We start from the raw sequence: 115,343 nt of genomic DNA, 5'->3' as shown, positions 1-115,343 counted from the left end.
TTAGTAAATAATGATCACCCGCAAGTAGTTGAAATCTGGAATAATGTATTCATGGAATTCAACCGTAAAGCAGATGGTTCGCTAGAAAAACTTCCAGCGCAGCACGTAGATACCGGAATGGGATTTGAGCGTTTGTGTATGGCTTTACAAGGAAAAACATCTAATTATGATACAGATGTTTTCATGCCTTTAATTCGAGAAATCGAAACCATTACAGGTGCAAAATATACAACTAACGATGTAACAGGCATTAGTGAAGAACAAAATAAAATGAATATTGCTATTCGTGTAGTGGCAGATCACGTTCGTGCGGTAGCTTTTGCTATTGCTGATGGTCAATTACCATCTAACACAGGAGCTGGTTATGTCATTAGAAGAATTTTGCGTCGTGCAATTCGTTACGGATTTACTTTCTTAAATACTAAAGAGCCATTTATTTTCAAATTAGTTGAAACTTTAAGTGAGCAAATGGGAGATTCTTTCCCGGAAATCAGAACGCAGAAAGCACTTTGTTCAAATGTTATTCGTGAAGAAGAAAACTCTTTCTTGCGTACACTAGATCAAGGATTGATTCTTTTAGATGCTGTAATTTTAAATAATCAAGGAGATACAATCGATGGTAAAAAAGCTTTCGAATTGTATGATACATACGGTTTCCCAATCGATTTAACAGCTTTGATTCTTTCAGAAAAAGGATTGAAATTAGATGAAAAAGGGTTTCAGGAACAATTGCAATTGCAAAAAGAAAGATCTCGTGCGGCTTCTAAAGTAACGGCTGGAGATTGGAATGTAATTGTTGAAGATGATATTCAGGAATTTGTTGGATATGATAGATTATCTCAACAAGTTAAAATCACAAAATACAGAAGAGTTGAAAGTGCAAAAGATGGAGAGATTTTCCAATTGGTTTTCAATGCAACTCCTTTTTATGGAGAAAGCGGAGGACAAACGGGTGACAAAGGATATCTTGAAGCTCAAAACGGAGATATCATTTATATCATTGATACAAAGAAGGAAAATAACCAAACGATACATTTGACACAATCGTTGCCAGAAAATATTACGGCAACTTTTAATGCTGTTGTGGATGCTTTGCAAAGAGCTAAAACTTCGTCAAACCACTCGGCTACACACTTGTTGCACCAAGGTTTGCGCAAGATTTTAGGAACGCATATTGAGCAAAAAGGTTCGATGGTAAGAAATGCTTCGTTACGTTTTGACTTTTCTCATTTCTCTAAAGTTACTGATGAAGAATTAGCAGAAGTTGAAAACTTTGTAAATGCAAGGATTCGTGAGAGTTTGCCATTAATCGAAAAAAGAGCCATTCCGAAAGAGCAAGCTCTTGAAGATGGAGCAATTGCATTGTTTGGTGAGAAATACGGCGACTTAGTTCGTACCATTAAATTTGGTGATTCTGTCGAATTATGCGGAGGAACACACGTTGCGAATACATCTGACATCTGGCACTTTAAAATTGTTTCTGAAGGAGCTGTTGCAGCGGGAATTAGAAGAATTGAAGCAATTACAAGTGAAGCTGCAAAAGAATATTTTGAGTCTCAGGCTGTTTCTTTAAATGAAATTAAAGAAGCGCTTAAAAATGCTCAAGATCCGGTAAAATCAATCTTGGCATTGCAAGACGAAAATGCTCAGTTGAAAAAACAATTGGAAGCTTTATTAAAAGATAAAGCTAAAAATATGAAAGCGGATTTGGCAAAAGAATTACAGGAAATCAACGGAGTTCAATTCTTGGCAAAACAAGTTGACTTAAATCCGGAAGGAGCAAAAGATTTGGCGTACGAATTAGGTAATTCTTATCATAACCTATTTGTAGTTTTCGCAACGGCTCATGAAGGAAAACCAATGTTGACTTGTTATATCTCTAAAGAAATTGTAGCTGAGAAAAACTTAAACGCTGGACAAGTTGTTCGCGAATTAGGAAAATATATCCAAGGAGGAGGAGGAGGTCAGCCTTTCTTCGCTACTGCAGGAGGTAAAAATGTTGACGGAATTGCTGAAGCTTTATCAAAAGCGGTTGATTTCGTGAAGTAATTTTTTAATCTCGCAAAGACGCAGAGTCGCAAAGTTTTTTTTTAAGCTTTGCGACTTTTTTTTGGCTTTAATTTAATTGCTAAAATTTTGTTTGTGATGTTGATGATGTTTTTAATCTCGCAAAGACGCAGAGTCGCAAAGTATTTTATGCTTTGCGACTTTTTTATTTTAAGTTTTAAATTTGTAAGTTTATACTTAAAAAAAAATAAAAATGACTGAAAAATGAAATTTCAGCTGTTGTGGTTGATGTTTGTTATAAAATTCATGTGAAATTAGGACCTGGTTTATTGGAATCTGTTTATGAAGCAATTTTACATCATGAATTAACTAAAAGAGGATTAACTGTAGAAAGACAAAAAACTTTACCCGTGATTTGGGATCAAATAAATCTGGATATCGGTTTTCGAGCTGATTTAATAGTAGAAAACAAAGTAATTCTAGAGATTAAATCAATTGAACAATTGACAGATATCCACGCAAAACAAATTCTTACGTATCTCAAAATCACAAAAATGAAATTAGGTTTGCTTATAAATTTCAATGTGTCAATTATCAAATTCGGAATAAAACGAGTAGTTTCAAATCTTTAATAAAACACTTAAAGACTTAAATAAAAAAACAGAGTCGCAAAGCCTATAAAAAACTTTGCGACTCTGCGACTTTGCGAGATTCTTTACGCGCAATTATTTTCTTTCGCCAATCTGCTGGCGCCACATCGCATAATAAAGCCCTTTCTCCACAATCAAATCATCATGTTTTCCTTGCTCGATGATTTTACCTTGCTCTAGAACAAAAATCCTGTCAGCATGCATTACGGTTGACAAACGGTGGGCAATTAAAACTGTAATTCTATTTTTGTCTGAAATATTTCGGATTGTCGCGTTGATTTCTTCTTCGGTAATTGAATCCAAAGCAGAAGTTGCTTCATCAAAAATCAATAAATTCGGATTTCTTAAAATAGCTCTCGCGATTGATAAACGCTGTTTTTCTCCACCAGAAACTTTGATTCCGCCTTCGCCAATTGTGGTGTTTAAGCCATCTTCAGCACGTTTAAGAAGTTTGTCGCAACTTGCTCTTTTTAATGCATCATACAAATCTTCATCGCTGGCATTTGGCTTAACGAATAATAAATTTTCGCGAATTGTTCCAGAGAATAACTGCGCATCTTGCGTTACAAAACCTAATTGTTTTCTTAAATCTAATAAATCAATTTCAGTCGAATCAATATCATTATATAAAACCTGACCTTCCGCAGGCGTGTAAAGTCCAACTAATAGTTTTACCAAAGTCGTTTTCCCAGATCCAGACGGTCCAACAAAGGCAACGGTTTGTCCTTGCTTGATTTCAAAATTGATATTTTCGACCGCTTTGAATTTGGCAGTTCTGTGCTGAAAACTCACATTTGTGAAAAGCAATTTCTGAATTGCTCCCACGTGTTTTGGAGTTTTTGGACGGAATTCCTTTGGAGCATTCAACAGATTTTTGAAATTCTCCATCGAAACCTTAGTTTCGTTTAAAACAATAATAAAATTCCCTAATTCCTGCAACGGACCAAAAATGAAGAAAGTAAAGAAAACCATTGTCAATAAATCACCTACAATAATTTTTCCTCCAAATAGGAAATAATACAAAGTGAACACGACACAAGTTCTCAAAAAGTGAACTGTGGTTCCCTGAATAAAACTTAAACTTCTGATGAAACGTACTTTTTCTAATTCTAATTGCAGAATTTTAAAAGTATTTAAGTTCAAACGTTTTTCTTCCTGATAGGTTAAGCCAAGACTTTTTACAAGCTCAATGTTTCGCAAACTCTCTGTTGTAGAACCTGCCAATGCATTGGTTTGATTTACAATTTTCTTAGAAACAATTTTAATTTTTTTACCCAAATAAGAACTTACTAAAGCAATAATTGGCGCAGTAATCAAAAAGATAATCGAAATTCTGTAATCGATGCTAGCAACATAAACGATAACAAAGATGAAACCGATAATAGTTTGGAAAATCAAGGAAATTGCAAGCGTGATCAGTTTTTCAGAATCAATTCTAACTTTAGTCAATTTGCTCAAAGTTTCACCGCTTCGCTGATCTTCAAATTCGGCATAAGGAAGATCAAGTGATTTTTTGATTCCGTCAGTATACATTTGAGCACCAGTTCTCTGAATGACAACATTGGTAAAATAATCCTGAAAGTTTTTAGTAATTCTTGAAACCATTGCGGCTCCAAGCGAAAGCCCAAGCCAGAAAGATAACGATTTGATAAAACCAGTCGCATTTCCATCGTATTTGTGTAAACCAACACCGCAGTCCTGCATTAATTTACCGGTAATAATAGAATCTGATAAGCTGAAACAAATGTTGATTGAGGCCATAATCAAAGCAAAAAATAAAAGCATTTTGTGTTTGATTATATAAGAATATAATAATTTCATATGATTTTTTAGAAAAGTGGAAGATGCAAAAGTAAGCAATTGTTTGGGTTTGTGAAGTTCATTTTTGTTATTAAAAATGTAATTTTTTTTGATAGTCAAATTCTTCAAGAAGTTTGATTATGTCTTATTGTAATACTTAAAAAGCTTATTTTTCTTATTAAATTATAAATTTAAGATAATTTTGTTAAAATTATTAAACCTAATATTTTCATAATGAAAAAAATTCTATTCCTTTTTGGAGCTTTAGCTCTAATAATTACTTCTTGCTCATCAAATGATGATGATTCGGGAAAAAATGAAGTGGTGATTTTGCCAAAAACAATTAAATTTTCTGAGCCAGACTATCCTTTGGAAAATACAACTTCAATTATCACATATGATGGTAATAAAATAGTAAGTTCTATTGATGAAGAAACTAAAACTATTTTTACTTATGAAGGAAATGTTATTGTTAAATCTATAGAGTATGAGATCACAGGTGATAAAAGAGAAGAACAATCATTTTCTTATACAAACGGAAAATTAACATCTACGTTATATGCAAGAAAATTCACTTCTCAATACCCGTTTGGTCAATATAAAGGTAGATATGTTTACACATATAATCCAGACGGTACTGTTAAAAGAGAAGTCTATAGTATAAATCCAACAACAGGAATTGAAAGCAAAAATGATTATTTAGAGGTGTATACTTTTCAGAATGGTAATTTGGTTAAGATGGTTGCTACTGATCAGCCCTCAGGAGTAAGTTCAGTTCGCACTAGTCTTTATGAGTATGATATAAAAAACAGTCCATTTAAAAATGTTTTAGGCTACAATTTATTAATAGATGCAGACAATAGCAGTGTTAATAATTTGACCAAGCATACATATACTTATTCAGGAGATAATAGTTCATATTCTAGAAAAACAGTATACGAATACAATGATAAAGGATATCCAACTAAAGAAACGCTTTATGGACAAGATGGTGTAACTGTTGATGCAATACACGAGTACACTTATTAATTATAAATAATGTTTATTAAAACCAAATACTTCATGTATTTGGTTTTTTTATTGCTGATAATTGGCGAAATTCGTGTTCAAATAAAATCTCATGCAATTCAGAACCCAAATTCCAATTTCAAAAAGTAATAATCCAATCGATTATAATTCGAAAATACTTTCTGTTGGATCTTGTTTTGCAGAAAATATTGCCGAGAAATTCGATTATTTTAAGTTTCAGAATGAAACGAATCCGTTTGGGATTATTTTTAATCCGGTTTCAATTGAGAAAATATTTCAAAGAGTTTGTGCATTGGATTTTTATCAGGAAAAAGACGTTTTTTTTCACAACGAACGCTGGCATTCTTATGAAGTGCATTCCGATTTAAGTAATTCTGACCGACAAGAATTGCTTGAAACTTTAAATAAAGCAATTACAGAAACCAATAAACAATTAAAAGAAGCCACGCATATTATCATCACATACGGAACTTCCTGGATTTACAAAAATCTCAAAAGCGAAGAAATTGTAGCGAATTGCCATAAAGTGCCTCAAAAACAATTCTCAAAAGAATTATTGTCGGCAGAATTAATTCAGAAAAGCATTCAAAACACAATCGATTTAATTCAGACAATAAATCCAAACATAAATTTCATTTTCACAGTTTCGCCAGTTCGCCACATAAAAGATGGTTTTGTCGAAAATCAATTAAGCAAATCACATTTATTCACGGCGCTACATCAAACTTTTGACTTTCGACTTTCGACTTTTGACTACTTTCCGTCGTACGAAATCATGATGGATGAACTTCGCGATTATCGTTTTTATGCCGAAGATATGCTTCATCCGAACCAAATCGCGATTGATTATATTTGGAAACTTTTCAGTGAAAATTACATTGCACAAGAAAGCATTTCGGTAATGCAGGAAGTTGACGAAATTCAAAAAAGTTTACGCCACAGAAGCTTCAATCCAGAATCAGAACAGCATCAAAAATTCTTGGTAAACCTTCAAAAGAAAATAAATCTTTTAGGAGAAAAACTTCCACAAATCAAATTCTAAAATTTTCTTTGCGCCTTTGCGTCTTTGCGAGATTATTTCTAAGCTATTAAAACAGACTTTTTTTAGTCTCGCAAAGACGCAAAGGCGCAAAGTTTTATTCAACCTTTGGCTAAAGTAAGAACCGAAAATTAACCATTTCACAGTAAAATTTTAGAATAATTGCGGATAATTGTGTAAATTGTTAAGATTTAAAATCTACAATTTTGTAAACTGAATAATTACAGCCTTATAAAATCGCAATTAATCTAATCGTGTTTTGCTGACGTATGAATAAGAAATCAATTCATTTTCTAAAAAAAACACTTCGTGTACTGCTTTGGTGCGTGGGTTCTGTGGTTGCGCTTTTATTGCTTTTAATTGTTTTAATTCAGGTTCCGTCTGTCCAGAATTTTGTTAAGGACAAAGCGGTTTCTTACCTTCATAAAAAGATTAAAACCAAAGTTTCATTAGATCATATTTCGATCAAATTTCCAAAAGATGTAGTCTTGGAAGGTTTCTATTTTGAAGATCAAAAAAAAGATACTTTACTGGCAGGTAAACGATTAGAACTCGATGTTGATCTTTTTAAACTGGTTAGCAGTGAACTCGAAATCAATTCGGTTTCTTTAGAAAATACCACAGCTAACATTTCGCGAAATAAAGACGGCGTTTTCAACTTCGATTATATCATAAAAGCATTCGAATCAAAAGAACCAAAAGTTGAAGATCCAAATGCAAAACCGTTTAAAATTTCGGTTGTAAAAGTCAATTTAGATAATATCAAATTCAATTTTAAAGATGATTTTTCTAAAAATGATATTCGCGTAAAACTGACTCATTTTGACACAAAATTCAAGGAATTCGATTTAGACAAAATGAATTTTGATATTCCGAATATTGATCTTGACGGATTAAAATTGGTTTTAAATCAGGATGTTGTCGAGCAAATTGCTGAAGTTTCAGTAAAAACAGTTGATACTATTTCCAAGCGACCAGATTTCAAATTAAAACTCGGAAAAATCAGTTTGTCAAAAATTGATATTGCGTACGATAATAAAGATTCAAAATTAGATTCGGGTATAAAACTCGGAAATCTAAATTTGTCTTTTAATGAAATCGATTTGAACAAACAACTTTTAGATTTCGATACTTTAGAACTAAAAAATCTTAGCGGAAATCTAAGATTAGGAGCAAAAGAAAAACAAATTCAAACTCCAAGTTTAGATACAACAGCCATAAAACAAGCGGGTTGGAAAGCAAAACTAAATAAAATTGACATTCAAAATGTTGCATTCAAATTTGATGATATGCAGTCTAAACCAGTTGCAAAAGGTTTAGATTACAGTCATTTGGATTTGGATAAGTTTAATTTTCAGGCTGAAAAATTGTATTACGCAAACGATACGATTTCAGGAAACATTAAATCTTTGGCGGTAAATGAAAAAAGAGGTTTAAATATTCAGGCTTTAAAAACCGATTTTTTCTACGGACCAAAAAATGCGTATCTGAATAATTTATATCTAAAAACACCGCAAACGCTTCTTCAGGATAAAATTAAAGTCGAATATAAATCGCTCAAAGCGCTTCAAAAAGATCTTGGAAACCTTTCGATTGAAGCTAATGTAAAGAATTCAAAAATTGGTTTCAAAGACATTTTGTTGTTCGCGCCTGATTTGCAAAAGACAAATCCGTTTAAAAGTAGTCCAAATGCTGTTTTGGCGATCAACACACGTTTGAGCGGAAAAGTAAAAGATTTGGATATTCCGTTGTTCGAAATGAGTGGAATTGGAACTACAAAAGTTTCCCTTTCGGGGAAAATAAAAGGCCTGCCTGATGCTCAAAAAGCCTATTACGATTTGAATATCAAAAAACTTTCGAGCACTTCAAAAGACATTTATGGTTTTGTGCCGAAAGGAACAATTCCGACGAATATTCAAATTCCGCAACAATTAAGTTTACAGGGAAAATTTAAAGGTTCGGTTCAGAATTTCAAAACAAATCTGGCTTTAAACAGTAGTTTCGGAAATGCAAAAGTTGATGCGTTATTTGATCAGCGTGTCAAAAAAAGAGAGAAATACGATGCCACGGTTTATTTGTTGGATTTCAATGTTGGTCGATTAATAAAAAACGATTCAATCGGGAAAATTACGCTTAAAGCGAAAGTTAAAGGAACTGGTTTGGACCCAAAAACTGCAAATGCAGTAGTTGACGGATTGGTTCAAAAAGCTGTTTTTAATAAATATACCTACAAAGATTTAGCATTAAAAGGAAATATCGAAAATGGATCTTTTGATGTAAAATCAGGAATGAAAGATCCGAATTTGAATTTTGATTTGGTTGCGAGCGGAAATACAAAAGAGAAATATCCGGCAATAAAACTAAAATTGAATTTAGATATAGCCGATTTAGAAAAACTGAATCTTCACGCCGGGCCAATGAAACTTCGAGGAAATGTCGATGCTGATATCGCCAACAGCAATCCCGATTTTCTGAACGGAAAAGTGTTTCTTTCAAACATTCAAATTTTGCAGGACAAGGAACCAATTGTTTTAGATTCGGTTCGAGTGATTGCGTTTTCAGATAATACTCGAAATAATATCAAAATTTCGTCACAGTTTTTAAAAGCCGAAGTTGACGGAAAATACAAATTGACGACTTTAACATCGGCAATAAAAAAATCATTGTCAAAATATATTGATTTGAAAAATCCGAAAGTAAATGGTGAATCAGACGAACAAAGATTGGCTTTTACTTTGACGGTTGATAACGATCCGATTTTGTTCAAATTAATTCCGAAACTTACAGGTTTAGAGCCCATTAAAATCACCGGAAAATATAATAATGTTGCTGATTCTTTAGAAATAAAAGGAACTATTCCGAGAATTGTTTATACAGATAATACCATTTCTGACGGAAAAATAAATATTGAAACTAAAGAAAATGCATTAGAATACACTATTTCGGTTGCGACAATTGAAAGCGGTTCTTTAAAAATTCCGTTTACTAGTTTGTCTGGAAAAGTAGCGAATAATATTTTGGATTATGCGCTCGAAATAAAAGATGCCAAAGACAAACAACAGTATTTTGTTGGTGGTCAATTTAAAGCAGAAGATTCTAAAAACATCTTCAAAATCGATGCTGAAAATTTCGTTTTAAATTATGACAAATGGAAAATCGATCCCGAAAACGCAATTGAATTTGGAAAAAATCAGCTTTATATTAACAAGTTTTTCCTTGAAAATGACGGAAATGAACTGAAAATTCAATCGCAAGGAACGCAAAACAATGCGCCAATTCAAGTTGATTTTGTGAACTTCAAAATCGAAACTATCATGAACATTGTCAAAAAAGACAAATTGCTCATGCAAGGTTTGATTAACGGAAATGCGGTTGTCGAAAACGTAATGACAAAACCTACTTTTACGTCCGATTTAAAAATTGATGATTTTACTTTTAAAGGTGATAAAGTTGGCGATTTAGAAGTAAAAGTCGATAATAAAACGGCTAACATTCTTACTGCAAATGTGCAATTAAGTGACGAAGGAAACGATGTCAATCTGACTGGAGATTATGCAATTGAGGCCGGAACTTTTGATTTTGATGTGGCGATAAATAAATTGAATATCAAAAGTATTCAGGGTTTCAGTATGGATAATATTTCTGAAGGAACAGGTTATTTATCAGGTAATTTTAAAATTCAGGGTACGACTGATGCGCCAAAAATTAACGGAGAACTTAATTTTAATGACACAGGTTTCAGAGTGACACAACTGAATTCGTATTTTAAAACAGATCAGGAAAAAATCACTTTTAATGACGGCGTAATCACTTTTGACAAATTTACACTTCAGGACGAAAATGATAACGAATTGTCGCTTGATGGTACTATTGAGTCACCTGATTTCAGAAAATATAATTTTGGATTAACCATTACAGCCGATGATTTTAGAGCAATTCATTCTAAGGCAACAGATAATGATTTGTTTTACGGAGATTTGTTTTTGGATACAAAACTAAATGTAAAAGGAACGCTTGAAAATCCTGTTGTTGGCGGAAATATTAAAGTCAATAAAGAAACCAAATTTACGGTTGTTTTGCCACAATCAGATCCTTCGATTGCTGATAGAGAAGGAATTGTAGAATTTGTTGACGAGGACAATCAATATTTGAGACAAACTGCCGAAATGCAGAAAAAGCTAAATCAGTCAGAATTAATTGGAATGGATGTCAGTGTTGATATTTCAATTGATAAAGAAGCAGAACTTACTTTGATTATCGATAAAGGAAATGGCGATTATCTAAACTTGAAAGGCGAAGCGCAATTAACGGGAGGAATTGATCCTTCGGGAAAAACAACTTTAACGGGTAAATATGAATTTACGGATGGAGCATATGAAATGAATTTCAACATGATCCGAAGAAAATTCAATATTCAGAAAGGAAGCTCGATTACTTGGAATGGCGAACCTACAATGGCGACTTTGAATATTACGGCGATTTATAAAGTAGAAACCGCGCCTATTGATTTGCTTGGAAATCAATTAGGAGATAAAACTCAGGCAGAGAAAAATACTTACAAACAAAAAATACCTTTTGAGACGCATCTAAAAATGAATGGCGAATTATTGAAACCGGAAATCACTTTTGACATTGTTCTTCCGGAAGGCAATTATGGAGTTTCTTCTAATATTATAGACTTATCTCGTACAAAATTAGAACAATTAAGACAAGAACCAGCAGAGATGAACAAACAGGTTTTTGCGCTTTTATTATTGAACCGATTTATTGGCGAAAATCCGTTTGCGAGTGAGAGCGGAGGTACAAGCGCCGAATCTTTGGCCAGACAAAGTGTGAGCAAGATTTTGTCACAACAATTAAATGATTTTGCAGGAGAATTGATCAGCGGGGTTCAATTGGAATTTGATTTAGAATCTACCGAAGATTACACGACTGGAACAATGGAAAACAGAACCGATTTGAATGTTGGCGTTTCTAAAAAACTTTTAGACGACCGTTTGAAAGTTACTGTTGGAAGCAGTTTTGCAGTTGAAGGACAAGAACGTGCCAATGAACAAAGTACCAATATTGCGGGTGACGTCGCCTTGGATTATCAGTTGACAAAAGACGGCCGTTATATGCTTCGTGCGTATCGTAAAAACGAGTATCAGGTGGCAGTTGAAGGTCAGGTCATCGAAACCGGAATTGCTTTTATTATTACAATGAGCTACAATAAATTCCGTGAACTTTTTCATCGCACTGAAGCAGAAAAGGAAATGATTAGAGAAGAAAAACTACGTAAAGAACGACAAAAACAAAAGGAAAAAGAAGAGAAGGAAAAAGAGAATAAAGAAGAAGATCAAATTAAAGGCACTGATATAAAAACATAAGAATATGAAAAACAGATATATAAAATATTTTATTACGCTGTCCTTATTTTTTGTTTTTGGATGCAGTAATACTAAATATTTGCCCGAAGGCGATTTGCTTTATACTGGCGCTTCAGTAAAAGTGAAAGATTCGATCATTAAAAAGAAAGACCGAAAAGCATTAGAAAATCAGCTTGAAGATTTGCTTCGCCCAAAACCGAATAAACAATTTTTAGGTCTTCGCCCGAAATTATGGATTTATAATATTGCCGGACAACCCAAAAAAGACAAGGGATTTAGGTATTGGCTTCGAACAAAAGTAGGTGAAGAACCTGTACTTTTTAGTAAAGTAGATTTAGACTATAATGCATCAGTTTTAAGGAATTTTACCGAAAACAAAGGGTATTTTAAAACCCGTGTAAGTGCCGATTCGACTGTTCGAAATAAAAGAGTTACGGCAGAATATGTCGTTACGCCAAGAAAACAATACATCATAAAAAGTGTGACTTTTCCTGATGATTCATTGGCAATGTCAAGAATAATTGGAAGATCAAGCCGAAGAAGTTTATTGAAAGTTGGAAATCCGTATGATTTGGATGTTATAAAAGCCGAAAGAGAACGAATTGATGCGCGACTAAAAGAAAAAGGCTATTATTATTTTAATCCCGATTATATTTTGGCTAAAGTAGACAGCAGTAAAGGCGATCACGAAGTAAAAATCAAATTGGTAATAAAAGACGACGCTCCGCCAAAAGCGTTGACGGCTTATAAAATTGATAAAATTATTGTTTATCCAAATTTCTCCATTTCAAAAGACAGCGTCAAATACAAGCCTGAAGACGTTGTTCAGTACAAAGATTTTACCATAATTGATACGGCCGATACTTTTAAACCAAGAGTTTTTGATCGAACAATCTATTTCAAAAAAGGAGATTTATACAATAGAAAAGATCATAATTTGACTTTAAACCGATTTGTAAATCTGGGTACTTTCAGTTTCGTGAAAAATGAATTTAGAACTTCTGACAGTATAAAAAATGCATTAGATTCTTATTATTATTTAACGCTTTTACCAAAGAAATTTATACGCGTTGAGGTTTTGGGAAAAACAAATTCGGCGAGTTATACAGGTACAGAGCTTAACGTAAACTGGAACAATCGAAACTTATTTAAAGGGGCAGAATTACTGACTGTTTCTGTTTTTGGCGGTGCCGATTTTCAGCTTGCAGGGGTCAATAAAGGCAAAAATATCTATAAATTAGGAACAGAAACGAGTTTGACCTGGCCAAGATTTATAACGCCATTTCATATTGAGGGATCAAGTGAATATGTTCCAAGGACAAAAGCAACACTTCGTTACGAATTTCAAAACAGAACGCAATTGTATGCCTTGAACTCGTTTAAAACTAGTTTTGGTTATTTATGGAAGGAAAATGCTAGAAAAGAACATCAATTGAATGTGTTTGACATTACATATGTAAGCCCAAATCATGTGACACAAGAATATCTCGACGATATTAAAGATGATCCGTCTTTAGGAAAAGTAATTGAAAAACAATTGATTTTTGGGCCAACATACACTTACACATATACCAATACGATGCAAAAACGTAAAAAGAATACGTTTTATTTTAGTGGAGAATTAGATTTGGCAGGAAACGTCACGGGATTAATTACCGGAGCAAATGTCAAAAAGAACGATACAATTAAAATCTTTGATGTGCCTTTTAGTCAATATGCAAAAATAAGAGGTGATTTCAGACATTATTTGAAATTAGGAAAAGAAAGTGAATTAGCCAGCCGAATTATTGTTGGAGCCGGAATTCCCTATGGAAATTCGAGTGTTTTGCCAACTTCCAAACAATTTGTAGTGGGAGGAACGAACAGTATTCGAGCTTTCAGAGCAAGATCTCTTGGGCCAGGAAGTTATTATAATGCGCCAACTACAAATGATTATCTTCCAGATCAATCGGGAGATTTAAAACTAGAATTCAGTACTGAATATCGAGCGAAACTTTTCAGTATTGTAAAAGGCGCAGCCTTTATTGATGCAGGAAATATTTGGCTTATGAATGCTGACCCAAATAAACCAGGAGCAGAAATTTCTAAAGATTTTATGAAAGAAATCGCTGTAGGTGCGGGTGTGGGGTTACGATTTGATGTGTCATTTTTTATTCTAAGAACTGATTTGGCTTTTCCGCTCCGAAAACCATATTTGCCTGACGGCGAAAGATGGGTTATTAAAGATATCGATTTTGGAAGCGGACCTTGGCGAAAAGAAAACCTGATTTTGAATATTGCTATTGGATATCCATTTTAGATGGTTTTTTATTTACCACAAATTACGCAAATTTCCACAAATTATATTTGAGGTTACCTTGTCTTCTAAAAAAGCAATTTGCGGAAATTTGCGTAATTTGTGGTAGAAAATCTCTATACTTTTTCAAAAAAAGAAGTAAATTGGTCTAATAAAATATAGGTAATGCAAAATACACTCAAAAGAATTTTAGTTTTAGCTTCAGTCGTTTTTTTAATAATTCTGGCTTTCAAATTCTGCCAATTCAAAAAAGATGATGATAATGATATTGAGTATAATACCAATTTAATTCAGCAACAGATTCTTAATGTCGGTAAATTGGTTGTCACCGAAGGACATTTTTCTGAAGTCATTACATATAAAAATCAGCAGAAATACTTAATGGACATGATTTCTTTCGAGAAGAAAGCGCTTGTTGTCGTAAATGCAAATGTGACCGTTGCCTACGATTTGCATAAAATGAAATACGATATCGATGAAAAAAACAAAACAATTACGATTTTAAATATTCCAAAGGAAGAAATTACGATCAATCCTGATATTAAGTTTTATGACATTGAACAAAGTCAAATGAATCAGTTCACTGGAGAGGATTACAATAAAATCAATAAATCGGTAAAAGCGAATCTGGCAAAAAAAATCGAAACATCTTCATTAAAAACAAACGCCGAAAACCGATTAATAAGTGAATTGTCTAAAATCTTGATTATGACCAATTCAATGGGCTGGAAGTTGCAATACAACGGAAAAACTATTGAGTCCGAAACAGAATTGACTCAGGATTTGAATTCGAAGTTGTAAAAAAAAGAATCTCGCAAAGACGCAGAGTCGCAAAGCAAACTTATTAAGTAAAAACTTTGCGACTCTGCGTCTTTGCGAGATTAAAAAAATCTGCGTGAAAAATCTTAGCGTCTTAGTGACTTTGTGGCAAAGAATCAAAAATCAAATCCAATCCGCCAGAAATCAAATGCGCCACTTCAGGACGTTTTTCTTTCAATTGATCAAGATGAACTAAAACTTCCTGAAGAAGTTGTTTATCATCAGAATTCTTTAAAAGTTCTGCAATTTCAACAGTTAACAGCCAGTCGTTAGCATGATTGTTTTTAGCTTTCTCAAAAACAGATTTTAATTCGGTTTTTGAATCTTTATTATTTCTGATGTTTCGAACGGTTGCGTATAAAACTTCCAATTCATCACGTTCATCAGTATGTTTTGCTTTAATAGTTTTCGTTGTCGGAACAATATTAATCAAGTCAAAACTATTCACATCGGCTGGACCTGAAAAAGCAGAAACCACTTTTTTACCAATCGCCATATCATAATTTCCCCAATCAGGCTGAAACAAAATCGTTTCGCCATGAGTTACAGTACAATTTCTAAAACTAATCAAGATAATTTCTCCGTGAAGGTTTCTGGAACCTGTAATAATTTCTCCTTCAACAATAATATTGCCTTCAAATTCTAGTTTTACGGTTTCATTTTCAACAATACTGTAAGCCTGTAAATCCTTCGGACTCATATCTTCAATTGCTAAATTGAAACCTTTTAGTTTCCCAATCGGACTTCCAAATCCGTGAGGATGCGTTAAAGTTCCGTGGCCAACCAATTCTTTTTCGCGATATGCTAAAGCCGTTTTTCCAGTAGTTTGAATGTAAACCGGTTTTCCTTCTTCTTCAATTACATTCGTAAAAACGCCAGAAATTTGTAAACCAGTACTTAGTTCAATAGTTCCTAAAGCATTTGACTGAATCAATTTTTGAATTCCAGAAAGCCCTCCAGTACGTAAAGCCATTTTATTGGCAAATTCTTCTAGAATTAAACTCAAATAAGAGAAAGTTGGAGTAACATAAAGTTGAGGTTGCAACTGTGTAATGTCAAAATTCTGATTCGCAGCCGAAATATCATAAGGGATTTTCTTCACATTATCTGTCATACAATGTGCACTTTCACCAATAGAAGAAAGTAATCCGGCACCGTAAATTTTTGGATTTTCAACAGTTCCAATTAATCCGTATTCAACTGTCCACCAATGTAAATTCCGAATTTGAGCCATTTCAGACAATTCGCCCATATTGTTTTGTAAATCGGCAACTGCTTTTTCAGCTTCGTCAATTTTTTCCTGTGGAGTATCTTCCGCTTCTTTCAAAATCGAAAGCAAACGAATCGCTTCATACATTTGATAATCTTTATGAGAAGAAATTGCTTTGCATCCAATTTCGCCAAAACGTCTTAAATATTCTGCATATTCGGGATTGGCAATAATAGGAGCGTGGCCGGCACCTTCGTGAATAATATCGGGTGCTGGTGTATATTCAATATGTTCTAATTGTCTGATATCTGAAGCAATTACCAAAACGTTGTAGGCTTGAAATTCCATAAAAGCATTTGGCGGAATAAATCCGTCAACGGCAACTGCAGCCCAGCCAATTTCGGTAAGAATACGGTTCATTCCGTACATACTCGGAATAGAATCTATTTCGATTCCGGTTTTTTTCAATCCATCTAAATAGGAGTGATGAGCAACTTTAGAAAGATAATCTACATTTTTACGCATTACATAGCGCCAAACCGCTTGATTAATTGGTGTATAATCACTATAATCCTGAGGCTTAATAAATTGCTTTAAATGTTTAGGCAATCGCTCCAATAACGGATTTGTTTCTATAGATGCATTCATTTCGAAAACGTTGTAGATTAGAATGTAAAATTACGAATTTAGACCGCTAATTTTTGCACTTCATCACAAAATTTTTACTCGAAAGTGTATTTTATTGCATTTTTATAGATTTTTATAGTGTAGAAAGAAAAGGGATTTTAACAGTCATTGTTCTCATAATTGACTTTTTCCATTGTCTTTTCAAAGTTTTCAAGCTCTTTTTTAGTCATTGGAGCTTCTTTCAAATCTACTTTTAATTGCTTTTTAGTATCAGGGCTGATCCATAATCCTGAAAATGTATTTCCGGTTTTCTTCAAAATAAGTACACCGCTAAAATCATGTTCTACCATGATGAATTCATTTTCAGCTTTTCTATTTTGAGTAATGTTCAGCTGAATCCAGTTTTTGGATTTGTTGTAGCGGTACATCGAAGTGAACATTAAGTCGGCGGTACACGGATTTTCTTCTGTTTTGATGTAAACAGTTATTGGCGTTTTTCCGTCGACAGTTCCTTTGTATAAATTCGAGATAGGCGCTGTTTGAGCTTGGATTGTATTGAAAAGTGCGAAACAAATTATAAAAAGCAGTATTATTTTTTTCATCAAAAAAAATTTAGATTCAGTTAAGGGGATTTTACTCAACCAAATTTATTTAAATAATAATAATGTTGCCAATTTCTGAAATTTACTTTTAGGATTTCTTAATTGAATTTCTCAACTCATTTTCAGCATTTCTGAAATATTCAATTTTGTGATTGAACATAAAAGCCATATTCGTTGCACGCATTTTTGCTTCTTCTGTTAGCGGACCAGCAAATTGGGCATCAATTGAAGTGTTGAAAAGTTCAATCCAACGGTCAAAATGAGTTTTGTCAACCGGGAGTTGCTTATGTGGAGGAAATGGAGTTCCAGAATAAGCACGAACATCAAATAAAATTGTCTGCCAAAAACCATACATTTTCTGTAAATGTGGTTCCCAACGATCTTGCAATTTGTCATTAAAAATGGGACCTATAAGGTCGTCTTTCCGAACACTATCGTAAAAACTGTTGACCATTTGTTTTATATCTTCTAAGGTAGAAATGTCTTTAAGAGTTTCCATTGTTTTTTTCTTTCTAAATTGAATTGCAAAAATACGATTTCGCGTATAGTTTATTGATGATATTTATCATTCGGAAATTTTAGCCAATCAATTGCGTAAATAAATCTTGATTATCATTCAAATATTGAAATTCGAAGCCGTTTTGAGTCATTTTCAGTTTGATTGGCATAATATCGTTTTTGTTTTTTAATTCCAAACCAACTACTACAGAACCTACCTCACGGCTGTTTTTCTTTGCAAATTGAAAATAGGTGATGTCGTCGTCTGGCCCGAGTATATTATTTACAAATTCTTTCAATGCTCCGGGACGCTGTGGAAACTGAATCATAAAATAGTGCATCAAACCTTCATAAAGTAAGGAACGCTCTTTTATTTCGGCAGTTCTTTCAATGTCGTTATTGCTTCCGCTGACAATGCAAACCACATTTTTTCCTTTTATTTTATCTGCATAAAAATCCAAAGCAGCAATTGTCAAAGCGCCTGCAGGTTCTACAACCATCGCTTCTTCATTGTACAAACGCAAAATAGTCGTGCAGACTTTGCCTTCTGGAACCAGAATAATATCTTCTAAATTGTAACGGCAAATTTCAAAAGTTTTATCGCCAACTTGTTTTACCGCAGCGCCATCAACAAATTTGTCGATTGTTTTTAATGCGGTATTTTTATTTTCTTCTATGGAAGTTTTCATCGAAGGCGCGCCTTTTGGTTCAACGCCTATGATTTTAGTATTCGGACTTAAATGTTTAAAAACTTCTGATAAACCCGAAGCCAATCCACCGCCGCCAATCGGGACAAAAACATAATCTATAGGTTCTTTAAAGCTTTCTAATATTTCCAATCCTACGGTTCCTTGGCCTGCAATTACTTTTTCATCATCAAAAGGGTGAATGAAAGTTTTATGATTTTTGAGGGCGTCTGCAGTTGCTGAAGCGTAAGCGTCATCAAAAGTATCTCCTGTTAAAACAATTTCTACGAATGATTTTCCAAACAATTGTACTTGTTTTACTTTTTGTTTTGGAGTGGTTTTTGGCATGTAAATTTTGCCATTTATTTTAAGAAGATTACAAGAATATGCTACACCTTGTGCGTGATTTCCTGCGCTGGCACAAACAATTCCGTTTGCTTTTTCTTTTTCATTTAATGACGAAATCTTATTGTAAGCGCCTCTAATTTTATATGACCGAACAATTTGCAAATCTTCTCTTTTTAATAAAATAGTCGATTTGAATTCGTCTGAAAGATTCAAATTTTGGGTAAGAGGCGTTGCTGCAACTACATTTTCAAGTTGCTTTTTTGCATTAAGTACTTCGTTGAATAAACTCATGATGTTTTGTTTTTTGCCACGAATTACACGAATTAGCACTAATTTTTATTTTTAAAGCTTAAAAAGTAATTCGTGTTTATTCGTGTAATTCGTGGCGACTTTTAATTATTTTTTAAAATAAAAAACCTCCCGTTTTGGGAGGTTTTTATAAATTATATTTTACAAACTTATATAACACCTCGCCATTACTGCTGAATTGCAATAATGCTAATAATAGCGATAATAATGTTGTTAAAGTTTTTCATTTTTTTAGCTGATTGAGTAGCAAAAGTATTATTTTTTTTTGGAAAGTTTACAACTATTTGAATTTTTATAAAAAGCTGCAAACTGAAACTGTGACTGAAAACTATTTTTTAACTGGCGGATATTGTGCTAAAATTTTGCTTACGAATTCTGTAATTTTAGCATCTTTTTTATCAACGTTTTTAGTCAATGTTCCAACGCCTTCACCTTGCCAAATCATTTCTTTCTTTTTCGCGTCGATTAAATCAATAAACAAAGTTCCTTCAGTAGAGCTAGAAACTGTTGTTGTTCCTCCGTACATCATGTAAGGATTCCATCCGTATCCCCAGCCGTAACCCCATCCAGCGCTAAATTGATTTACGCTAAGCTGTTCTCTCGATTTAGTAAATATATTGATTAACAAATCTGGGTTTTCGCTTTTTGTAAAACCTTTAGCTTGCATTTGATCGTCGATCGCATGAAGAATACGTCTTTTATCCAAATCAGAAATTTCGACCTTGTCAATTCCGGGCTTAAAATAAGCATAAGTTTTATAGGGCGCAAAATCGACATTTTTATCATAGTCAGAATAAACACTTACCGTGTCGCAAGAAGCTAAAAGCATTAAAAGCAGAAAAATCGGTACTAATTTGAATGTTTTCATATGTTTAAAAATTAAATGTTCTCGTTTTAAAAAAGAGAACTTTTGACTAAAATAGCGTTTCGTCAACTATATTAGGTAAAGTTACTTTTAGTAAAGGCTCCACTTGCATTGCTCTTTTTATCGCAAAAATTGCTTCATCATTTCGAGCCCAGCTTCTTCTTGAAATTCCGTTATTAACATCCCAAAAAAGCATTGATGCTAAACGTTTTGAAGCTTCTTTAGAGCCATCAAGAACCATACCAAATCCGCCATTTATAACCTCGCCCCAGCCAACGCCGCCGCCATTGTGAATTGATACCCAAGTTGCGCCTCTAAAGCTGTCTCCAATTACGTTATGAATCGCCATATCAGCAGTAAAACGAGATCCATCATAAATGTTTGAGGTTTCTCTATAAGGCGAATCTGTTCCTGAAACGTCATGATGATCGCGTCCTAAAACAACGGCTCCAATTTCGCCTTTTGCAATGGCTTGGTTGAATGCTTCAGCAATTTTAATTCTTCCTTCCGCATCAGCGTAAAGAATCCTTGCCTGAGAACCCACAACTAATTTATTTTCTTGTGCACCTTTTATCCATTTAATGTTGTCCTGCATTTGTTGCTGAATTTCATTTGGAGCTGTTTTTGCCATTTCTTCTAAAATCTTCGAAGCAATTGCATCCGTTTTTTGAAGATCTTCCGGTTTTCCTGAAACACAAACCCATCTGAAAGGACCAAAACCGTAATCAAAACACATTGGGCCCATAATGTCCTGAACGTAGCTTGGATACTTAAAATCGATATTATTTTCGGCCATTACATCGGCGCCCGCACGAGAAGCTTCTAATAAAAAGGCATTTCCGTAATCGAAAAAGTAAGTTCCTTTTGCAGTGTGTTTATTTATTGCCAAAGCTTGTCTGCGCAATGATTCCTGAACTTTTTCTTTGAATAATTCCGGATTATTTGCCATCATTTCATTCGCTTCCTCAAAAGAAATTCCGACAGGATAATAGCCACCAGCCCAAGGATTGTGAAGCGAAGTCTGATCTGAACCTAAATCAATTTTGATGTTTTCTTTATCGAAACATTCCCAAACGTCAACCACATTTCCCAAATAAGCGATAGAAACCGTTTCCTTATTGGCTTTCGCCAAAGTAACTCTCTGAACCAATTCTTCAGTTGAAGTTACAATTTCATTAATCCATCCTTGCTCATGACGAATTTTAGTGATTTTCGGATTCACTTCGGCGCAGACCGTAATACATCCCGCAATATTTCCTGCTTTTGGCTGTGCGCCTGACATTCCTCCAAGTCCGGAAGTAACGAATAAACTTCCTTCAGGATTTTGTTTTATTTTTCTGAAACCATTTAAAACTGTAATTGTAGTTCCGTGCACAATTCCTTGTGGACCAATGTACATGTAACTTCCCGCAGTCATTTGTCCGTATTGCGAAACGCCTAAAGCATTCATTTTTTCCCAATCGTCCGGTTTAGAATAATTCGGGATTACCATTCCGTTTGTCACGACAACTCTTGGAGCTTCAGAATGTGAAGGAAATAATCCCATCGGATGTCCAGAATACATGGTTAAAGTCTGCTCATCTGTCATTTCAGACAAATATTGCATCGTCAATAAATATTGCGCCCAGTTTTGGAAAACCGCTCCGTTTCCTCCATAAGTAATCAATTCATGCGGATGTTGCGCTACAGCATAATCCAAATTATTCTGAATCATGTGCATAATGGCTTTTGCCTGTAGAGATTTTCCCGGATATTCGTCGATTGGTCTTGCATACATTCTGTAATCCGGACGAAGACGGTACATATAAATACGACCGTAAGTTTCTAATTCTTCTGAAAATTCCTGAATTAATTCAGCGTGATGTTTTGGTTCAAAATAGCGCAAAGCATTTTTTAAAGCCAGTTTTTTCTCTTCTGCCGAAAGAATTTCTTTTCGTTTTGGAGCGTGATTAATTGCTGGATCGTATTCTTTTCTTTGAGGTAATATTGAAGGAATTCCTTGCTGTATTTGTTCTTTGAAAGTCATTTTTTTTAAGATTCTAAGGTGCTGAGGATCTAAGATGCTAAGATATTGCGGTTAGATTAACAACAGATTAATTTTTTGTTTTTTTAGATTATTTCGTCCCGCTAGGACTTAAATTCTGACCGATAAATTTTATTTCTATAAATATTACAATCCTAACGGATTTATTTTTTCAGCATTGGAAAGGCGTAATATTTGTAGAAAACAATACGGTCAGTTGGTAAAAGCTCCATAGGAGCGAAATCCCTGTCAATGTAAATTGATCTGAAATAATTCTCATTTTCAAATCGACTCATTGTCACATTGACACATTTTCTAAATAAAAAAACTAAGGATAACGGATATCCGACCTATGATAGGATTTGTGGATCTTAATCCTGAATTTTCTTGAATGGATATCCATATAATATTTTAGATTGTTGATTGTAGATTTTGGAATTATCTAATTGACATATTTTCAAATTATCTCATTTTTTTAATTTCCCCTGTTCGTTTATCAAATCCGTACGGGCAATGACGGCAACCGCTTTTACAGCAATAACCTCTTTTTAAATGATGTTTTTCAGTAAAGCATTTGTAACCTTCGGGCGTATAGTAAAAATCTTCGCCTTCGATTAATTTATTTTCATTACTTTGCTCTTTCATAAACCTGCTTTGCGTTCGTTTTCGATAACTTTAAAAATCAAAAATAAAAATATTTGATTATGAATTTATTGAAATCGAATAATTTTATAGCTACAAATTTATAAATTTTACAGCCAATGTTTCTGATTGTTGCCAAATATTTAATTCCGAAAGGATATCGAGGAATGGCTGTATTTCCGTTTGTATTGGTGAAATATGATTTTGACAAAACAAATGGAGTTTTTGTAAATCATGAAAAAATTCATTTGAGACAACAATTAGAACTTTTAATACTTCCGTTTTTTGTTTGGTATTTTTTAGAATATCTCATTCGTTTCATTCAATACAAAAACGGCGCTTTGGCCTATCGAAATATAAGTTTTGAAAGAGAAGCTTACGCGAAAGAAACCGACATGAATTATTTGAAAAATCGATCATTTTTTCAGTTTTTACATTATATAAAAAGCGATAAGCTTTAAAAAATAATAATGAATTATCACTTTCGACTTTCAACTTAAAAAAATGAATCCAGTTTTCAATCAACATATCAATATTAATTTTTCCAATGCTATCTCTCTGACAATAAAACGAGAAGATCTCATTCATCCGTTTGTTTCGGGAAATAAATTTAGAAAACTGAAATATAATTTGCTTCAGGCGAAAGCCGAAAATAAAAACACACTTTTGACTTTTGGAGGAGCATTTTCTAACCATATTGCGGCGGTTGCTTTTGCAGGAAAAGAACAAGGATTTAAAACTATTGGAATTATTCGAGGCGATGAGCTTTTGGATAAAATTGAAGAAAATCCGACTTTAAAATTTGCTCAGGAAAACGGAATGGAATTTGAATTTGTCTCGAGAGAAGAGTATCGTTTAAAAAGTGAAGAATCTTTTATAGAAAAACTGAAAACTAAGTTTGGTGATTTTTATTTAGTTCCTGAAGGCGGTACAAATGAACTCGCTGTAAAAGGGTGTGAAGAAATTTTAACAGAAGAAGATTCGGTTTTTGATTATGTTTGTTGCGCTGTAGGAACCGGCGGAACAATTTCAGGATTAATAAATAGTGCATTGCCTAATCAGAAAATTTTAGGTTTTCCGGCATTAAAAGGTGATTTTTTAAACGATGAAATTCGTATTTTTGCAAAAAAAGATAACTGGGAATTAGTTTCTGACTATCATTTTGGAGGTTATGGCAAAATAAATTTAGAATTAATTGAATTTATCAATGCTTTTTTTGAAGAAAATAAAGTGCCCTTAGATCCAATTTATACAGGAAAAATGGTTTTTGGCGTTATAGATTTAATCAACAAAAATTATTTTCCTGCACATTCAAAAATTTTACTTATTCACACCGGCGGATTGCAGGGCATTAGCGGCATGAATATAAAGTTGAAGCAGAAAAAATTACCAACACTCATAACCAATGATTAAAAAAAGTATATTACTTCTCGTAATATTAGTCTTAGCAAGCTGCTCATCTAGCAAGCCTGTTATAGCGACGACTAAAAAAGTGGCAGCCACTCAAGCCAAAACAGCTTCGGTTAAAAAAAGCCCGGTGGCTAAACCAATAGGTAAAAATTATCCTTCTACAAATAATACAACTGAGGTTATTCAGTCTACTTCAAAAACCGTTGTAACTAGTGATTTAATCAATAATTATATCTTTCAATTTAAAGATATTGCAATGGGAAATATGAAAACTTATGGAATTCCCGCGAGTATTATTTTGGCGCAAGGAATTTTAGAATCTGGCGCAGGAAAAGGAGATTTGGCGCTTGAAGCTAATAATCATTTCGGAATAAAATGCCATAAAGATTGGTTGGGAGAGAGTGTACGCCACGACGATGATTCGGCTCAAGAATGTTTTAGGAAATATCCTCACGCATCAGAATCTTATAGAGATCACGCACTATTTTTGGTTGGGAAAAAGAGATATGAATCTTTGTTTACTTATGAAAAAGACGATTATAAAGCTTGGGCAAAAGGACTGAGAGCTTGTGGTTATGCTACAGATCCTAATTATCCAGATAAATTGATAAGCTATATTGAACGTTATAATTTGCATCAATATGATTGTCAGATTACAGGGAAAAATTATGTTGCAATTAATAAAACAGCTCCAACAAAAAAATCATCTTATAATGTGAATTCTGATCCAAAGATAAATTTGGACTCCAACGATCCTAATTTATATGAAGTTCAAAAAGGAGATACACTATATTCAATTTCAAAAAAATTCAATTTATTGGTCGATGATTTAAAACAAAAAAATAATTTGACGGATAATGCGATTTCAATTGGACAGAAGTTGAAGGTTAAATAAGTGTTCAGTCTCAGTCTCAGTCTCAGTTTTCAGTAAATAATGAAGAAGAAAATTTCAATTGTAATTTTTATTTCTGTCGTAGTTTTAACTATCAGACTTTTTTGCGGTGTTTATCGCCACGATGAGTTTCCAGAAAAACACTTTTTCATAAAACATAGACCAACTTGGAAATGGAGATTTTTTTCGCCAATAGGGCAATCAGATTTGACAATTCAAGAACTTACCAAAGAAGAACAAATAGAACAAAAATATTTCAATGAGTTTGTAAGGGATCAAGGTTTAAGTCGATAATTTAAATCTAAAATCTAAACTCAAAAATCTAAAATAGAAAAATGTTATATAAAAGAAGTAGTCAGCTTTTTGCTGAAGCAGAAAAAGTAATTCCAGGAGGAGTAAATTCACCAGTAAGAGCGTTTAAAGCAGTTGGCGGAACTCCGATTTTTGTAAAAAGTGCTAAAGGTGCTTATTTGTATGATGAAGACGGAAATAAATTAATTGATTATATCAACTCATGGGGGCCAATGGTTTTAGGTCATGCGTACGAGCCAGTTGTGGATGCTGTAGTTGAAAAAGCTAAACTTGGAACTTCATTTGGAATGCCAACAGAATTGGAAACAGAGATCGCTGCTTTGGCGGTTTCTATGGTTCCAAATATCGATAAAATTCGTTTTGTAAATTCGGGAACAGAAGCTTGTATGAGCGCGATTCGACTTGCAAGAGGATTTACAAAAAGAGATAAAATCATCAAATTTGCAGGTTGTTATCACGGACATTCAGATTCGTTTTTGATTCAGGCAGGAAGTGGCGCTGTAACTTTTGGTTCACCAAATAGTCCAGGCGTTACAGAAGGAACTGCAAAAGATACTTTATTGGCTAAATACAATGATTTAGAAAACGTAAAAACGTTAATCGAAGCAAATAAAGGAGAAATTGCAGCAATTATTATTGAAGCAGTTGCAGGAAATATGGGTTGTATTCCGCCTGCAAAAGGTTTCTTGGAAGGTTTAAGAGAATTGTGTACAGCAAACGGAATTTTATTGATTTTTGATGAGGTAATGACTGGTTTCCGTTTGGCTCGTGGTGGTGTTCAAGAATTATACGGCATTGATGCTGATATCGTGACTTTCGGAAAAGTAATTGGAGGAGGACTTCCGGTTGGTGCTTTTGCAGCACGTGAAGAAATCATGAATTATTTAGCACCACTAGGTCCAGTTTATCAAGCAGGAACATTATCTGGAAATCCGTTGGCTATGGCAGCTGGATTGGCCATGTTGAAAGCACTTGATTCTGACAAGGAAATCTTTACTCGTTTAGAGGAGAAAACAGCTTATTTAGAAGCTGGAATCGATAGGGTTTTAAAAGCAAACAATGTTGTTTTTACCATCAATAGAGTAGGTTCAATGATTTCCGTTCATTTTGACGCAAATCCAGTTACAGATTTCCAAACTGCAGCAAAAGGAGATAATGAAACTTTCAAGAAATTCTTCCACGGATTGTTGCAGGAAGGCGTTTATATTGCGCCATCGGCATACGAAACTTGGTTTATCACTGATGCTTTAACATATGAAGATTTAGATTTTACAATCAATGCAATTGATAAAGTTTCAAAAACATTTTAATTTTAGAAATTAAAATAGAAATAAATTAAAGTCCGCCTTTTCCAAAGAGCGGACTTTTTTATGATTATTATCCTTATTTTGTAGTTAATAAAAAGTTAATGAAGGGTATTTTTCGTGTGTTATTGTAATCAAAAATTATTTTTGTTTATCAAATAACCATTAAACCTGCAATAAATGAAGAAATTTTTGATTTTATCTGCAATAGCTACATTCATGCTATTTCCAGCAAATCAATTTGCCCAGTCGAAAAAGAAAAAGGACGAAACTCCAGTTGCTCCTCCGGAGAAAAAATCAGAATCTACGATTAAAGAATACAGCAAAGTAATTACAAAAGATGCTGTTTCAGATGAAGGACTTTTCACTGTTCACAAAGTAGATAAAAAATACTACTTCGAAATCCCAAACAAATATTTAGATAAAGATATGCTGCTTGTAAGCAGATTAGCAAAACTGCCTTCAAACTTAGGCGGAGGTTATGTAAACGCTGGGTCTGAAACGAATGAACAATTAGTTGTGTGGCAGCGTTTTCAAGATAAGATTTTAATCAAATCAAAATCATATAACTCGGTTGCAAATGATACTTTGCCCATCAGTATTTCGGTAAAATCAAACAATTATGACCCTACATTATTTGCCTTCGATATTGTAGCTTTCAGCAAAGATTCGGCTAATACTGTAATTGATGTGACTAAATTTTACAGTACAGATGTGAAGGCAATTAGTGGAATTTCGGCAGAAATGCGTGAAACGTACAAAGTAAAAGGGTTGGATGATTCTAGAAGTTTCATTAATAAAATTAAAAGTTTTCCGATGAACATAGAAGTCATTCAAGATATGACTTATAATGCTTCAAAACCATCAATGTTGGAAGATACAGAATCAATCAGCATTCAGATGAATCAATCGATGATTTTATTGCCAGAAGTGCCAATGCAACCACGATTAGCAGATCCGCGCGTAGGTTGGTTTACGGTTAGTCAATATGATTATGGCAGCAATGAATTAAAATCGGATCTTAAAACCTATATTAGACGATGGAGATTGGAACCAAAAGATCCGGAAGCTTATGCAAGAGGAGAATTGGTTGAACCAATAAAACCGATTGTATATTATTTAGATCCTGCAACTCCGGCAAAATTGAAAAAATATATCAAACAAGGAATTGAGGAATGGCAAAAACCTTTTGAAACTGCCGGATTTAAAAATGCGATTATCGCAAAAGACGCACCAACAAAAGAAGAAGATCCTGATTTTAGTCCGGAAGATATTCGTTATTCTGTGATTCGTTATGTGGCAAGTACAACAAGAAATGCAGTTGGACCAAGCGTTTCTGACCCTAGAACGGGTGAAATTATCGAGAGTGATGTAATTTGGTATCACAATCATTTACGTTCGTACAGAAACAGATATTTGCTTGAAACTGGAGCTGCAAATCCGTCAGCGAGAACGTTGCAAACAAGCGATGAAGAAATGGGCGAAATGATGCGAATGGTTATTGCGCACGAAGTCGGCCATGCATTAGGTTTTCCGCATAATATGGGCGCAAGTTCGTCATATGATTGTGAAAGCTACAGAAATGGTGATTTTACGCAGAAAAACGGCATCTCTGCAAGTATCATGGATTATGCTCGCTATAATTATATTGCGCAACCTGGCGATCAAAATATTCGTTTTATTCGAAAAATGGGAGCTTATGATCATTATGCGTTGAATTGGGGGTATAGAGTAATTCCAAATGCAAAATCGCCTGAAGCGGAAAAAGCGACTTTAGATAAATGGATTTTAGATAAAGCAGGAAATCCAATTTATAAATTCGGAAAACAAAGCAGTACGTTTGATCCTTCTTCTCAAACAGAGGACATTGGAAATAATTCAATGAAAGCCAGTACATATGGAATGAAAAATCTGGAATATGTAGCAAATCATTTGAGTGAGTGGACGAGCAAAGCAACAAACGATTATGATGACTTAAGCGAATTATACAAAGAAATGCTAGATGTTTGGGGAAGATATGTTGGACATGTTGTAACGAATGTTGGAGGTGTTTATGAAAACACAAAAAATCCAAATCAGCCTGGAAATGTTTACGAAGTAGTTCCAAAAGCACAGCAAATTGATGCAATGAACTGGCTTCAAGCAAATGCTTTTGCGTCGCCAACTTGGATTGTCAATATCAATACATTAAAAAATACGGAATACGCTGGCTACACAGAAACTTTCAGAAGCATTCAGGTTAGGCATTTAAACAATTTGTTGAGTTTGCCTCGCATTGGAAGATTGATGGATAATGAAATTTTGGGTGCAGATACTTATAAGGCGTTGGATTTCTTCAAAGACCTTCGCAAAGGAATTTGGAAAGAAACAGCAACAGCATCAAATGTTACTATTTACCGCAGAAATCTGCAGAGAGCTTACATTGACAGAATGGGCTATTTAATGACTGAAGAACTTAAACCTAATGATCGATTTGGAGCCTACTACAATGTAGCACAATCAGATTTAAGAGCTTTGGTTCGTGGTGAATTAAGTACTTTGAAAAAATCATTAACAGCAGCAAAGGCGACAGCTGTAAATACAGAAACAAAATACCATTATGAGGATTGCATCAAACGAATTGATTTGATTTTAAATCCAATTAAATAAGAGATTTATAAAACAAAAAAGAGGCTTTTAAAGCCTCTTTTTTTATGAAAACAATTTAGTTGCTTTCATTTTTGTATTCTCTCATTTTTTCTCTTGCCTTGTCTTTGTTTTCTTCCTGGATTTTTTTCCATTTGGTGTATTGGTCAGCATTCAAAATTGATTTCATTTTAGCGTCGTTTGCATCTTTTTCAGCCAACATTTCTTTTTTGAAAGCTTCTCTTTCGGCAGCAGTTGGTTTTGTGTTGCTGTCTCTATTTGCTTGACGCGCTTCTCTCAGTTTTTCTGCTTTAGCGCTTCGGTCTGCCAAAAGCTGTTTTACTTGCGCTTGTTGATTAGCATCTAAGGTCAATTCAGAAGTTAGTTTTTTCAGCTGTTTTTCATTTCGCTGTTCTGGCGTCATTCTTTCTCTTTGGTCACGAGCTGGTTTTTGAGCCATGTCTTGCGCAAAAGAGGCTACTCCGACAAATAACATTGCGGCGATAATTAATTTTTTCATGATTAAGTTTTTTTAATTGTTATATCGATTAGACTTTTTGAAATTAATTAGGTTTAATTTCTTTAAAAGAATTATGTTTTGTTTAACAAATTGATATATAATCTATTAAAACGTTTCCTATAAGAGTAATAGTATAGAAATAATTGCGTATTTTTAATGAATCAACGTTTAGTATAAATTTTTATGAGCACAAATACCACATCAAGTAAAATAGCCTTTTTTTCAACGCAGCCATACGACAAAACTTTTTTCAATAAATACAATGCTGATTTTGGTTTTCAATTGGATTTTTTTGAAACGCAACTGAATCCACAGACCGTTGTATTAATTGAAGAATGCGAAATTGTTTGTGTATTTGTAAATGATATTGTAAACGAATCAGTTATAAAACAATTAGCAGAGAAAAATGTAAAAATTATTGCTTTGCGTTGTGCTGGATTTAACAATGTCGATTTAGAAGCAGCTAAAAAATACAATTTAAAAGTCTGCCGCGTTCCCGCATATTCGCCACAGGCAGTTGCGGAACATGCTATGGCAATGATTTTGACTTTAAACCGAAAAACACACAAAGCATACAATAGGGTTCGTGAGCAAAATTTCTCTTTAAACGGATTATTAGGTTTTGATTTATTCGGAAAAACAATTGGAATTATCGGGACGGGAAATATCGGGAAAGCATTTTCAAAAATCGCATTAGGTTTTGGCTGTAAAGTGCTGGCTTATGATATTGTTGAAAATGAGGACATGAAAAAAGAAGGCGTTTCTTTTGTGAGTTTAGAGGAAATTTTCAAATCAAGCGATATTATTTCACTTCATTGTCCCTTAAACGAGCAGACAAAGCATGTTATTAATTCGGCTTCCATTTCTTTGATGAAAGACAGCGTAATGATCATCAATACCAGCCGTGGCGGATTAATTGAAACGGCGTCAGTTATTGAAGGTTTAAAAGAAGGGAAAATTGGTTATTTGGGAATCGATGTTTACGAGCAGGAAGAAAAGCTATTCTTTAGAGATCTTTCTGCAGATATTATTCAGGATGATGCAATTCAGCGTTTGATGAGTTTTCCGAATGTTTTGGTAACAGCGCATCAAGCTTTCTTTACTAACGAAGCTTTAACGCAGATTGCATTGGTTACGTTTAATAATATCAAATCGCTTTTAGAGCAAAATGATATTGAAAATAAAGCGGCATTATTAGTTTAGAAAAATATTAATTTAATGAATCAAATTATGAAAAGTAAAATTCTAATCCTGATCGGAATTTTGGCATTGTCTTCATGTCAGAATAAAACGGAGAAAAAAAATATTATAAAAACTATTGTTCAGGATACATTATCTAAAACAATGGGCGGAACGGCAGATTTAAGTGAAGTTTCTGACAAAGATGATAAAACAGTAGAGTTAATCCGAAAACAATTGCAGGTTTTATTGCAGAAGGATTTACCCGCGATGACAAAAAATGATCGCTACTTTTATTATGAAGCTTTTGACTTGAATAACGATCAAAAAGATGAATATTTCGTTGGTTTCTCCAATTCGTATTTCTGCGGAAGCGGAGGCTGTTCGGGGTACATTTTGAATAATGACGGAAGTGTAATCAATCGTTTTTCTGTAACCGATTTCCCGATTTCTGTAACAACTTCATCAACAGAAAAATTTTATGATCTTATATTTGAAAGTGGAGGAGAATTTCATCTTCTAAAAATGAAAAACGGAAAATATCCTTCAAATCCTTCGGTTCAAGAAGTTATAAAAGGAAATGCTCCAAAAGAAACTACAAAGGTTTTGGATATTCAAGTAAAGAAATTGGAGAAGTATTCGTTTTAAATAATGATTCAAATTTAAATCTTATTTAAACTGGACTGAAGTCCAGCTCTACAATATAATTTGTTCCTTCGGAACTGTGAAAGAACTTTAGCTTGATTCATATTGTAGGGCCGGACTTCAGTCCGGTTGACGTTTGATGGTTGACATTTGGATTTGGTTTAAAAAATGCAATAAAAAACCCGACAGGTTTTTAAAAACCTGTCGGGTTTGAAATTATTATAAAATCCAACTTGGAATTTGGAATTTCAATTTTGGAATTTAACCCACCAATTCAACAAATTTAAACTCGCCGTCAACAACAACTTTAGTTAAACCGTGTTTAGATAAGTTTTTCATAGACGCATCCCATTTTTTACCGCTTAAATTAGCTGTAATTTTTAGCTGGGTTAAATCCATTCTATTTTCACTTTTTGTAAGCAAGTCAATAATGAATTTTTCTTCGTCAGAAAGTTCAATCTGAGCTTGCTTTTTCTCAGGGCGCATTTGCGGGAACAATAAAACTTCCTGAATAGAAGCGTTATTAGTCAAATACATAATCAAACGATCCATTCCAATTCCCATTCCAGAAGTTGGAGGCATACCGTACTCAAGAGCTCTCAAGAAATCTTCGTCGATAATTCCGTTTGCTTCATCATCACCTTTTGCAGCCAAACGCATTTGGTCTTCAAAACGTTCACGTTGATCAATTGGGTCATTTAATTCAGAATAAGCATTTGCAATTTCTTTTCCGCAAACCATTAATTCAAAACGTTCCGTCAAGTCTGGATTATCGCGGTGCTCTTTACAAAGCGGTGACATTTCTTTTGGATAATCAGTAATGAAAGTTGGTTGAATATAATTTCCTTCACATTTTGCTCCAAAAATCTCATCAATCAATTTTCCTTTACCCATTGTTTCGTCAACCTCGATTCCCATTCCTCTTGCTGCTTCAAACAATTCCTGTTCTGTTTTTCCAGAAATATCAAAATCAGTAAAATGTTTGATAGAATCTGTCATTGTTACACGAGCGTAAGGTGCTTTAAAGTTAATTTTGTGTTCACCAAAAGTAACTTCGCTAGTTCCATTTACAGCAATCGCACAATGCTCCAATAAACCTTCAGCAAATTCCATCATCCAGTTGTAGTCCTTGTAGGCTACATATATTTCCATTGCAGTAAATTCAGGATTATGCGTTCTATCCATTCCTTCGTTACGGAAGTTTCTAGAAAACTCATAAACACCTTCAAATCCACCAACAATTAATCTTTTTAAGTATAATTCATTCGCAATACGCATGTAAAGCGGAATATCAAGCGAGTTATGGTGCGTAATAAATGGTCTTGCCGAAGCACCACCAGGAATTGATTGTAAAACAGGAGTATCAACTTCCAAATATCCTGCATCGTTAAAATAACCACGCATTGCTGTAAATAACTTTGTACGTTTGATGAAAGTTTCTTTAACTTGTGGATTTACAGTTAAATCTACATAACGCATTCTGTAACGCAATTCAGCGTCATTGAAAGCGTCGTGAACATTTCCTTCTTCATCAACTTTTGGCAAAGGCAACGGGCGCAACGTTTTGCTTAAGAAAGTAAAACCGCTCACGCGAATACATTTTGCACCAACTTGAGTTGTAAACAATTCACCTTCGATACCAATAAAATCACCTAAATCGGTTAATTTTTTGAATACCTGGTTGTATAAAGTTTTATCGTCACCTTCACATAAAACATCACGATTCACGTACAATTGAATACGCCCTTCGCTGTCTTGTAGCTCAGCAAAACAAGCCTTACCCTGATCACGAACACTCATCAAACGTCCCGCAACGATAACCTTCTTGCCCTCTTCAAATGACTCCTTTATCTGCTTCGAAGTATGATTTACAGGAAAAAGATTAGCCGGATAAGGATTGATTCCTAAGTTGCGTAAGTTCTGAAGTTTTTCTCTTCTAATGATTTCTTGTTCTGATAATGCCATTTTGTGCTCTGTTTTTTAAGTGTGCAAAGATAGTTTTTAAGTCGCAAAGTTGCAAAGTCATAAAGTCTAAAGTTTTAGAAAAGAGTACTATTTTTTATAAGGAGCAGAAAAAACGGTTTTTTAATTGCCTTTTGTCCCGCTATTCGTTACAATCTTTTATGCCGAACACCGGCATAAAAGGATTTTCACTTCTATCGGGGCTAGAGGAGAAGTTTCTGTTTTCAAAAGGCGTTTAGGTTGGAACGTTGATCCTTGTCGCGCCTGTAAACAAATATTTGTGTAAGAAATAAACTAAGAAAAACTTAGTATCTTAGTCGCTTAGAACCTTAGCCTCTTAAAAAAAAAATGAAATACATATTCGCCTTTTTAATCTTGCTTTCTTTTTCAAGTTGTCAAATTACAGAAACCATCAATCTCAATTCCGACGGAAGTGGAAATATTGAATATTATAATCTTCGCGATGAAAACAGCTTCGCACAGTTAGGGAGACAAGATCTCAGATACGAGAAATTTAGAGATACAATTTTTACTTTTCAAGATTATATAACCAAGTATCAGGATACTTTTGTAAGGTTCAATAAAGCAGATCAAGCGTTGTTTACAGAACATGCAAATGTGAAAATGCATATCAAAACCGATCCGGTTCAAATGGAAAACTTTAATAAGTTATCGCTTGATTTTAAAAAAATAGACGCAATACCGGATATTTATGAAAGCCTTGGATTAGCAAATTCGTTGAAAGAAAACTATCCTATACACAGAAAAAGCTATCAAATAAAATGCACTTTTGACGGCACAGTTTTTAAAAGAGTTTTTACCATAACCGACCCAGAAAAATTTGAGAAAGACAAAAAGGAAATGGAAGAAAGGGAAAAAATATATTCGAAGTATAAAATAGTACAATCCTATACGCTGAAATATTTCTTTCCAAAAAAAATAAAATCGGTTTCAAATGAAAAAGCAATTATTGGTCCTGATAAAAAATCTTTAAGCTTAGAAGTTCAGCTTTCAGATTGTTTAAAAAATCCTGAAATAACAAATCTAGAAGTTATTTTAGAATCGAAAGACTTTCAATAATTCGAATCTTCAAAAAAACAAAATAGACTTCGTATCTTTGATAAAAAAATGTACAAAGATGAAATTTAATAAATTACTTGGTTTCTTTTTCTTATTGGCGACACTAACAAGTTGCACTTTTACTGAAAACATTTACATCAATGATAACGGATCTGGAAAATTTTCTGTTGATATGGACGGTTCTTCTTTAATGCAAATGGCAGGTGACCAAATTGGAAGCCAAATGGGGAGCGATGCAAAAAAAGATATTGATACCACTTTTACTTTCAAGCAATTACTTGCAGAGAAAAAAGATAGTATCGCAAAACTTTCTCCAGAAACGCAAAAAGAGCTCAAAAAACTCGAAAACTTTATAGTTACAACAAAAATGAGTGCCGAGAAAAAACAGTTTTTAATGACTTTGGCAACTGATTTTAAGAGTGTAAATGAACTTCAAGATATCTTGCAAATTGCTAGCACTTTACAAAAACTTGAAGGCGGTGCAAATGCAAATCCGTTAGGAGGCGGTTTTGGCGACAATAAAAGCAAACTAAGTTATACATACGACGGAAAGAAATTTACTAGAAAAGCTACAATCGATCAGCAAAAATTGACTGAAAAACTTAATGATTCGTCTGCTGATATGTCAAAAATGATTTTTGCGTCGTCAAATTATATTGTGAAATATCATTTTCCTAAAAAAATAAAAAAAGTTTCTAATCCGAATGCTTTATTCAGCGACGACAGAAAATCTATTACAATTCAATACTCTTTTACGGATTATATGGAGAATCCGGACAAGCTTAACTTTGATGTTGAGTTTGAAAAATAATCAAAATGAATAAAAAAATTCAACTTCAGGATCTGGGCAACAGAGACTATAAATCGACTTGGGAATATCAAGAAGAACTTTTCAAAGATATAGTCGATTTGAAAATAAAAAACAGAAGAGAAGAACTAGATTTACCAACTCCAAATTACTTGTTATTTGTTGAACATCCGCACGTTTATACTTTAGGGAAAAGCGGTGATTTAGAAAATTTACTATTAAACGAAAAACAATTAGAAGCTAAAGGAGCGACTTTTTATAAAATCAATCGTGGTGGCGATATTACCTATCATGGGCCAGGACAAATTGTAGGTTATCCAATTCTGGATTTAGAAAACTTCTTTACCGATATTCATAAATACCTTCGTTTGCTAGAAGAATCAATTATTCTAACATTGGCAGAATACGGATTGGAATCGGGCAGGAGCGAAGGCGAAACAGGCGTTTGGCTTGGTGTTGGAACCCCATTTGCTCGTAAAATTTGTGCTATGGGTGTTCGTGCCTCGCGCTGGGTAACCATGCACGGATTTGCTTTAAATGTAAATGTCGATTTAGGCTATTTTGATAACATTATTCCGTGTGGTATTCGCGGAAAAGGGGTTACTTCGTTAAACGTTGAACTTGGCGTTGAAAAGGTTGATGAAGAAGAAGTAAAAGCCAGAATCCTAAACCATTTGAAACAATTGTTTGAAGCTGAATTTGTTTAAGATTTTAAAGTAATCAAGTATGGAAAATGAAGAAAAAAAGTCATTTTTAAAGCATTTAGGGCTTCCAGAAAAAGAATTGCAAGAATTATTGAATATTACTGAACATAAAAAAATAGCTAAAACAAATTATTTTATTCGAGAAGGTCAAGTGCCACGCAAGATGGCTTTTGTTGTAAAAGGTTTATTTCGATATGTTTATACACACGAAAACGGAAACGAATTCACTAAAAATATTATAGCCGAAGGGAATTTTATAAGTTCGTATTCGGCTATGATTTATAATACAACTTCCTATTTTTCTATTGAAGCTTTAGAAGACGCTGAAATTTTAGAAATCGACTACAAAGATTGGATCGAAATCAAAGAGAAAAATCCTTTTTGGAACACATTTTTAGTTCAAATACTTGAAAAGGCATTTTGTATTAAAGAAAAGCGAGAGAGGGAATTGCTTCTTTTAGATGCCGAAAAAAGATATGGAATTTTTACAGCTGAATTTCCTGATATTGAAAATCGTGTTTCGCAACAAATCATAGCATCTTATTTAGGAATTCAGCCTGAATCTTTCAGCCGACTCAAGAGAAAAAACAAGACTTAACATAGATCAAGGGAGATTTTTTGACCAGTATTTATTTTTGATTTCTAATTTTTTAAAAACGAATTTATGGAAATCTTAAATAGTACAATTGTTATAACTGGCGGAAGCTCAGGTTTAGGACTCGAAATGTGTCGACAATTTATAGCAAAAGGAAACAAAGTTATAACTTGTTCCCGTTCGCTAGAGAAACTTCAAAAAGCACAAAAACAACTCCCCGATTTAATAATTTACCAGTGTGATATTGGGAAAACATCTGAATGTGAAGATTTCGCGAAATGGTTGCATGTCAATCATCCTGAAACCAACGTTTTAATTAATAACGCGGCGATTGTTTATAACATCGATTTTATGCAAGACCATTTTTCTCTTGAAAAAATGGAAGAAGAGTTTTTGACGAATTTACATGCTCCAATACGCTTAATAAAAATTTTATATCCTATTTTAATAAAGAACCCAAATTCTTTCATTATAAATATTACAACAGGATTGGTTTACACACCTCGAATTATTTATCCCTTTTATAACGCTGCTAAGTCGGCTATACATTCGTTTACTCAGGTTTTGAGAGAGCAGTTAAAAGGAGAAAAAATTGGAATTATTGAAGTATTATTTCCTGTGGTAGATACACCTTGGCATAAAGGCAATCCTCCAAAAATTGCAATTAGTGCTGAAAAGGCAGTTTCAGAAATGCTTGAAAGTATAGCTAAAAATAAGACAGAGATAAGAATTGGAAAAGTAAAATTACTCTATTTGCTTTATAGATTAAGTCCTAGGTTTGCATTCAAAAAAATAAATAGCCTTTAGAATTTTAGATAGAAAGCTGTTTTTCTCTAAAAAAATATTCAAAAAAATGAAAAACGGTTTCGTAAAAGTTAAGATTTTGAAGGGATGGTAAATTATAGGATATTTGTAATTCTCTAAGGTATTTATGCTAAATTTGAGTACTTACTATTAAAATTTTAATTCCTGATTTGCTTATGAGAAAAATCTACTTATTCTGTTTCCTTTTTATGCTTAACGGTCTTATTGCTCAAAAGAAAGATAAGTTATATCCAATTACTGCTTATGAAAAGGTTTGGCAAGAGAAAAATAGCGATGCCAGATTAAAAATGATCAAATCAATTTGGCTAGAAGATAGTACTTTTGAAGATCCTTCCGCCTCAATAAAAGGAACCGCAGCATTTAATAATGTCATTAATGAATTTTATAAAAAATTCCCAGATGCGGTTTTAACCTCTGGCGCAAAAATCGTAAAAGATAATTATGTAACATGGGAATGGAAAATTGTCGATTCAAAAGGTAAACTAATAATGGCTGGACGAGATTTTGCTCGTTTGAATGGAAAAGGCCAAGTAAGTAAAATTATTGGTTTTTGGGATAAGGATGCGACGTTGCCTGAGGCTGATGTTGTGAAAAATCTTGAGACAGATAATTTTAAAGTTGTGGCTAAATATTACGAATGTCTTTTTAAAACAAGAGATTTTGATATCATGGCAACTTTGATTGAAGAGGGAGCCGTTTATACCCAAGCAACTGGATTGCCTTATGGCGGAACTTATGTTGGTTTTTCAGAGTGGAATAAAATGTTTGCAAAAGCAGGAGAATTCTTTGACTTGCAAATTGAAAAGGAACCAACATATTTTAGTGACGCTTCGAAGAATGAAGTAATTATTTATTTCACCATAAATTGTAAAGCTAAAAAATCAGGCAAAACAATGTCGATGCCTATTTCGGAGCACTTTGAATTGAAAAATGGAAAAATTACCGCAGTCAGACCTTTTTATTATGACACCAAACAATTTGCTGAATTTTTAAAAAGTAAAAAATAAAAAAAAAGCGACCTTAATATATAGGTCGCTTTTTTTATTCTAAAAAATCGAGAGTCAGCTGTTCAGGCAAAAGTCTAAAACTCATTCGATGGTATTTTGTTGTTCCGTATTTTTTTATGGCTTCTCGATGTTCTTTAGTCGGATAACCTTTATTTTGCTTCCAATTATACATCGGGAATTCTTCGTGAATTTGGTCCATATATTCATCGCGATATGTTTTTGCCAAAATAGAGGCGGCGGCAATACTTAAAAATTTTCCATCACCTTTTATAATGCTTTGATTTGGGATAGATTTTAAAAGTTCAATTTCAGCTTTAGAAAATTGTTTCCCAAAAGTGTTTTTAAGACCAAGTTTTGCATTTATAGAACGGTTTCCATCTACAATAATATATTCTGGGACATGTTTTAATTTTAAAATACATTCTTGCATTCCTTTCATTGATGCATTTAGGATGTTTATTTCGTCAATTTCATCAGGAAACAAATGTGTTACTGCAAAACATACAGCCTGTTGTTCTATGACTGGCCTCAAAAGTGCTCTAGTTTTTTCGGACAGCTGTTTACTGTCGTTCAAAATTGTATTTTCAAAATCTTGAGGTAGAATAATAGCGGCCGCAGTAACTGGGCCGGCGAGACAGCCACGTCCAGCTTCGTCAGTTCCGGTTTCTAAAATAAATCCTGAGAAATTTTTTTGGAGCATTTTTTAAGCATTTTGCATCGCAAAGATTGCAAAAATTTCTACAAAATGATGATGTTGCGAGTAAAAAACGTTTAAATTCCTTGAATTCAGCATGAATTTTTATGACTTCGGCATTATTTTTTTCTCTAAAATTCCATATTTCTTACACTTTCTCTTAATAATTTTAGTGGTGAATTGATTTTTTTTAAAATATTTAAAATCAAATATTGAAAAAACTTGAAAAAAAACAGATGTTTTGTGCTATTTAGTGCTTGTTTTTGTCAAAAGTTCAAAAAAAAGCGTGGATTTAACGAACTTGATAAAAGATTTCAAGGTTTTTTATGAGTTTAACTATTTGATTTTGTTAAATGTTAAAATTTCTTAACGTTTTTAATTTCAAAACAATTCAATTATTGTTGTTTTTGAAAGAAAAATTGTATTTAAAATAGGAATTAGTTATATTTTAAAGGGATGCATTAAGCTTTTGTTAATAATCTTAGAGAAATTTAAGCTCAAATAGTTTGTTATTTTAAGAAATAATTAAGATGTTTGTCGCATACTAATTCAAAATAAATTAAAATGAAATTAAAATTTAAATGGATTTTTACGCTCCTTGTAGCGTTATCTATGCAGTTTTCTTTCGCTCAAGAGAGAACTGTAACTGGAAAGGTATCTGATAAAACAGGTGTTATTCCAGGAGTAAATGTTGCCGTAAAAGGATCTAAGGCAAGTACTCAGACAGATTTTGATGGAAGTTATTCTATTAAAGCAAAAACTGGTGACGTTTTAGTTTTTTCATACGTAGGTATGAACAACAAGCAAGTTACTGTGGGAACTTCAAACACAGTAAACGTTGAGCTAGAATCTGAAGCACAATTAATGAATGAGGTTGTGGTTGTTGGTTATGGTGTTCAGAAGAGAAAAGAAGTTACAGGGTCTATTTCTAAAATTGCTGGAAAAGACATTGCTAACTTAGTAACTCCATCTTTCGAAGGCGTTTTAGCTGGTAGAGCGGCTGGTGTTCAAGTTTCAACAAACAGTGGTATCATTGGAGGAGCTCCAAAAATCAGAATTAGAGGTATTGCTTCTATTTCGGGTCTGACAGAGCCTTTAATCGTTGTTGATGGTGTGCCTATTTATTCTGGTGATATTGGAGGGGTGTCTGCTACAAATGGTTTAGCTGATATCAATCCTGAAGATATCGAATCTTTTGATGTTTTAAAAGATGGTGCTTCAACAGCTATCTATGGTTCTAGAGCTGCGAACGGAGTAATTTTGATTACGACAAAAAGTGGTAAAAAAGGAACTTTAAAAGTAAATTATTCTAGTGTTTTTGGTGTTGCAAGTGCTGCTAAAACTTATGATTTATTAGAAACTCCTGATTTCTTGGTGATTTCTAATGAAAAAAGAGCAAACATAAATGCTACTCCATGGGCAGTTGGAAGTACTTACAATACTGACTGGCAAGGTGCAGTTTTAAGAGATGCTCCACAAATGACTCACAATCTTACTTTTAGTGGAGGGTCAGATAAAACTAAATACTACCTTTCTTTAGGGTATACAGATCAAGAAGGTATCAATAAAGCTAATAGCTTAACTAGATATTCTATTAGAACTAATATCGATCAAGAAATCAACAAATGGTTAAGTGTTGGTACTAATTTAAGTGTTACTAGAACTGAAACAGAAGGTTTGAACATTAATAGTAATGGTCTTTCAGGTAACATGTTTAATACAATTAGACAATTGCCAAATACACCAATTTATGATGCAAATAACCCAACTGGTTATAACTTAACTATGCCATTGTCAACTAATACAGTTGGAAAATGGGATAACTTAGCTACAGTAGGTGATAACATCACAAACATTATTTATGTTTTAGATCACAATAAATACCAAAACAAAACTCAAAGAACTTTGGTAAGTGCTTATGCAAATGCAAAAATCACATCTGATTTCACTTATAAATTACAATTAAGTGCTGATAACGCAATTACTACAGGTTTCCAATATTGGAATCCAGTTCATGGAGACGGTGCTGGTAGAAATGGATATTTATGGCAAGACAATGTTGATTTATTGAGATGGAACTGGCAAAATATTTTGAATTACAAACATACATTTGCTGAAGATCATAATTTAGCTGTAACTGGAGTTGCTGAATATCAAAAATCTCAAACAAAAAACTTTTGGGGTACAGGTTCAGATATCTTAAGTGATTTTTACAATAAAAACTTGATCACAAACTCATACTCTACTAAAGATTCTGGAGGATCAATGAGTGAAAAAGGAATTATTTCTTATTTAGGACGTGTAAATTATAACTATAAAGAAAAATATTTTATTCAAGGAACTCTTAGACGTGATGGAATTTCTCAATACGAACAAGATGTTAGATGGAATAACTTCCCAGGGGTATCAGCTGGTTGGACAGTTTCAAAAGAAAGCTTCATGGAAGGTATCAGTGGTACAGTTTCTGATTTAAAAGTTAGAGCTTCGTATTCTGAAGTAGGTAACGTTGATGTATTAGGAGGAATCGCATATCCTTCTAAAGGTTTAACATTGAGTTCTCCTTATGGACCATTGAATGGTATTGGTTATTCTCAATTTGGTAATGGAGAATTGCAATGGGAAACAAGTAAGAAAATTGATTACGGTATTGATTTAGGATTATTTAATAATCGTTTGACATTAGCTTTTGATTATTTCAAAAACGATATCAATGGTTTAGTTTTAGCAGCGCCAGTAGATGCTTCATTAGGTATTCCAGGAAGCGTAGTTAACAGTAACGTTGGTAAAATGTTTAACGAAGGTTATGAGTTTACAGTTTCTTATAAAGCAATCAATAACCAAAACTTTACTTGGGATCTTTCAGGAAACTTAACTCTTGCAAATAATGAAGTTACTGCTTTACCTAGTGGTGATATCATCGGAGGATCTTATCAAACTGACGTAAACATTGCTCCAAATATTATTATTAGAGAAGGTGAGTCTATCAATTCATTATATGGATTCCAATACTGGGGAGTTAACAAAGCAAATGGTAACCCAGTTTACTATAAAGCTGATGGAAGCTTAGTTCAAGGTAATTTACCAGGATCTACGTATTCAGTTTTTGATCCTAATAATCCTTCTGCTGCAGGTGCTACAGCAAATTTAACAAATGCTGATAAAAAAGTATTAGGAAATACACTTCCGAAATATTATGGTTCTATTAGTTCTAATATGAAATACAAAAACCTTGATTTTGGTTTTATGTTTAGATTTAGTGGTGGAAATAAATTATTTAACTCTACTAGAAGAGAGTTAATGAATCAAAACTTCAATAATAACGGAAAAGAAATTTTAGGAAGATGGCAAAGTATTGATAATCCTGGAGACGGATGGACACCAAGATTATATGCTAGTACTAACAACACGACTAACTTAAATGGTAGTGCAACAACTCGTTTCGTTGAAAAAGGTGATTTTATCTCTCTTGATAATATTTCGTTAGGTTATACTTTACCTAAAATGTTGTTAGACAAAATTGGAGTTGATAACTTTAGATTATTTGTTCAAGCACAAAATATATGGTTAATTTCTGACTATAAAGGTATCAATCCTGAGATGGAAACAGCTGGTGTAGATATTAATGGTACTCCACGTTCTAAAGTGGTATCAATGGGAATAAATGTAAGTTTATAAAAAGAACATATGAAAAATATTATAATAAAATCAATTTTGTTTTCTGTACTTGCGGTTGGAATGAGTTCTTGTACAGAAGAAAAGATATTGGATCTTGAGCCAATTAACAATATATCTGAAAGTGCTGCATTTTCTACTCCATCTTTAATAGCTTCTTCTATGAATGGGGTTTACAATGCTGCGCAAATCGGAAGATACAACACTACATCTGAAAATGGTGGTAGAGGTTATGTTTGGGGTGCAGCTTTCGTAGAACAAGGTGATTGCCGTGGAGAAGATATGGTTAATACTGCAGCTTTCTTCCAGTTTACTTATGAAGGAAGTTATGATGCAACAACAGCTAATAACGTTTATTACTGGGTTGACGGATATAGATTAATCAACAGATGTAACTTAATGATCGAAGGAGTTGAAACTGCTGTTTCGAAAGGCGTTATTACTAAAGCTGTTGGTGATGATTATATTGGTCAGGCTAAATTTTTAAGAGCTATTACTCATTTTGAATTATTGAACTATTTTGCTAGACCATATAATTTCACTCCTGGGGCTACTCATTTAGGTCTTGTTTATAGAGAAGTTGGTGTTAACACTGCTGCTGAAATTGCGTCAGAGCATGCTAAAACTAGAAGCACAGTTGCAGAATGTTATACAAAAATTTTGGCAGATTTAAATGATGCTGAAAGTTTAATCACTTCAAATGGAGTAACTGGAGGTAGAGTTGTTGCAAAAGCTACAAAATCAGCTGCTATTGCATTTAAAACTAGAGTGTATTTACATAAAGGAGACTGGGCAAATGTAGTTACTGAAGGAAATAAATTAAACAGTTTATACAGTCTTACTGCAGCTCCAAATGGTCCTTTTGTTTTGGCTAATAATTTGACAAATAGTGAGTCTATATTCTCTATTCAACATTCGCCAACAGCAAATCCTGGTGTGAATGGTGCTTTAGCAAGTATGTACAAACAACGTCTTTTGGTTTCTATTAGCCCTATTATCTGGAGAGATCCAAAGTGGTTGGCTACTGATAAAAGAAGACAAGAAGGTGTGATGGTTAATACAAGTGCAGGTGTTAAGTATACAAATAAATATACTGACAACGTAAACTTAACTGATGCAACTCCAGTTATCAGATATGCTGAAGTTTTATTAAACATGGCAGAGGCTGAAGCTCGTCTTGGTACAAATATGACAGGTGCTATTACTTTGTTGAATAAAGTTAGAGATAGATCATTAGCTAATCCAGCAACTGAAACTTATACAGCTGCTTCATTTGCAAGTCAGGCAGAAGTTGTTCAAGCTATCATTAAGGAAAGAAGAATCGAATTTCTTGCTGAAGGACGTAGATGGTCAGATATACACAGATTACAAGGAGATAACTTAGCTCCTGTAGTTGGTATTCCTGCTAAATTGGCTAATGCGGTTCCACCAGCAGCGGCATTTGTTTTAGATGGTAACCCATATTCTGGACCATTAGGTGTAGCGGCAATTCCATATACAGATCGTAGATTTGTATGGCCAGTGCCACAAGTTGAAATTAATACAAATCCAAACATGGCTCAAAATACTGGTTGGTAATAAAATAAATATTTTGATTTAATTAAAACCCTCAATCATTTTTTGATTGAGGGTTTTTTGATTTTTGTTTTATTGTGATAAAAACTTCTCAATCATACTGATTTGTTTTTTTATACGTTTTTATCTTTTACCTTTGCTTGACTAATTTTGTCGATTTTAATTTCATATAAAACAATCAAATGAGAATACTCTTTTTTCTATACCTAATAATAATGCCTTCTTTATTGTTTTCTCAAGAAAAAAACACTCCAAAAAATAATTTGGATATGAATACAAAGTATTCTAGTATAACTGATACCGTAAAAAAGAAAAAATCATTAGTTGGAAAAATCGAACAATATCAGATTATTACTTTGGAGCATGATACAACTTATGCCGATACTTCTTTAACACTGAAAAGTGCTTACAGACAAAATTACCTTCGTAAAGACTATTTTGGACTTTTGGAATTCTCTAATATTGGGCAGACTTTTAATACTTTACAATATAGTTTGAATAGTTTTTCTCCTTATCCTGAAATTGGCTTTTCTGGTAAACATTTTGCTTATATGCAAGCTTCGGATATTAAATATTATTCGGCTGCAACTCCGTTTACTGAACTGTTTTTTAATACTACCATCAATAAAGGACAAAACGTAGATTCATTTATTACATTAAATACTTCTAAAAATCTTAATTTTTCTATTGCTTACAGAGGATTGCGTTCAGAAGGAAATTATATTAATCAATTAGTAAGTGTAGGTAATTTTAGATTTACTACAAGTTATGCAACGACAAATAAAAGATATATTCTGAATGCTCATGTAACATATCAAGATATTACAAATGAAGAAAACGGTGGAATTACAACACCAGAAGATTTTGAAAGTAATGATCCGGATTTTAAAAACCGTCAGCGATTACAGGTATATTTAACAGATGCGGAAACGTTATTAAAAGGACACCGTTTCTTTTTTGATCATGCCTTTAGAATAAATCCAAAAGATGCAGACAATAATTTATATGTGACACATCAATTCAATTACGAATATAAATTTTTTGAATATAAACAACCTACCGTACTTTCTACAGTTGGAACTACTCCTGTAGAACGTTTTGGTGATTCGTATGTTACTAGTAATATCAGTGATCGTACTCGTTTTGAAAAATTATACAACAAGGCAGGACTTGCTTATGAAAATTCGCTTTTAGGGAAATTCTATTTTTTTATTGACGATTACAGATCCAATTACGAATACAATAGAATTATTGTAAAAGAAGATGGGCGTGTAATTCCAGACAATTTATTCCTTCAAATTAATAATGTTGGTGGTCAATATGAGTATCAAAAAAATAAGTGGAATGGTCGTTTCTTATATACTAGATCAATTACAAATCAATCTCTTTCTGATTTGGATGCAAAATTGCGATACAATTTAAACAAAGACTTTCAATTTGATTTTAGATATCGCAATATAAACAAACTTCCAAATAACAATTATAATTTATATCAAAGTAGTTACATCGAGTACAACTGGTCGAATAATTTTAAAAATGAAAAAATCAATCAGCTTGGAGCAAATGTTTATACGCCTTGGTTAAATGCAGAAGTACAATATTCTGTTTTAAAAGATCATTTGTATTTTGCGGATGTTTCGACACAAGAACAAGCTTCAGTTCATACTCAAATTATAAATCCAGCGCAGTACGGAAATGTAATTAATTATTTTTCTGTAAAAGCGAATAAGGAATTTAAGTTTGGAAGATTCGGTTTTGACAATACGCTTTTGTATCAAAAAGTAGATCAATCTGAGTTGATTGTCAATGTACCCGATTTTGTGACCAGAAATACGTTGTATTACTCAAGTTATTTTTTCAAAAAAGCCTTGTTTATGCAGACAGGACTTGTTTTTAATTATTTTACGAAATATTATGGGAATGATTATAATCCGGTTGTTGGAGAATTTTTTGTTCAAAATACCAAAGAAATCGGCAATTATGCAAGATTCGACTTTTTCGTAAATGCCAGAATTCGTCAAACTCGATTTTATTTAAAAGCAGAACATTTTAATGCTGCGTTTTCTAAAAACGATTATTATGCAGCGCCTAACAATCCATACCGTGATTTCGTAATCCGATTTGGTTTAGTTTGGAACTGGTTCGAATAAAATTAGGCCTTGATTTATTTTTTTAAACCAAATATTAAATTACAATAAAATGGACTTTTCAAATAATATTTTAGAAACAATAGGCAATACGCCGCTTGTAAAGCTCAACAAAATTGTTGCTGAAATTGATGCATTAGTGTTGGCAAAAGTCGAAACTTTTAATCCGGGAAATTCTGTGAAAGATAGGATGGCCGTAAAAATGATTGAAGACGCAGAGGCAGACGGCAGATTGAAACCTGGAGGAACTATTATTGAAGGAACTTCTGGAAACACAGGGATGGGATTGGCACTTGTTGCCATCGTTAAAGGTTATAAATTGATTTGTGTAATATCAGACAAGCAGTCTAAGGAAAAAATGGATATTCTTCGTGCTGTCGGTGCAAAAGTTGTAGTTTGTCCTACAGATGTTGAGCCTACGGATCCTCGTTCATATTATTCGGTTTCAAAACGTTTGGCTGAAGAAACACCAAATTCTTGGTATGTAAACCAGTACGATAATATGTCGAATTCTTTGGCACATTATGAACAAACCGGCCCGGAAATCTGGAAACAGACTGATGGAAAAATTACGCATTTCGTGGTTGGAGTTGGAACAGGTGGGACAATTTCAGGTGTTGGAAAATATTTAAAAGAGAAAAACCCAAATATTAAAATTTGGGGAATAGATACTTATGGGTCTGTTTTTAAAAAATATCATGAAACGGGTATTTTCGATGAAAACGAAATCTATTCATATATCACTGAAGGTATTGGAGAAGATATTTTGCCAAAGAATGTTGATTTCTCTTTAATAGACGGTTTTACAAAAGTAACTGATAAAGATGCTGCGGTTTATACTAGAAAAATTGCACTTGAAGAAGGGATATTTGTTGGAAATTCTGCTGGAGCTTGTATAAAAGGTTTGCTTCAGTTGAAAGAGCATTTTAAGCCAGAGGATGTTGTAGTGGTTTTATTTCATGATTCTGGAAGCCGCTATGTTGGAAAAATGTTCAATGATGATTGGATGCGTGAACGCGGATTCTTGGAGGAAAACGTTACAAAAGCGGAAGACGTTATTAAAGATCATATTGATAAGGAATTAATCGTTGTTCGTACGGAAGAATTGGTTTCACATGCAATTGAGCGTATGCGTAAATATAAAATTTCGCAAATTCCCGTTGTCGACATTAACGGTTTTGTGGGTTCTGTTGACGAAACAGATTTGTTTAGAAGCTATGTAGCGGATAAAAATGTAGCCGAAAAACCGATTAAGGACGTAATGGGAAAACCTTTTCCAATCGTAAAATTGGGAACGCCAATTGAAGAAGTATCAAAACTTTTTACAAAAGAAAACGATGCTGTTTTAGTTGATTTAGAAAACGGCGGACATCACATTATTACCAAATATGATATAATTGGTTCGATAAAATAAAGCTTTCAAAATAAAATGTATCCATAAATTCAATTGTAATTTTTGCAATTGGGTTTATGGATTTATCTTTTTAAATATGTTAAAATGAATTTTACTGCAATAGATTTTGAAACTGCAACAGGGTTTCATCCATGTTCTGTGGGAATTGTTACTGTTCAAAACGGAATAATTGTCGATGAGTTTGTTACGTTGATAAAACCGCCAAATAATATCTATAATCCATTCACGATTCAAGTTCACGGAATTTATCCGCGCGACACAGTAAACGCAAAATCATTCGTACAAGTTTATCCCGAAATTGAAAAACGATTGAAAAATAGAGTAGTTGTGGCTCATAATGAGAGTTTTGATAGAAATGTTTTAGTTAAGTCTATGTTGGCAAATGGACTTAGTTATGAGGATTTGAATATTGCCTCTAAGTGGGAATGTACAGTAAAAATCTATAAAGCAAAAGGCATAAAACCTACTAAATTAAGTGATTGTTGCCGTGAAATGAATATTACATTAAATCATCACGAAGCATTATCGGATGCTCGTGCATGCGCTAAATTATATATGATGCGCTAAATAATTATTTGTAGGAATAGTATTAAAAATTTATTAATTTTAGGGTTGTAATTTTTATAAGCCCTAAAATGAAAGAAGATTTTCTTCATTACATCTGGAAATTCAAGAAGTTTGATGCCTTGAATTTACGAACAGTTCAAAACGAGCCACTTGTCGTTTTTAAAACAGGTGATTATCTAGAGCTTTCAGGTCCTGATTTCTTCAATGCGCAAATTAAAATTGGAGAGCAAAAATGGGCAGGAAATGTCGAAATTCACTTAAAATCATCTGACTGGTATTTACATCATCATGAAAAAGATACTGCTTACGAGAACGTAATTTTGCATGTTGTTTGGGAACATGATACTGAAATTTTTAGAGAAGATAATTCTCAAATTCCTGTTTTAGTTCTGAAAAATTATATTTCTAAAGATATTGTCGCAAGTTATAGTAGACTCATTTCTGTGAAAACATGGATTTATTGCGAAAAACAGCTAAAAGAGATTGATGATTTTGTTTTTAAAAACTGGCAGGAAAGATTGTTTTTTGAAAGACTAGAGCGAAAATCACAGTTTATTTATCAATTATTAGATGAAACAGGCCAAGATTGGGAAGCTGTTTTATTTTGTATGCTAGCTAAAAATTTTGGGCTTAATACAAACGGTGATTCTTTTTTGCAAATGTCAAAATCAATCCCTTTTTCGATTCTTAGGAAAGAAAGTTTTGAAATTGAAAATCTTGAAGCTTTGCTTTTTGGAATCTGTGGTTTGCTTGATACAGAAAGAGAAGATGTGTATTTTAAGGATTTAAAATTTAGGTATTTTTTTCTGCTTCATAAATACAATTTAGAAAGGATTTATGTACAGCCAGTTCAGTTTTTTAAGCATCGTCCGGATAATTTCCCTACGATACGTTTGTCTCAGTTGGCAAGTTTATATCATAAATATCAAAACTTGTTTTCGCAAATTATTAAACTGAAATCTGTTGAAAGAGTTTATGGCTTGCTAAATGTAGCGGCAAGTTCTTATTGGCAGAATCATTATCAATTTGATAAAGAGAGCCCAATGAAATCGAAAAAACTTTCGAAATCTTTTCTGGATTTGTTGGTAATAAATACAATAATTCCAATTCAATTTGCTTATTCCAATAGAATGGGAGGAGCAATGGCAGAAAATTTAATTGGTTTTATGAATGATGTTTCTTCAGAGAAAAATTCTATTATCGAAAAATTTTCTTCTTTCGGAATAACATCAAATAATGCATTTGAAAGTCAAACCTTATTGGAGCTTAAAAATGAATATTGCAATCGCAAAGCTTGTTTGAAATGCGGTATCGGAATGGAATTGCTTAAAAATAATTAGACAATTAGAAAATGTGATAATGAGTTAATTTGTACTTTTGTCGTCCTGAGTGAAGTCAAAGGAATCTAAAATCTATCCCGAGGCTTCGGGACTTAAATCTAAAAAAAAAATGTCAGCAATTTTAAAACTTAAGTTTTTCTTTGAAAAATATGGATTTCATGTTTCTTCAAGACTAGCAGATAAACTCGGAATGCGGGTTACAAATGTGCGTCTGTTTTTTATCTACATCTCTTTTGTTACAGCCGGTTTAGGATTTGGAGTTTATTTGACTCTTGCTTTTTGGATTCGGCTGAAAGATTTAATCCGCTCAAAAAGAACATCAGTATTTGATTTATAAAAAAAAGCTCCAAATTATATTGGAGCTTTTTTTATGAAATAAAGTTGAAATTTATTCAACATCATCTGTATTGTTAAGTTTTGATCTTCTTTTGCTATATCCAAAATATACCAGAATACCAATTGCCAACCATCCAAGAGATAATAATTGAGCATCAATACTCAAATTGATGATCAAATAAGTGTTGATTGCGATTCCTAATACTGCAATCACTGGTAAAGCAGGAACTTTAAAAGTCCTGTTTAATCCAGGTTGTTTAACTCTTAAAATCCAAACTGCGATACAAACCATTGTAAAGGCAAATAAAGTTCCAAAACTAGTCATATCTGCTAATTTATTAATTGGAGTGAAAGCAGCAACAGTTGCGATAATACCCCCCAAAATCATTAAGTTCGTTTTTGGAGTTCCAGAAATCGGGTTAACTTTTGAGAAAACTTGAGGAATCAATCCGTCTTTAGACATTCCTAAGAAAATTCTAGATTGTCCCATAATCATTACCATTAATACTGAAACTAAACCGATGGTTGCAGCAACAGTGATTATAAATCCAGCCCATCCTTGTCCAGCAATATCAAAAGCATAAGCAACAGGAGCTTTAATCGCTTCAGGATATTTTCCTAGTGGATTGAAATCTTGATAATTCATCATTCCAGTTAATACTAACGAAACAAGAATATATAAAGTAGTACAAATTAGTAAAGAAGCAATGATAGCAAACGGAACATCTTTCTTAGGATTAATTGCTTCTCCAGCCTGAGTTGAAACGGCATCGAAACCAACATAAGCAAAGAAAATTGCAGCAGCTCCAGAAACAATACCTCCAATTCCGTATGCATTGTGAGTAGTTTCTTTTTCAACAATTTGAGTAGCATCAGGAATAAAAGGACTCCAGTTTGCAGTGTTAATAAAGAAAAGACCAGCTACAATTACAAAAATTACTGCAGATACTTTAAGAATTACGATAGCATTATTTGCTTTCGCAGCGCTTTTTGTTCCTTTAATTAATAATGAAATAACTAAAATAACAATTAAAAATGCAGGAAGATTCATTGAAAAACCTTCTCCTGTATAACTCGCAGGATCTGTAGTAAGCCAGTCTGGAAGTTTAATATGAAACATTTTGAGCAATTTGTTGAAGTAACCTGACCAGGAAACGGCGACCGTCATGGATCCCATTGCATATTCGAGAATTAATCCCCACCCAATTATCCAGGCAAAAATTTCTCCAATTGTTCCGTATGCATATGCATAAGCAGAACCTTCAACTGGTAAAATTGATGCAAACTCAGAATAACAAAGAGCGGCAAAAACACAGGCAATACCTGCAATAATGAAGGAAATAGCTAATGCTGGACCTGCATGATAGTAAGCTCCTGTACCAGTAAGAACAAAAATTCCGCCACCGATGATAGCACCAACTCCAATGGCAGTAAGGCTCCATTTTCCAAGAACTCTTTTTAAATCACTTTTTTTCATATCGGCTTCAAAAGCAGATATAGGTTTAACTCTCCAAATTGACATATAATTATATTGGTTTATTGTTATTAAGCTCCAAATGTATTGTTTTTTGTAAAAAATAAAAACAATTATAGCGTTTTAAGTTATAAAATGTTTAAAATATTCATAAAAGTCACGTAAATTATGGCACAAAGCATTGAATTTGTCAATCTATTTAGGTTAAAATTTTAGAAAATACATTTTCGTTGAGAAATTAATTTTTAGTAAAATTCCTAATAAATTAATAATTTTGAATTCTATTTTTAATAAGAGCAACTACAATTATGAAAAATTATAAGCCATTTATTTCCTATTTCAAGTTTACCAATCAGCAACGTACAGGTTTAGTTGGGCTTTTCATAATTATAATTGTATTACAGGCTCTATACTATACTTTAGATTTTAATTTGATTGAAAAATCTTTTCCTGAAAAAGAACAGTGGATGTCGCTGCAATCTGAAATAGATTCTTTAAAAATGGCAAAAAATGATAGAAAACCGATGCAGTATTCCTTCAATCCAAATTTTATTTCTGATTATAAAGGTTATAAACTTGGAATGTCAGTTGCGGAAATTGACAGATTATTGACCTTCCGCAAAGAAAATAAATATGTAAACTCTGCCGAGGAATTTCAAAACGTAACCAAGATTTCAGATTCCTTGTTAAAAGCAATTTCCCCACTTTTTAAATTCCCAGATTGGACTCGCAATAAATCGACTTTTAAAAATGGAAAGAAAGAGTATGCTCCAAAAACAGAATTCAAAAAGGAAAAAATTGTTGTTTTAGATATTAATCAAGCGTCTCAAGAAGATTTGGTTAAAATCTATGGTATTGGAGAAGCTTTGTCAGCTAGAATTTTAAAACAAAAAGAAATCCTAGGATGTTTTGTTTCGATGGAGCAAATGGATGATGTATGGGGATTGTCGCCTGAAGTGATTTCAGCTCTGAATTCTCATTTTAAAGTTGTAATTCCAGACAATTTGAAAAAAATAGCAATTAATGATGCTTCTTTAAAAGAATTGTCTCAGTTTCCTTATTTTAAATACGCATTAGCAAAGCAAATCATAACGTATCGAAGCATGAATGGAAATTTCAATAATATTGAGGATTTGATAAAAATTAAAGGTTTTCCTGTTGAAAAAGCAAAAATAATTAGTTTATATTTGGAGTTCTAAAAAAAGCCAACAAATGAATTTTGATTATAACGAAACGCAGTCAATGATTGCTCAATCTATTAAAGAGTTTGCAGAGAAAAACATTAGACCTAATATTATGGAGTGGGATGAAGCTCAAATTTTTCCAATATCGCTCTTTAAACAATTAGGAGAAATGGGTTTTATGGGGGTTTTAGTGCCAGAAGAATACGGAGGTTCGGGATTGGGATATCATGAATATATTACGGTTGTTGAGGAAATTTCAAAAGTCGATCCTTCAATAGGATTATCTGTTGCTGCTCATAATTCATTATGCACAAATCATATTTTGACTTTTGGGAATGAGGAACAAAAGAAAAAATGGCTTCCTAAATTAGCTACAGCAGAGTATATAGGTGCTTGGGGATTAACCGAACACAATACAGGCTCTGATGCTGGAGGTATGAATACAACAGCAGTAAAAGATGGTGATTTCTGGGTGGTGAATGGTGCTAAAAATTTTATAACACACGCAATCTCCGGCGATATTGCTGTAGTTGTGGTTCGAACTGGAGAAAAAGGAGATTCAAAAGGAATGACTGCATTTGTTTTTGAAAAAGGGATGCCTGGCTTTTCATCTGGAAAAAAAGAAAACAAGCTAGGAATGCGCGCCAGCGAAACTGCTGAGTTGGTCTTTGATAATTGTCGCGTTCCTGATGCTAATAGGCTTGGTGAAGTTGGGCAAGGATTTGTTCAAGCAATGAAAATACTAGACGGTGGCCGAATTTCAATTGGCGCACTCTCTTTAGGAATCGCTAAAGGAGCCTATAATGCAGCTTTGAAGTATTCGAAGGAAAGACATCAGTTTGGGCAGCCAATTAGTAATTTTCAAGGAATATCATTTAAATTAGCTGATATGGCAACTGAAATTGAGGCTTCAGAACTATTGCTTCATAAAGCAGCTTATTTAAAGCAGCAGCATAAGCCTGTAACTACGTCAGGCGCAATGGCAAAAATGTATGCCTCTGAAGCTTGTGTGAAAATTGCAAATGATGCCGTTCAGATTCATGGAGGTTATGGCTATACTAAAGATTTTCCAGTGGAGAAATTCTATAGAGATTCAAAACTTTGTACTATAGGAGAAGGAACAACAGAAATTCAAAAATTAGTTATCTCTAGGAATTTATTAAAAGAATAATCTTATTTTGGGCGTGCCCCTAAAAACAAAAGCCATTCAGCAAGCGCAGAGTGGCTTTTGTTTTCAGGGTCGGGCTTTTCACTGCAATCTTTTTGTTTTTAAAGAAAAAACAAAAAGGATTTCCGTTGCAATCCCTCACGCGAACTCAGAAGATAGATTTTATGAAAAATAATTTATCATTTATGATTCATATTTGATAATTAATTTTTACATTTGCAGCCTTAACGAGAGGAGGTGTCTATATTATGTTAATTATACCAATTAAAGACGGAGAAAATATCGATAGAGCATTAAAGCGCTATAAAAGAAAATTTGATAAAACAGGAACTGTTCGTCAATTAAGAGCACGTACTGCTTTTATTAAGCCTTCTGTTATCAAAAGAGCACAAATTCAAAAAGCTGCTTACATCCAAGGCTTGAAAGATAGTTTAGAGAGTTAATATTAGCTTTTGCAAAAATAATTACCGTTAGTTGTCAAGATTTTTGACACTAACGGTTTTTTTATGCTTAATTTTGAAATTAAGTGTTAATGATTAAAAGTGCTAAAATGAAATCGAATAAAGATGCTTTTCGTGATTATCTCCAGTTGGAGAAAAAATATTCTCCGCATACGATCAATGCTTATTTGAATGATATTTCATTTTTTGAGAGCTTTAACAAACTTCGTTTTGAGCAAGATGGTATTGAGGGCGCAAATTATAATCAAATTAGAAGTTGGATTGTTTCTTTGGTGGATGATGGTGTGGCAAATGTTTCTGTTAATAGAAAAATGGCTTCGTTGAAATCCTTTTATAAATTTCTTTTGAAGGCGAAACAAATTGAGGTGAATCCAATGTTGAAGCATAAGGCTTTAAAAACGCCAAAAAATGTTCAGATTCCTTTTTCTGAAAAGGAATTGGTGGATTTGATTCAAAGTATAGAGATTCCGCTAGGTTTTGAGGAGGTTAGGGATAAATTGATTGTTGATTTGTTTTATACGACTGGGATGCGAAGAGCTGAGTTGATAGGATTGATGTTGTATAACGTTGATTTGTCTTTGAATGTGGTTAAGGTGTTGGGAAAGAGAAATAAAGAACGGATTATTCCTCTTTTGCCTATTGTTGCTGATGGGGTAAGGATGTATATGGATGAGCGTTCTTCTGTTGAAAACATTATAGATGCCGATTATTTTTTTATTTCAAAAAAAGGATTAAAATTAAGTGAATCTTTTGTGTATCGATTAATAAATTCTTACTTTAGTAGGGTCTCTGAAAAGGTGAAAAAAAGTCCGCACGTGCTTCGGCATACTTTTGCAACTCACTTATTGAATAACGGAGCAGATTTAAATTCAGTTAAGGAATTATTAGGGCATTCGAGCTTGGCGTCAACGCAAGTGTATACTCATAATAGTCTGGCGGAGCTCAAAAAGACATATAATGATGCACATCCTCGAAATAAATAATGATTTCCAAAATGTTTAACCCTAAAATTAGTATTATGAAGGTAGATGTTCATGCAGTTAACTTTACTGTTGACAGAAAATTGGTGGATTTTATTCAAGAAAGAATGGATAAGTTAGAAAAATACTACGATCGAATAGTGTCGTCAGACGTTTTTTTAAAAGTGGAAAGAACAAGTGATAAGGAGAATAAAGCGGTGGAGATAAAGGTCAATGTTCCGGGAGACGATTTTTTGGTAAAAAAGCAATGTAAAACATTTGAAGAAGCGGTAGAGCTTTCAGCGGAATCATTAGAACGTTTGCTAGTAAAAAGGAAAGAAAAAATTAGAGCGCACATATAATTGAAAAATTTTTCAAAAAATGTTTTGATTCAAAGATAAAATAGCTACATTTGCAGTCCGTTAGAAATAGCGGACTTTTTTAATGTATTCGCCGATGTAGCTCAGCTGGCTAGAGCAGCTGATTTGTAATCAGCAGGTCGTGGGTTCGAGTCCCTCTATCGGCTCAGAAATATTTCAAATACGATTTGAAATTGGTTCTTTAAAATAATGAAATTTTAAAATTAGGGGAGATACTCAAGCGGCCAACGAGGGCAGACTGTAAATCTGCTGTGTGAACTTCGCAGGTTCGAATCCTGCTCTCCCCACAAAAAAAAGTTTAGATTTAAGACTGGAGATTTTAGATTTGAAAAAAAAATAAAATTTGAATTCAGGAATCTAAAATAAGAACTCTGCCGGTGTAGCTCAGGGGTAGAGTGCTTCCTTGGTAAGGAAGAGGTCTCGGGTTCAAATCCCGACATTGGCTCAAGTAAGTAGGAAATTGAAAATTAATATATAACTAAGATTAAAAATTAAGTAAAATGGCAAAGGAGAATTTTAATCGTTCCAAACCGCACTTAAACATAGGTACAATTGGACACGTAGATCACGGAAAAACTACATTAACTGCTGCAATCACTAAAGTGTTGTCAGATGCTGGTTACTGTCAAGCAAAATCGTTTGATCAAATCGATAACGCTCCAGAGGAGAAAGAAAGAGGTATTACTATTAATACATCACACGTAGAGTATGAAACAGCTAACCGTCACTACGCTCACGTTGACTGTCCAGGTCACGCGGATTACGTAAAGAACATGGTTACTGGTGCTGCTCAAATGGACGGAGCTATCTTAGTAGTTGCTGCTACAGATGGTCCAATGCCACAAACTCGTGAGCACATCCTTTTAGGTCGTCAGGTTGGTATTCCAAGAATCGTTGTTTTCATGAACAAAGTGGATATGGTTGATGATGCTGAGTTGTTAGAGCTTGTTGAAATGGAAATTAGAGATTTATTATCTTTCTACGAATATGATGGAGATAATGGTCCTGTAGTTCAAGGTTCTGCTTTAGGAGGATTAAACAATGATCCAAACTGGGTACCTAAAATTATCGAATTAATGGAAGCTGTTGATGCTTGGATCGAAGAGCCAGTACGTGACGTTGCTAAACCATTCTTGATGCCAGTTGAGGACGTATTTACAATTACAGGTCGTGGAACTGTTGCTACAGGTCGTATCGAAACTGGAGTTGCTAACACTGGAGATCCTGTTGAAATCATTGGTATGGGAGCTGAAAAATTAACTTCTACTATTACAGGAGTTGAGATGTTCCGTAAAATCCTTGACAGAGGTGAAGCTGGAGATAACGTAGGTTTATTGTTAAGAGGTATTGATAAAGCTGATATCAAAAGAGGTATGGTTATTATTAAGCCAGGTTCAGTAAAACCACACGCTAAATTCAAAGCTGAGGTTTATATCTTGAAAAAAGAAGAAGGTGGACGTCACACTCCATTCCACAATAACTACCGTCCACAGTTCTACGTACGTACAACTGACGTAACTGGAGTTATTTCTTTACCAGCAGGTGTAGAGATGGTAATGCCAGGTGATAACTTGACAATTGAGGTTGCTTTATTAAGCCCAATCGCAATGAACGTAGGTTTACGTTTTGCTATCCGTGAAGGTGGTAGAACAGTAGGTGCTGGTCAGGTTACTGAAATTGTAGAATAATTTCTATAAATATTAAAACAAAAGCCAGTTGGTTTTCTTAATTGAACCAACTGGCTTTAATTACGGGCGTAGTTCAAGGGTAGAATAGCGGTCTCCAAAACCGTTGATGGGGGTTCGAATCCCTCCGCCCGTGCAATAAAAAATATATCAAATGACAAAAGTTACTAATTATTTATCAGAGGCTTTCGAGGAGTTAAAGTCAAATGTTACTTGGCCAGCTTGGGCTGAGGTTCAAAAATTGACAATTGTTGTGGCTGTATTTTCGATTCTATTTGCTTTGGCAACATGGGGAGTAGACGAATTTTTTGCAAAAGCTTTGGCTGGATTTTTTAACTGGTTAAAAGGATAATTTTTTTGTGATGGCAGATAATAATGTGAAAAAATGGTACGTAGTTAGAGCAGTAAGCGGTCAAGAGAATAAAGTGAAAGCTTATATCGAAACTGAGATTGCCAGATTGGGTATGGAGGATTATGTTTCCCAAGTTTTGGTTCCTACAGAAAAAGTAGTAACTGTAAAGGAGGGGAAAAAGATGTCTAAGGATAAGGTTTATTTTCCTGGATATGTTATGATCGAAGCTAATTTAGTTGGTGAGATACCTCATATTATTAAATCTATTACAAGTGTGATTGGATTTTTGGGTGAAATTAAAGGTGGAGAACCTGTTCCTTTGAGATTATCTGAGGTTAATCGTATGTTAGGGAAAGTGGATGAGTTGGCTGTTAATACAGATACACGTGCAATTCCATTCAACTTAGGTGAAACTGTAAAAGTGATCGATGGTCCTTTTAACGGATTTAACGGTACAGTTGAAAAAATTAATGAAGAAAAGCGTAAACTTGAAGTAATGGTTAAGATTTTCGGAAGAAAAACACCATTAGAATTAAGTTTTATGCAAGTTGAAAAAGTATAATTTTTTGTTACACTATAATAAACCATTGTAATCGCTTCCATTGATTACAGTGTTAAATTTTTTAAAAATGGCTAAAGAAATTAGTAAGGTAGTTAAACTACAAGTTAAGGGAGGTGCTGCGAACCCGTCGCCACCGGTTGGACCTGCTTTAGGAGCTGCTGGGGTAAACATCATGGAGTTCTGTAAGCAATTTAATGCTAGAACTCAGGATAAACCTGGCAAAATTTGTCCAGTGCAAATCACTGTGTACAAAGACAAATCATTTGATTTTGTTGTTAAGACTCCTCCAGCAGCGGTTCAGTTAATGGAAGCTGCAAAGCTAAAATCTGGTTCTGGTGAGCCTAATCGTAAAAAAGTAGCTAGCGTTACTTGGGAACAAATTAGAACTATTGCTGAAGACAAAATGCCAGACTTAAATGCTTTCACAATTGAGAAAGCTATGAGTATGGTTGCTGGAACAGCTAGATCTATGGGTATAACTGTATCAGGAGATGCTCCTTTTTAATTAAGAAAAAGACATGGCAAAATTAACAAAAAAGCAAAAAGAGGCTGCTTCAAAAATTGAAAAGAACAAATTATACTCTCTAAAAGATGCTGCGGCATTATTGAAAGTTGTTGCTTCTGCAAAATTTGATGAGTCTGTTGATATCGCAGTTCGTTTAGGAGTAGATCCTAGAAAAGCGAATCAAATGGTAAGAGGTGTGGTAACTTTACCTCACGGAACAGGAAAAGATGTTAAAGTATTAGCATTGGTTACTCCAGATAAAGAGGCTGAAGCAAGAGAAGCTGGAGCAGATCACGTTGGTCTTGACGATTACCTTCAAAAAATTAAAGATGGTTGGACAGATGTTGATGTTATCATCACTATGCCTGCTGTTATGGGTAAATTAGGTCCATTAGGTCGTATTTTAGGACCTAGAGGTTTAATGCCAAACCCTAAAACAGGTACTGTAACTATGGATGTTGCAAAAGCTGTTCAAGAGGTTAAAGCTGGTAAAATTGACTTTAAAGTTGATAAAACTGGTATCGTTCACGCAGGAATTGGTAAAGTTTCTTTTGGAGCTGAGCAAATTGTTGACAACGCACACGAAATTATTCAAACATTAATAAAACTTAAACCAACTGCTGCTAAAGGTACATACATTAAAGGTATCCACCTTACAAGCACAATGAGTCCTGCTATTGCATTAGACCCAAAAGCAGTATAATTGGTAGTTAAAAATTTTTAGTATGACTAGAGAAGAAAAATCAATCGCGATTGAAAATTTAACTGCGCAGTTAGCTGGTACAAATATCATTTATGTATCTGATATTTCTGGTTTAAACGCAGAGACAACTTCAAACTTACGTAGAGCTTGTTTTAAAGCTGGTATCAAATTAGAAGTAGTTAAGAATACTTTGCTTGCAAAAGCAATGGAAGCTTCTACTAATGATTATGGTGATTTACCAACAGTTTTAACTGGTAACAGTGCTATCTTTATTTCTGATGTTGCTAACGCACCTGGAAAAATTATCAAAGATTTCCGTAAGAAATCTGATAAACCAGTTTTAAAAGGAGCTTACATCAATTCTGAAGTATATATTGGGGATAACCAATTAGATGCATTAGCTACAATTAAATCTAAAGAAGAGCTTATCGGAGAAATCATTGGATTATTACAATCTCCAGCTCAAAGAATTATTTCTGCTTTACAAAACAAATTCGCAGGAAGCGAAGAAGGAGCAGAGTAATTATTTATGTAAGGAAGAATGCTTCCTTGCTGCTTAATTAGCGCACAATAAATAAATTATATTTTTTACAAATCATTTTAAACGATAGAAGAAATGGCAGATTTGAAACAATTCGCAGAACAATTAGTTAACTTAACAGTTAAAGAAGTTAACGAATTAGCAACAATATTAAAAGATGAGTATGGTATCGAGCCTGCTGCTGCAGCTGTAGTAGTTGCTGCTGGTGGTGGTGAAGGTGCTGCTGAAGAAGCTCAAACTGAATTTACAGTTGTATTAAAAGAAGCTGGTGCTTCTAAATTAGCAGTTGTAAAATTAGTTAAAGAATTAACTGGTTTAGGTCTTAAAGAAGCTAAAGACGTAGTTGACGGTGCTCCAAGCAACGTTAAAGAAGGTGTTTCTAAAGAAGAGGCTGAAGGTCTTAAGAAAGCTTTAGAAGAGGCTGGAGCTGTAGTTGAGCTTAAATAATTAAACTCAGTTTAGAACTAGGTTTAGACCTTGGATGGCAACATCCAAGGGTCTAAACCATTTTTCGTATAATAAAATATATTAAATTTTATTATTCCATAGTTTAAAATACGAAAAAGTTTTTGATCAATACGAAGAAAGAAAATGGAACTTTTTACTGTTTTATTTTTAAAGATGTATTGGTTATAATAAGAAAGTATAGATTAAACAGTGTGTTTTTACACAAAAAAATTACTTTTTTTTAATCAAAATTTTGTCCATTGATGATAACAAATCAGACTGAAAGATTGAATTTTGCCTCTACAAAAAATATCCCTGACTATCCGGATTTTCTAGATGTTCAGGTTAAATCTTTTAAAGATTTCTTTCAATTAGAAACGAAATCTGACGAAAGAGGCAACGAAGGGTTATACAACACCTTCATGGAAAACTTCCCAATTACAGATACAAGAAACAACTTTGTATTGGAATTCCTAGATTATTTTGTTGATCCACCACGTTATACAATTCAAGAATGTATAGAGAGAGGTCTTACTTATAGTGTGCCTTTAAAAGCTAGGTTAAAACTATACTGTACAGATCCAGAACATGAAGATTTTGAAACAATTGTACAAGATGTTTATCTTGGAACAATACCTTACATGACTCCTAGTGGTACTTTTGTTATTAATGGTGCCGAGCGTGTTGTAGTATCTCAATTACACCGTTCTCCAGGGGTTTTCTTTGGACAGTCATTCCACGCAAATGGAACTAAACTTTACTCTGCAAGAGTTATTCCTTTTAAAGGTTCTTGGATAGAGTTCTCTACTGATATCAATAGCGTAATGTACGCGTATATCGATAGAAAGAAAAAATTACCTGTAACAACTTTATTCCGTGCTATCGGTTTCGAAAGAGATAAGGATATCCTTGAAATTTTCGACTTAGCTGAAGAGATTAAAGTTTCTAAAACAGGTATTAAGAAATATATTGGAAGAAGACTTGCTGCACGTGTATTGAACACATGGCACGAGGATTTCGTAGATGAGGATACTGGAGAGGTAGTTTCTATCGAACGTAACGAAATCATCCTTGATCGTGATACTATTATCGACAAAGATAATGTTGAAGAGATCATTGATTCTAATGTAAAATCTATTTTGTTACACAAAGAGGATAATAACCAAGCAGATTATGCTATTATCCACAATACGTTACAAAAAGATCCAACAAACTCTGAAAAAGAAGCTGTAGAGCACATTTACCGTCAGTTGCGTAACGCTGAACCGCCTGATGAGGAAACTGCTCGTGGTATTATAGATAAATTGTTCTTCTCTGATCAACGTTATAACTTAGGTGAAGTTGGTCGTTATAGAATGAACAAAAAATTAGATTTAGATATCCCTATGGATAAGCAAGTGCTTACTAAAGAGGATATCATTACAATCGTAAAATATTTGATCGAGTTGATCAACTCTAAAGCAGAGATTGATGATATTGATCACTTATCAAACCGTCGTGTTAGAACAGTTGGTGAGCAATTGTCTCAACAGTTCGGTGTTGGTTTAGCACGTATGGCTAGAACTATTCGTGAGAGAATGAACGTTAGAGATAACGAGGTGTTTACACCAATTGATTTGATCAATGCTAAAACATTATCATCAGTTATCAACTCTTTCTTTGGTACTAACCAGTTATCTCAATTTATGGATCAAACGAATCCATTAGCTGAGATTACGCACAAAAGAAGACTTTCTGCACTTGGACCAGGTGGACTTTCGAGAGAGAGAGCTGGTTTCGAGGTTCGTGACGTTCACTATACTCACTATGGTCGTTTATGTCCGATTGAAACTCCTGAGGGACCAAACATTGGTTTGATTTCATCTCTTGGTGTTTATGCAAAAGTTAACGGAATGGGATTTATTGAAACTCCATACCGTAAAGTAACTAATGGTGTAGTTGATTTAGAAAGTACTCCAGTTTACTTAAGTGCTGAAGAAGAAGAAGGAAAAATGATTGCTCAGGCAAACATTGAAATGGATGCTTCTGGTAAAATTACAGCTAGCAATGTTATTGCTCGTGAGGAAGGTGACTTCCCGGTTGTTGAGCCATCTGTAGTTCACTATACAGACGTTGCTCCTAACCAGATCGCTTCGATTTCTGCATCTTTGATTCCTTTCTTGGAGCATGATGATGCGAATCGTGCGTTGATGGGATCGAACATGATGCGTCAGGCAGTTCCTTTGATCCGTCCTGAAGCTCCGATTGTTGGTACAGGTTTAGAGCGTCAGGTAGCTTCAGATTCAAGAGTATTAATCAATGCTGAAGGGCATGGTACTGTTGAGTATGTTGATGCTAATATCATTACTATTAAATACGATCGTACAGAAGACGAGAGAATGGTTAGTTTTGATGCTGATGAGAAAACGTACAACCTTATTAAATTTAGAAAAACCAATCAAGGTACAAGTATCAACTTGAAACCAATCGTGAGAAGAGGTGACAGAGTTGTTCCTGGTCAAGTATTGTCTGAAGGATATGCTACTCAAAATGGAGAATTAGCTTTAGGTAGAAACTTAAAAGTTGCGTTCATGCCATGGAAAGGGTACAACTTCGAGGATGCGATTGTAATTTCTGAGAAAGTAGTTCGTGATGATATTTTTACTTCTATCCACGTTGATGATTATTCATTAGAGGTTAGAGATACTAAGTTAGGAAACGAAGAGTTAACAAACGATATTCCTAACGTTTCTGAAGAAGCTACTAAAGATTTAGATGAAAACGGTATGATTAGAATTGGAGCAGAGGTTAAACCTGGTGACATTCTAATCGGAAAAATTACACCAAAAGGAGAATCAGATCCTACTCCAGAGGAGAAATTGCTTCGTGCAATCTTCGGGGATAAAGCAGGTGATGTAAAAGATGCTTCATTAAAAGCTTCTCCATCTTTACACGGTGTAGTTCTTGACAAAAAATTATTTGCAAGAGCCGTAAAAGATAAACGTAAACGTACTCAGGATAAAGATGCTTTAGGCGCTTTAGAAATGGAATTCGAAACTAAATTTGTTGAATTAAAAGACAGATTAGTTGAGAAATTATTCTTGATCGTTAACGGAAAAACATCTCAAGGTGTAATGAATGATTTGGGCGAAGAAGTTTTACCAAAAGGTAAAAAATATACTCAAAAAATGCTTTACGCAGTAGAAGATTTCGCTCACTTAAGTAAAGGTCAATGGGTTGCTGATGATGCTACAAATAAAATGGTTAATGATTTAATTCATAACTATAAAATTAAGCTGAACGACTTACAAGGAGCTTTAAGAAGAGAGAAATTCACTATTACAGTTGGAGATGAATTACCATCTGGAATCTTGAAATTGGCTAAAATCTATATCGCTAAAAAACGTAAGTTAAAAGTTGGTGATAAAATGGCGGGACGTCACGGTAACAAAGGTATTGTTGCTAGAATCGTTCGTCATGAAGATATGCCTTTCTTAGAAGATGGAACACCGGTAGATATCGTATTGAATCCACTTGGGGTACCTTCACGTATGAACATTGGTCAGATTTATGAGACTGTTCTTGGATGGGCGGGTATGAACTTGGGTAGAAAATTTGCTACTCCAATTTTCGACGGTGCTTCTCTTGACGAGATCAATGCTTTGACTGATGAAGCTAACGTACCACGTTTCGGACATACTTATCTTTATGATGGTGGAACTGGAGAGCGTTTTGCACAAAAAGCAACTGTGGGTGTAATTTACATGCTTAAATTAGGACACATGGTTGATGATAAGATGCACGCACGTTCTATCGGACCATACTCATTGATTACGCAACAACCACTTGGAGGTAAGGCTCAATTTGGAGGTCAGCGTTTTGGAGAGATGGAGGTTTGGGCACTTGAGGCTTATGGAGCTTCTAGTACACTACGTGAAATCTTAACTGTTAAGTCTGATGACGTTATTGGTAGAGCTAAAACTTACGAGGCTATCGTTAAGGGGGAAACTATGCCAGAACCAGGTTTACCAGAATCATTCAATGTATTAATGCACGAATTGAAAGGTCTAGGTTTAGATCTTCGTTTGGAAGAATAATAAAAGTTTTGGAATCAGTCTCATTTTTTAATGGGACTGATTACTCATTTATAATAAGTTTTTAAAGATTTATACCCGTAAACCGTTCCGATTTTTTATAGCAATGCGAGGCATTTTATAATTAGCACTTCAAATAAGAATTTGAAGTTTAGAGAAGTAACCCGAGGTAGTGTTTTAAGTCGAAAGTTTGAAAGTCCAAAGTCTAAAGTCAGCAATGACTTTAAAAACTTTATGACATTTGACTTTAGACTAGGCTAAGAATCAATTTTTTAATTGCAAATAAATCAATAGTAAAAACTATGATGAATAACAGAAACAATAATAAAGATAAGAATCCAGTAAAAAGATTTAACAAAATTTCTATTGGATTGGCTTCACCAGAATCTATCTTGAAAGAATCAAGAGGAGAGGTTTTAAAGCCAGAAACAATCAACTATAGAACTCATAAACCAGAGCGTGACGGACTTTTCTGCGAAAGAATCTTCGGACCAGTAAAAGATTTCGAATGTGCTTGTGGTAAGTATAAAAGAATTCGTTACAAAGGTATCATCTGTGACCGTTGTGGTGTTGAAGTTACAGAGAAAAAAGTACGTCGTGATAGAGTAGGACACATCAACCTTGTTGTGCCAATTGCTCACATCTGGTACTTCCGTTCTCTTCCAAACAAAATTGGTTATATCCTTGGTCTTCCATCTAAGAAATTAGATATGATAATTTACTACGAAAGATACGTAGTAATTCAGCCAGGTATTGCTAAAAATGCAGATGGAGAATCATTACAAAGATTAGATTTCTTAACTGAAGAAGAATACTTAAACATTTTAGATACTCTTCCGCAAGAAAACCAATATTTAGACGATTTAGATCCTAATAAATTTGTTGCCAAAATGGGGGCAGAGTGTATTATGGATTTATTAGCTCGTATTGACCTAGATGCTTTATCTTATGAATTAAGACACAGCGCTAACAATGAGACTTCTAAACAAAGAAAAACTGAGGCTTTAAAAAGATTACAAGTTGTTGAGTCTTTCCGTGAGTCTAACGAAAACCGCGAAAATCGTCCAGAATGGATGATCATGAAAGTGGTTCCAGTTATTCCACCAGAATTACGTCCACTTGTACCACTTGATGGAGGTCGTTTTGCAACTTCAGATTTGAACGACTTATATCGTCGTGTAATCATCCGTAACAACCGTTTGAAAAGATTAATGGAGATTAAAGCTCCAGAAGTTATCTTAAGAAACGAGAAACGTATGTTACAAGAATCTGTAGATTCATTATTCGATAACACTCGTAAAGCTTCTGCTGTTAAAACAGAATCTAACAGACCATTAAAATCATTATCTGACTCATTAAAAGGTAAACAAGGACGTTTCCGTCAAAACTTACTTGGTAAACGTGTGGATTATTCTGCTCGTTCGGTAATTGTCGTTGGTCCAGAGTTAAAATTATATGAGTGCGGATTGCCAAAAGATATGGCTTCTGAGTTATACAAACCTTTCGTTATCCGTAAATTGATCGAAAGAGGTATTGTAAAAACAGTAAAATCTGCTAAGAAAATTATTGATAAGAAAGAGCCTGTAGTTTGGGATATCCTTGAAAACGTAATTAAAGGACACCCAGTATTACTTAACCGTGCTCCTACTTTGCACAGACTTGGTATTCAAGCATTCCAACCAAAATTAATTGAAGGAAAAGCGATCCAGTTACACCCATTAGTATGTACGGCTTTCAACGCCGATTTCGATGGTGACCAGATGGCGGTTCACTTACCATTAGGACCAGAGGCTATTTTAGAGGCACAATTATTAATGTTGGCTTCTCACAATATCTTGAACCCTGCAAATGGTGCTCCAATTACTGTACCTTCTCAGGACATGGTCTTGGGTCTATACTATATGACCAAAGAGCGTATTTCTACAGAAGATCACATTATTTTAGGTCAGGATTTGACTTTCTATTCTGCTGAAGAAGTAAACATTGCATTAAACGAAGGAAGATTAGAATTGAATGCTCGTGTGAAAATTAGAGCTAAAGATTTTAATGATGCTGGAGAATTAGTGTACAAAATCATTCAAACAACTGCAGGACGTGTATTATTTAACGAAGTAGTACCTGAAGCAGCTGGATATATCAATGACGTATTGACTAAGAAAAACCTTAGAGATATTATCGGACACATTTTAAGTGTGACTGATGTACCTACAACGGCAGCTTTCTTGGATAATATGAAAGATATGGGTTATAAATTCGCATTTAGAGGAGGTTTATCATTCTCTTTAGGTGATATTAGAATTCCAGAACAAAAAACTAAGTTAATTGCAGATGCCAGAGAGCAAGTTGAAGGTATCTCAACTAACTATAACATGGGTCTTATCACAAATAACGAGCGTTACAACCAAGTTATTGATGTATGGACTTCAGCAAATGCGCAGTTAACAGAATTAGCAATGAAAAATATTAGAGAAGACCAACAAGGTTTCAACTCTGTATATATGATGCTTGACTCTGGGGCGAGGGGTTCTAAGGAGCAGATTCGTCAGTTAACTGGTATGCGTGGTTTGATGGCTAAGCCTAAAAAATCTACTGCTGGTGGTGGAGAAATTATTGAAAACCCGATTCTTTCTAACTTTAAGGAAGGTCTTTCGATCCTTGAGTACTTCATTTCTACTCACGGTGCTCGTAAAGGTCTTGCGGATACGGCTCTTAAAACGGCCGATGCTGGTTACTTAACAAGAAGGCTTCACGACGTTTCGCAAGATGTTATTGTTAACATCGAAGATTGTGGAACTTTAAGAGGTGTTGAAGTTGCGGCATTGAAGAAAAATGAGGAAATCGTTGAATCTTTAGGAGAGAGAATTCTTGGACGTGTTGCATTACAAGACGTTATTAATCCTCTTACTAATGAAGTAATGGTTAAATCTGGAGAGCAAATTACTGAAGCAATTATGAGAACTATCGAAGCTTCTCCAATTGAAAAAGTAGAGGTTAGATCTCCATTAACTTGTGAAGCTTTAAAAGGTATTTGTGCTAAATGTTACGGTAGAAACTTAGCTACTGGTAAAATGACACAAAGAGGTGAAGCTGTCGGAGTTATTGCAGCTCAGTCTATTGGAGAGCCAGGTACACAGTTGACACTTCGTACGTTCCACGTTGGAGGGGTTGCTGGAGGTATCTCTGAAGAGTCTAGTATTGTTACAAGATTCGCAGGTAGACTTGAAATTGAAGATTTAAAAACAGTTAAAGGCGAAGATGGAGAAGGAAATTCTGTTGATATCGTAGTTTCACGTTCAACTGAATTAAAATTAGTTGACGAGAAAACTGGAATTGTTTTAAATACGCATAACATTCCTTACGGTTCTAGTATTTTTGTAAATGATGGAGATACTGTTGGGAAAGGAACTGTAATCTGTAAATGGGATCCATATAACGGTGTAATTGTTTCTGAGTTTACTGGTAAGATCGCTTACGAGGATTTAGAGCAAGGACAATCGTTCATGGTTGAAATCGATGAGCAGACTGGTTTCCAAGAAAAAGTAATTTCTGAGGCTAGAAACAAAAAATTAATCCCAACTTTATTAGTTTACGGTAAAGAAGGTGAATTGATTCGTTCTTACAACTTGCCAGTAGGTGCACACTTAATGGTTGAAAACGGTGAGAAAATTAAAGCAGGTAAAGTATTAGTAAAAATCCCTCGTCGTTCTTCTAAAGCGGGCGATATTACGGGAGGTTTACCAAGAATTACTGAGCTTCTTGAGGCTCGTAACCCTTCAAACCCAGCAGTTGTATCTGAAATTGATGGTGTTGTATCTTTCGGAAAAATTAAAAGAGGTAACCGTGAGATCGTTATCGAATCTAAATTTGGTGAGATTAAAAAGTATTTAGTTAAACTTTCTAGCCAAATCTTAGTACAAGAAAATGACTTCGTAAGAGCGGGAGTTCCATTATCTGATGGTGCAATTACACCAGATGATATCTTAAGAATTCAAGGTCCAGCTGCTGTTCAACAGTACTTGGTAAATGAAATTCAAGAGGTTTACCGTTTACAAGGGGTAAAAATTAATGATAAGCACTTTGAGGTAGTTATTCGTCAAATGATGCGTAAAGTAAGAGTTCAGGATCCAGGGGATACTTTATTCTTAGAAGATCAATTAATTCACACTAAAGACTTTATCGTTCAAAACGATAAGTTATACGGTATGAAAGTAGTTGAAGATGCTGGAGATTCTTCAGTATTGAAACCAGGTCAGATCATTACACCTCGTGAATTACGTGATGAAAACTCATTATTGAAACGTACAGATAAAAATCTTGTTGTAGCAAGAGATGTAATTACAGCGACTGCAACGCCAGTTCTTCAAGGTATTACAAGAGCTTCGTTACAAACTAAATCATTCATTTCTGCGGCTTCATTCCAGGAGACAACGAAAGTACTTAACGAAGCTGCAGTGGCTGGTAAAGTAGATGACTTAGAAGGATTAAAAGAAAATGTAATTGTTGGACACAGAATTCCTGCGGGAACTGGTATGAGAGAATACGATAACACTATCGTAGGATCTAAAGATGATTACAACGAAATGATGGCTAATAAAGAAGAATACATTTATTAATTAGGAAACTATGAGTAATCCGAAACAACAACAAGAGCAAATTAACATTGAGTTAGACGAAACAATTGCAGAAGGAATTTATTCTAATCTTGCGATTATCAATCATTCTTCATCAGAGTTTGTTTTAGATTTTGTAAGCATTATGCCGGGTATTCCTAAAGCCAAGGTAAAGTCAAGAATTGTCTTGACACCACAACATGCTAAAAGATTATTGAGAGCAATAGGTGAAAATATCCACAGATTTGAAGCTGCTCATGGCGAAATCAAAGAAACGGAACAAGCACCAATTCCACTTAATTTTGGTCCTGCGGGACAAGCATAAATTTTAAAGCCCCATTTTTATGGGGCTTTTTTTATATTCTATTTGATTGTGCAGTTTATCCGATTTAATTTGTATTTCATCGACTAAATTTCTCCTTTAAAACAGATTCAAGTACTTTAGTGAAACCTAATTAGAAAAGATTTAATTTGGAATAATAACTCAGTAAGGTTGTCATTAATTCAAATAAAAAAAAGCGCTATATAATTTATAGCGCTTTTTTTATTAATCTTAATTGTATTAGTCAAATTCCGAAGTAAAGAATAATTTCACACTTGGATATTTACTCTGTGTCATTTGAATAGTAAAATCAGAATCAGCTAAGAATACTAATTGTCCGTATTTATCATGAGCTAAGAATTTTTGCTTGATACGTTTAAATTCTTTGAATTCCTCATTTTTAGCATCATCAGGTTTTACCCAGCAAGCTTTGTGTACAGGGAAATTTTCGTAAGTACATTTTGCACCATATTCATGCTCTAGACGATATTGAATTACCTCATACTGAAGTGCTCCAACTGTTCCAATAACTTTACGGTTGTTCATTTCTAAAGTAAATAACTGCGCTACACCTTCATCCATCAATTGATCTACACCTTTTTCTAATTGCTTGGCTTTCATTGGGTCAGCGTTGTTGATGTATCTAAAGTGCTCTGGAGAGAAACTCGGAATTCCTTTAAAACTCATGATTTCGCCTTCCGTCAAAGTATCTCCAATTTTAAAGTTTCCGGTATCATGCAAACCAACAATATCTCCAGGATAAGAAATGTCTACAATTTCTTTTTTCTCCGCGAAAAAGGCATTCGGACTAGAAAATTTTAAATTTTTCTTCTGACGAACATGATAATACGGTTTATTTCTTTCAAAAGTTCCCGAAACAATTTTGATAAATGCTAGACGATCACGGTGTTTAGGATCCATATTCGCGTGGATTTTGAAAACAAAACCAGACATTTTTTCTTCCGTAGGTTCAACTGTACGAGTTTCAGAATCTTTTGCTCTCGGAGATGGAGCGATAGTAATGAAACAATCCAACAATTCACGAACTCCAAAATTATTTAAGGCAGAACCAAAGAATACCGGCTGGATTTTTCCATCTAAATAATCCTGACGTTCAAATTTTGGATAAACTTCATCAATCAATTCTAATTCTTCACGAAGTTTATTTGCTGCTTTTTCGCCTACAATTTTATCTAATTCTGGATTGTTTTGCACATCAGAAAAAGCAATTGTTTCTTCAATATTTTTACGGCTGTCTCCACTGAAAAGATTGATGTTTTCTTCCCATAAATTGTAAATTCCTTGGAAATCATAACCCATTCCGATAGGGAAACTTAGAGGTGTAACTTTTAAACCTAATTTTTGTTCAACTTCATCCATTAGATCGAAAGCATCTTTACCTTCACGGTCTAATTTATTGATAAAAACAATCATAGGAATGTTGCGCATTCTACAAACTGCAACCAGTTTTTCAGTTTGTTCCTCAACCCCTTTTGCAACGTCAATCACAACGATTACGCTGTCAACAGCAGTTAAAGTTCTAAATGTATCTTCAGCAAAATCCTTGTGTCCAGGAGTATCGAGGATGTTGATTTTTTTGTCTTTATAATTAAAAGCAAGTACAGAAGTTGAAACCGAGATACCTCTTTGGCGTTCGATCTCCATAAAGTCACTCGTTGCTCCTTTTTTGATTTTATTGTTTTTTACAGCACCTGCTTCTTGAATAGCACCTCCAAATAAAAGTAATTTTTCAGTTAAAGTTGTCTTACCAGCATCGGGATGCGATATAATTCCAAATGTTCTTCTGCGTTGTATTTCTTTTAAAAAGCTCATATTTTGTATAAATAGGTTGCAAAAGTACTATTAAATTACGGCTTTTTAAAAATATTCAGTTCTTAAATTTGGGAAGACTTTCCTGTTGGGAAGTTTTTAGAAAAAATAAGGCTGTTTTGCAACAGCCTTAAATAGTCATTTTTTAAATTACTGGTTAATTGACCAGATTGAATATCCTTTTGGAGGACATTGTATTTTTACCCATTTATCTGCTTGAGTAGTAGGGTACCAAGTTGAGTTTCCTGTAAAATCTTTAATTTGAGTATTAGCCCAGTTGGTTTGAATCCATCTTTCCTGCCATACATCTGAGTTGTTGATGTAAACTACTAATCCCGGATTTCCGTTGTATCCATTTCTTCTTGCAACATATTCATCATTATCAGAATATAAAATTGAAGTTGTTCCGGTTGCTTTGTTATTGTGAATCCAGATTAGATTATTCAATTTATTTTTGTCTAGCCATTCTTCGTAGTCTCTGTAGAAAATAGTTGGATATCCTTCATGCGTTAATATATAGGAGTAAGCTAACATTTTGCTCCAAATTTCATCTGTATCGTGATTAGTAACAAAAGTCACGGCCTTGTATGGATTTCGTTTCCACATCATGTCATCATTCAAAAGAGCAAGATTATTTCCGTCAAAAGCATCATTCATTTTGTAATAGCACGCAAAATCGAAAACAGAACTATTAGCATTATTTGCCCACCATTCTAATGTATTTACGTTTGAATCCCAATATTCGCCAACAGAAAATCCACCAACATTAGCATTCCAAGCGTTTACAACCCAAGGCCCAAAACCTTTTACGTAATCAAATCTCCAGCCGTCGAATTTCATAGTGTTTTTATAATATTTTCCAACTCCATCTGTTCTTAGCCACAGCCAATCTTTTACATTTTGAGCAGCATGGCATAAATCTGGAAATCCGCCAAAAGCGCCTTCATCATTATTTCCAAGACTGTTCTTGTAAAAATCATTATAAGTACGTTTGAATTTTCCCGATGCAATTCCAGTAAAGTTTGTCCAAGTGTTGGTTCCCGTAAACGGATTCGCTTCAGATTGCCCGCCGCTGTTATGATTGATTACAATGTCGGCATATACTTTTATGTTTTGAGCATGTGCATTTGTAATCAAATTTACTAATTCAGTTTTTGATCCAAATCGAGTTTCAATACTTCCATTTTGATTATAATCTCCAAAATCAAAATAATCAGTTGGATCATAACCCATTGAAAACGCCCCGTTTTGAGCTTTTGAAGCTGGAGGTAGCCAGATAGATCCAATTCCTGCATTTCCCCAGGCAGTTACTTTACCGCTAACAGTATTCCACCATGTTCCGCCGGCAGGAACATCCCAATAAAAGGCCTGCATCATAACACCACCGCCCGGATTGTCAACATATTTCCCTGTAAGCGATGATTTTGCACCTGTACTAAAAGGCTTTCCGTCATGGTGTGTAACATTAATAATCTCAAATTGTTGACTTTCAGCTTTTAAATCAGCGTCGAGAGTGTCATTTTGTGAGCATGAGCATAATAATGCCGTAATCATGCTCACAAACAAAAATTTTGCTTGTGGTTTTTTCATAATAGATTTGGTTAAAATGGTTAATAAAGTTAGTAATTGCGCAATTTTTAAGCTTTAAAAAGAATAAATTCTTAAATTAAACCCTCTTAAATTGTTAATTATTTACGAATGTAGGTTTTTTTGATTCGATTCGTGTTTGCAAAAAAAATAGTTATACAGCGAAAACGTTGTAGTGTTAAAAAGTTTTTTTTATATCATTATAAATTAGTATGTTGAGTATTTTTTAAAGAAGCCTTTAGATGAATATTTTGTATTGAAAAATGATATTCAATTAACTCAGTAAGTACTTTTTGAATACTTTATTTTTAGCACAATCTCTATAATTTTTTGTTAATAGTATAAGCGATAGTTGTATTATGTAATTGAATTGTTATTTTTGTTCGTTATAAGTAAAATAACTAGAGTTTAATTGTTTACTGCTTTTAAAGTTCATCTCTAAAATAAAGCAAATTGAGCTATTAGTTTTTAAAAAGGATATTCTAAAACAAGATCTTTACATTTAAATTAAATCTAAAATAATGTTATTAAAAAAATTACAGCTAAAAACAATTGATTACAAGCTTGTATTGACAATGTGTTTTTTACTTTTTTTCAGCTCAATGATTTCGGCTCAGGAAATTATTCCAGATGTTGTGGCTCAAAAACCAGCTGAAGTTCCTGTCGGAAGACAAAAAATTGACGGTATTATTGCGACCGTTGGTGATTATATTGTTTTAGATTCTGATATTGATAAGGGGTTTTTAGAAATTACAGCGTCTGGCGGTAGTGTAAACGGTATTACAAGATGCCAAATGCTGGGTAAACTTTTGGAAGATAAATTATATGCGCACCAAGCGATTCAGGATAGTATCATTGTTAGTGATGCCGAGATTAGAGGCATGATGGAAGACCGTTTGAACTATATGGTTAAGCAGGTTGGAAATATTGAAAAAGTAGTAGAATATTACAAGAAAAGTTCTGTTGAAGAATTTAAAACCTATTTTGCAGACATCTTGAAAGAGCAAAAACTTGCTAATGAAATGAGGGATAAAATTGTTAAAGATGTTGAAATTACTCCAGAGGAGGTTCGTAATTTCTTCAAAAAGATCCCAAAAGATGAATTGCCAACCTTTGGAGCTGAAATGGAAGTTGCTCAAATTGTAGCAGAACCAAAAGTTTCCAAAGAAGACAAACAAAAAGTAATCGACAGATTGAACGCTATCAGGCAAGATGTTATTGAGGGTTCAAGTTTTGCAACTAAAGCCGTTTTGTATTCACAAGATCCGGGGTCATCTTCAAACGGAGGTTATTATAAAATGACTAGGAAAACTCCTTTTGTAAAAGAGTTTAAAGATGTAGCATTTAGTCTTCAAGAAGGTGAAATTTCACAGCCTTTTGAAACAAATTTTGGTTTCCACATTATTATGGTTGATAAAATCAAAGGTCAGGAAGTTGAATTGCGTCATATTTTGATTTCCCCTACAGTCTCTGAAAATGCTTTAAAAGAGGCAAAAGAAAGACTTGCAAACATTCGTACTAAAATTGTAAACAAAGAAATTTCTTTTGCAGATGCTGCGAGAACGGAATCGGATGAAAAAGAAACAAGAGCAAATGGAGGAACTTTAGTGAATCCTAATACGCAAGACACACGTTTTGAATTGACAAAAATGGATCCGCAATTGTACAGCCAGGTTTCAAACTTGAAAGACACTGAAATCTCTCAGCCACTTTTAAATGTAGATGATAAAGGAAAAAAAACGTATAAAATAATTACGGTAACTAACAGAATCAATGATCATACAGCAGATTATGCTCAAGATTATACAAAAATTAAGGATTTGGCATTGAAAGAAAAGCAAATCAATGCAATTGCAAAATGGTTTGATGCTAAGATAAAAGATACTTACATTAAAATTATTGGAGAATACAGACAATGTGATTTTGCTAATAATTGGCTGAAAAAATAATTTTTATAAAATAAATAAAAAGAGTTAGTTTTATGAAACCATAGAGCTAGCTCTTTTTTAATTTAAAAACATACTTAAATGTCTGACGTTACAGCAATTCATAATTTAGTTCAAAAAAGAAACGAGTTAAAATCAGAAATAGCAAAAATCATTGTAGGCCAAGATGCCGTTGTTGATCAAATTTTACTTTGCATTTTTTCAGGCGGACACGCCTTGCTGATTGGAGTTCCGGGTTTGGCAAAAACATTAATGATAAACACTTTGTCTCAAGCTTTAGGATTGGATTTTAAAAGAATTCAGTTTACACCAGATTTAATGCCGTCTGATATTTTAGGAAGTGAGATCCTGGATGAAAACAGGCAGTTTAAATTCATCAAAGGACCAATTTTTTCTAATATTATTTTAGCCGATGAAATCAATAGAACGCCACCAAAAACTCAAGCTGCTTTGCTTGAAGCAATGCAAGAGCGTTCGGTTACAATTGCAGGGCATAATTACAAATTAGATTTGCCATATTTTGTATTGGCAACTCAAAACCCAATTGAGCAAGAAGGAACATATCCGTTGCCAGAAGCGCAGTTAGACCGTTTTATGTTTGCAATAAAACTGGAATATCCAACTTTTGAAGAAGAAGTACAGGTTGTAAAACGCACGACATCGGATGTTAAAACACCAATTAATGCGTTGTTTTCAGCACAGGAAATTATTGATTTTCAGCATTTGATTCGCAGAATTCCGGTTGCTGATAATGTTATTGAATACGCTGTGACTTTGGTAAGCAAAACTCGTCCAGATAATAATTTAGCAAATGATTTTGTGAAAAATTATTTAGATTGGGGAGCAGGACCAAGAGCTTCGCAGAATTTGATTTTGGCAGCAAAAACGCATGCAGCATTTAATGGAAAATTTTCACCAGATATTGAAGATGTAAAAGCAGTTGCAGTTGGGATTTTGAGACACAGAATTATTAAAAACTATAAAGCAGATGCTGAAGGAATAACTGAGGAAGTTATTATTAAAAAGCTGATGTAATTTTATAAAATAGATTTATTAAAATCCTGATAATTTATTATCAGGATTTTTGCTTTTTAGACTTTTAAAAAATTGGCTGAAATGACGTTTAAAAAGACAACTACAACGTTATAATTTGTTATTTAGAAAGGTTCTTAGCTAAATAGAGGTAAAATCGTACTTACGTTGTAACATTAAATTTCGACTTTGTTAAAGAAAAGATTTTAAAATACCAATAATTCATTTTTTTAATATAAAATTGATTTTTTGTTAAAAACAAGCACTGAAAATCGTTTTTTAGCAATAATAATTTTTGAAAAGACGACTTCTATTAAATTTTTTTTAATTATGGTCTTTAATGTTTAAATTTGCCTCAAAAAAATAAATCCGCTTTTATTATGAATATTTATCAGGATTACCTTCAAGAAATTGAAGAAAGAAAAAATCAAGGGCTACACCCTAAGCCAATCGATGGAGCTGAATTATTAAGTGAAATCATTGCTCAAATTAAAGATGTTGATAACGCAAATCGCGAAGAATCTCTTAAGTTTTTTATTTACAATACTTTACCGGGTACTACAAGTGCTGCAGGTGAAAAAGCAAAGTTTTTAAAAGAAATCATTTTAGGTCAATCTGTAGTAAAAGAGATTACACCTGCCTTTGCTTTTGAATTATTATCACACATGAAGGGTGGACCTTCAATCGAAGTGTTATTAGATTTAGCTTTAGGAAATGATGCTGCTATTGCAAAACAAGCCGCAGACGTTCTTAAAACACAAGTTTTCCTTTACGATGCAGATACTGACCGTTTGAAAGAAGCTTTCAAAGCGGGTAATGTATTCGCTAAAGAAATTATTGAAAGTTACGCAAAAGCTGAATTCTTCACTAAACTTCCAGAAATAGCTGAAGAAATTAAAGTTGTTACTTATATCGCTGGAGAAGGTGATATCTCTACAGATTTATTGTCTCCAGGAAACCAAGCACACTCTCGTTCAGATCGTGAGCTTCACGGTAAATGTATGATTACGCCTCAAGCACAAGAGGAAATTCAAGCATTGCAAGCAAAACATCCAGATGCAAGTGTAATGTTAATCGCTGAAAAAGGAACAATGGGAGTTGGTTCTTCTAGAATGTCAGGTGTAAACAACGTGGCGCTTTGGACAGGAAAACAAGCTAGTGAATATGTTCCTTTCGTAAATATTGCTCCAATTGTTGGAGGTACAAATGGTATTTCTCCAATTTTCCTTACTACAGTTGACGTAACTGGAGGTATTGGAATTGACCTTAAAAACTGGGTTAAAAAAGTTGATGCAGATGGGAAACCAGTATTGAACGAAAATAACGAGCCAATTCTTGAGCAAGCTTATTCTGTTGCTACAGGAACTGTTTTGACGATCAATACTCAAACTAAAAAATTATACAACGGTGATCAAGAATTAATCGATATTTCTAGATCATTTACTCCTCAGAAAAAAGAGTTCATTAGAGCTGGAGGATCGTATGCAATTGTTTTTGGTAAAAAATTACAAACATTTGCTGCAAAAGTTTTAGATATTGAGGCTCCTGCTGTATTTGCTCCATCTAAAGAAATTTCTAACGAAGGACAAGGTTTAACTGCAGTTGAAAAAATCTTCAACAAAAATGCAGTAGGTATTGCTCCAGGAAAAGTGTTGCACGCTGGTTCTGACGTTCGTGTAGAAGTAAACATTGTAGGTTCTCAAGATACTACAGGTCTTATGACTGCTCAAGAATTAGAGTCTATGGCAGCTACAGTTATTTCTCCAATCGTTGATGGTGCCTACCAATCTGGTTGTCACACAGCTTCTGTTTGGGATAAAAAAGCTCAGGCTAATATTCCTAAATTGATGAAGTTCATGAACAACTTTGGTTTGATCACAGCTCGTGACCCTAAAGGTGTTTACCACTCAATGACTGATGTTATCCATAAAGTACTTAATGATATTACAATCGACGAATGGGCAATCATTATCGGTGGTGACTCTCATACGAGAATGTCTAAAGGTGTTGCTTTTGGCGCTGACTCAGGAACTGTTGCTCTTGCATTAGCTACGGGAGAGGCTTCTATGCCAATTCCAGAATCTGTAAAAGTGACTTTCAAAGGAGATATGAAAGGGTATATGGATTTCCGTGATGTGGTTCACGCTACACAAGCGCAAATGCTTAAACAATTCAATGGTGAGAACGTATTCCAAGGAAGAATCATTGAGGTTCACATTGGAACTCTTACTGCTGACCAAGCGTTTACATTTACAGACTGGACTGCTGAGATGAAAGCTAAAGCTTCTATCTGTATTTCAGAAGATGATACTTTGATCGAATCATTGGAAATTGCAAAAGGCAGAATCCAAATCATGATCAATAAAGGAATGGATAATGACAGACAAGTTCTTCAAGGCTTAATCAACAAAGCTGATAAGAGAATTGCTGAAATTAAATCTGGTGAAAAACCGGCTTTAACTCCAGATGCAAATGCTAAATATTATGCTGAAGTTGTAGTAGATTTGGATCAAATCGCTGAGCCAATGATTGCTGACCCAGACGTAAATAATAAAGATGTTTCTAAGCGTTATACTCACGATACTATCAGACCATTATCTTTCTATGGTGGAGAGAAAAAAGTAGATCTTGGATTTATTGGTTCTTGTATGGTTCACAAAGGAGATATGAAAATCCTTGCTCAAATGTTGAAAAACGTTGAGGCACAAACAGGAAAAGTTGAATTTAATGCTCCTCTTGTAGTTGCTCCTCCAACTTACAACATCGTAGATGAATTGAAAGCTGAAGGCGATTGGGAAGTTTTGCAAAGATATTCAGGTTTCGAATTTGACGATAACGCTCCAAAAGGTGCTGCTCGTACAGAATACGAGAATATGTTGTACTTAGAGCGTCCTGGATGTAACCTTTGTATGGGTAACCAAGAAAAAGCGGCTAAAGGAGATACTGTAATGGCTACTTCAACACGTTTATTCCAAGGAAGAGTTGTAGAAGATGCTGAAGGTAAAAAAGGTGAATCATTGCTTTCTTCTACTCCGGTTGTCGTTCTTTCAACAATTTTAGGTAGAACTCCAACAATCGAAGAATACACTGCTGCAGTTGATGGAATCAACTTAACGAAGTTTGCGCCTTCTAACAAACAATTAGTTATGTAATCGAGAGATTATTTAATAATATTTTCAAAGCCCGAGTCATAAAACTCGGGCTTTTTTTGTAATAATTGTTCTATTTTTTGTATCTTGTGATGTTCAAAAAACAATAATAAAAACAAGAAAATCTATGGCTTTTGATATTGAAATGATCAAAAAAGTGTACGAAAACATGCCGGGCCGCGTTGACAAAGCTCGTGAGATTGTTGGTCGTCCGCTTACTTTGACGGAGAAAATTTTATACAATCACCTTTGGGATGGAAATCCAACAAAGGCGTTTGGAAGAGGAGTTGATTATGTTGACTTCGCACCGGATCGTGTAGCTTGTCAAGATGCGACTGCACAAATGGCATTATTGCAATTTATGCATGCTGGAAAATCTAAAGTAGCAGTTCCAACGACAGTTCACTGTGATCACTTGATTCAGGCAAAAGTCGATGCTGTAACCGATTTGGCTAGAGCAAAAACACAAAGTAATGAAGTTTTTGACTTTTTGTCTTCGGTTTCGAATAAATACGGAATTGGTTTCTGGAAACCAGGAGCTGGAATTATTCACCAAGTAGTGCTTGAAAATTATGCATTTCCAGGCGGAATGATGATTGGTACCGATTCTCACACTGTAAATGCAGGAGGTTTAGGGATGGTGGCTATTGGTGTTGGTGGAGCAGATGCTGTAGATGTTATGTCTGGAATGGCTTGGGAGCTTAAATTTCCTAAACTTATTGGAGTTAAATTGACTGGTAAATTATCAGGTTGGACGGCTCCTAAAGATGTTATCCTTAAAGTTGCCGGTATTCTTACAGTAAAAGGTGGTACTGGTGCAATTGTAGAATATTTTGGAGAAGGTGCAACGGCAATGTCTTGTACTGGTAAAGGTACGATTTGTAATATGGGAGCTGAAATTGGAGCAACAACTTCAACTTTTGGTTATGATGATTCGATGAGCCGTTATCTTCGTTCTACAAACAGAGCAGATGTTGCAGATGCTGCGGATAAAGTAGCTTCTTACTTAACTGGAGACCCAGAAGTATATGCAAATCCGGAGCAATATTTTGATCAGGTTATCGAAATTAACTTATCTACATTAGAGCCACATTTAAACGGACCTTTCACTCCAGATTTAGCTACTCCAATTTCTAAAATGAAAGAAGAAGCAATTAAAAACAACTGGCCATTACAAATTCAGGTTGGTTTAATTGGTTCTTGTACCAACTCTTCTTATGAAGATATTTCGCGTGCTGCTTCATTGGCAAGACAAGTTGCTGATAAAAATCTAAAAACAAAATCACAGTTTACAATCACTCCAGGTTCTGAAGTTGTACGTTCTACTATCGAAAGAGATGGTTTTATTGATACTTTCCATAAAATTGGAGCAACTGTTTTTGCAAATGCCTGCGGACCATGTATCGGTATGTGGGATAGAGAAGGAGCAGAAAAAGAAGAAAGAAACACAATTGTACATTCTTTCAATCGTAACTTTTCAAAACGTGCAGATGGTAACCCAAATACTTTAGCTTTCGTAGGGTCTCCAGAATTGGTAACAGCTTTAGCTATTGCAGGTGATTTAAGTTTTAATCCGTTAACGGATAAACTAATCAATGAAGAAGGCGAAGAAGTTATGCTAGATGCTCCAACAGGAGACGAGCTTCCTTCTAAAGGCTTCTATGCAGAGGATCCAGGATTCCAGGCTCCGGCTGAAGATGGTTCTGGTGTTACAGTTGTAGTAAATCCTACTTCAGAACGTTTGCAATTATTAGCTCCTTTTGATGCATGGGATGGAAAAAATATCACAGGTGCTAAATTGTTGATCAAAGCATTCGGAAAATGTACAACGGATCATATTTCTATGGCTGGACCTTGGTTGCGTTTCCGTGGACATTTGGATAATATTTCAAATAATATGTTGATTGGGGCTGTAAATGCTTATAATCAAAAAACAAATTCGGTTAAAAATCAATTAACAGGTCAGTATGATGCTGTTCCTGCGGTTGCTCGTGCGTACAAAGCGGCTGGAGTTCCGTCTATCGTAGTTGGAGATCACAATTATGGTGAAGGTTCTTCTCGTGAGCATGCTGCAATGGAGCCACGTTTCTTGGGTGTTAAAGCAGTACTAGTAAAATCTTTTGCTCGTATCCACGAAACAAACCTTAAAAAACAAGGTCTTTTAGGATTGACTTTTGCGAACGAAGCTGATTATGATAAAATTCAGGAAGATGATACAATCAACTTCTTAGATTTAACAGAATTTGCGCCAGGAAAACCGTTGACATTAGAATTTGTTCATTCAAATGGTGCAAAAGATATTATTTTGGCAAACCATACTTACAATGAAGGTCAAATTGGCTGGTTTGTTGCAGGTTCTGCATTAAATTTAATTGCGGCTGGAAAAGCTTAATAAGTTCAATTATAATATAAAAAAAAACGCTCTGTGAAAAAAAAACAGAGCGTTTTTTTTTAGCCCTAATTTTTCATGAAGTTATCAGTTTGTTTTGACAGCAGCGACTCCTTGTGACAATGTTTTTGTTTTAATAGGTTTTGTGTTTTTAAATTCTTCCAAATCAATACTGAATACTTTCGAAGATGGTGTTTTGGAATAACTATTGTCAAAACGGCCTCCTAAAAGATATAGTTTGTTGTCGTTATAATGTAAAGCTGAATATTTCAACTCGATATCAATATCATATTCATTAAGTTGCTTTGTTGGAATGTCATAAGTATACATTTTCTGATCTTCAAAAAAATAAATAATAGCATCGTGATAGGTAATTGAAGGTCGCTCTAATCCTGAAAATAATTCACCTTCAGTTTGCCATTTTTCAGTTATTAAATCGAAAGTTTCAATTTTAGAAATGGTTTCTCCGTCATCGCCACCAATTAGATAGATTTTACTGCCTACTAAAACCCCTGTGGTTTCTTTAGCAGTAGGCATGTTGGCCAATTCATACCAATTTCCGGATGTTATATTGTACAAATGGACTTTATTAGTGAAATCTTTTTTTTCGTTTTCGGCTTTTTTTAGTGAGCCACCCATTATAATAATATTGTCTTCGTAAGTAAATGAAGCGAAATCAACCGCCTGATGCGGATTTGTATCGTCTAATTTAATGGTTTGGTTTTCAAGGTCTACAACTTCAATTTGATCTTCTAGATATTCCCAACTGCTTTTTGAATTTTGTTTAATTCGTTTGCCGCCTAAAATGTAAATAGAATTATTATAATAATGTAAATTATGATAACCTCTTGGCTTTAGTCTCAAATTAGACTCTTCCCAAATGTTAGTTTTAATATTGTAAATGGAAAGATGTTTTTCATAATACTTTTTTTTTGAGACTGAATAAGGATCAACTAAATAATCAGTTATTTCGTAACCTGCTTTTTCAGCACGATTTTTTTCTAAAAAATCAACTTCAATATAAGCATCACCGCCGCTGACATAAATTTTATCATCTTTTAAAAAAGAGCCAAAGGAAAAGACGGCACTTTTTAATGGGGCTAAGATCTTAAAAGACAGATTTGTTTTTAGTTTAGAGGATGTGATTGTTACTTCGTGTAAATTTTGGATGCTTTCTTCAAGATTGATTTTAAATTTCTTTTTTGATAAATAACGCATTGAAAACTTTACGGTTTTATATCCAATATGAGAAAATTCTAATTCTTCATCAGCTTTAAGATTCGAAAATGAAGTTGTCGAAAATTCTCCTTTTTCATTAGTTATCGTTCCAATTTTATTAGATACAGAGAAAATATTTACATTCGCAATTGGCTCGTTGTTTCCTGAAAGAACAATCCCTTTCGAGTTTTGTGCAAATGTAATTATAGGACAGAAAAGAAAAATATAGAGTAATTTTTTCACAAGTTTTTGAGAGTTAAGTTATTGTTAATCTTGAGTTTTGGAAATTATGTAAAAAACTGCATTTCATAAAGTTAGCTCAATTTCAGTGCCGAAACTGTTAATTTGGATGAAAAGAATTGTTAAAAATTGTGCTTTTTTTAGTTTAATAAGTTAAATTCGCCTTGCCCCAAACAACAAACCTGTCTTTTTTGAGTTTTATATGAATAAAGTTCAAACTAGATGGTGATAAAATGATTAGAATGATTAGTAGATTTATAATAGTGCTGTTTTTTTTTAGTGTCAGTGTTTTTTCTCAGGACAATTTCATTAAACATAAAATTTCAAAAGGAGAGAATATTACTGTTATAGCAAAAAAATATGGAGTCAAGCCAAAGGATATTATCGACGCAAATCCAAATGCTCCAAAAATTCTGAAACTTAATTCGGTTTTGTTGATTCCAAACAATAGCAAGGCGATTACTTTAAAACCTGCAGATGATAAGCCTGCCAATTTAAAATCTTCTGAAAAAGTTGAAATTGCAAATTCTGATTCTCATGAAGTGCAACCCAAAGAAACGCTTTGGGGGATTTCTAAAAAATACAATATTTCAGTAGATGATTTAAAAAAAGCAAATCCATCTATTGATACCGAAGGATTGAAAATTGGTCAAAAGATTACTATTCCTTCAAATACAGCAACAATTGCCGAAAAATCTGCTGAAATTCCTGAAAAATCAAATGAGGTTGAGGTTGTTGTTGAGGTTCAGCCAAAAGAAACCAAGTATGCAATTGCCAAAAAGTACGGAATTACAGTTGCAGAACTAGAAAAACAAAACCCATTTATAAAAGGTAAACTGCCAGTTGGTTATGTTTTGAAATTAAAGATTCCGAAAGAAAAAGCAGATGCAATTGCGACGTTAAATTCGGTTTCTGCCCCTTCTGAAATGAAACCGCTTCAGGAGGAAAATATTCAAATTGCAGACAATACTAATGTAAAAATAGATTCGGCAATGGTGCGCGTAAGCAATCATTCTGAATTAATTGATTTGTTGATTTTAAATGCAACACAAAACATAGGGACGCGTTATCGTTCAGGTGGCACAACAAAAGCAGGTTTTGACTGCTCAGGCTTGATGTTTTGTACTTTTGGAAACTTCGATATCAAATTGCCAAGAAGTTCAATAGAACAATCTCGAATTGGAAATAGAGTTAATTCGGATGAAGCCAAAAAAGGCGATTTGATTTTCTTTAAAACCAATGGAAGAAGACATATCAATCACGTAGGGATGGTTGTTGAGGTAAGTGATGGAGAAATTAAATTTGTCCATTCTTCAACACATGGTGGTGTCATGATTTCTTCTACTAAGGAGCCATATTATGAAAGGGCTTTTTCTCAAGTCAATCGTGTATTGGAAGAAGAAGCTAAGAAGCTATAATGTTGATATAGAATTCCTCTTTAAATTCTTCGATTGGAAAGGGTTTGCCTAGCATTTTAGAGACATACTTGTTTTCGGTTATTTTATTGATTTCCTCTTGGTCTAAAGTAGATGAAAGAACATAAATTAAAGTTTCGCTTTTTAATTTCGAATCGAGTTTATCATATTCTTTCAAAAATTCAAAACCATTCATAAAAGGCATTTGAATGTCAAGAATTATGATCAAAGGCTTGTCAACTTCTTTGCTGTTTTTTAGCCATTGAAGTCCTTCATGTCCATTGTTGGCAATATGAATTTTATGTACAAAAAGTACTTTTTTCAGCAATTGTGTCATTACAAGCTGATCAATCAAATTATCTTCGATTAATAAAAATGTTGGGCTAAATGGCATAATGATTCGGTATTGTTACGATGAATTTGCTTCCAATTGTTGTTTGTGAACATACAGATATATTTCCTTTTATGTTTTCGACGGCTTCTTTTACAATGTAAAGCCCTAGTCCAGAACCTTTGTTTTTGTTTGTTCCAAAATACATTTCAAAAATAGTATCCTTGAATTCTTCCTTGATTCCAATTCCATTATCAGTCACCTCAATTTTGTGAAAACCGTCTGTTAGTGAAGTTTTAATAGAAATAAACATTTCTTGCTTGCTTGCATCGGCATATTTTATGGCATTTGACAATAAATTCGAAATGATGATTTTTAATCTTAAACTGTCGCTGTGGATGTGGTCGACCAATAATTCTTTGGTGAATATAATTCGGTTTGCATTTTCAATATGCATTAATTGTGAAATCGCTTCCTCAAATAATTCTTTCAAGCTTACAGGTTCCATAATTACTTGCGCTCGTTTGTTTTTTGAATAATCAATTATATCGCTAATAAATTGGTCTTGTTTCGCCAAGCTTTGTTCCATTAAATTGAGGTATTGCTTAATTTGAGCTACATTATCTTCTAGTTGAGTGACTTTTATCAAGCCTTTTAGCGAAGTAATAGGCGATCTTAAATCATGTGAAGCACTATAGACAAAACAATCTAGCTCGTGGTTTACGACTAATAAATTTTCATTTTTTACTTCGATTTCTTTTTTTGATGTAAGCAGACGTTTTACCATTATAGAATAATAAAGGCAAATACTGCAAACGATAATCAAAATAAAAATAATGTTGGTTATAATGAGCAAGTCTTTTATTTTGCGTGTTCCTGCGCCTAATGTGTTCGAAAAATTACGTTCGTTAACAGTTAGTCGATCACTGATGGAGCTGATTTTTTCAAGAAACTTTCTTTGTTCATAGGGTGTAAGTGAATTGTGTTTGATTTTAGCATTGATTTGTGTTCCAATTATAAACAATTCGTAGATTAGATTATCGCCTTGTTCCCATTCGTAAATAGCTTTTGCTAAAAATGGAACTTCTTTAAAATGCACAAATAACCAAACAAGGTCATCTAAATCATCGATATGATTTCGGCCAATGAGAAAACCATTTCGCGCAATTTGATTGTCTCCAGCTTTTAAAAGTGTTTTTCGGGCGATACCGTCTCCTTGTGGCACGCTTAATTCTTCCAAGTACAATTTCCATTGATTTTTATCTTTGGTGTACAAGTATGTGATAAGATGTCTCGAAGCATCTTTTTGACCTTTTGAATAATGCGATTCGCCATTAACATAAGCTCTGTTGGCAGATAATATTTTGATTGTGAAGAAATTAATGCAAATTAGTAAAGCGCACGTAATAAATACAATTAACAAAAGAATAAAGACATTTGGAACACGCATTTTTTTAAGAAGCCAAATCTTTTGCATATTTCATTTTTTTGTAGGTTAATAATCTAATTTTTGTTACTTCATTTTGTTTGAAATAGTTGTTTTTTGCATGTAAACTCTCTTTTTGGGGACGCTTTAGAGTTTAATAGTAAAAATGAACAAATGTTAATAAAAAATAAGATTTAGTACGGTTTTTATCCTTTTGACCAAATTTAATAAAAATATATTTTGCTTTGACACAGAACACTTTAATTTAGGCTAATTTCAACTTTTAAACATTTAAGTAATTGATTTTTAGATTATTGAAAATATGTTAAAATTGAATCTGAAGATAAAAATGAGTTTTAGAAAGCAGTTTTTAGTAATTATTTTATGAATAATTGATTTATGTGAAGATTATTTTGTTTAACTATTTGGAGATTTAAAACTTGCTATTTTCGATTTTAATTGCAATTTCTTTTCTTTACGGAGATTGAAAAATAATTGTTAGTTAAATTGTAAGAATGAGATAATGCTAATTTGCAGATTTTAAATGTTTTATATTGAAAAAGCCACAGATTTAGCTGTGGCTTTTTTAGAGTAAAGTTTTTTCAATAATTTAAAAAGGTTAGATTAGTTATTGCATGTTAGTTACATATTTGGCATATAGTTTCGGAAACATGTGTTTTAGATCATCATTATCGTCACTCCATTCATTTCCGGTTGTAATATATTTTTCTTTAAATGGATAAGGCATTTCGTGGCCAGTCAGTTCTTCAAAGATTATTCCAGGCAAATAGCCAAAACCTTCCCAATCAAATTCTTCAATAAGATGTGTCTCGATTTCTGCAAGCAATTCAGGATTAGTAGTAATTTTATAATAAAATTCTCTTCCTTGTGCGATAACCCATTCGCGAAAATCGCTAAAACTATCATCACTACAGCCACCATGAATAATGTAAATAGCACCCCATAATTCCCAAGTATTTGCTTCGCCTCTAAAATTTCTAAAACTGTTCCCAAATAAAATCAATTCATCGGCCTTCATTTTTCTGAGTTCATTGGCTAATTCTTCTTGTTGCTCTTCAAAATTGCCTCCAGAAATGTCTTTTGTTTTTTGTATTATGTTCCAAAACAATTCCTCTTCCATCAGGTCTTCTGAAACTATAAAATCTGAGTTTTTGATAGGTTTAGAAATTTTTTCTTTTTCCGTTTTACCAAAAAATTTGTCAAATATTCCCATTGGTCTTTTGGTATTAGTTTCCGTTTATTTCACACTTTAATGGTAATTCAGCTTAAGAATTCACATTAATTACTCCTCTAATAAATTGAATCCCGCCAAATAAAATAGCGCCCCAAAATATAAATCCTATATCAGCAAATGTCAAAATTGTACCTCCACAAAACCAAAGTGCACCGTAAACCATATCTTTTCGGGCTTTTTCATACTTTGCTTCTTGTATTTCAATTTCCATATTTTCAACAATTAGTGATGCAATTTCAAGGCTTAATCCTTGTTCCGCAAGTTTGTGTTTGGTTTCGTGCGCTGTCTTGTTTTCCTTTAATAGCAAATTTGCCGCATAAGTGTAATGATGATTTGATACATCTGGCAATTCAATTTCAGTGGTTTCCATAGTTTTTTAGTTAGTTTAGATTTTGGTCTTTTGGTTTTTATACATTCTATATACAGTCAAAGTATAGTTTTTGACGAATAAAATTTTCACATTCTACAGCTATCATATCTATATATAGAACATTTCTTAAAAAATGATTTTGGTTTTCATTTTCAAATATAAATAGTTGAAATTGTATAAAGTTACGGGAAGACGTAAAGAAGGAAATTTTTGTATGAAAAATGCGAAAAAATTGCTTTTTGTTTTTAATCTATCTCATGCCAGAAATGGCCACAACCATTTAGGCATTCGGTATTTCGTCTTTCAGTGTCGGTTATTTTAAAAATCCATAACAAAGCAGTTATTGTTTTTTTATTTTCATCTTTTGGTAATAACGCTAATTTTTGAAAAGCAATTTTTGTTGAGAAAGTTTTTAAAAGTACGACTGGTGTGCAAGTTGGTTTTAAAGGAATTGTGTTTAATGCGGTTTGATAAGCTTCGGTATTGAAATCGATTTTGTCTGGAATAGAATTGATAATGTAATTATGCAGGGTAGTAAACAACTCTTTGAAATTATAATCTCCGGCCAATAAAAGTTCTAAGCCAATATTAAAATCAAGTTGGCCTTGTGCAATTTTATTGATTATCTTTTCTGATTTTTTCAGCACTTTTTGGTCTCTTTTTAGAATCATATTCCAAATATAAATGGTTGGAATAATAAAAAATTACGGAAATACGTAAAGGATTTATTTTAAATTAAAACAACAGGGTATTTTCAATAATATGATTTTAGGGAATAATTAGAAAATGGAATTTAAAGATTGGAATTTCAGAAAAAAGTATATCTTTAACCAACCCAAAACCAAAAAAAATGCAAGAACACGACCAAGAAAATGAACATTTTAAAAGAGAATTAGGATTATTAGACGGAACCATGCTTGTTGTAGGTTCTATGATTGGATCAGGAATATTTATAGTAAGTGCTGATATCGCAAGGCGTGTAGGATCTGCCGGATGGCTTACCTTAATTTGGCTGATCTCGGGATTAATTACCATTATTGCCGCGGTGAGTTACGGAGAATTAAGTTCGATGTTTCCAAAAGCCGGAGGCCAATATGTTTATCTAAAAGAAGCTTACAACAAGCTGATAGCATTTCTTTATGGATGGAGTTTTTTTGCAGTAATTCAGACCGGTACAATTGCTGCAGTGGGAGTGGCTTTTTCGAAGTTTGCCGCATACTTATATGAACCCTTTAGTGATGAAAATATTCTTTATGAAGCTGGTTTTTTTAAACTTAATGCCGCACAACTTGTTTCTATTTTCACGATTATTTTATTGACTTATATTAATAGCCGCGGTGTAAAAAACGGAAAAATTCTGCAGACAGTTTTAACAATAATTAAAATTTTATCATTGCTAGGGTTGATCGTTTTTGGATTAACGCTCGCAGCAAAAGCTTCAGTTTGGGATCTCAACTGGACAGATGCCTGGACAACACGCACATATAATGCCGAAAGCAGTTCATGGCTTCCAATTAGCGGAACGGCTTTGATTACTGGAATTTCTGCCGCAATGGTTGGGTCATTATTTTCTAGTGATGCTTGGAATGGTGTAACTTTTATCGCCGGCGAAATTAAAAATCCGCAACGTAATGTAGGTTTAAGCCTGTTTCTTGGAACTTTTATTGTTACGCTTATTTATGTTTTAACGAATATTATGTACTTGGCGGTAGTTCCGCTAGATGAAATTGCTACGGCAAAATCAGATAGAGTTGCAGTTGTTGCTGCACAATATATTTTTGGAAATGTTGGAACTTTGATTATCGCAATTATGATTATGATTTCGACTTTTGCCTGCAACAACGGATTAATTATGGCCGGCGCAAGAGTATATTATACAATGGCAAATGATGGTTTGTTCTTTAAAAAAGCAGCCGTTTTAAATGAATCAAGTGTTCCTGCTTGGGCTTTGTGGGCACAATGTATTTGGGCTTCAGCATTATGTTTGACAGGGAAATATGGTGATTTATTAGACTTCGTAATTATCATTGTTTTGATTTTCTATATTTTGACAATCTACGGAATTTTTATTTTGAGAAGAAAAATGCCAAATGCCGAAAGACCTTATAAAGCATTTGGATACCCATTTTTGCCAATGGTATATATTATTGCGGCAACAGCAATTAGTGTTTCGTTGTTGATTACAAAATTCTCAACCTGTGGATGGGGTGTATTGATTATGCTGACGGGAATTCCTGTTTACTATTTGACAAAACCTAAAGAATAGATTTTTTGTTTCAAGTTTACTGTTTCAAATTTTCCTGAAATTTGTATCATAAAAAAAGCGCTTTGTTTAATTACAAGGCGCTTTTTGTATGTTGTAAATTAAAAATAATTCTGAATTTATTGTTCAGATAAATCATTGTCAATTCGTTCTGCCGTTGGCCTTAAAAAAATAAGATAGATTAAAATCAAGATTCCAAATAAAATAAAGTCGGGTTTTAAAATTAAAATCAAAAATGCTGCGCCTTCAAGAACAGCCCAACGCATGATTGACGCAGTTTGATAAATTGGAAACTTTTCCTCCAGTTTTAATTTTGGATTGATTTGCTTCAATTGGGATTTGAATAAAAAACTACTCAATACAAACGCAAAAACAGGAATTAGTACATAAATTACTGAAGAGGAATCTATAGCAGGAATTTGTAATTTTTCAATCGAAATATCACCTAAAATGTAATAGGCGACAATTGTACCGGCACAAACGCCGAGATGAATGATCTGCAGGGTTTTAATTTTGTCAGACATGGTTTGGTTAATTAGGGGTTTGGTTTGTAATATGCAAGTTAGAAATTAATTCTCTGAAAATTCCTATTTTATGAGTTAAGAATCTGAATTTGCGATGTTTTTTGTTGAAAATAAAAGAATAAAAGAAGAAACTCGCAACGAAAAATCTATGGATATTGGCATAAAAAAAAAGACATTGCAATGAAGCAATGTCTCTTTGATGCAAATAATCTGGAAACGGGCTTATGCCACAACAGCTTCAGCAGATGATTTTATTGTTGAATTAATAATAGACAAAGTAAGTGGGTCAGATTCTCCTGAAAAGAAAGCTTCGAGAATTTCCTGAAATATCGGATTTGTGTTTTCAACCAATGAGAAAAGCGTCATAGACGAACGCAATTTGCGCGCATCTAAATCACCAAAAATTCCATCAGCCGATTTCATTTTAAAGCTTAATAAAAGCTCTGAAATTTCGATTAAATGTTTTCCAAGAATTGGATGTTCCAAATAATCTGTAGCTTCTTTCAAATCATTAATGGCATAAAGATTTGCTGTATCGCTTTTACCCAAACCTTTTATTTGCGGAAAAATAAACCACATCCAATGTGTTTCTTTTTTCCCTTTGCTGATTTCAGAAAGAGCTGTAAGATAAAGTTTGTTCTGCGCATCTAAGAAACGCGATAAATCATTGTTAGAATAAGCCATTATGGTATTGTATTTTGAAAAAGGTTGCAAAAATAGTAAAAAAGATAGGGTTAGCCTAATAAAAGGTTCATACAGTGCGGGTTTTAACTTTTTAAAGAAGGATTATCTTACTGTTTTTTCAGTCGAAAAAACTTTTTTAAGTCATTCAATTCTATAAAAATCAAAGATTTCGATTGGTTCTTCTAAAGGTAAGATTGATCCTAGGCAAAACATCGCGAGCTGTTTTTGGAACCTGATGTTGCCAAAAGCTATTAGTCGTTCCAGCCATCAATAGAAACGAACCATGATGTAGCGGAATTTCAATCTGTGGAATTTCTTTGTTGAATTTATGGCGCAATTTAAATATTCGAGTTTCTCCAAAAGTTACCGAAGCTATAATGGGATCTTTTCCAGAATTGTCTTCGCGGTCGCTGTGCCAGCCAACACCGTCTTTCCCGTTTCGATAAAGATTTAATAAAAGACTGTTGAAATCAAGCTGTGTTTCTTTTTCCACGCGACTTCTAATTTTTAATAATTCATACGTCCAGTCTGGCCCTTTTGGATCTGCGCCTGGATTATCTTTGTCTTCATACCAAGAAATCATGCGAGGAACAGTGTAGGTTTTGTCGTAAATTTCCATTTCATATTCTCTCCATTTGGTTTTGCGCAGTATTCTTTCATAAAAATGATCTGATTCTTCTTTGGTGAAGAAATTCTCAATCAAAATCAATTCAGAATCAGGAATATCAAAAACTTTTTTTCCTCCCAAACCTGTCGCAAATAATTCGGTGTCGCTAAATAGTGTCATAACGTGGTTTTTTACAGCTCTATTTTTTAATTTAATTTGGAATCTGAAAACAGATTAGTTTTGATCCAATAATGGTTTATTGAAGAATACTTTTCTCGGATTTTTTTCTGCATAAGAAAAAATCAATTGCTCGATATATTGATTGCTTTTATAAGGCGTAACGTAATTTTTAACCTCTGAAGGCTCATGAATCGAAACATCAGAAGGTAGGTATCCCATACCGTAAAAATGTCCGTTTTCAATCCAAACGCAACTGCGCTCTTCTTTTGATTTCCCTTTGTCGATAATGGCAAAAGTGGGTCTGTTGTTTAACAAATAATCAATGGCATTATCGACTTGTGCGTTATGTATGATAACATCAGGCAAGGTTTGTGGATTATTATTCTGAAATAATTCTCCTTCTTCAGGTTTTGAATATTTACAGAAACGATGATCGATTTCAAAACGTTCGGCCAGACTTCGTAGTACATTAATGCCTTCGTACAGAGTACTGAATTCATGGATACAGACCTGAAATTTACTCACTTTGCCAATCGCAAGATATTTATAGCCATTTCTGGCTTCATACTGATAAATTCCAAATTTGGCTTCAAAACGTTTTAAAGCTCTGTTATAAGTTGGCCAGAGTTTTTTGATTTCGGTACATTCCAGCAAAAGCGCCATTAATTCGGTAGCACAGACTTCAAAAGAAATTCCGTGAATGTCTCTTAAAAAGTGCTGTCTCTGCGGATTAATATTATTTCCGCTGAAATGAGAAGAAACTCGTTTTTTTAAATTAATTGCTTTTCCAACATAAATTACCTTTTTTGCTTGATTATAGAAATAATAGACTCCAGGTTTTTCGGGTAAATTATTAAAATCGTCTGGCGGAAGATTAGGAGGCAAACGCTGGTCTTGAGCTGTTTTTTTGATCATTTTTTCAATTTCTCCTGCATCATCCCATTCCATTAAAAGAGAAAAAAGTAGGGCAGTAGCATCGGCATCTCCGCCAGCTCGGTGTCGATTTTCTAAAGAAATATTCAACGAATTGCAAAGATTTCCTAAACTATAAGAACCCAATCCCGGTTTGATTTTTCGTGCTGCACGAACTGTGCAAAGCTTTTTCGCCGACCATTTAAAACCGGCTTGTTCCAGTTGATGATGAACAAATGAATAATCGAAATTGACATTGTGCGCCACAAAAATGCGATCTGTAAGCATGTCGAGAACTTTCTCTGAAATGTCATCAAAGATTGGCGCATTTGCTACCATTTCATTATTAATACCTGTTAATCCAAAAATAGATAGAGGTATATCTTTTTGAGGATTTACCAATGTTTCATAACGATCAATTACATTTTTACCATCATGAATAATGATCGCAATTTCAGTAATGCGACTTCCACTGGCATTTCCGCCTGTGGTTTCAATATCGACTATAGCATATTCCGTATTTTTCATCTTTATATAACGTAAGTTGTTCTTTAGTTATTTAATTTTTAACATATTGTTTACGAGTTTATTAAGCTTGTTTTTTTAATCTCGCAAAGACGCAAAGGCGCTAAGTTTTTTTCTTTTTAAGTCTTTGTAAATAAAACTTTGCGTCTCTGCGACTTTGCGAGCAATTTTCGGCGTTTAATAAAAATTAAAACTTCATCCTATGTCGCGGCAAATTAATTTCATGTCCTGATGGATAAGGTTTTCTGTGTGTAAGGCTTATATCTTCTTTAATCTGGTTTTGTGTTCGGTATTGATCTTTAGCATCCATATAACGCGGATCGGGAATAAAAGGCATCTTTGCCATTTTGGTTATTGTGATGGTCGGGAAATGATAATCGACTTCAACATTTCCTAATAAAAGATAACAGCCTCCACCCTGAAACGGATGTTTTGCAAGACTATCCGGAAAATGTGCCGTATCAAAATAAGTGCCTTCATGATCAATCCAGGTTCCAAAATACATGGTGCCTTTTTTTGTAGGGACGTGTTTTCTGGAAATGAGATAAGCCAGCATTCTAACCTGTTTTTTATGATATTTTACTAAATCTTTGGCCATAATATCGCCACGGTGTTTGGTTTGTAAAAGATCAAAAACAGTGCATGAAACAGGAAAACTTAAAAGCTCAATTTCATCAAAAGCATCTTCAAAAACGGAACGTTCCAATTTTGGAAGTTTGTATTCTTTAACGGGTTCTTGCAGTAATTTCAAATCTCTATTTTCAGGTTTAAAATTGTTCAAAAGGAGACTGGCAGTTACCAAAAGCTGATTTTTTGTTTTTCCTGTAAAACGAAAAGCATCAATAAAAATCAGCGTTTTAACGCCTTCAATCCCAATTGGAATTCGGTTGATAAAATCTTCCAGAGAATTAAAATCCCCTTTTTTATTTCGATCTTCTTCAATTAAATGAGCAATTTTAGATTCTAGACTCTGAATGTGCATAAAACCGAGATAAATATCGGTACCATATAAAGTCGTTTGATATTCGCTTTTATTCACACACGGATTATGAATCGTTCCGCCAGACATTCTTGCTTCGTGTACATACACTTCGGTTCTGTAAAATCCGCCCTGATTGTTGATTACCGCTGTCATGAATTCAACAGGATAATTGACTTTCAAGTATAAACTCTGATAACTTTCGACCGCATAAGAAGCTGAGTGTGCCTTGCAGAAAGAATATCCTGCAAAAGATTCAATCTGACGATAAATTTCCTGACTCAAAGTTTCGGGATGCCCTTTTTGAGCACAGCTCGCAAAGAAATTATCTTTTACTTTCTGAAGTGCTTCTAGAGATCTTCCTTTTCCCGACATGGCGCGACGAAGAATATCGCCGTCAGGAGCGGGAAGTCCACCGTAATGCTGGGCAATTTTAATGACATCTTCCTGATAAACCATAATGCCGTAAGTTTCGCCAAGATGTTCTTTGAAAACCTCATGAAAATATTCAAACTGCGTTGGATTATTATGGCGAAAAATATATTCTTTCATCATTCCCGATTGTGCAACGCCGGGACGAATAATAGACGACGCGGCGACGAGAATTTTATAATTGTCACAATTTAAACGGCGTAGTAAACCACGCATAGCCGGACTTTCGATATAAAAACAGCCAATCGTATGTCCTTTTGCTAAATAAGAATTGCAAACCGCTTCGTTTTTAGAAATGGAAGTATCGCGAATATTAACTTTTATGCCTCGGTTTTTGGCAATCAGTTTTACGCTGTCATCAATATGTCCGATACCGCGCTGACTTAAAATATCAAATTTGTCAAAACCAATTTCCTCGGCAATATGCATATCAAAAAGTGCGATCGGAAAACCTTTTGGAGGCATTTCAAGAGGCGTATAATTGGTAATTGGTTCTTCAGAAATTAAAATCCCGCAGGCATGCATGCTTCGTTGATTGGGATATTTTTCCATCATTTGTCCATATTCCTGAACCAATTTTACAATTTTATTGGTTGGATGAAGTTCTTCCGGATTTTTCGCCAAAAGATCTAATTCTTCTTTAGGAAGACCAAAAACTTTTCCGACTTCTCTAAAAATAGAACGGTATTTAAACTCCACATTTGTACCGCAAAACGCAACATGATTTTTGCCGTATTTTCCAAAGATATATTCTAAAATGGTGTTGCGTTCCTGCCAACTCCAATCAATGTCAAAATCAGGTGGTGTTTTGCGGTTGAGGTTTAGAAAACGTTCAAAATACAAATCTAGTTCAATAGGGCAGATGTCCGTAATTCCGAGACAATAGGCGATGATGCTGTTGGCACCGCTTCCGCGTCCAATATGCATAAAACCCTTACTGTTGCTGTATTGGATAATGTCCCAAGTAATTAAAAAATAACCGCTGAATTCTAATTCGTCAATAACTTTTAACTCTTTTTCAACGCGAGCTTTTGCTTCAATATTTTCGTTTCTGTAACGTTTTTTAAATCCTTCCCAAGCCAATTCGGTTAGTTTTTCTAAATCTTTTTGACGGTTTTCAGTATAGAATTTTTTATTTCTTTTAGCTGAAAAATCATATTGAAAATTACAATCGTCAATGATACGTTGTGTATTTAAAATGATTTCAGGATATTTTTCATAAAAAGGCAGAATCGATGCTACAGGTTTCATCACATCAGAAACTTTGCAATAATCAGCTTCCGTAAGTTTCGATAAAATAATATTCGTATCAATAGCACGAAGCACTTTATGCAGATTGTATTCTTTTTTGATTCTAAAAGTTACAGGCTGTAAAATCACCATTTTGGAGATTTTATTTTTATGTTTTGAAGTCAGAAGACTTGAAACTTCTTCAGGACGAACTCCGATAAATTCATTTTCATAAAGCGTTTCTGGAGCATTTTCTAAAGTATAAATCACAAAAACCGATTCGAATTTTGGAGCACGTAAAGGCAAAGTTTCTCCACTGAAATTATGCTCCGTTAAAAAAACATTCATTTCTGCTAAACCTTCTGCATTTTTAGCGAGGCCAATATATCGGAATTCATGATTGTATCGAAATTCCATTCCAATCAAAGGCTTGATTTCTTTTTCCCGACACGCTTTTATAAAATCGTAAATTCCGGTAACGGTATTAATATCGGTCAATGCCATTGCTTTAATATCATGCAAAACGGCTTCGGCAATCAAATCCTTAAGCGGAATTGTGCCGTAGCGTAATGAATGGTAAGAATGACAATTAAGATACATTATTTCTTACGTTTTAAAATTTCGTCTTTGGTATTCGGTTTAAAATGAGCTCCGGCACAACGCATTACGGCATCAAAACCATAACGACTTTTCATTTTGTCCATCGCTTCATAAAGTGATAACATTTCCTGAGTATCCTCAAAAAGATCAATTTGATATGTTCCGCGCACCAATCCGCTAAAGCGAACGCCAATCAGGCGCAGACGCATACGACGCTGATAGACTTTCTCAAAAAGTTCTATTACATTTTTGGTCAAAACATGATCGGCTGAAGTATAAGCTACTCGGCATTGTTTGGTTTCGGTATCAAAATTGGCGTAACGTATTTTGACTGTAACAGTTGAGGTCAGCCATTGTTCCGCACGAAGTTGGAAAGCTAGTTTTTCGACCATTCCTAATAATATTCTTCTCAGTTTGGCAAGATCGATAGTGTCTTGTGAAAAAGTAGTTTCGGTCGAAATTGATTTTCGTTCGGTATAAGGTTCAACAGGTGTATGATCAATTCCGTGAGCTTTTTTCCAAAGTTCCAGACCATTTTTACCAATCATCTGTTGTAAAACTTCGGCAGGCATTTCGGCCAAAGTCTGAATTTTACGAACGCCAATTCGGGACAAAAGCTGAAAAGTCACAGCGCCAACCATCGGGATTTTCTGAATCGAAAGCGGATTTAAAAAGTCTTGTACTTCTTGTTCCGGAATTTGAAGATTCCCAACTGGTTTGCCTTCGCCAGTCGCAATTTTAGAAACGGTTTTATTAATGGATAATGAAAAACTAATTGGAAGTCCGGTTTCTTTAATCACCTTTTGAGCTAGTTCATTTGTCCATTTATAACTTCCGTGAAATTTATCCATTCCGGTAATGTCCATATAAAATTCATCGATGCTCGCTTTTTCTAAAACAGGCGCTTTTTCCTGAAGAATTTCGGTTACATCATGCGACAATTGTGAATACAATTCCATGTCGCCTTTCATCACTTTTGCGTCTGGACAAAGTTTTAATGCCATACGAATTGGCATCGCAGAACGGACTCCATATTTACGGGCTTCATATGAACAAGAGGCCACAACGCCACGGTCTCCGCCACCGATAATAAGCGGAATTCCATTGAGTTCTGAGTTGGTGCGTCTTTCGCAGGATACAAAAAAGGTATCCAAATCCATATGTACAATTGCCCGTGCCATTTTCCTTTGTTTTTGTATGGAACAAAATTAGCACAGGTGATAACAATTTTTTGTATATTTGCTGTTCCAAATTATAACAAATTAATTATGTCCTTATTTTCAGACAACATCAGAGCACTAAGGGTTAAGCATAAAATATCACAAGAAAAATTAGCTGAAAACCTGAGTATTACAAGAGGAAGATACGTGAAATACGAAGACGGAACTTCGGAAGCACCGTATGACATTTTAAAGAAGATTGCATTATATTTTCATATGAGTATCGACTTGATATTATCTGTCGATATCCGTAAAATTGATGTGCAAAATTTGATAAAATTAGAAGGCAACCGACTTATTTTACCTATTCAAGTGGATAGTTTTGGAGAAAATTTTATTGAAATTGTCTCTCAAAAAGCAAAAGCAGGTTATCTAAACGGATATGCTGATCCAGAATATATTGAAAGTTTACAGCAGATTACACTTCCTTTTTTGGGACCAGGAAAACACCGCGGATTTCCCGTTGAAGGCGATTCAATGCCTCCACACGAAGATGGTTCTATTATTATTGGCCGTTATGTAGAAAAACTGGGAGAGGTTATGGATGGCAAAACCTATATTTTGATTACCAAAAATGAAGGAATGGTGTATAAGCGTCTCAATAAAAACAAAAAGAACGCTCTGGTTTTAGAATCGGACAATAGTTTTTATCCAAATTATGAAGTAAAAGCATCAGATATTCTGGAGATTTGGGAATACGAATGCAATATCGGTCGTTCGGATAAAAAACAAGAAACAACAGAAACTGGAGAAATGAAAGATTTGCTTTTAGAATTGAAACGTGAAGTTCGAGAGATTAAAAATAATACTTCGAATACATAAAAAGAGTTTTGCCACAGATTTGCTACGCCTGTTCGCTATCGCTCGAGTCACAGATTAAAAGGATTATTTTTTTTTCGCCACGAATTACACGAATTTTCACGAATTTTTTATTCAAAATATAATCAACATAATTCGTGAAAATTTGTGCAATTCGTGGCAAATAAATCTACACAAAGCGATTAAAAAATACTTTTAATCTGTTAAATCTGTGGCTAAAAAAACTAAAAGACTTTCGCAAAGCTCAACCCATATTGCTGTCCATTATAAAAAGGCATTATCATAGAAGTCGATTTGTTTTCGGCTGATGATTTGAATAACTTTTTAGTAATATATGGATTAATCCAATAAGCAATTTTGGTACTCAAAATCCCAATTCCGGCTCCGGCAGCCACATCGGTTAACCAATGGCGATTGTTGTAAATTCTAAATAATCCCGTTCCGGTTGCGACGGCATAACCTGCAATTCCGTACCAAATCGATTTGTCTTTATATTCTTGGTATAAAAATTCGGCGCCCATAAATGCAGTTGCAGTGTGTCCGGAAGGGAAGGAGTTGTTTGAACTTCCGTCAGGCCTTTCTACATGTGAAATCGATTTTAAGCCTAAAACCGTTGTCGCCATAATCGCATATGAAGTCACAAGTATTACAGAACGATCGCGCATATTATTTTTGCCTTTTACGCCAAAAGCATTCAGCGCATAAACAGATACGGCAGGTGCGTACTGAGAAAAATCATCAATGGTGACTTTCTCGTCAATGTCTTCAGTAACCTCATCTTTAATCTGGTGATTAAAACTCAAAAGCTGATCACTTTCTAAACCAATTACGCCATAACCAATTAATACACTTGGAATAATTAATTGCTTATAATTGAATTTTAAATTATGAGAAGTACTGTCAATTTTTGTAATCGAATCATTTTGTTGTGCATTCGCAGAAAATAATCCGAATAGAAATAGTAGAGAAACTGTTTTGTAAAACATCTTTCGTTGTCGTTATATTTTGCAATAGTAACGAATGTTCGAAGCTGGTATTTTGCTCTTAACTGAACCTTAAGCGAACTTTAATTTGTTGGGTTTAATTAGGGTAATTGAATTAAGATTGGCTAAATTTTATTTATTCAGATTGTTGATTTTAAGTAAATAAAGTCCCAGCGGGACGATATATTTATAGAAAATTTATTAGATGCGTTTTTTAAGCCCCAGCGGGGTGAAATATATCGCTCCGCTGGAGCTTATTATCAATGTGAATCAAATTAGCTATAAATATCTCGCTTCTCTGAAGCTCTTTTAATGATTCACAATTCACAATTTATCTAAATTTTCAACGAAAACCAAAACGTACTCCCCAATCCCAAATTACTCTCAACACCAACACTTCCATTTTGAGCTTCAATAAATTCTTTGCTAATAGCTAAACCCAATCCCGTTCCGGATTTCTGACTTCCCGGTACCTGAAAATATTTATCAAAAACTTTGTCTTTATATCGTGTGTCAATTCCTTTTCCAGTATCGATAACCTGAAATACAATTTGATTTAGTTCTTTTTTAAGTTTGATGTGAATGGTACTTTTTTCAGAAGAATACCGAATCGCATTCGACAAATAATTAATCAAAACCCAACCTGTTTTTTCGCTGTCGGCTTTTACGTCTTCTAGATTTTCATCGGCATCAATAACCAGTTTGATTTGTTTTTGTTCCGCCTGAACTTTTACCGCTTCAACAGCATAATTTACAATCTCATGCGGATTACTTTTTTCGATATTCAGCTGAATATTTCCAGTTTCTAACTGCGATAGATTAAGCAATTCGCCTGTAATTTTCAATAAGCGCTGACTATCATCTTTTATACTTTCGACCAATTGTTTCTGATCATCGTTCATGTCGCCTGTTTTTTCATTTTCAAGCAATTTCAGACTTAATTTTATCGAGGCAATTGGTGTTTTTAATTCGTGTGAAACGGTGGCAATAAAATTGGTTTTGGCAAAATCCAGTTCTTTAAAAAGCGTAATATTTCGCAGAATAATAACATCGCCAATATTGATTTCTTTTTCTTCTCCTGTTGGAATTATCGTGATATTCAGAATTTCCTTTTCGAAATAACTTTCTTTTCCGTGTGCATAAATTTTAAGCGGTTGTTTTTTAGCAGAATCTGAATCCTCTTTTAAAATCAAAGACCGAATCAAATCATTCGACAAGGCTAGAGTAGAAGCCGATTTCCCAATAACATCTTCCAGTTTTAAACCAACAATTTTCAGCGCTTCATCATTGGCAAACAAAACAGTATTTTCATGGTCTAAACCAATAATTGGATCGTTCATATTATTGATAAGCGTTTCAAGGCGTTTCTTTTCGAAGAAGAGTTTGTACAAATTACTGTCGTTATATTCCTGAAGTTTCTGCGCCATCGTATTAAACGATTTGGCCAAATCTCCAAATTCGCTATGACTTGTAAAATGAACACGCTCTGAATAGTTTTTATTCGCAATTTCCTTAATACTCAGCGTCAATTCCTTTATTGGGTTTGCAATATTATTTGGGAGATTAACTAATAAATTAAAAGCAATCAAAAAGCATAAACTTCCCACAATGGCAATCCATAAATTAGCATTTTCGGCGGTATGTTTGGCAATATCGCTTTTCTGTTTTATCGCGTCCAGATTCAGTTTCATAATCGCAAAAATATCCTGTCTGATTTTTGCTTTTATGGTTTCGTTTGCTCCGTTTTGTTCTAAAAGTGTAAAACTTTTTTCAAGGTTTTCGGTTGCTTCTTTTTCTCCAGGTTCGGTAACATTTTGCGTTTGTTTTTCAAGATATTTCTTGAAAACATGAATCTTGCTATCAGGGCTCGCTTTAATTTCATCCAAAGACAAAATCATATTTCGCGAATATTCCAGCGTATTATAATTCGCTTTCAGAATATTCTCGGTATCTGCTTTTATCAAAAAAACAGAATAACCGCTCACTAACGAAAGTATGATGATCATTAAAAATAACAATCCAACTCCCAGATTCAATTTGGTTTTAATTCTCATGACGTTTATTTAAAAACAAGTTTTTTATTTGAACCATTAAGATATTAAGGAAATTAAGTTTTGAACTTAATGAAACTTACAAAGAGAAAATTAAGCATAGCCTTTATTTTCTTAATATCTTAATGGTTAGAAAAATTACGACAGTATTACAAGATCAACATTTGACAACGACAGTTTGTTTAGCAAACGCCTGAAAATTGTTGTAGACAAAATTACTTTAAATAAATTCAAATGCGGTTTCCCGATACAGACCGTTGTAATTTGTTTTTCTTCAACTGTTGCCAAAATCGCGTCGGTAATATTTTTGTTTTCCAGTTTAATAACTTCTGCGCCTAATTGCACAGCGAGTTTAAAGTTATTAATTAAATGTCTCTGTTTGTCCAAAGCAATTTTATTACTGCTTTCCTGCGGAGTTTCTACATATAAAACATACCACAATCCGTTATAATAACTGGAGAGTCTTGCTGTTTTTCTAATCACAATTTTAGCCGTTTTATCATTACTGCTAATGCAGGCCAAAAGTTTCTCATGTCGTAAAGCATGAAGATTCGGAACTTCATTTTCGACTTTTCGAACGACCTGACTCGCTACTTCTTTCAAAGCCAATTCCCGAAGTTGTAAAATCTGTTCCGATTTAAAAAAGTTCGTTAAAGCCGTCTGAATTTTATCTGGAGTATAAATTTTTCCTTCTTTCAAACGCGCAATCAAATCTTCAGATGTCAAGTCGATATTCACGACTTCATCCGCCAATCGTAAAACATTGTCCGGAATACGTTCCTGAACATCAATGTTTGTAATTCGTTTTACATCTTCATTTAAACTTTCAATATGCTGAATATTCACAGCCGAAATCACATTAATTCCAGCTTCCAGAATTTCTAAAACATCCTGCCAGCGTTTTTCATTTTTGCTTCCTTCAACGTTTGTATGCGCCAGTTCATCAACAATAACCACTTCGGGACGAAGATTAATAATCGCCTGAACATCGAGTTCTTCCAATTCTTTTCCTTTATAAAAAATAGTCCGTCTCGTAATTATCGGCAAACCCGCTAATAATTCATGCGTTTCCTTTCGCATGTGCGTTTCGATGTAGCCGATTTTCACATCGATTCCGTTTTTCAATAACGAATGCGCTTCCTGAAGCATACGAAAAGTCTTTCCCACACCGGCACTCATTCCAATGTAGATTTTAAACTTACCTTTTCGTGATTTCTGAATCAAATCGAGAAAGTGCTGTGCGTTATTTTCGTTTTCCATATTTTTTGGTTTAACCATTAAGAGATTAAGGAAGTTAAGCTTTTCTTTGTCTACAGAACATTAAGCTTAATGTTCTGTATTCTATATTAAAATGAGGTGCTAAAACTTAATTTTCTTAATCTCTTAATGGTAAAAAATCTTTTAATGGTTAGAAAGAAATCGCCAGCGAAGTCGTTACAAACGTATTCGTGTCCGTTGGAAGATTGTCTTTATTGGTGAAGATTTCGTCTTTACTTGAAAGATTTCTCGCTTCAATTCTAAACATAACATTATCAGTAACTAAGTAATCAAAGTTAGCCGAAAATCCGTAAGTTTTAAAACCATTTGGCGTTTCCGTCGCGGTAATCACACCTTTTTCATCACTATAATATTCACCTCTTACTGCAAGCTGAATCTTGTCAACTGGCTTGTATTGCAGAATCAAAACGGGCGAAAACCAAGTATCGTATTTATCACTTCCTTTAGCCGATTGCTGAGATCCGATATCAAAACCAGCTGTAATATTTGTCTTTTCCGTTACCTTAAACTGTCCGTAAAAGTTGTTGAAATAACGCCATTTTTTATCAATATCCGGTTGCTCATTTCCAACATAAGTACTCCAGTTCAAAGCAACCCGATCAGACGGTTTATAGGTAATTTGAGTTCCAAAAGCAGGCGTTTGATTGTCTTCTACTTTCTCAATTCTCTGCCAGCCATTTAAGTACATACCAGCCAAATACCATTCTCCAGATTCAGAAGTATAACCAATTTTAACTCCCGTTTCATAATAAGGAGAATTCTCAGCCAGAATACTTCTCGTTAAAGTCTGACAGTCTTTTCCAATCGCACTTTCAAAACCAATATGCGAAGGCATAATTCCCGCATCAACCCATAAATTATGGTTTTTCGAAATCTTCACACCAACATTCGCTTCATAAACATTTTTCAATAAACCCTGTTCAGCAGACATATTATATTCGGCATAAGTTCCCGCCATCAGGGCAAAATTTCCCCGAATGTTTTCTTTCGAATAATTTACTTTCGCCATTCCCAAATTCAGGTTTACCTCGTTGCTTTTATTATAGCTGTAAAAAAAGTTTGGCCGAGTATGATTTTCCGGTTTCCCGAAATCATAACTATAATAAGCGTCAACATATCCCGAAAATGTCAATGGACTTTTAGATGCTGACTGTGCTTGTAAATTGCTGTAACCAAAAGCGATTAAAGCGGTAAGTATTATTTTTTTCATTTTTGTGGTATTCTATTATTTATTAGTAGATTTTTTAGGAGCTAATCCCGCTATCTGTTTCAATCTTTTCCTGGCTAAAGAAGCCAGAAAAAGGATTTCCACTTCTATCGGGGCTAGGGCATTTGGGGTAAAAAGGCGTTTTCGTTTCCTGCAAGGTTTTTAAAACCTTGTAGGTATTTAATTTTAAAGGTTAGTTTTTATCGCTTAGTTTGTCATTCTGAGGAACGAGGACACGAGCGATAGCGAACTGGCGAAGCAATCTCCGCAAGAAACTCCGTATAGAAATTCGCCAATCTTTGTCGAGCTACTAACGAAGATTTCTCCTTCGTCGAAATGACAAGAATGCGCATAGAACAAGAATGAAAATTCGTATCAACTAGTCTATCATACCTGCAAGGTTTTAAAAACCTTGCAGGAGAAAAACTTAGAATCTCAGTATCTTAGTATCTTAGTATCTTAGAACCTTAGCATCTTAGAGTCTTAGCGAAGCGCATCCAAAGCCACATTCAATTCCAAAACATTCACTGTTTCAGGACCAACAACAGCAGTATTAATTTTAGATTCCACCAAAGATTTTATTTTAGTTTCATCCAGTTTTCTTTCTTTAGCAATTCGTTTCACCTGAATCAAAGCCCCTTGCGGAGAAATATTCGGATCTAAACCACTTCCAGAAGCCGTAACCATATCCGACGGAATATCAGATTTTTTCAAGTACGGATGAACCAATAAAAGCGTATCAATTCTTTTTTGAACCAAAACCAAATAATCGGCGTTGCTAGGACCTTTGTTGCTTCCGGCACTTCCCGCCGCATTATAATCAACAGCCGAAGGTCTTCCCCAGAAATAATTCGACTTATCGAACTTTTGTCCATTTTTTTGGTAACCAACCACTTTTCCGTTAACCGAAATCGTTTCTCCTTTTCCTTGATTTGGAGCAATTTGTGCGATTCCGTAAATCGCAAGAGGGTAAATAACTGCGAACAAGATTAAAGTAGCCACAGTAAGTTTTATTATAGAAAATAGATTTTTCATTTTTTTAAAGTTTCTAAGAGACTAAGTCTCTAAGTTTCTAAGTTTTTTTTAAATTCTGATTCGTTAAGTTTTTAAGACTCTAAGAAAAAAACTTAGAATCTTAGCAACTTAGCACCTTAGCATCTTACATGAAAAATGCTACCAGTAAATCAATTACTTTAATTCCGATAAAAGGAACAATCAATCCGCCAAGACCATAAATCAAAAGGTTTCTTTTTAAGATGGCACTAGCTCCAATTGGTCGGTAATCAACTCCTTTCAGCGCAAGCGGAATCAATATCGGGATGATAATCGCGTTGAAAATTACAGCCGATAAAATCGCACTTTCAGGACTATGCAAATGCATAATATTCAAACCTTGAAGCGCAGGAATCGCAGTAATAAAAAGAGCAGGAACAATAGCAAAATATTTCGCAACGTCATTTGCAATAGAAAAAGTAGTTAAAGTACCTCGAGTCATTAAAAGCTGTTTTCCAATTTCAACAATCTCGATTAATTTCGTTGGATCATTGTCAAGGTCGACCATGTTTCCGGCTTCTTTTGCCGCTTGAGTTCCGCTGTTCATCGCAACTCCAACATTGGCTTGAGCCAAAGCCGGAGCATCATTTGTTCCGTCACCCATCATGGCAACCAATCTTCCTTCAGCCTGTTCTTTTCTAATGTAATTCATTTTATCCTCAGGCTTAGCCTCGGCAATAAAATCATCAACACCTGCGGCTTCGGCAATAAATTTGGCCGTAAGCGGATTATCTCCTGTAACCATAACCGTTTTGATTCCCATTCGGCGTAGACGCTCAAAACGTTCTTTCATTCCAGTTTTGATAATATCCTGAAGTTCGATAACACCTTGAACTTCATTGTTTTTAATAACAACTAGTGGAGTTCCTCCGTTAGATGAAATCGTGATTACTTGTTGTGCAGTATCTTCAGGGAAAGAATTTCCAGCTTGCTGCGCAATATTTTTTGCAGTGTCCTGAGCACCTTTTCTAATATTAGTTCCGTCTTTTAATACTACTCCGGAAGTTCTGGTTTCGGCAGTAAATTTTATAGTATATGAAATATCAGAAGTAGTCTTTAAGAAACTTGCTTTCGTTTCATTTTTTACATCGATCATCTCACTTAGCTCGAGAATACTTTTCCCTTCCGGAGTATCATCAGCAAGCGAACTCAAAACAGCCGATTTCACGAAATCATCAAAAGAAATTCCTTTTGTTGGGTAAAAATTGGTTGCTTTTCGGTTTCCAATGGTAATAGTTCCGGTTTTATCCAAAAGCAATACATCAATATCTCCAGCAGTTTCAACCGCTTTACCCGATTTTGTAATTACGTTAGCTCGTAACGCTCTGTCCATTCCCGCAATACCAATCGCAGAAAGCAATCCTCCAATTGTAGTTGGAATCAAACAAACAAACAAAGCAATGAAAGCCGCAATCGTGATGGGTGCGTTGGCATAGTCGGCAAACGGTTTTAGCGTAACGCACACAATCACGAAGATTAAAGTAAATGCGGCTAATAAAATGGTTAAGGCAATTTCGTTTGGTGTTTTCTGACGGCTTGCACCTTCAACCAAAGCAATCATTTTATCTAAAAAGCTTTCGCCAGGTTCAGAAGTTACTTTTACTTTAATTTTATCAGATAATACTTTTGTCCCTCCGGTTACAGATGATTTATCTCCGCCAGCTTCACGGATTACAGGAGCACTTTCTCCGGTAATGGCACTTTCGTCGATTGTTGCCAGACCTTCGATAATTTCACCATCGGCAGCAATTAAATCACCGGCTTCGCAAACGAAAATATCGCCTTTTTTCAATGCTGAAGAACTGATGTTTTCAATTTCTCCGTTAGACAGAATCTGTCTTGCAGGAGTTTCTTCTCTTGTTTTTCTTAAACTGTCAGCTTGTGCTTTTCCTCTTGCTTCGGCAATGGCTTCGGCGAAATTGGCAAATAAAAGCGTTGCCAATAAAATTAAGAACACAATTAGGTTATAAGTAAAACTTCCCTGATCGTTTGCGCCCATTAATATCGAAATGCAGACAGCAAACATAATGGCTGTTCCAATTTCTACGGTAAACATTACCGGATTTTTGATCATCATTTTTGGGTTCAGCTTGACAAAAGACTGCAAGAATGCTTCTTTTACCTGTTTACTTTCAAACAATGATGTGGATTTATTAGTTGTCATTTTCTTGTAAAAAGTTAAATGTTATTTGTTAAATGTTATGCGCTAAAAACACATAGATTATAGAACATAGCCAGCGGTTTCAACCGCTGGGACGCAACGTATATCATAATCTTTGTCTCTGCAATTCGTTTCCCGTGGTTGAAACCACGGGCTATATTGAAATGCGAAGGATAAAATCGTTATTCTAACTATGTGTGAAAACGAGTTTTCTTTTTATTCTTTTTTACAGATTTAAATTCTATGTTTCTATGTGTTTAAAATATCCAGCATTTTATTTTAGTGTGAAAAACTCAGCCAAAGGTCCAAGTGCCAGCGCCGGAAAAAATGATAAAGCAGCGATAATGGCGATTACGGCAAAAGTCATGATTCCGAAAATTGATGTGTCGGTTTTTAAAGTTCCTGCACTTTCTGGAATGTATTTTTTATCTGCAAGTAAACCTGCAATTGCTAATGGACCAATGATTGGAATAAAGCGGCTTAGCAGTAATACAATTCCTGTAGTGATATTCCAGAACGGATTATTATCGCCTAAGCCTTCAAAACCAGAACCGTTATTGGCAGCGCTTGAAGTATATTCGTATAACATTTCTGAAAATCCATGGTTGCCAGGATTGTTTAACCAACCTGTTGCGTTGCCGCTAAACCAATAACCCATTGCAGTATCATACGCAGCAAAATAAGAAGCTAAAGCAGTTCCTGCCAATATTAATAAAGGATGAAGAATGGCAATAAAAGCAGCAATTTTAACTTCTCGAGCTTCGATTTTCTTCCCTAAAAATTCGGGAGTTCGACCAACCATTAGTCCGGAGATAAATACGGCTAGTATTATGAAAATATAGTAGTTTAGAATACCAACACCGCATCCACCGTAAAAGGCATTCACCATCATAGACAATAGCTGCATAGTGCCAGACATCGGCATAGAACTATCGTGCATACTGTTTACAGAACCTGTAGAAATTACCGTTGTAGCAATACTCCAGAAACCTGAAATTGCGGGCCCAAACCGAACTTCTTTTCCTTCCATCGCTCCAGTTGTCTGAGCGATTCCCATTTTTTCGATGGCAGGATTTCCGTTGATTTCACTCATAACTGTTGGAACAACCAAGAGTAAAAATCCAACCGTCATTACACCAAAAATAATGTTTGATAATTTTCTTTTGTTGAGGTAAAATCCAAGTGCAAAAATCATCGCAAACGGAATAATCATTTGTGCCCAAAGTTCAACTCCGTTAGTAAAATAAGTTGGGTTTTCTAATGGATGCGCTGAGTTGGCTCCAAAAAATCCGCCTCCATTTGTACCAATATGTTTAATAGCAATAAAGGCTGCAGCGGGTCCGCGCGAAACTTCAACATGATCACCTTGAAGCGTTGTAATAGCATCTTTTCCTTCAAAAGTCATAGGAGTGCCACTAAATACTAGTGCTACAGCTACAATTGCTGAAAGCGGCAATAAAATACGAGTACAGCTTTTGATGAAATAATTGTAAAAATTACCTAATTTTTCTGTTGTTCTTTCTTTCATTGCTGTAAAAATCATAGCGGCAGCGGCCATTCCGATACCAGCAGAAACAAACTGAAGGAACATCAAGACGATTTGTGAAAGGTAAGAAACGCCGCTTTCGCCTGAATAATGCTGTAAATTACAGTTTACAATAAATGAAATAGCCGTATTAAAAGCCAAATCCGGCGTCATTGAGGGGTTGTTATCCGGATTTAAAGGTAAAGATCCCTGAAACAACAAGACAAAAAAGCAAAGAAAGAACCAAACCGTATTAATGCTTAAAAGTGCTTTTAAGTGTTGTTTCCAGTTCATTTCTTCAGCCGAATTAATACCGCTGATTTTAAAAATAAGTTTTTCAATTGGATTGAAGATCGGGTCAAGAAGTGTTTTATCTCCTAAATAAACTTTAGCAATATATTTTCCTAAAGGAATCGCTAAAACAATAGTTAGGATAAAAATACCAATGACTCCTAATAATTCTGTGTTCATAATATGTGAGTTTTTGTAAAATGTAATTTGTAAAAGGAGAGCGACGCTTAACATCTAACATCTCACTTATAACTTTTTACATCATTAAAATTTTTCGGGTTTGATTAATACATAAATCAAATACACGAAAACAGCGATTGAAATAATAAATAGTGCAGTCATGATTTAGATATTTTCAAAGAATTCAACAGAAAGAAAACAAATGGCAAACAGCACAACGGCCAGCCCGATTAAAAGAAATGCGATCATAGGAGATTATTTTAGATTTTAGACCCGATAGCTATCGGGATAGATTTAAGTTTTTTTCGATTAAACAATTAAACAGTTAACCGATTAAACTTTTTAAACACCAGAGGCATTAACCTGCTTGATATATTCCGCTTTAAGTGTTTGCGGAAATAAATGAGAAATATTGCAGTGGCGCACTTCCATAAAAGAAGAAACCGAGAAAACATACACATTAGAAATGGCGTTTTTAGTTTCGATACTTCCTGTAATAAACAAGCGTTCGGCAAGAGCAAGGCATTTTTTTGCACGAACGATGTTTCCAGAAATAATAGATTTTTTGGTTATCTCAGCAAACCGTTCGGCTTGTTTGTAGATTGAGGTTACTTGATTTTTCATTTGGAATGAATTTTTAATGTTCTCTCTCCTTATGCCAAAATATGTTCCGAAAAAATGAAGTTATAGCTAAAGTGTTGTCAATAAAAGGAATGTAGTTTTGTGCCAAAAATCAGGCATAAAAAAAGCCTATCAAAATGATAAGCTTTTATTGAAATGATAAGGTTTATGTTGAGAATCTACGTTTCCTGCAAGGTTTTCAAAACCTTGTAGGTATTCTATTTAAGTATAAAGTTCCAATTATTTAAAATCTAAACCTACAAGGTTTTGAAAACCTTGCAGGATCACGGCTGTATATTATATTCTTCGAGTTTTCTGTATAAAGTCGCAATCCCAATTTCTAATAATCGAGCCGTTTCAGCTTTATTCCCTTTTGTATAATTCAAAACCTTTTGAATATGCAATTTCTCAACACTTTGCATCGAGAAAGCTGACATTGGTTTTGAATTATTCTCAGTTTGATGTTGCATTTCATAAGGCAAAACATCCGAAGTCAAAATATCGCCACTACTCAAAATAACTGATCTTTCGATGACATTTTTTAATTCACGAATATTTCCCGGCCAAGAATAATTTTCTAATTTTTGAAGAAAATCGTCACTGATCGTTAATGCTTTTTTATTCGTTTTTTCAGAAAATTGTTTAACGTAATAATTCGCCAAAAGCGGAATATCTTTAACTCTTTCTCGCAAAGAAGGCAATTTAATTTCGAAGATATTCAAACGAAAATACAAATCAGAACGGAAACGATGTTCGTCACTTTCTGTTTTTAAATCACGATTTGTAGCGGCAATTAATCTGAAATTTGATTTTTTTGGAGTTGTGTCGCCAACCGCAATATATTCGGAAGTTTCTAAAACACGCAATAATTTCGCCTGAAGATCAATTGGCATTTCACCAATTTCATCCAGAAACAAAGTTCCTCCGTTTGCTTCTTCAATAAAACCCTTTTTATCTTTTACAGCTCCCGTAAAAGCGCCTTGTTTATGACCAAAAAGTTCGCTTTCTAAAATCTCTTTGGTGAAAGTACTGCAATTTAATGCTACAAAAGATTTCCCGACACGATTACTGTTTTCGTGAATAGCCTGCGCAAAAACTTCTTTTCCGGTTCCAGTTTCTCCCATAAGTAAAACAGTCGAATCTGTTTTTGCAACTTTCTGAGCGAGATCGATGACTTGTTCAATTCCTTTTGATTTTCCTATTATAGTAGTGAAAGAATATTTATCGTTTATACGTTTTTCGAGTTGCTGTACTTTCTTTTGCAAATGCACTTTTTCAACTGCTTTATATAGAAGCGGAATAATTTTATCATTATCGTCACCTTTTACAATATAATCAAAAGCACCATTTTTCATCGCCTGTACGCCGTCTGCAATATTTCCGAAAGCGGTTAAAAGAATAACTTCCGTCAAAGGAAAACTTCCTTTTATGTTTTGAAGAAAATCAACACCATTTCCGTCAGGGAGTTTTACATCGCACAAAACAACATCAATATCCGTTTGTTCCAGTTTCTTAAAACCCGATTTTAAATCTTTGGCTTCAAAAACTTCAAATCCTTCCGATTTTATAATACGTGCCAGCAGACTTCTCAGTTTTTCTTCGTCGTCTATAATTAAAATTTTGTATGTCATTTGCAGATAAGCTAAAACCGAACTGGTATTTTGATATACAAATTTAGGTTTAAAATCAGTTTCCTTTTTTGATTTAAAAGAAATTATTTTCAAAGCGAAATTGGTTTTAAAATTATTTCTTCGAAAAGAAATGTACTTTTAAGCAAAAATTGAAACCACATCATTTATGTTAAAACGCATTCTCCTTTCCATTATAATTTTCTTCGGATATTTTACTTGTTTTTCAAATCAAGTAATTCAAAAAGATTCTTCAAAATCAAAGACCATTTCATTTAAAATTAAATTAAAATCAGAAGAGAAGGTCAAAATCAAAGTTGCTCCTTTAAAATATAATAAACATTTCGCTTACAGTTTTACGCTCGATGATGGCTATCGATCAGCTTATTTGACGGCTTTCCCATTATTGAGGAAAAATCAGCAGTCCTGATGTAAACGAATGGAAAATCGATCAAGGTGGAGATGGAACAACTTCAAAAGGCCTTTTTTATTCGGATGGAATCGGAAATAAAATTCCGTTTAAATTGGCTTTAGCTGTTAATGGTGGGACAATTGGAGATTTTTCTGCATATCGAGGGCATCTTTCCTGGGCTGAGGTAAAGGAAATGTACGATGCGGGTTGGGATATTTTAAATCATAGTTTTCATCATTTCACAAAACCGGGAAGTAACTTTTTAACTGAAGTGACCGAAAACACAACTTCGATCAAACAAAATTTAAATTTCACCATGTCACATTTTATAGTTCCCGGTGGAGAAGGAGATCCAAACTATCGTTATGAGTATGAAAAAAACGCATTGGCAAACGGTCATTTTTCTGTTGCATCATACACGGGTGTGGGACCAATATTAAAAGTTGATTCGAAAGTCGAATTAGATAAAATGATTACCGCTCGAACTTTTGTGTTAAGTTCGAAAGATACAACTGATTTTAAAACAATGGATCGTTTTCTAAAAACGGTTGATTCTATTGCAAAATTTCCAACCCCAATTTGGTACAACGAATTCACGCACGGAACAGGAAATGGAAATCTATGGAATCTTAGTATGCGTTTTCCAGAATTCAAATATTATATGACTACGCTTGCCAATAAGTACGGATTAAAAGGGAATGACTCCATCTGGATGGCGCCATGGCAGGAAGTTTACGAATATATTTGGTTGCGAGACCGAATAAAAATCGATCTTCAACAGAAAAATAAGGAAGTAATCGTGACCATTGAGCTTCCAGAAATTCCTGAAATCTTTAGAAATCGAGATATTTCATTAAATATAGAAACTTCATCAAAATTTGAAATCGAATCAAATAAAGATTTAATTATAAAAGATGACGGTAAAACAAACCATAAATTAATTTATTTGAAATTGAAACAATAAATATTTGTAGCTACAAATATTATAATTCTATTAACATTAGAAAGCAAAGTGCATCAATATAAATGAGTTAATTTTGCACCTTAGCATTATTTTATATGAAAAACCCAATTTCAGTTTCAATATTAGAGCTTGCAATCATTACGCAAGACAGTAACGCATCAGAAACATTTAAAAAAACAAAAGACATCGCGCAATTAGCTGATAAACTCGGATACAAACGAATTTGGCTGGCAGAACATCATAATATGGCACACGTTGCAAGTACTGCAACAGTGGTTTTGATTGGTTATGTGGCAAGTCAAACAGAAAATATCCGCGTAGGTTCTGGCGGAATCATGTTGCCTAATCATTCACCTTTAGTAGTAGCTGAACAATTTGGAACACTTGAAACACTTTATCCAAACCGAATCGATTTAGGTTTAGGAAGAGCTCCTGGAACAGATCAGCCAACTGCCGAAGCTATTAGAAAAGACTTTTTTGAACAAGCACAACGTTTTCCGCAAAATGTAAGTAAACTTCAAGAGTATTTTTCAATTGAAAATGCCACAGGAAAAGTACGTGCATTCCCGGCCGAAGGATTAAAAGTCCCAATTTGGATACTAGGATCCAGCATGGAAAGCGCGGCTCTCGCAGCAGCTTATGGTTTACCTTATGCCTTCGCCGGACATTTTGCGCCAAAACTGATGATTCAGGCATTTGAATTCTATCGTGAAAATTTTGAGCCTTCGGAGTTTTTAGATAAACCAAAAACAATGGCTTGTGTCAATATAATTGCAGCAAACACAAATCAAGAAGCTGAATTGCTGTCTACAAGTTTGTACCAAATGTTTCTAAATTTAATTAGAAACGATCGTAAAGGTTTACAGCCACCAGTTACATCGCTCGATGATATTATGAATGAAGCAGAACGCTATCATGTTAATCAAATGACAGCTGGAACTTTTACAGGAAACAAGGAACAATTGATTACAGATTTAAAAAAGTTTATTAACTATGCCAACATTAATGAATTGATGGTTACAAGTCCTATTTTTGATCATGAAGCAAAATTGAAAAGCATTCAAATCACAAAAGAGGTGATTGACAGTTTAAATGAAGGCATACATATATAAGTATACATATATATATAAGAGTAGATTTCACTCGTGCAACCCGAAAGGTTTTTAAAGCCTGTCGGGTTTATTTTTTTATGCGTACATATATAGTATGTGATAGAACCAATTTGTATCCCAGTTTTCCGTAGAGGCTCACTGTAGTGCGTCTCCTCGTAACGCAGAAGCTTCAGAGAATCCAATTCTCTATTATATAATATGTATAAAATGTCAGGATGAGCGCCCTGTCCGTATGGTTTTGGAAGGAAGAAGGTTTTTTGATAGGAATTGGGATTTAAGTACTGTGATTTATTAGGAGCTTAATCCCGCTATCCGCTCCAATCTTTTGTGCCTCCCGATAGCTATCGGGACCGCCACAAAAAGGATTTCCTCCCGATGCCTCGGGACTATCGGGGCTAGGGGAGCTGTTTTCAGAAGAAATCCAGAGAAAGGAAGCCGGTTTTTGGGAGGAAACAGGGAAGAAGAAAGGAAGAAACTTTGCGTCTTTGCGCCTCTGCGAGACTGAAAACGGCCGAAAAGCAGATTCCAAAGCTTGATTTCTTGGCAGGAAAGAACGCTGAAGACTGGAAATTCAATAAAAAGCATAACGTAAAATGTGGCAAAACTATGAAAACCGCACTGTAATTCAGGAAAATCCTACGTATAGTGAAAAAAAAGTTGAATTGTAAAGAATCCGTTATCAGCGAGTTAGGAAAAAGATTGGAAAAAGATTGGAAAAAGATGAAAAAAACTCCATAAAAAAGCTTGCGCAACTGGAATTGTTGTGTACTTTTGCACCCGCAACAACGAAAGGCGTTCATTGAGAGACTGGCAAGCAAGGCAATCAAATCGGAAAAAAAATTCTGAAAAAAGATTG

The 115,343-nt window shown here is 34.2% G+C and carries 88 protein-coding genes and 4 tRNA genes (1 of these 92 running past the window's edge); 56 read left to right on the top strand and 36 right to left on the bottom strand.

Annotated features, from left to right (window positions below):
* Together alaS and H600_RS0120115 are read left to right on the top strand one after the other, a co-directional pair.
* Positions 1-2,049: the 3' portion of an alanine--tRNA ligase gene (alaS, locus tag H600_RS0120120; protein ID WP_026730477.1), read on the top strand. Its footprint begins 591 nt before the window's first position; only the last 2,049 of its 2,640 coding nucleotides appear in the window; its start codon lies beyond the left edge, outside the window; it ends in the stop codon at positions 2,047-2,049.
* A 215-nt stretch (positions 2,050-2,264) separates the two neighbouring features.
* Entirely contained in the window at positions 2,265-2,639 is a 375-nt protein-coding gene (locus tag H600_RS0120115; RefSeq protein ID WP_026730476.1) for a GxxExxY protein, read from the top strand.
* A 93-nt stretch (positions 2,640-2,732) separates the two neighbouring features.
* Here the strand turns inward: H600_RS0120115 and H600_RS0120110 are convergent, their stop codons facing one another.
* Positions 2,733-4,478 (bottom strand): ABC transporter ATP-binding protein, encoded by a 1,746-nt coding sequence (locus tag H600_RS0120110; RefSeq protein WP_026730475.1) that lies wholly within the window; start codon positions 4,476-4,478, stop codon positions 2,733-2,735.
* A 213-nt stretch (positions 4,479-4,691) separates the two neighbouring features.
* Here H600_RS0120110 and H600_RS0120105 point away from each other — a divergent pair, with 213 nt between their 5' ends.
* From H600_RS0120105 to H600_RS0120085, 5 genes are all read left to right on the top strand, one after another.
* Positions 4,692-5,486 carry a hypothetical protein gene (locus H600_RS0120105; RefSeq protein WP_026730474.1) on the top strand — a complete coding sequence of 265 codons (795 nt, stop codon included), beginning with the start codon at positions 4,692-4,694 and terminating at the stop codon, positions 5,484-5,486.
* 91 nt (positions 5,487-5,577) lie between these two features.
* Positions 5,578-6,528 carry a GSCFA domain-containing protein gene (locus H600_RS0120100; protein ID WP_026730473.1) on the top strand — a complete coding sequence of 317 codons (951 nt, stop codon included), beginning with the start codon at positions 5,578-5,580 and terminating at the stop codon, positions 6,526-6,528.
* A gap of 266 nt (positions 6,529-6,794) precedes the next feature.
* Entirely contained in the window at positions 6,795-11,894 is a 5,100-nt protein-coding gene (locus H600_RS0120095; RefSeq protein ID WP_026730472.1) for a translocation/assembly module TamB domain-containing protein, read from the top strand.
* A 4-nt stretch (positions 11,895-11,898) separates the two neighbouring features.
* Entirely contained in the window at positions 11,899-14,193 is a 2,295-nt protein-coding gene (gene tamL, locus H600_RS0120090; RefSeq protein ID WP_026730471.1) for a translocation and assembly module lipoprotein TamL, read from the top strand.
* A 162-nt stretch (positions 14,194-14,355) separates the two neighbouring features.
* A complete protein-coding gene (locus H600_RS0120085; protein WP_026730470.1) occupies positions 14,356-14,991 on the top strand; it encodes a DUF4230 domain-containing protein in 636 nt (211 codons plus the stop codon).
* Between the two features lie 112 nt (positions 14,992-15,103).
* On the opposite strand, the gene H600_RS0120080 is transcribed toward H600_RS0120085, so the two are convergent.
* The 7 genes from H600_RS0120080 to H600_RS0120045 all read right to left on the bottom strand — a co-directional run bounded on the left by H600_RS0120080 (position 15,104) and on the right by H600_RS0120045 (position 22,822).
* Positions 15,104-16,867, bottom strand: a complete 1,764-nt coding sequence (locus H600_RS0120080; RefSeq protein ID WP_026730469.1) for an aromatic amino acid hydroxylase — start codon at positions 16,865-16,867, stop codon at positions 15,104-15,106.
* Between the two features lie 137 nt (positions 16,868-17,004).
* Positions 17,005-17,448, bottom strand: a complete 444-nt coding sequence (locus H600_RS0120075) for a hypothetical protein (RefSeq protein ID WP_026730468.1) — start codon at positions 17,446-17,448, stop codon at positions 17,005-17,007.
* Between the two features lie 88 nt (positions 17,449-17,536).
* The gene (locus tag H600_RS0120070) at positions 17,537-17,947 is read right to left on the bottom strand and encodes a group III truncated hemoglobin (protein WP_026730467.1); all 411 of its coding nucleotides are present in this window, start codon (positions 17,945-17,947) and stop codon (positions 17,537-17,539) included.
* Positions 17,948-18,026: 79 nt separating this feature from the next.
* Positions 18,027-19,271, bottom strand: a complete 1,245-nt coding sequence (ilvA, locus tag H600_RS0120065; RefSeq protein WP_026730466.1) for a threonine ammonia-lyase IlvA — start codon at positions 19,269-19,271, stop codon at positions 18,027-18,029.
* Between the two features lie 346 nt (positions 19,272-19,617).
* Entirely contained in the window at positions 19,618-20,157 is a 540-nt protein-coding gene (locus tag H600_RS0120055; protein WP_026730465.1) for a DUF4136 domain-containing protein, read from the bottom strand.
* Between the two features lie 46 nt (positions 20,158-20,203).
* On the bottom strand, positions 20,204-22,180 hold the full coding sequence (locus tag H600_RS0120050; RefSeq protein WP_026730464.1) for a urocanate hydratase: 1,977 nt from the start codon (positions 22,178-22,180) through the stop codon (positions 20,204-20,206).
* Between the two features lie 459 nt (positions 22,181-22,639).
* Positions 22,640-22,822, bottom strand: a complete 183-nt coding sequence (locus tag H600_RS0120045; protein WP_026730463.1) for a C1orf53 family protein — start codon at positions 22,820-22,822, stop codon at positions 22,640-22,642.
* 116 nt (positions 22,823-22,938) lie between these two features.
* Between H600_RS0120045 and H600_RS0120040 the strand changes: the two genes are divergently transcribed.
* The 6 genes from H600_RS0120040 to H600_RS0120015 all read left to right on the top strand — a co-directional run bounded on the left by H600_RS0120040 (position 22,939) and on the right by H600_RS0120015 (position 29,386).
* Entirely contained in the window at positions 22,939-23,280 is a 342-nt protein-coding gene (locus H600_RS0120040; protein ID WP_026730462.1) for a hypothetical protein, read from the top strand.
* Between the two features lie 43 nt (positions 23,281-23,323).
* Positions 23,324-24,232, top strand: coding sequence for a 1-aminocyclopropane-1-carboxylate deaminase/D-cysteine desulfhydrase (locus H600_RS0120035; protein ID WP_026730461.1), 909 nt, complete (start codon positions 23,324-23,326; stop codon positions 24,230-24,232).
* A complete protein-coding gene (locus H600_RS0120030; RefSeq protein ID WP_026730460.1) occupies positions 24,225-25,124 on the top strand; it encodes a glucosaminidase domain-containing protein in 900 nt (299 codons plus the stop codon). The genes H600_RS0120035 and H600_RS0120030 overlap by 8 nt, the downstream gene beginning before the upstream one ends.
* 39 nt (positions 25,125-25,163) lie before the next feature.
* On the top strand, positions 25,164-25,415 hold the full coding sequence (locus tag H600_RS0120025) for a hypothetical protein (RefSeq protein WP_026730459.1): 252 nt from the start codon (positions 25,164-25,166) through the stop codon (positions 25,413-25,415).
* A gap of 41 nt (positions 25,416-25,456) precedes the next feature.
* Positions 25,457-26,743 (top strand): glutamate-1-semialdehyde 2,1-aminomutase, encoded by a 1,287-nt coding sequence (gene hemL, locus H600_RS0120020; RefSeq protein ID WP_026730458.1) that lies wholly within the window; start codon positions 25,457-25,459, stop codon positions 26,741-26,743.
* A gap of 174 nt (positions 26,744-26,917) precedes the next feature.
* Positions 26,918-29,386, top strand: coding sequence for a zinc-dependent metalloprotease (locus tag H600_RS0120015; protein WP_026730457.1), 2,469 nt, complete (start codon positions 26,918-26,920; stop codon positions 29,384-29,386).
* 55 nt (positions 29,387-29,441) lie between these two features.
* Here the strand turns inward: H600_RS0120015 and H600_RS0120010 are convergent, their stop codons facing one another.
* Positions 29,442-29,882, bottom strand: a complete 441-nt coding sequence (locus H600_RS0120010; RefSeq protein ID WP_026730456.1) for a hypothetical protein — start codon at positions 29,880-29,882, stop codon at positions 29,442-29,444.
* A 183-nt stretch (positions 29,883-30,065) separates the two neighbouring features.
* Here H600_RS0120010 and H600_RS0120005 point away from each other — a divergent pair, with 183 nt between their 5' ends.
* Together H600_RS0120005 and H600_RS0120000 are read left to right on the top strand one after the other, a co-directional pair.
* On the top strand, positions 30,066-31,085 hold the full coding sequence (locus H600_RS0120005; protein WP_026730455.1) for a 2-hydroxyacid dehydrogenase: 1,020 nt from the start codon (positions 30,066-30,068) through the stop codon (positions 31,083-31,085).
* A gap of 27 nt (positions 31,086-31,112) precedes the next feature.
* Positions 31,113-31,709, top strand: a complete 597-nt coding sequence (locus H600_RS0120000) for a hypothetical protein (RefSeq protein ID WP_026730454.1) — start codon at positions 31,113-31,115, stop codon at positions 31,707-31,709.
* Positions 31,710-31,967: 258 nt separating this feature from the next.
* Here the strand turns inward: H600_RS0120000 and lysS are convergent, their stop codons facing one another.
* Positions 31,968-33,671: a lysine--tRNA ligase gene (lysS, locus tag H600_RS0119995; protein WP_026730453.1), complete on the bottom strand. Its 1,704-nt coding sequence runs from the start codon at positions 33,669-33,671 to the stop codon at positions 31,968-31,970.
* 345 nt (positions 33,672-34,016) lie between these two features.
* On the opposite strand from lysS, the gene H600_RS0119990 reads away from it, so the two are divergent.
* The 6 genes from H600_RS0119990 to H600_RS0119965 all read left to right on the top strand — a co-directional run bounded on the left by H600_RS0119990 (position 34,017) and on the right by H600_RS0119965 (position 38,687).
* The gene (locus H600_RS0119990) at positions 34,017-34,748 is read left to right on the top strand and encodes a hypothetical protein (protein WP_026730452.1); all 732 of its coding nucleotides are present in this window, start codon (positions 34,017-34,019) and stop codon (positions 34,746-34,748) included.
* 58 nt (positions 34,749-34,806) lie between these two features.
* Positions 34,807-35,559, top strand: coding sequence for a hypothetical protein (locus tag H600_RS0119985; RefSeq protein ID WP_026730451.1), 753 nt, complete (start codon positions 34,807-34,809; stop codon positions 35,557-35,559).
* A 5-nt stretch (positions 35,560-35,564) separates the two neighbouring features.
* On the top strand, positions 35,565-36,263 hold the full coding sequence (gene lipB / locus H600_RS0119980) for a lipoyl(octanoyl) transferase LipB (protein ID WP_026730450.1): 699 nt from the start codon (positions 35,565-35,567) through the stop codon (positions 36,261-36,263).
* Between the two features lie 19 nt (positions 36,264-36,282).
* The gene (locus tag H600_RS0119975) at positions 36,283-36,858 is read left to right on the top strand and encodes a Crp/Fnr family transcriptional regulator (RefSeq protein WP_026730449.1); all 576 of its coding nucleotides are present in this window, start codon (positions 36,283-36,285) and stop codon (positions 36,856-36,858) included.
* 66 nt (positions 36,859-36,924) lie between these two features.
* On the top strand, positions 36,925-37,662 hold the full coding sequence (locus tag H600_RS0119970; protein WP_026730448.1) for an SDR family oxidoreductase: 738 nt from the start codon (positions 36,925-36,927) through the stop codon (positions 37,660-37,662).
* A gap of 173 nt (positions 37,663-37,835) precedes the next feature.
* Positions 37,836-38,687 (top strand): nuclear transport factor 2 family protein, encoded by an 852-nt coding sequence (locus H600_RS0119965; RefSeq protein WP_084157410.1) that lies wholly within the window; start codon positions 37,836-37,838, stop codon positions 38,685-38,687.
* 34 nt (positions 38,688-38,721) lie between these two features.
* Here H600_RS0119965 and H600_RS0119960 read toward each other — a convergent pair whose 3' ends face one another.
* Positions 38,722-39,387, bottom strand: coding sequence for a ribonuclease HII (locus H600_RS0119960; protein WP_026730446.1), 666 nt, complete (start codon positions 39,385-39,387; stop codon positions 38,722-38,724).
* Between the two features lie 558 nt (positions 39,388-39,945).
* On the opposite strand from H600_RS0119960, the gene H600_RS0119950 reads away from it, so the two are divergent.
* The 7 genes from H600_RS0119950 to H600_RS0119920 all read left to right on the top strand — a co-directional run bounded on the left by H600_RS0119950 (position 39,946) and on the right by H600_RS0119920 (position 50,433).
* Positions 39,946-43,056, top strand: coding sequence for a SusC/RagA family TonB-linked outer membrane protein (locus tag H600_RS0119950; RefSeq protein ID WP_026730445.1), 3,111 nt, complete (start codon positions 39,946-39,948; stop codon positions 43,054-43,056).
* A 9-nt stretch (positions 43,057-43,065) separates the two neighbouring features.
* The gene (locus H600_RS0119945; RefSeq protein WP_026730444.1) at positions 43,066-44,631 is read left to right on the top strand and encodes a RagB/SusD family nutrient uptake outer membrane protein; all 1,566 of its coding nucleotides are present in this window, start codon (positions 43,066-43,068) and stop codon (positions 44,629-44,631) included.
* A 179-nt stretch (positions 44,632-44,810) separates the two neighbouring features.
* Positions 44,811-46,778: a putative porin gene (locus H600_RS0119940; protein WP_026730443.1), complete on the top strand. Its 1,968-nt coding sequence runs from the start codon at positions 44,811-44,813 to the stop codon at positions 46,776-46,778.
* A 49-nt stretch (positions 46,779-46,827) separates the two neighbouring features.
* Positions 46,828-48,189 carry a pyridoxal-phosphate dependent enzyme gene (locus tag H600_RS0119935; protein ID WP_026730442.1) on the top strand — a complete coding sequence of 454 codons (1,362 nt, stop codon included), beginning with the start codon at positions 46,828-46,830 and terminating at the stop codon, positions 48,187-48,189.
* Between the two features lie 84 nt (positions 48,190-48,273).
* Complete coding sequence (locus tag H600_RS0119930) at positions 48,274-48,756, top strand: 3'-5' exonuclease (RefSeq protein WP_026730441.1); 483 nt, start codon at positions 48,274-48,276, stop codon at positions 48,754-48,756.
* Between the two features lie 68 nt (positions 48,757-48,824).
* Positions 48,825-50,096, top strand: a complete 1,272-nt coding sequence (locus H600_RS0119925) for a DUF2851 family protein (RefSeq protein ID WP_026730440.1) — start codon at positions 48,825-48,827, stop codon at positions 50,094-50,096.
* A gap of 109 nt (positions 50,097-50,205) precedes the next feature.
* Entirely contained in the window at positions 50,206-50,433 is a 228-nt protein-coding gene (locus tag H600_RS0119920; protein ID WP_026730439.1) for a PspC family transcriptional regulator, read from the top strand.
* A gap of 51 nt (positions 50,434-50,484) precedes the next feature.
* Here H600_RS0119920 and H600_RS0119915 read toward each other — a convergent pair whose 3' ends face one another.
* Positions 50,485-51,954: an APC family permease gene (locus H600_RS0119915; protein WP_026730438.1), complete on the bottom strand. Its 1,470-nt coding sequence runs from the start codon at positions 51,952-51,954 to the stop codon at positions 50,485-50,487.
* Positions 51,955-52,214: 260 nt separating this feature from the next.
* On the opposite strand from H600_RS0119915, the gene H600_RS0119910 reads away from it, so the two are divergent.
* The 19 genes from H600_RS0119910 to H600_RS0119820 all read left to right on the top strand — a co-directional run bounded on the left by H600_RS0119910 (position 52,215) and on the right by H600_RS0119820 (position 69,861).
* Positions 52,215-53,105, top strand: coding sequence for a ComEA family DNA-binding protein (locus H600_RS0119910; RefSeq protein ID WP_035108792.1), 891 nt, complete (start codon positions 52,215-52,217; stop codon positions 53,103-53,105).
* A 13-nt stretch (positions 53,106-53,118) separates the two neighbouring features.
* A complete protein-coding gene (locus tag H600_RS0119905) occupies positions 53,119-54,261 on the top strand; it encodes an acyl-CoA dehydrogenase family protein (RefSeq protein WP_026730436.1) in 1,143 nt (380 codons plus the stop codon).
* 245 nt (positions 54,262-54,506) lie between these two features.
* Positions 54,507-54,701, top strand: a complete 195-nt coding sequence (gene rpsU / locus H600_RS0119900; protein WP_026730435.1) for a 30S ribosomal protein S21 — start codon at positions 54,507-54,509, stop codon at positions 54,699-54,701.
* A gap of 107 nt (positions 54,702-54,808) precedes the next feature.
* Positions 54,809-55,702: a tyrosine-type recombinase/integrase gene (locus H600_RS0119895; RefSeq protein WP_026730434.1), complete on the top strand. Its 894-nt coding sequence runs from the start codon at positions 54,809-54,811 to the stop codon at positions 55,700-55,702.
* 35 nt (positions 55,703-55,737) lie between these two features.
* Positions 55,738-56,040: a ribosome hibernation-promoting factor, HPF/YfiA family gene (gene hpf / locus H600_RS0119890; RefSeq protein ID WP_026730433.1), complete on the top strand. Its 303-nt coding sequence runs from the start codon at positions 55,738-55,740 to the stop codon at positions 56,038-56,040.
* A 90-nt stretch (positions 56,041-56,130) separates the two neighbouring features.
* Positions 56,131-56,204, top strand: a tRNA-Thr gene (locus H600_RS0119885).
* Positions 56,205-56,264: 60 nt separating this feature from the next.
* Positions 56,265-56,345, top strand: a tRNA-Tyr gene (locus tag H600_RS0119880).
* 86 nt (positions 56,346-56,431) lie between these two features.
* Positions 56,432-56,503: transfer RNA gene (locus H600_RS0119875), tRNA-Thr, on the top strand.
* Between the two features lie 55 nt (positions 56,504-56,558).
* Complete coding sequence (gene tuf, locus H600_RS0119870) at positions 56,559-57,746, top strand: elongation factor Tu (RefSeq protein ID WP_026730432.1); 1,188 nt, start codon at positions 56,559-56,561, stop codon at positions 57,744-57,746.
* Between the two features lie 62 nt (positions 57,747-57,808).
* Positions 57,809-57,879, top strand: a tRNA-Trp gene (locus H600_RS0119865).
* Between the two features lie 18 nt (positions 57,880-57,897).
* Positions 57,898-58,095: a preprotein translocase subunit SecE gene (gene secE / locus H600_RS0119860; protein WP_008466927.1), complete on the top strand. Its 198-nt coding sequence runs from the start codon at positions 57,898-57,900 to the stop codon at positions 58,093-58,095.
* 10 nt (positions 58,096-58,105) lie between these two features.
* Positions 58,106-58,657, top strand: coding sequence for a transcription termination/antitermination protein NusG (gene nusG / locus H600_RS0119855; RefSeq protein WP_026730431.1), 552 nt, complete (start codon positions 58,106-58,108; stop codon positions 58,655-58,657).
* Between the two features lie 67 nt (positions 58,658-58,724).
* Positions 58,725-59,162 carry a 50S ribosomal protein L11 gene (gene rplK, locus H600_RS0119850; RefSeq protein WP_008466923.1) on the top strand — a complete coding sequence of 146 codons (438 nt, stop codon included), beginning with the start codon at positions 58,725-58,727 and terminating at the stop codon, positions 59,160-59,162.
* A 13-nt stretch (positions 59,163-59,175) separates the two neighbouring features.
* A complete protein-coding gene (rplA, locus tag H600_RS0119845) occupies positions 59,176-59,865 on the top strand; it encodes a 50S ribosomal protein L1 (RefSeq protein ID WP_012024013.1) in 690 nt (229 codons plus the stop codon).
* A gap of 22 nt (positions 59,866-59,887) precedes the next feature.
* Positions 59,888-60,388 (top strand): 50S ribosomal protein L10, encoded by a 501-nt coding sequence (rplJ, locus tag H600_RS0119840; protein WP_026730430.1) that lies wholly within the window; start codon positions 59,888-59,890, stop codon positions 60,386-60,388.
* 93 nt (positions 60,389-60,481) lie between these two features.
* Positions 60,482-60,853 carry a 50S ribosomal protein L7/L12 gene (rplL, locus tag H600_RS0119835; RefSeq protein ID WP_026730429.1) on the top strand — a complete coding sequence of 124 codons (372 nt, stop codon included), beginning with the start codon at positions 60,482-60,484 and terminating at the stop codon, positions 60,851-60,853.
* Between the two features lie 263 nt (positions 60,854-61,116).
* Positions 61,117-64,929 (top strand): DNA-directed RNA polymerase subunit beta, encoded by a 3,813-nt coding sequence (gene rpoB / locus H600_RS0119830; protein ID WP_026730428.1) that lies wholly within the window; start codon positions 61,117-61,119, stop codon positions 64,927-64,929.
* 299 nt (positions 64,930-65,228) lie between these two features.
* On the top strand, positions 65,229-69,539 hold the full coding sequence (rpoC, locus tag H600_RS0119825; protein ID WP_026730427.1) for a DNA-directed RNA polymerase subunit beta': 4,311 nt from the start codon (positions 65,229-65,231) through the stop codon (positions 69,537-69,539).
* A 10-nt stretch (positions 69,540-69,549) separates the two neighbouring features.
* Positions 69,550-69,861 carry a DUF3467 domain-containing protein gene (locus tag H600_RS0119820; protein ID WP_012024017.1) on the top strand — a complete coding sequence of 104 codons (312 nt, stop codon included), beginning with the start codon at positions 69,550-69,552 and terminating at the stop codon, positions 69,859-69,861.
* 237 nt (positions 69,862-70,098) lie between these two features.
* Here H600_RS0119820 and H600_RS0119815 read toward each other — a convergent pair whose 3' ends face one another.
* Positions 70,099-71,691, bottom strand: coding sequence for a peptide chain release factor 3 (locus H600_RS0119815; RefSeq protein ID WP_026730426.1), 1,593 nt, complete (start codon positions 71,689-71,691; stop codon positions 70,099-70,101).
* Positions 71,692-71,838: 147 nt separating this feature from the next.
* Positions 71,839-73,278, bottom strand: a complete 1,440-nt coding sequence (locus tag H600_RS0119810; RefSeq protein ID WP_026730425.1) for an alpha-amylase — start codon at positions 73,276-73,278, stop codon at positions 71,839-71,841.
* Positions 73,279-73,796: 518 nt separating this feature from the next.
* Between H600_RS0119810 and H600_RS0119805 the strand changes: the two genes are divergently transcribed.
* The 4 genes from H600_RS0119805 (at position 73,797) to H600_RS0119790 (ending at position 81,794) form a co-directional block, all read left to right on the top strand.
* On the top strand, positions 73,797-75,224 hold the full coding sequence (locus H600_RS0119805; protein WP_026730424.1) for a peptidylprolyl isomerase: 1,428 nt from the start codon (positions 73,797-73,799) through the stop codon (positions 75,222-75,224).
* Positions 75,225-75,302: 78 nt separating this feature from the next.
* Positions 75,303-76,256: an AAA family ATPase gene (locus H600_RS0119800; RefSeq protein WP_026730423.1), complete on the top strand. Its 954-nt coding sequence runs from the start codon at positions 75,303-75,305 to the stop codon at positions 76,254-76,256.
* A gap of 377 nt (positions 76,257-76,633) precedes the next feature.
* Positions 76,634-79,405 carry a bifunctional aconitate hydratase 2/2-methylisocitrate dehydratase gene (locus tag H600_RS0119795; protein WP_026730422.1) on the top strand — a complete coding sequence of 924 codons (2,772 nt, stop codon included), beginning with the start codon at positions 76,634-76,636 and terminating at the stop codon, positions 79,403-79,405.
* Positions 79,406-79,529: 124 nt separating this feature from the next.
* Positions 79,530-81,794 carry an aconitate hydratase gene (locus H600_RS0119790; RefSeq protein ID WP_026730421.1) on the top strand — a complete coding sequence of 755 codons (2,265 nt, stop codon included), beginning with the start codon at positions 79,530-79,532 and terminating at the stop codon, positions 81,792-81,794.
* A gap of 84 nt (positions 81,795-81,878) precedes the next feature.
* Here the strand turns inward: H600_RS0119790 and H600_RS0119785 are convergent, their stop codons facing one another.
* Entirely contained in the window at positions 81,879-83,252 is a 1,374-nt protein-coding gene (locus H600_RS0119785; protein ID WP_026730420.1) for a Kelch repeat-containing protein, read from the bottom strand.
* Positions 83,253-83,491: 239 nt separating this feature from the next.
* Here H600_RS0119785 and H600_RS0119780 point away from each other — a divergent pair, with 239 nt between their 5' ends.
* Positions 83,492-84,667, top strand: coding sequence for a C40 family peptidase (locus H600_RS0119780; protein ID WP_026730419.1), 1,176 nt, complete (start codon positions 83,492-83,494; stop codon positions 84,665-84,667).
* Here H600_RS0119780 and H600_RS0119775 read toward each other — a convergent pair.
* The 5 genes from H600_RS0119775 to H600_RS0119755 form a co-directional block, all read right to left on the bottom strand.
* Positions 84,654-85,058 (bottom strand): response regulator, encoded by a 405-nt coding sequence (locus H600_RS0119775; protein WP_026730418.1) that lies wholly within the window; start codon positions 85,056-85,058, stop codon positions 84,654-84,656. The genes H600_RS0119780 and H600_RS0119775 overlap by 14 nt on opposite strands.
* Positions 85,048-86,472 (bottom strand): sensor histidine kinase, encoded by a 1,425-nt coding sequence (locus tag H600_RS0119770; RefSeq protein ID WP_026730417.1) that lies wholly within the window; start codon positions 86,470-86,472, stop codon positions 85,048-85,050. The genes H600_RS0119775 and H600_RS0119770 overlap by 11 nt, the downstream gene beginning before the upstream one ends.
* A 577-nt stretch (positions 86,473-87,049) precedes the next feature.
* Positions 87,050-87,655, bottom strand: a complete 606-nt coding sequence (locus H600_RS0119765; protein WP_051234481.1) for a DUF4240 domain-containing protein — start codon at positions 87,653-87,655, stop codon at positions 87,050-87,052.
* 52 nt (positions 87,656-87,707) lie between these two features.
* On the bottom strand, positions 87,708-88,046 hold the full coding sequence (locus H600_RS0119760; protein ID WP_026730415.1) for a hypothetical protein: 339 nt from the start codon (positions 88,044-88,046) through the stop codon (positions 87,708-87,710).
* A gap of 245 nt (positions 88,047-88,291) precedes the next feature.
* Positions 88,292-88,717, bottom strand: coding sequence for a DUF5958 family protein (locus tag H600_RS0119755; protein ID WP_026730414.1), 426 nt, complete (start codon positions 88,715-88,717; stop codon positions 88,292-88,294).
* A 179-nt stretch (positions 88,718-88,896) separates the two neighbouring features.
* On the opposite strand from H600_RS0119755, the gene H600_RS0119750 reads away from it, so the two are divergent.
* Positions 88,897-90,312 (top strand): APC family permease, encoded by a 1,416-nt coding sequence (locus tag H600_RS0119750; RefSeq protein ID WP_026730413.1) that lies wholly within the window; start codon positions 88,897-88,899, stop codon positions 90,310-90,312.
* Between the two features lie 116 nt (positions 90,313-90,428).
* On the opposite strand, the gene H600_RS0119745 is transcribed toward H600_RS0119750, so the two are convergent.
* From H600_RS0119745 to dinB, 6 genes are all read right to left on the bottom strand, one after another.
* Positions 90,429-90,833, bottom strand: a complete 405-nt coding sequence (locus H600_RS0119745) for a hypothetical protein (RefSeq protein WP_026730412.1) — start codon at positions 90,831-90,833, stop codon at positions 90,429-90,431.
* A gap of 222 nt (positions 90,834-91,055) precedes the next feature.
* Positions 91,056-91,517 carry a DUF1810 domain-containing protein gene (locus tag H600_RS0119735; protein ID WP_026730411.1) on the bottom strand — a complete coding sequence of 154 codons (462 nt, stop codon included), beginning with the start codon at positions 91,515-91,517 and terminating at the stop codon, positions 91,056-91,058.
* 160 nt (positions 91,518-91,677) lie between these two features.
* Positions 91,678-92,304, bottom strand: coding sequence for an alpha-ketoglutarate-dependent dioxygenase AlkB family protein (locus tag H600_RS0119730; protein WP_026730410.1), 627 nt, complete (start codon positions 92,302-92,304; stop codon positions 91,678-91,680).
* Between the two features lie 54 nt (positions 92,305-92,358).
* A complete protein-coding gene (locus tag H600_RS0119725) occupies positions 92,359-93,744 on the bottom strand; it encodes an exonuclease domain-containing protein (RefSeq protein WP_026730409.1) in 1,386 nt (461 codons plus the stop codon).
* 184 nt (positions 93,745-93,928) lie between these two features.
* Positions 93,929-96,982, bottom strand: a complete 3,054-nt coding sequence (locus H600_RS0119720) for a DNA polymerase III subunit alpha (RefSeq protein ID WP_026730408.1) — start codon at positions 96,980-96,982, stop codon at positions 93,929-93,931.
* A complete protein-coding gene (gene dinB / locus H600_RS0119715) occupies positions 96,982-98,163 on the bottom strand; it encodes a DNA polymerase IV (protein WP_026730407.1) in 1,182 nt (393 codons plus the stop codon). The genes H600_RS0119720 and dinB overlap by 1 nt, the downstream gene beginning before the upstream one ends.
* 87 nt (positions 98,164-98,250) lie before the next feature.
* On the opposite strand from dinB, the gene H600_RS0119710 reads away from it, so the two are divergent.
* A complete protein-coding gene (locus H600_RS0119710) occupies positions 98,251-99,024 on the top strand; it encodes an XRE family transcriptional regulator (protein WP_026730406.1) in 774 nt (257 codons plus the stop codon).
* A gap of 221 nt (positions 99,025-99,245) precedes the next feature.
* Here H600_RS0119710 and H600_RS0119700 read toward each other — a convergent pair whose 3' ends face one another.
* The 10 genes from H600_RS0119700 to H600_RS0119660 form a co-directional block, all read right to left on the bottom strand.
* Entirely contained in the window at positions 99,246-100,007 is a 762-nt protein-coding gene (locus tag H600_RS0119700) for a phosphatase PAP2 family protein (RefSeq protein ID WP_026730405.1), read from the bottom strand.
* A 332-nt stretch (positions 100,008-100,339) separates the two neighbouring features.
* Positions 100,340-102,058, bottom strand: a complete 1,719-nt coding sequence (locus H600_RS0119695; protein WP_026730404.1) for an ATP-binding protein — start codon at positions 102,056-102,058, stop codon at positions 100,340-100,342.
* Positions 102,059-102,193: 135 nt separating this feature from the next.
* Positions 102,194-103,315: a histidine kinase gene (locus H600_RS0119690; protein WP_026730403.1), complete on the bottom strand. Its 1,122-nt coding sequence runs from the start codon at positions 103,313-103,315 to the stop codon at positions 102,194-102,196.
* Positions 103,316-103,463: 148 nt separating this feature from the next.
* A complete protein-coding gene (locus H600_RS0119685; protein ID WP_026730402.1) occupies positions 103,464-104,543 on the bottom strand; it encodes a porin in 1,080 nt (359 codons plus the stop codon).
* Positions 104,544-105,023: 480 nt separating this feature from the next.
* Positions 105,024-105,575, bottom strand: coding sequence for a K(+)-transporting ATPase subunit C (locus H600_RS0119680; RefSeq protein WP_026730401.1), 552 nt, complete (start codon positions 105,573-105,575; stop codon positions 105,024-105,026).
* A 124-nt stretch (positions 105,576-105,699) separates the two neighbouring features.
* A complete protein-coding gene (gene kdpB, locus H600_RS0119675; protein WP_026730400.1) occupies positions 105,700-107,757 on the bottom strand; it encodes a potassium-transporting ATPase subunit KdpB in 2,058 nt (685 codons plus the stop codon).
* 271 nt (positions 107,758-108,028) lie between these two features.
* Entirely contained in the window at positions 108,029-109,750 is a 1,722-nt protein-coding gene (kdpA, locus tag H600_RS0119670) for a potassium-transporting ATPase subunit KdpA (protein WP_026730399.1), read from the bottom strand.
* 84 nt (positions 109,751-109,834) lie between these two features.
* Positions 109,835-109,912, bottom strand: coding sequence for a K(+)-transporting ATPase subunit F (gene kdpF, locus H600_RS22790; protein ID WP_073099479.1), 78 nt, complete (start codon positions 109,910-109,912; stop codon positions 109,835-109,837).
* A 180-nt stretch (positions 109,913-110,092) separates the two neighbouring features.
* A complete protein-coding gene (locus H600_RS0119665) occupies positions 110,093-110,374 on the bottom strand; it encodes a DUF7674 family protein (RefSeq protein WP_026730398.1) in 282 nt (93 codons plus the stop codon).
* Between the two features lie 281 nt (positions 110,375-110,655).
* Positions 110,656-112,002: a sigma-54-dependent transcriptional regulator gene (locus H600_RS0119660; protein ID WP_026730397.1), complete on the bottom strand. Its 1,347-nt coding sequence runs from the start codon at positions 112,000-112,002 to the stop codon at positions 110,656-110,658.
* Between the two features lie 521 nt (positions 112,003-112,523).
* On the opposite strand from H600_RS0119660, the gene H600_RS0119650 reads away from it, so the two are divergent.
* Together H600_RS0119650 and H600_RS0119645 are read left to right on the top strand one after the other, a co-directional pair.
* Complete coding sequence (locus tag H600_RS0119650) at positions 112,524-113,375, top strand: polysaccharide deacetylase family protein (RefSeq protein WP_026730395.1); 852 nt, start codon at positions 112,524-112,526, stop codon at positions 113,373-113,375.
* A 95-nt stretch (positions 113,376-113,470) separates the two neighbouring features.
* The gene (locus H600_RS0119645; protein WP_026730394.1) at positions 113,471-114,487 is read left to right on the top strand and encodes an LLM class flavin-dependent oxidoreductase; all 1,017 of its coding nucleotides are present in this window, start codon (positions 113,471-113,473) and stop codon (positions 114,485-114,487) included.
* Positions 114,488-115,343: the final 856 nt, after the last annotated feature.

This window comes from Flavobacterium denitrificans DSM 15936 (assembly GCF_000425445.1).
Taxonomy (GTDB): Bacteria; Bacteroidota; Bacteroidia; order Flavobacteriales; family Flavobacteriaceae; genus Flavobacterium; species Flavobacterium denitrificans.
This window is presented reverse-complemented; position numbering and strand designations above follow the sequence as displayed.

Excerpts from the sequence above, each read along its gene's own strand:
- H600_RS0120110 (WP_026730475.1), bottom strand. The coding sequence starts at position 4,478 with ATGAAATTATTATATTCTTATATAATCAAACACAAAATGCTTTTATTT.
- H600_RS0120105 (WP_026730474.1), top strand. The coding sequence starts at position 4,692 with ATGAAAAAAATTCTATTCCTTTTTGGAGCTTTAGCTCTAATAATTACT.
- H600_RS0120100 (WP_026730473.1), top strand. The coding sequence starts at position 5,578 with ATGCAATTCAGAACCCAAATTCCAATTTCAAAAAGTAATAATCCAATC.
- H600_RS0120095 (WP_026730472.1), top strand. The coding sequence starts at position 6,795 with ATGAATAAGAAATCAATTCATTTTCTAAAAAAAACACTTCGTGTACTG.
- tamL (WP_026730471.1), top strand. The coding sequence starts at position 11,899 with ATGAAAAACAGATATATAAAATATTTTATTACGCTGTCCTTATTTTTT.
- H600_RS0120085 (WP_026730470.1), top strand. The coding sequence starts at position 14,356 with ATGCAAAATACACTCAAAAGAATTTTAGTTTTAGCTTCAGTCGTTTTT.
- H600_RS0120080 (WP_026730469.1), bottom strand. The coding sequence starts at position 16,867 with ATGAATGCATCTATAGAAACAAATCCGTTATTGGAGCGATTGCCTAAA.
- H600_RS0120075 (WP_026730468.1), bottom strand. The coding sequence starts at position 17,448 with ATGAAAAAAATAATACTGCTTTTTATAATTTGTTTCGCACTTTTCAAT.
- H600_RS0120070 (WP_026730467.1), bottom strand. The coding sequence starts at position 17,947 with ATGGAAACTCTTAAAGACATTTCTACCTTAGAAGATATAAAACAAATG.
- ilvA (WP_026730466.1), bottom strand. The coding sequence starts at position 19,271 with ATGAGTTTATTCAACGAAGTACTTAATGCAAAAAAGCAACTTGAAAAT.
- H600_RS0120055 (WP_026730465.1), bottom strand. The coding sequence starts at position 20,157 with ATGAAAACATTCAAATTAGTACCGATTTTTCTGCTTTTAATGCTTTTA.
- H600_RS0120050 (WP_026730464.1), bottom strand. The coding sequence starts at position 22,180 with ATGACTTTCAAAGAACAAATACAGCAAGGAATTCCTTCAATATTACCT.
- H600_RS0120045 (WP_026730463.1), bottom strand. The coding sequence starts at position 22,822 with ATGAAAGAGCAAAGTAATGAAAATAAATTAATCGAAGGCGAAGATTTT.
- H600_RS0120040 (WP_026730462.1), top strand. The coding sequence starts at position 22,939 with ATGTTTCTGATTGTTGCCAAATATTTAATTCCGAAAGGATATCGAGGA.
- H600_RS0120035 (WP_026730461.1), top strand. The coding sequence starts at position 23,324 with ATGAATCCAGTTTTCAATCAACATATCAATATTAATTTTTCCAATGCT.
- H600_RS0120030 (WP_026730460.1), top strand. The coding sequence starts at position 24,225 with ATGATTAAAAAAAGTATATTACTTCTCGTAATATTAGTCTTAGCAAGC.
- H600_RS0120025 (WP_026730459.1), top strand. The coding sequence starts at position 25,164 with ATGAAGAAGAAAATTTCAATTGTAATTTTTATTTCTGTCGTAGTTTTA.
- hemL (WP_026730458.1), top strand. The coding sequence starts at position 25,457 with ATGTTATATAAAAGAAGTAGTCAGCTTTTTGCTGAAGCAGAAAAAGTA.
- H600_RS0120015 (WP_026730457.1), top strand. The coding sequence starts at position 26,918 with ATGAAGAAATTTTTGATTTTATCTGCAATAGCTACATTCATGCTATTT.
- H600_RS0120010 (WP_026730456.1), bottom strand. The coding sequence starts at position 29,882 with ATGAAAAAATTAATTATCGCCGCAATGTTATTTGTCGGAGTAGCCTCT.
- H600_RS0120005 (WP_026730455.1), top strand. The coding sequence starts at position 30,066 with ATGAGCACAAATACCACATCAAGTAAAATAGCCTTTTTTTCAACGCAG.
- H600_RS0120000 (WP_026730454.1), top strand. The coding sequence starts at position 31,113 with ATGAAAAGTAAAATTCTAATCCTGATCGGAATTTTGGCATTGTCTTCA.
- lysS (WP_026730453.1), bottom strand. The coding sequence starts at position 33,671 with ATGGCATTATCAGAACAAGAAATCATTAGAAGAGAAAAACTTCAGAAC.
- H600_RS0119990 (WP_026730452.1), top strand. The coding sequence starts at position 34,017 with ATGAAATACATATTCGCCTTTTTAATCTTGCTTTCTTTTTCAAGTTGT.
- H600_RS0119985 (WP_026730451.1), top strand. The coding sequence starts at position 34,807 with ATGAAATTTAATAAATTACTTGGTTTCTTTTTCTTATTGGCGACACTA.
- lipB (WP_026730450.1), top strand. The coding sequence starts at position 35,565 with ATGAATAAAAAAATTCAACTTCAGGATCTGGGCAACAGAGACTATAAA.
- H600_RS0119975 (WP_026730449.1), top strand. The coding sequence starts at position 36,283 with ATGGAAAATGAAGAAAAAAAGTCATTTTTAAAGCATTTAGGGCTTCCA.
- H600_RS0119970 (WP_026730448.1), top strand. The coding sequence starts at position 36,925 with ATGGAAATCTTAAATAGTACAATTGTTATAACTGGCGGAAGCTCAGGT.
- H600_RS0119965 (WP_084157410.1), top strand. The coding sequence starts at position 37,836 with ATGAGAAAAATCTACTTATTCTGTTTCCTTTTTATGCTTAACGGTCTT.
- H600_RS0119960 (WP_026730446.1), bottom strand. The coding sequence starts at position 39,387 with ATGCTCCAAAAAAATTTCTCAGGATTTATTTTAGAAACCGGAACTGAC.
- H600_RS0119950 (WP_026730445.1), top strand. The coding sequence starts at position 39,946 with ATGAAATTAAAATTTAAATGGATTTTTACGCTCCTTGTAGCGTTATCT.
- H600_RS0119945 (WP_026730444.1), top strand. The coding sequence starts at position 43,066 with ATGAAAAATATTATAATAAAATCAATTTTGTTTTCTGTACTTGCGGTT.
- H600_RS0119940 (WP_026730443.1), top strand. The coding sequence starts at position 44,811 with ATGAGAATACTCTTTTTTCTATACCTAATAATAATGCCTTCTTTATTG.
- H600_RS0119935 (WP_026730442.1), top strand. The coding sequence starts at position 46,828 with ATGGACTTTTCAAATAATATTTTAGAAACAATAGGCAATACGCCGCTT.
- H600_RS0119930 (WP_026730441.1), top strand. The coding sequence starts at position 48,274 with ATGAATTTTACTGCAATAGATTTTGAAACTGCAACAGGGTTTCATCCA.
- H600_RS0119925 (WP_026730440.1), top strand. The coding sequence starts at position 48,825 with ATGAAAGAAGATTTTCTTCATTACATCTGGAAATTCAAGAAGTTTGAT.
- H600_RS0119920 (WP_026730439.1), top strand. The coding sequence starts at position 50,206 with ATGTCAGCAATTTTAAAACTTAAGTTTTTCTTTGAAAAATATGGATTT.
- H600_RS0119915 (WP_026730438.1), bottom strand. The coding sequence starts at position 51,954 with ATGTCAATTTGGAGAGTTAAACCTATATCTGCTTTTGAAGCCGATATG.
- H600_RS0119910 (WP_035108792.1), top strand. The coding sequence starts at position 52,215 with ATGAAAAATTATAAGCCATTTATTTCCTATTTCAAGTTTACCAATCAG.
- H600_RS0119905 (WP_026730436.1), top strand. The coding sequence starts at position 53,119 with ATGAATTTTGATTATAACGAAACGCAGTCAATGATTGCTCAATCTATT.
- rpsU (WP_026730435.1), top strand. The coding sequence starts at position 54,507 with ATGTTAATTATACCAATTAAAGACGGAGAAAATATCGATAGAGCATTA.
- H600_RS0119895 (WP_026730434.1), top strand. The coding sequence starts at position 54,809 with ATGAAATCGAATAAAGATGCTTTTCGTGATTATCTCCAGTTGGAGAAA.
- hpf (WP_026730433.1), top strand. The coding sequence starts at position 55,738 with ATGAAGGTAGATGTTCATGCAGTTAACTTTACTGTTGACAGAAAATTG.
- tuf (WP_026730432.1), top strand. The coding sequence starts at position 56,559 with ATGGCAAAGGAGAATTTTAATCGTTCCAAACCGCACTTAAACATAGGT.
- secE (WP_008466927.1), top strand. The coding sequence starts at position 57,898 with ATGACAAAAGTTACTAATTATTTATCAGAGGCTTTCGAGGAGTTAAAG.
- nusG (WP_026730431.1), top strand. The coding sequence starts at position 58,106 with ATGGCAGATAATAATGTGAAAAAATGGTACGTAGTTAGAGCAGTAAGC.
- rplK (WP_008466923.1), top strand. The coding sequence starts at position 58,725 with ATGGCTAAAGAAATTAGTAAGGTAGTTAAACTACAAGTTAAGGGAGGT.
- rplA (WP_012024013.1), top strand. The coding sequence starts at position 59,176 with ATGGCAAAATTAACAAAAAAGCAAAAAGAGGCTGCTTCAAAAATTGAA.
- rplJ (WP_026730430.1), top strand. The coding sequence starts at position 59,888 with ATGACTAGAGAAGAAAAATCAATCGCGATTGAAAATTTAACTGCGCAG.
- rplL (WP_026730429.1), top strand. The coding sequence starts at position 60,482 with ATGGCAGATTTGAAACAATTCGCAGAACAATTAGTTAACTTAACAGTT.
- rpoB (WP_026730428.1), top strand. The coding sequence starts at position 61,117 with ATGATAACAAATCAGACTGAAAGATTGAATTTTGCCTCTACAAAAAAT.
- rpoC (WP_026730427.1), top strand. The coding sequence starts at position 65,229 with ATGATGAATAACAGAAACAATAATAAAGATAAGAATCCAGTAAAAAGA.
- H600_RS0119820 (WP_012024017.1), top strand. The coding sequence starts at position 69,550 with ATGAGTAATCCGAAACAACAACAAGAGCAAATTAACATTGAGTTAGAC.
- H600_RS0119815 (WP_026730426.1), bottom strand. The coding sequence starts at position 71,691 with ATGAGCTTTTTAAAAGAAATACAACGCAGAAGAACATTTGGAATTATA.
- H600_RS0119810 (WP_026730425.1), bottom strand. The coding sequence starts at position 73,278 with ATGAAAAAACCACAAGCAAAATTTTTGTTTGTGAGCATGATTACGGCA.
- H600_RS0119805 (WP_026730424.1), top strand. The coding sequence starts at position 73,797 with ATGTTATTAAAAAAATTACAGCTAAAAACAATTGATTACAAGCTTGTA.
- H600_RS0119800 (WP_026730423.1), top strand. The coding sequence starts at position 75,303 with ATGTCTGACGTTACAGCAATTCATAATTTAGTTCAAAAAAGAAACGAG.
- H600_RS0119795 (WP_026730422.1), top strand. The coding sequence starts at position 76,634 with ATGAATATTTATCAGGATTACCTTCAAGAAATTGAAGAAAGAAAAAAT.
- H600_RS0119790 (WP_026730421.1), top strand. The coding sequence starts at position 79,530 with ATGGCTTTTGATATTGAAATGATCAAAAAAGTGTACGAAAACATGCCG.
- H600_RS0119780 (WP_026730419.1), top strand. The coding sequence starts at position 83,492 with ATGATTAGTAGATTTATAATAGTGCTGTTTTTTTTTAGTGTCAGTGTT.
- H600_RS0119775 (WP_026730418.1), bottom strand. The coding sequence starts at position 85,058 with ATGCCATTTAGCCCAACATTTTTATTAATCGAAGATAATTTGATTGAT.
- H600_RS0119770 (WP_026730417.1), bottom strand. The coding sequence starts at position 86,472 with ATGCAAAAGATTTGGCTTCTTAAAAAAATGCGTGTTCCAAATGTCTTT.
- H600_RS0119765 (WP_051234481.1), bottom strand. The coding sequence starts at position 87,655 with ATGGGAATATTTGACAAATTTTTTGGTAAAACGGAAAAAGAAAAAATT.
- H600_RS0119760 (WP_026730415.1), bottom strand. The coding sequence starts at position 88,046 with ATGGAAACCACTGAAATTGAATTGCCAGATGTATCAAATCATCATTAC.
- H600_RS0119755 (WP_026730414.1), bottom strand. The coding sequence starts at position 88,717 with ATGATTCTAAAAAGAGACCAAAAAGTGCTGAAAAAATCAGAAAAGATA.
- H600_RS0119750 (WP_026730413.1), top strand. The coding sequence starts at position 88,897 with ATGCAAGAACACGACCAAGAAAATGAACATTTTAAAAGAGAATTAGGA.
- H600_RS0119745 (WP_026730412.1), bottom strand. The coding sequence starts at position 90,833 with ATGTCTGACAAAATTAAAACCCTGCAGATCATTCATCTCGGCGTTTGT.
- H600_RS0119735 (WP_026730411.1), bottom strand. The coding sequence starts at position 91,517 with ATGGCTTATTCTAACAATGATTTATCGCGTTTCTTAGATGCGCAGAAC.
- H600_RS0119730 (WP_026730410.1), bottom strand. The coding sequence starts at position 92,304 with ATGACACTATTTAGCGACACCGAATTATTTGCGACAGGTTTGGGAGGA.
- H600_RS0119725 (WP_026730409.1), bottom strand. The coding sequence starts at position 93,744 with ATGAAAAATACGGAATATGCTATAGTCGATATTGAAACCACAGGCGGA.
- H600_RS0119720 (WP_026730408.1), bottom strand. The coding sequence starts at position 96,982 with ATGTATCTTAATTGTCATTCTTACCATTCATTACGCTACGGCACAATT.
- dinB (WP_026730407.1), bottom strand. The coding sequence starts at position 98,163 with ATGGCACGGGCAATTGTACATATGGATTTGGATACCTTTTTTGTATCC.
- H600_RS0119710 (WP_026730406.1), top strand. The coding sequence starts at position 98,251 with ATGTCCTTATTTTCAGACAACATCAGAGCACTAAGGGTTAAGCATAAA.
- H600_RS0119700 (WP_026730405.1), bottom strand. The coding sequence starts at position 100,007 with ATGTTTTACAAAACAGTTTCTCTACTATTTCTATTCGGATTATTTTCT.
- H600_RS0119695 (WP_026730404.1), bottom strand. The coding sequence starts at position 102,058 with ATGAGAATTAAAACCAAATTGAATCTGGGAGTTGGATTGTTATTTTTA.
- H600_RS0119690 (WP_026730403.1), bottom strand. The coding sequence starts at position 103,315 with ATGGAAAACGAAAATAACGCACAGCACTTTCTCGATTTGATTCAGAAA.
- H600_RS0119685 (WP_026730402.1), bottom strand. The coding sequence starts at position 104,543 with ATGAAAAAAATAATACTTACCGCTTTAATCGCTTTTGGTTACAGCAAT.
- H600_RS0119680 (WP_026730401.1), bottom strand. The coding sequence starts at position 105,575 with ATGAAAAATCTATTTTCTATAATAAAACTTACTGTGGCTACTTTAATC.
- kdpB (WP_026730400.1), bottom strand. The coding sequence starts at position 107,757 with ATGACAACTAATAAATCCACATCATTGTTTGAAAGTAAACAGGTAAAA.
- kdpA (WP_026730399.1), bottom strand. The coding sequence starts at position 109,750 with ATGAACACAGAATTATTAGGAGTCATTGGTATTTTTATCCTAACTATT.
- kdpF (WP_073099479.1), bottom strand. The coding sequence starts at position 109,912 with ATGACTGCACTATTTATTATTTCAATCGCTGTTTTCGTGTATTTGATT.
- H600_RS0119665 (WP_026730398.1), bottom strand. The coding sequence starts at position 110,374 with ATGAAAAATCAAGTAACCTCAATCTACAAACAAGCCGAACGGTTTGCT.
- H600_RS0119660 (WP_026730397.1), bottom strand. The coding sequence starts at position 112,002 with ATGACATACAAAATTTTAATTATAGACGACGAAGAAAAACTGAGAAGT.
- H600_RS0119645 (WP_026730394.1), top strand. The coding sequence starts at position 113,471 with ATGAAAAACCCAATTTCAGTTTCAATATTAGAGCTTGCAATCATTACG.